The following is a 115,343-nucleotide window of genomic DNA, read 5'->3' on the forward strand; positions in this document are numbered from 1 at the left end:
GACTGAACGGATATCACCGGAAATGCTGAACGGGTATCCGCCGGAATATGCAACAATGAAATCAGTCTCTTCCCTTTTCCGGTTACACACCGATATTTTCTGTTGCAGCAATCTTTCTTCATGCGACCCATTCGATTCTTCCAACAATTCCTGATTCCATTTATCCATTACCTTTCCTGCCTCCTTAAAATATACTTCCGGAGTTTCAATCTTCATCAATCCATCACTTTTTGCTTTCAAATCCGCAAAGACCTTTTTAGGCTCGGCCACAGACAAGCATTGTTCTTTCTCAATCTTTCTTTTACGGAGCTCTGCCTGTTCGTCATTAGCCATGAATTCCATCCAAGTCCTTGGAATATTCTGATGCTCTTTTTTGAGATAAAAATAGTTAGAATCAAAATTCTTTGTCCGTGAAGTGATTTTTAATATCCGCCCTCCTTTGTAATAAACATGCACCTCATTACCTCTCAAGTGGACATCAAGTTTTTCATCTATCGGTACCTCAGGATTGTTTACAGTGGCATTCGCATAGGCTATAAACCCAGCCCATCTGCCTTTGTCCTTCCAAATACGGTAATCCTTAAACTCACCTCGTTTAATATATGCCATAATTTTTATTTTATGATGATTTCATCTATATCTTTTCCACGTAGCACAAACCCGCTTCAGCAGACTATCCTTCAACTCCTGCGGTTCAGGAGAATTTAGTGATTAAAAGGGGGCAATTAAATTGATAAGGGGCAGCCCCCTACATCCGCCTTACCAAATCCGCAGCCACCTCTCCGACGAGTTTCCCCCACACAGGCTAAGCAAACAACAGATAATAAGAACGATAACTAGGGTCATCAACCAGATGACCACTTCCTTTTTATCGATTGATTTCATTGTCTTTCCTCTTTTTCTGCAACTATACATTAAACCACATTATCTCTTGCATTTGGTGAAAACCCGCAACCTGAACTGGTGCGGTGGAAGCGTCTCATCCGGGTATATCCCCCATTTACCCTCCGCGTCGGGCGGCAGCTGTAAAAAACGTTCGTGCACCACGTCCATCGCCTCCGTCGTTTCCTTGTCGTCCGACCAGTCCGCATTTTCTATTGAGAACACAGCCATCGCCACCTCATCTGCAGACGAATACTTCGCCGGCAGCTTCTTCCACCAGTCCTTCACTTCCTTCCTCAGGAAATCCAGACTACCGACAAGCATAAAAAAGTCGATGTGTTTAGAAGGAGTCGGGAACTGCAGGAAAGTCCTGAAATCATTAAAGTCGAAGGTAATCATGCAACGACGAAGCACCATCCCCAAAAGCGAATCCGTAAACTCAATTATCTTCCGGTCCGCTTCCTGAAACACTTCCGTAAGCGTAGCACACCGGGAGTCATCATAATCCACCGTATAAAGAGCGTCTGCCATCGGTTCCAACGCCTTCAGCAAACCTAAAGCATTCTTCCGCTTTTCCGCTCCCTCCGACGAATGGGGAATCGTTGCCACCAGAATGATTGCCTTGTTTCCCACCTCTCTGGCCTTCTGCAGGAAAGACCTGATACACCCCTCTCCTGTTCCTCCACCAAGGCATACCACAAACACCGCCACAAGTCTGCCCCTTAATACACTCTCTATTGCAGGGAAAGACTTACTGCACTCATACTCCGCAAGAAAACGGTCCTTACCGCTACCCAGCCCTTCCTGTCCAATCAGGTATTTGCCACACAAGGACAACTCATCCATTTCCTTCCGGTTCATGCCAAACGCATACAGTTGCACATCTGGCAGACAGCATTTCCGCATCTGGTCTACCACACGACCTGCTCCCCCGCCAATGCCCACTATGGATGCAAAACGTCCACTTCCCGGAATCAGCGGTCTGTAATCGAATAGCTTATCTAAATTCTCTTCCATACATTTTTTCTTTTAATGATTTTCATAATGTATGGCAAATATGCACCTGAAGATATGCCATATAGGGGGATATGAAGGAAAAATTTTATCCGACGCTCCGAATTATCTAATGGATAACTTGTCCTGTAAGTTATTTGAAGCAAAAACTTTAAATTAATGGCTAATGCCTCCAAAGAGCAAAAGTACAATTCATTATCTACTTCTTATTATTATCAGAATATTTTATCATACCACTCATCTACATCTTCACGTATTGATTCATAATACTCACATATAATATTTACCAAATCAAAATTCGCTCTTTTAGACTTATATTTATTGACTGTGAAATATCCATAGAAATTGCCTTCTTCATCTACAATAACAGGTGGATAAGATGCGTAAGAATTAAAAGGACTATATGAACTATACGCGCTCCCATAGGTACCATATTCATTCCATATTGAATTGGTATTATACTCACTTCCATAAGTACCGTACTCATTCCATATAGACTTTGAATCATATTTACTTGCATTCAGTTTACCCAAAAACACATCATGATCTTCTCCCCCATAAATATATAAAGTCTGTGAGAATATACAATGCATTGAGAATATACAACATACAATAAAAAATAATATCCTTTTCATATCCCTTTATTTCTATAGTACCACATAAAGTTCTGCATGAGGTTATGATAAAAAAGCTTGATATCTACTGCCTCGAGATTTTAAGTTTTCTTCCCATCTTTTTATCTAACCAATTCGTTTTCCCGGTTAAATATCCTCCAAATCTTTCTGAATTTTTGTTTCGACATTTTGAGAATCACGATACTTGATCACAACAATACCTTCATTAATTCCTTCTGAAGACTTTTCAATTGATATTTCAATTGAACCACCTTCTACTTCCCATAGGCTACCATATACAACTCTTCCCTGCCAAAGCTCATACATCAATGAAATATTACTATTACTGTTACTCGGATTTTTTTCTATGCTTTTTGCTGGATTTCCATACTTCCGAGAATAAATCTCTTTATAATAATCGTATGTATTTACAAGAGTATTCCACTCCTCGCTTGGATCAAATAATACCACAACAGAATGAACATTCTTCCCATCATCTGCGGCACCAACAGCTACATAAGCCTGACGCCCAGTAAAATCACCAACAAAAGTCGTAATATTATTGTCAGAACTAATCTGAGTAAAGCCTTTAGTTTTTAACTGTTGACAGAAAGAAGTCATACTTCCTGTGATAGGAATTCCCTTGAATGATAAATGAGGCTGGGCAGTAGCTGTAACAGCTAACAACGCTCCACAAATAAATGATAAAATTCTTGTTCTCATAGCTTTGATTTTTACATTTAGGAGTAACAATATTCGTAAAATTATTTCACATTTACAAATAAACAGACAAAAAAGCTGACTATTTTGCGACAAAATAAAATCGCAGAGGCATCGTGAGATTCTTTACACCCCACATATATTCCAAGACAATGCCTTTAACTAATCTTCCCCAACTTCTTCAAACGGCTGCGGATAGCCCCTTTAGTACGTTCAAACATCTCGGCAAGCACACTTATGCTATTCCCTTCATCATACAGACGGCAAAGCAACTGGTCGGCCTCTTCTTCCCAAGGGATATAAGCATTCCCATGCTCGTTTCTCTTCTCTTCAATGGTATAAGCTTTCTTTCTCTCTGGCAGTGCAGGCGAAGAAAGCCCCTCGTTGGCATCGTAGCTCTGTTTTGACGGAATCACACCTCTTACACCACCTTTCGGATTGGGCACATCGCCCTTGTAGCGCGGAATCAAGTGCATGTGTACATGAAAGACCGACTGCCCCGCCGCCTCGTTCACATTAATGCCCACATTGTACCCATCCGGATGGAATCGCTCGTCCACCTTCTGCTTCACGTACTGAAGCACCACATTCATGGCCTCCCGTTCGTGATTGGTCAGGTCGAAGTAAGAAGCCACATGCCGCTTGGGAATAATCAGTGCATGACCAGGCGATACCGGATAACCGTCATAGAACGCCACACAAGTAGCCGTCTCACAAATAATTTCCACTCTTCGCGACAGACGGCAGAAAGGACAAACCTCCCCTTCCTTCCGGGGCAACTTATTGAAATGCTGATACTGATAAAGTTCATAGCTCGCATTACGTTCCAAACTCTGGAAAGGCAGCCGCACATTACACTGATAGGTGTACTGGCGATGAATGGCATGCAACCTGAATCCTTCTTCCGTCAGGTCACGACGCACGGCAAAAAAGGCCGTTCCCGTAGGAGCAAGAAGGTTCGTGACATTCATCATCACTTCCGCCTGTGCGTATGGTTCCAGTACATTCAGCACATAGTTGCACAAAATGGTATCAAACTTCCCGTCCGGATATTCAGGACGATAATAATAGTCGTACCCCGTGATGTCATACCCCTGACGTTTCAACTCGTCTGTATCAAAGCCATACCCGCAGCCAAAGTCCAGAATACGTCCTTTCAGCAGATTATGTTGAAGCAGGTAACGGGTGGGTACAGAAAGACTCGTACGCTTGATGGCGGTGAGGTAAGGATGATTTATCTTTTCAGGTTCCATAGTATTTAGTATTTCCAGGTTTCAAATCCCATGTTCAAGGCTATTTGGTGCATTGGTCCGAAAGTACGCCTATACACCTCCAAAAACTCTTCCTCATTCATCAGGACAAACTCTTTCGGTGTATATCCTAAAGACAGAAAATCTTCCAGAATAGTTGGCTGATAACCCGCCTGTATAGAGACTTTTAAAGAATGATGCTGCAATTTAGCTAATTTAGGCAGATAAATATCCAAATGCGGTAGATAATTACTTTTGGAAGAATTGATACTGCCATCAGCAGGTATCAGATTCCAGAGCAAATCATGAGAAACAAAACTCCAAGGAATGAAATGATCCAACTCATAATCGGAAGGATGCAACTCATGGCCTGTGTAAATGCAGCGTACAGGCCCTCCTATCTGTATCACCTTATTCCAATAACGATGCTGGTTTGCCAGAGAACTCCTGCTTTCCGGTCTGATTAACTTACTAGAAATAGCCGGCACATTAGGATTCCTCACTTGCAGAAACTGCATCAAGTTCCAATAAGTGAAATCCATCAGAATCTTGTAATGCGTATGCAGATATTCATCCCACACCGGATTAAGTTCGATATAAAAATTTGTTTTCTCTTTATAGATGGAATAAAGACATCCGTTTTCAAAACTTTGAGAACGCCACATAACTTCACGACTGTTATTTGTCGCATTTATCCAGGGATACAGAAAACAGTAAGGCACATACGTAGTAAGCTTACCCAGCCTACTCTTTACCTGTTTATCTCTCAGTCTTTCCTGAAGCTGTCCGATAACCTCCTCGCAACTCGCATCAATCGGTATCTGTGTCTCTTTCTGCAATTCGGTGACAATATCAAACAAAGAATCGTTTTTCCCAAATGACAGTCTGAAATAATGTATCGGATACCAGGCATTGGCCACCATACGAATTACAATATCCCATACATTTATATGTAAATTCTCCGTACGGGCATGTATCTGCAAGATGGACAAGAACCAGAAGAACTTATAAGTGGCCGAAGTGGTATCAAATATCCGACTTAGGCATCGGGTGGTAAGTGTTTGTGATTGCGGTATTTGCATAAGGCTTTAGATCATCAATTATAATCGGTCCAGGCAATCATTTTAAATTAGAAGCTAGACCAAGTAAGATTACAAAAATTTTATATATAGGAATTATCTATCAACCTAACTCGGAAAACATTTCCTTCAATATTTTTTATCCAGTTCCTCATTAGTTTTTATTACCACTATAAGAAAATGACATTCTAAATGCATATTCAAATGATTTCTCAAAATAAAAACAACTTTACAGAAATGTTATTTTAAAATCCATTATCTGATAATAATTTCTTGAGAAAAAGAAGTTCTGCCGCCCTAAACTTGCTAATATACCCATCTTTTACAGCCTGCTGTAATATTTTAAACTGCCATCCTTCAAGAATTACAATACTTTTCTCCCAGGTCAGCATTTTAATTATTAAATCTTTAGGAATGATATCGCAAGCTGTCCCATTTTTTATATCTTCTTCAAAAACTTCATAGTCGTTTCGACAAACTATTTCGTATATTAACAATCCTTTACTAACATCACGTTGATTCAATTGATAGTCAAACTTAATCTTATGAGCTATGTTTCTTGCCGTATTCTGATCAGATAAAGATAAACAACCGGAAAATTTTCCCCACTCAGCTACTTTAATCCACGTTTCACCAGCAATTGAAGTTACAAGCTGTAACTCAATTGCTCTTCTTTCTGCATCACTCGAATCTTTGTCTAAATAGCGTTGTTCCATTTCTTCTTTAGTGCAAATATCATTTTTAATAATATCAATTGACGGAATCTCAAACTTTTCCTTAACCAACCTCCAACAATCTTCCTTCGTACCCCATTCTATGATATTTGACCTTGGTGTATTATCTTTTAGGAATTGATTCAACTTTACCATAAGATTATACATATAATCAGAAAGTTCAGATGATATTTTCTGGTTTTTCCAAATCTTTTCCCAATTCAGACAACCACCAGTAGCAATCTGAAGAAGTGCAATACTATAAGGTACCATTACTTGTTTCATATCTCCAATCGGTGGTGTCTTACTACGTTTCGTTCCATGTCGTTTATCAACTTCTTTAAATAAGATTGCTTTTGCAATGAGATCCTCAAAAAAAATAGCGTTTATCTTAAGATTAGGCATTATATTATCACGAAAAGCCCTAAAATTCACTTCATTTCCATCAACAACACAATGTGGACCTACAATAATTTTTCCTCCAATCTCAACTTCACAGCACGAATTATAATACTTAGCTAATTCATATTTCGTAAATTTACAATGTTTTGGATACTTCAACAAAAATCTTTTTTTACGAGATTTAGACTTTGAATTTTGGGCAAGTAAATTATCATATTGACGACTTATACGATCAAAAAACCAATAATGTTGTTGGTTAGAATCTATAGTCATAGGTGTTAACATATAACGAGACAATTTCTCTATTTCTACAAATATAGGATCATTTGCAGAAAGGTCTGCATCATTAATTTTATTTTGTGTATTTGCATATTTTGAAATATTTTTTACAATCTCATATGACTCATCTCCTTTTTTGATAACAGAAATCTTCATAGGAACCAAAACCTTTTCTAGATTTGCTTTTGCATCTTTAGAAACATAAAACAAAGTAGCAGTGGTTTGTCCTCCATTTACGATTTGAAGGTTATTTATCTTTTCTATGATTGTCTTTGACTCGTCTAAAACAATTGCATCTGCTGTTGCAGATATTCCATTATTATAAGCAAAAAACATAGAAGGCTGGGTAAGAACTGTTTCTTTTATTCCTCGATTAATTCCTCCCTTAAATTGTAGAAACGATCTCACATTTTGTTCCAAAAGTTTAAAACCATATTGCTCATAAAGTGAAGCAAGGAATACTCCAGGTACATAGGTTAAGTAACCATCATACAAGTCTGACCCTGTTGATATTTGCATACACCTAGGCTCTATATGGAATTCTTTTAAATCTAGCAAAATAGGCAAACGTGATTGCTCGGACATATTATACAATTTCTCAATATCAATAACCTGTATAAATATTTTCTGTCCAGAAATATCTTTAGGTTCTGGTATTTCACCTTTATAACGTGCATTGGTAAGAATGAAAGCATTAACTCGTATCAGATTTTTACGTATTTCTGTAGAATTAGCCAATTGATGGGCAAATTCGAAAACTGATGATGTTTCAGCCAATTCATTCTCATAATGGCCATAATAAGCTTTAGAAAAAAAGTTTATTATCCGAATACATGCACGATCAATACTTTGTTTATCTATATATTCAATAGTATCAGAAGGTTCATATACTGAGATAAATAAATCTACGGTATCACATGTTTCAGATATTGCATAACCATTAATTTTATGCTGTTTTTTTGTACCTAATGCTTTCTCATCATAAGCCACGACAGCGTTGTCTGTTTCATTTGCCCGAACAAGCATATCCAAACAAACTCTAGTAAAGGATTGTTCTTGAGATTCACCATTTTCTGCAGCAAACTGCAACGAAGAAATTTCCTTTTTAAACGAATTATAAAACTTTTCTATTTCAGTCATTACTCAAACATTTTAAAAAAACTTGCTGTTCTGGTACTTCATAAGAATAGAATGAGGAAATACTAATTGAATAGTTTACATTACCAACTCCATCACGTAACTCATTCTCCCTAATACGAGGAAATTTATCTTTAACACAAAAGAAACTATCTTTTCGCAATTTATAATATCTTTTTAAATAAAACGGTTCATGAATATCTAAATAACCAGCCTCAAAAAGCTTAGCATTAAATAAAGAACATGCAGCAACATCATCTTTAAGTATTTCCCTAATATTATGAACCATTTCAGGCAAAGATTCTCCCGCTTGCTTAGATACTTCAACTGAACAATGATACAAATACAAATTATCTACCAAAGTATCATCCAATTGTCGTTCTCCATTAATAATCAAAACTTGCGGATTATTCGTCGAAGTTGTTTTTACTTCTACCGCCCAATTTTTCCCTTGAAAATCTCTCATTGTTCTATTAGTACCAACATAACTTTGTACAATATCGTAATATAATTGAGAAGTAGAAGTCAAACATTTTTTCAAAAAGCGTAATTCACCATATAATCCCTGTTGCTCTTCTTTTGAAAGTCCTATACCAGAAGTACACTCAAAAAGATTTTTCCAACGCAAAAGCGTATTACCAAATGTTCTAACAGCATCCACAATTGTCTTTTCTGCCAATATCGTCTGGATTACACTTTCACATAAGTATGAAAATTCATTTATCTTATCAAGATGTTTTATCTTGGCACATAAAATCATACAATTTGGAAAGCTTTTATCTTCGTAGATCTCAACTACCGGCTCTGATACGGATGCAAATGGTTCAAGATTAAATCGAATTGATTTAGGAAATGACAATGCAATTCCATAACATTCCTCCGGGTATTGATAAACACAATATATATTTATCTTTGAATTTACAGAATATAAACGTTTAACTAATCCGCTTTGTCTTTCTGATTTTAAAATTGACCAAATATCAAGTACTTTATTCTTCATCTGGATAGTGGTTATCATTTGTTTCCTCAAAATTTATTTCTGTATCAATCAAATCTTTTACCTCATTCACTTTATACTTAACCCCTTTAGAGTTCTTACTATTAGGAAACACTATTGCAAACCCAATGAATGGCGTATCATTTTGATTAAAACATTCAACATCTTGCTTAATTTTACCATCAAATCCTATTACATTTGCCTTTTCTGGATTGAGTGGATAAATTATAAGTAACGGATTATTTGGTGACCTATACTTTTGTCGTACAAGAGTCGGAGATGGATATTTCTTATCCCATTCCTTCACATTTGGATTCTTTGCATGCAATTCCTTTTTTATCTCAATAGTTTCATCTAATGCTTTCGTAAGATCCTCCCCAAGAATATCCATATCAATAAATTCATCTTTAGGACCTGAAATAAGATGATAGTTCTTCAAATTGTAAACATTATCATCCTGCTCAGGTATTCCAACACGAGTACGATTAGTACATATTCCTGGTAATATTCCGTTGGCTAAATAATAAACAGATTTATCAGAATTAGTATGGTGATTATCATGCAGTTCTTGATTATTCCTCAGTATCACACGCCAAAATTTCAATTCGCCATGTTCATTCACACAGGATTGAATATATTCAGACATCTTTTCTAAATTCATCTTAATTCTTGAAGTATCCGCTATCTCAAAATGCTCTATATAGTTACATATTTGTTTTGAACTTACGTTTATCCACAGATAACCACGGGGATCATCTTTACCATCTTTCATATATCTATCACCAAGGCTCAAAAGGAAATCAGAAGTTAATTTAAAATTATTATCTATAGATTCTTTTGTACGTCTTAGAGAATATGTTTCAACAAGTGTAGAAGCCCACGAAACCTGTACATCTTTAGTTGAAAACATTTTTAATGGAGATGTAATCAAAAGTCCCGGACTCGTTCTTACTTTTAAAGCAAATTGTTGAGGACTACCATGGCTTTCCCACAAATAATCAAAATCTTCTCTGAGTTCATTGTTTGCCATAGTAATATTTTTGAACCAAGAACTAATTTCTTCACTTATAAATAGCCGACATACATCTACATAACGTGGACGATATCCAAACCAACGTCCCATTTGCATAAGTGTGTCATACATTTTTGATGCACGTAAAAAATAGCTAATTGTTAATCCCTCCAGCGTAAGGCCACGGGATAATTTGTCTCCACCTATAGCTATTACATAATATCCGTCCTTATGTTCTTCATATGCAAGACTATCTGAAGATGCCCCATTAAGCGCTTTAACTTCTATTTTAGAAACTACATGATAGAGGTACTTTTTAACTTCATTCCAAGATACAGATTCAATACCTTGCTTAATAACTGAATACTGTGATCCACGAACTTCAGCTGTTGTTTGAAGAAACGATTTGTACTCCATCTGAAGATTACCTGTTCCACAAATGTAATTTTCTTCAAAATCCTTTTTTAATTGCATATAGATTTGAGCATCATCTGCAAGAATATCACTCTGATAAAATTTAAATAACCTTTCTACAAGGAGTTTAATTTCATTTTGCCATACCTGAAAACGGGACAGATGAATAAGCATAGAGTTATGCTTATTATCTTGCCCGCGTACACATCTAACAGCACATGCAAGAATAAAACATCTTATAGCATACTTTAAACTTTCTGGAATATTCTGATAAGACAAAGTCTCAACATCAGTCAATTTATGCTTATCAGGCACAAAGTCTTTATAATCTTTTACAATATTGACGATGGGTAATGGCTGTCCATCTTCTGTGTCCAATCCAAATACTTTCTCTGGACTTAAATATGCTGGTGGAGTCGGCAAATTAACTATAAAATGACGAGGAAACAAATCTTTCTCATCGGTCCTATCAATAAAAATATTCGCATAAGGAGTTGCAGTATATCCCACATAAGCATTACGACGAAAAAGAGAAAGTATTTCCCTAATTTTATTATTGATAGAAGAGGCCTTATTTTTATCTTTTGATGTGTTTACAGACGCATTATCCGCTTCATCATCAATGAATAAAACAGATTTTCCATCAAGATCCTTCTTAGATAACCATTTTTTTAAATTAGCCAGTATCCTTCCATTCTTCTTAACAACAAAAAGAATCGGTTCCTTGGTCTGAAAGTTAGCCCCTAATGAATTTACTGTTGATTCTTTGAAATCTGAAACAACTGTTGTAAAAGCATGTGCTATTGGTTTATTATCTATTAACCCTACACCAATACCTATACGTTCCGAATCTTGTATCCGTCTTATATCTTTAGTTGTAAAGCCTAAAAAACATTTCTCTAGACGACTTTGAGTCTGTGTTCTTAAATCGTCTAGAATACCTGCAAAAACAATAACCACATTAAATCCTGCATCAACAGCCTTGCAAATAAGACCTGTAAAATTTGACGTTTTCCCTGATTGAACCTGGCCAACGACAAGACCTTTCTTTGAGAAGTTTATATCAACTAACGCAGGATCATACAAATTATCCAATATTTCGTCAGTCAGCTTATCTAATTGGAAAATTACACCTGGCTGATATTTCTCTTTATCTCTAAGAAATCGCTGATATCTATTCCAAAAGCTCCACTCAATTTCATTCTTTCTTGCATAATTATTATTACTAAACCAACCAGCCCCTGGATTATTATTGTCAAGTATTGTTTTGTATGGGGCAATCGGCAAAGTATAAAGAGACATCAAACGTTTCTTAACTTCAAGTTTATCAATATGGGTAAACATATTTGCAAACTGATTCAAAGCCTCATCAATTTCTTCATCTGTAACGGCACATTTTTCGCCAATAAACAAACGACAATAATCCATGTATTTTTCTATATCCTGTACCATCATAATAAATCTATAAAATCTTCATAAAAATTAAACGGTTCTATTATCTTCAATAAAGCTTTTGCCTGCAAAGAATTTTTTCCTTGATTAATTAAAGAGTCATACATAGACTTTATGGTCTTATGAATTAAAGTTGTATCAAGTGCTTTATCAGTTTCATATTTATCCTCATTCTTAGCTTCGTTGATAAAAATAGTCTTAGTCGGGACACTTGACTCTATCAACGAAAGCATTTGGTCAATTGCTTCAGCTGGATGAGTTTCAGCAAGACCCTTAAAATAAGCAACAAGCGGGTGATCTCTATTTATTATATAGGACCAGTTAGAATCTTTCCTCTTTTCCAACCACAAAGGATGAAATTGTTGACCTGCCCTTTGTTTAAGTATCTTACCTCTATGTCTAAAAACTTCCTCTGCTGATGCACGGACTTTCTTTGCATATTGTTCAATCTGCTCCCTACAATAAATCGGTGGATGTGCTTTAGATTTCTTTATATCTATTTGCCATTCTGCATCTTGACTATTTGGTAAATCTATGGCAATTCGTGCTAATTTACAACATTCCTCTTTTTTAAATAAACCTAACCAATCTCCAAAAAGCAGAAGTCTTTTACCGCGATAAACGTAAAATCCCTGTTGACCACTCCATCCTTTAGGCCCTTCCGCCTTACGAAATGCATCTTCACTTGAGAAATTTAATTTGTGCGGTAATACATATCCTGTCAAAGTCACGTTTCCAGCAAGATGTTCTACAGGAAAAGGTTGCCGTTTTGATTCTGTAGGGCAAAAAGGATTCCATGGTAAAATTGAATGGCTGCCCCAAATTATTGAGATTTGTTTATCCTCAATAAATCTATGGAAAGTCATAGCTATATGTTCTCTAACCTTTTGCAAAGCCATTGAAAATCTTTCTTTCGCTACTTGATCCATTTTATCTACATTCAAAGGGATAATTCTATCTAATTCTGACCAAATAACAATTGTACCAGATTCTACATCATCCAAAGAATTCTTGAAAGCTTCAGGACACCAATGAATCAAATTCCATTTTTTACATTTGGCAACAAAATCCAAATCCCAGGTCCAGAAAGAGGTAATTCCATTTTTTTTACTAAGGACCGTAAGTTTTCTACACTGAGAAAACGAAGCAGTCTTAAGACCAAGCCCAAAACGTCCTAAGTCTTTTTCATCTCGCTCTACAAGTGGGTTCTGAGCACCAGGCCGCATGGCATGAATTAAATCTTCATTTGTCATGCCCATACCATCATCCTTAATTGAGATTATTGAATTACCGCCATCCCAATAACGTTGTATGATTATCTGTTTAGCGCATGCTGTTATTGAATTGTCTATGATATCAGCAACAGCCGTTTCCAGATTGTAGCCAATAGCTCTAAAAGTCTCAATCATTGAGGATGCTTCTGGAATAGCTTCCTGTATTTCAAAACCTTCGTACATAGAAAACCTAAAGTTGATTAAAAATATGTTTTAATAAAATTGTAACTAAATTAATCTCCCATCCATTTCCAGCCCGTTCTCCAAGTTCTCGATAGGTTAAATGTTCAGGATAATGAATCTCTCTATACTTATCTGTAATTTTAAAACCCATCAGTCTAAAATGTTCGTCAATAGATAATTTTCTAAATCTATCCATACCATTAACTGGAGGCTCTACTATTCTAACCACATTATGATTCGGAGGAGTTATTGTCATGCAAATTCGATCAGTACGAATTTTTCTATTGTAATAATCATAACATAACCTCTCTGCCACATGAAAATAATCTTGAGGTTTTCCATGAATATCCTTAATATGATCTATCTGAAGCTGTGTTCTATAAAGTTCTTCATTAGGATGCTCATCCAAAAACTCTTCTATAAAATGTTTTAAAGGAACTATTTTTGGCGTCATAGAAAAATCATCTGGTAAACTACCACTATCTTTTCTTTTTCCAAAAAACCACAACCTTTGCCTGCTTTGAGGAATCCCATAATCTGCAGAATTGAGAATCACAGTCCGCACATCATAGCCTATTACATCAAAAATATCCAATATTGCATCATAAGTAGGTTTACACTTGCCTCTACAAAGACTCACAACATTCTCCAGGAACAAGTATTTCGGCCGTTTTTCTCTACAAATTCGTACAATATCTGCAAATAAAGATCCACGAGGATCTAATTCACCATTACGAGATCCAGCCGTAGAAAATGGCTGACAAGGAAATCCACCTGTAAACATATCAAAATCAGGAAGCTCTATTTCTTTAATTTTTGTAATATCTCCCCAGTTCTTTAAAAGTTTACCATTCCTTTGCTTATGATTTGCATTATATAAATCAATCGCAGATTGACAAATCTCAGAATAGCCGACTACTTGAAATCTTATTTTTCTTGATAATTTATTGACACGCTTCATAGCATAAGAAGCTCCCCCATAACCAGCGAAACCTTCAAACACTCTTATTATTTCTTTTTTAGATTCCATTTATAAATTACTTTCTAATATAAGTCACCTTCTCAGAATAAAATAAGAAAGATGATTTTCAAAACAGGAACTCCTATTCTTTTATTTTAAGAATATAACATAAATCCTTCCCTGTATTTATAATATACTTCTAATAGTTTTCTCCTACTGGGAGAAATAATCGTTCTCATAATCAAATGACCTTTTGCAAAGGTACTACATCTATGACATATTTCCCAATCCTGAAACTTTATTGACAAACTATCTTATGTAAAAACTATATTCTATCTTCCACCACATACACCGGCTGATACTTCGTCCCCGCATTCTTCAACACCCCATCCTTCACCAGCTCCCGAATCACCCGCGTAGACTTCGAGGAATTAAACCCAGTGAGCCGTTCAAAGTCGCGGCGTTGCAGGAAAGAATGCGTCTTGAAATATTCCGCTAATTTCTGTTTCACCTCTTCCTCATCCAGCTTAGTAGAATGATGCGCCTCGTCCACCTTGCGCTCCAGATACACACTCTGAAAGCGGTCAATCAAGTCCTTGTCGGGCGTGAACTTGATGCTTCTCACCTGTACATCGTCATCCTTAATATACTTCGGATTAATGTCCGGCGCACACTTCAGGCTCAGACTGAAATAGCCGATTCCTTCCAAATGCACCGCATATCCGTTGCTCAGGTTCTCATAAAGTTCATCGTTCAGGGCCGTGATGACGGCTGCCACATCGGCTGGAGAGACGGTACATTTCCTGCGTATCGCTTCACGGATTTCACGGGTGGTCACTACATCTTTGGTAACCACTTTTGCATGCAACTTCGGTACGGAAACTCCCTCCTTTACCGGATTCTCAAACAAATCAAATTTTATAGCCATAATCGTTTTAGTTATATTGTAATTATACTTTTTTAAAAACGCTTATACAAAAATACCTCGACACGTAGCTGTCAAGGTCGCGACACGAACGTGACGAGACATCAGCACGAACGTGTCAAGACCTCGTCACGTACGTGTCGAGGTAAATTTAACTCAATTTTTAGAAAAATGCAAGAAGGTGCCTAACTATATTAAAAAATAAATACATAAGCTTTCGTTTTTAAGCCGGACAACATATTGCGACAAATAAATTATCATTACCTTTACAAAAAGATAAGAATCAAACAATCATGGACGTCCTCTCCAAAGACCAGCGGCACAAAAACATGGCTGCCATTCATTCGGCCAACACCAAGCCGGAAATGATAGTCAGGAAGTATCTGTTTGCTCACGGATTCAGATACCGCCTGAACCATCCGCGTCTGCCGGGACGTCCAGACATTGTGCTGCGGAAATACCGCACCTGTATCTTTATCAACGGCTGTTTCTGGCATGGTCATGAGGGTTGCAAATATTACGTCATTCCCAAATCGAACACGGAGTTCTGGACACGAAAAATCACACGCAACATCGAACGTGACAAGCGGGTACAGCAGGAACTGGCACGAATGGGGTGGCACTGCATGACGATATGGGAATGTGAGTTGAAACCCAAGAAACGGGAACAGACGCTCCTGGCACTGGAATATACGCTCAACCATATTTACCTGAAAGACCATACCGTGAGTTATTCCTTTGACGAAGAAGAGAAACCGCTTATGGCTGCGGAAGAATCAGAAGACACTTATCATACCCTAAAAAAATAAACCTCACAATATGAACTCATTCATACCCATCTTTTCAGCCTTCTTCATCCTGCTTGGACTCCTCGTCTGGAGATTCCCCAAACTCATTGCAGGATACAACACCATGACGCCCGAGCAACAAAAAAAAGTCGACGTCAAAGGGCTCAAAGCCTTCATGTGCCGTGTGTTCTGTGCAATCAGCATACTGGTTTTCGTGAGCTACCTGCTCCTGCGGCTGTTCATGGACGAAGCGTCGGCTATCAACATCAGTTCCATAGTAGTGCCCATAATAGGGGTTATCTATCTGCTGGCCGGTGGCCAACGGTACGATCACAACTAACGGGATGCCTGGGCGATAATCTCCTTTACTTCGCAGCACTCTCCTTCCCGACGGATGCACCAGAACGGGACGGACTTGGCGTCGGTAAACTCTTTCATCCGCCAGGCTGATTCGAAACCGCTGGCCACGAAATGCATGGGCACGAACAGGCCGGTACGGAACACGTCGAGGAACTGACGGGCTCCGCGGGTGTAGCCGTTGCCGATGCGCCCGTCTACGGGGAACATCACCACGTCAAAACGGTCGGTGAGCTTGCGGATGTCTTTCAGCTCGCCCAGGAAACGCTTTTCTTCCTTGGCAGGGTCAATGTCGATGCCGAAGTCAGGACTGTAGACCATTCCCCCGTGATAGTCGTCGGTCAGGAAGCGGGCGTACCAGTTGTTCAGGTCGCCGGCATGGAAGATACGCTCGCCGTCGGTCTCTATCACCCACGACACGCCGCTGTCATTACTTCCGGTGGCCGTCACGCGGAGGAGTTCGTCTTCCCACGTGGCACCTTTCCCCAGCCAGGCGTCGGCTTCTTCCTTCTGCGCCCGACGGTGTTTCAGGATGTCTTTCGAAAGGATGTAGCGCACGTTCGCTTTCCGGGTCCGCCAGGAGAAGATGTCGCGGTTGAAATGGTCTTCATGGAAATGACTGGAGAAAACGTACAAGGGCTTGGGCGACTGCAACAGGCGGGGCATCACGCCGGCAGGGTCCATCCAGTAGTCGAACACGAGGATGCAGCGGTCGGTCTCGAGGGAAAAGCCGCTGTGGAAGATATAGGTAAGTTGCATAGGCTGCTTGAATAGTTTGTGCAAAGATAGCGTTTTTGCCGGAAAGGAGCAGCCAGCCCCGGGGATTAAGGGGCTGTGCCCTCCACTTTATAACGGATGGAGCGTTCGCTGCGTTGCAGGCAGTCGGTGAACACGCGCAGGTCGTTGGTGTAGTTCATCAGTTCCCACACGAGTTGCACTTCTTCGTCAGTCCAGGCTGCTCTGTGGCGCGGATATTTTTTCCGGATTTCCTGCAAAGGTTCCGGATTGGAATCTTCCGGAAAGTTCAGCCGGCTGGCCCGTTCACGAAGATGTGTCAGCACACTGTTCCAATAGTTGTGATAGAGGGGCTGACAGAAGAAGTCTGCACAAAGAATCTTCTGCTTCGGCGGACAGTAGAAAAGAGCCTCCCTGTCAATGGCTTCCAGTTCTTGCATCAGCTGGTCGATACATGCAGCGGCGGCCGGAGCCTGCACCAAGATGGAGCATTCATGGCGGGCATCGTCCTTATTCCGTCGGGCCGAAAGCCAGTTGAACGAGCCTTCCACCAGCAGGCGGTCGTCCACCACCAAGGTCTTGTTGTGGATGCCTTTCAACACCCGCAGACTGACGTGGTGTTCTACCAGTGCGCGGCGGGCTTGCAGACTTTCTTCCTTCCACAAGCCGTTTTTCTTATCCAGGTAATGGTCGGTATACACCACCACTTCTACCCCACGTTCCACTGCTTCCTGAATGAGGGGCAGCAGGTGGTCGCTTTCAAGGGCACGGATGGAGAGGAAGGGCGACACAATCACCACTTTCCGGCGAGCGGTCTGAAGGGCCTGACGCAAGATGTCCGTATGGGCCTCAAGGGTGGACAGACGGCAGACTGCGGCCGACTGACGGGGCACGTCGAGCGACTGGCTCAGAAGGGGTTCCTCGTCCTGGTAGAGAAAGTGGGAGGAGATTTCGCTCTGCTGACTGTCGAACAGCCACTTAGCCAGATTGCCCGACGGGGTGTCCCGGTCGGGATGGAAGATGTTCATGTGGCCGAACACCAGAAAGTGGTATTGCGCACGCGACACGGCCACATTGAGCATATTGTACTTTCCGCCTGCTTCCATAAAGTAGGAAGTGTCGTCGGGTGAATTGACGGGCGAGAATATCACCAGCGGGTACTGAGCTCCTTGCAGCGAGTGGACGGTGCCGACGGTCATTGTGACGAAGTCTGCGGCATCGGGCAGTCCGGACAGCAGCTTGCGCAAAAGGCGTTCCTGTGCCTTGAACGGGGTAACGATGGCGGCTACCTGAGAAATGGGCTTTCCGTAGGCTTCTTCCAGCTTTCTTTTCTCGCGCGACAGCCATTTCACGATGGCAGCAGCTTCGGCTTCATTGAATCGGCTTCCGGTCTTTCCCTTCTGGCTGTATCCGTTCACATGGACATAGCCTTTGGAGGGAAGAGCCGCGTATTTCGGACGGTCGCCTTTCAAGGGAAGCAGTCGCCCGTGGTACACGTAGTCATTGCAATAGGCGATGATAGAGTCCAGGCAGCGGCGGTGTTCGCGCAGGAAGGCCCCGCGCTCGCCGTCCACCAGATAGCTGCCACTCTTGCGGGCCATTTTCATCAGGCTTCCGGAAGAGGACAAGAAACCGTGTTCGGTCAGGAAAGCATACAACGGAGCTTTTGACGAAGTGACTACCCCGGAGCGGCGGAGGTTGATGAAAGAGTATTGTCCGGTCACGGGCCAGATGGGCTCTATCTGTTCGATGTCGCCCACGAGGATGGCTTGCCGGGCCAGACTAAACGAGGGTACAGCCAGCTCGGGCGACACCTGTCCGGATTCGTCCACAATGAGCAGGTCGATGGTATTGTAGAGAGGTATGGAGAGATTATCTTCATTAATATAGGTCATGTAGCGCGGAAGAGAGTGGAACGTGGAGATGAATACCGGCATCACGCAGGCCAGCCGTCTCAGACGTTCGAGGTAAACGGCATGGTCCTGGCGGTTCAGGTTTCCGGTGCAACGGCTCAGACGACGGATGAACTCGGCCTCACGGCAGTGGATGGCATACCAGAACATCTGGTAGCGGTAGCTGATGTCCAGGCGCACGGCCATATCTTCCATGCAGGGCAGGTTCCTGTACTCCTCTCCTTCCGTCAGCCGGGTGTAGCGTGCCCTGAAATCGTCGTTCTCCTCCCAGCGGGCCATGGTTTCTTCGTAGGCGGAAGAAGTCTTGCGGAAATGTTGCATCATCCGGACAAGCAGATTCTTTCCTTCATTTACAGTATCAGATTCTTTCTGTGCAGCAGCCTCCATGCCCGTTTCAATCCAGACCTTCAGCAGGGCCATCTGTTCACGAAGGTAGTACTGACACTCTGTTTCATCCTTGCACGAGGTACGGAAGTAACGGTTGAACAGCTCCAGATAGTATGCGCGGTACTCGTCTACCCGCTCTGGATTATCGTACGCTTCTGGAAAGCCCTTTCCACTGTTGTTCAGCATCATGGCATAGCGTTCAGTCAGCTCTTTCTTTCCAGACAGGTACAAGCCTAACGTATCCAGGTCCGGCAACCAGCGTGCCGCCAGGCGTACCTCAGCTGCATCTGTCTCAACGGCTTCCATCTCGAAATCCTTGAGTATGTTGGTAATGGCCTGATTGTTGACCGAACTAGCCACAATAAGCTCAGGTTCTCCATCCGTCAGCACGGAATGCACCAGCCGGTTGGCTATGACCGTCTGCAGGAAAGTGGTCTTTCCCGTTCCCGGAGGACCGTTGACCGCAAAAATCCGGCTGCCACGAGGATGGGTGTACATGGCGAGCGTTTCACGCTGGGAAACGGATAAGGGGAAATCACTGCTCATCTGGGCCAGGTGCTGCTTGTTGGCATAAATCTCCCGACGGGCAGGCATCGGAAGCAACGGTTCGCACTCGCAGCGCGTCAAGCACTCCAGCAGCGGGAGGTCTTCCTTGCACTCCAGCAACTTGTCGTACAACCTCAGGATATTCTGTGCCATCCCCGTGACGGGCGCCTTCGTGATGACCATCTCCGGCTGGTTGGGGTAGTTCATTTCGGCAAACGTCATCCCGGTGGCTTTCCGGAAGAGGGCTTCGCATGCCTCCCAGTATTCCTCTTCGGTAGCCACATCGGTCTTGAACGCACTCAGCAGGCTGTCCACCTCGTCGAGGGAAGCAAGGGTACGGTCGTCCTTGGCATTGGGCGAAAGGAACTTGCGGACGAACATCGGCACACGGTCCATCGGGTTTTCGGGCAACTGCAAGGAACCGTCGGGTCCTAACGCCGCCGTAATGAAGAAAGGATATTCAGAAAACGTCTTACCAATAGGTTTGCCATTCTCATATTCGGGAAGCAGCACACAGGGGGCAATGCGCACCTTACACTTCTTCCCGTCTTCCCTTTCGTCGGGGAAAAGCAGTTCGATGTCTTCTTCCGGTATTGACTCCGGCATACGGTCTTCAAACACCAGCGTCACACGCGGCTCTTTATAGAACATGCTGTTACTCCACTCAGCATCCAGCAGGCAGTTTTTCCAGTATTTAAGCAGTTTCTTGTTCATAGGTACACAATAAGGGACAAAAATAGACGCATTCCACCACAATCGAAACAATGCGGCGGTAATAAAGCGTAATTTTACCTAAAAACAATTGAAGAGATATATCCTTCCTGCTCGTAAACCCGATGATAACGGTGAATCATCTCTACCAGCGGAATGAGGCGTACATCCTCCGGCACCAGATGGCAGAAGCGTGCATACTGGCGGTCGTACAGGGTGGCATTTCCATTCTTCAGCTTTATTTCAATATCGTCCGGCACAAAGAAAGAAGCCCGGTTGCCCAGGTATTTATAGAATTCGGTGAGATAGATATGAATGCCGGCCAGGTCGAAATCACCGAAATGCAGGTAATCATTGGGAACCGAAAGGAGCCAGTTGCGCAAGTCATCCGACTGAGGATAACGTGACACAAGGAGTACTTTCCGGGCCTTGAACAAATGTCGCTGACGGTGAAGCAGACGAAAGTTGTCGCCGTTCTCCACACCCACCACAAGCACATCGGAGGGTATGCGGAATTTCTCCGGTTCCTGCACAAAAAAAGCCATACCTTCCAGCGGAGAGAGGGTGAAAGATTTCTCTCCCATCGTCACCTCCAATGGCTCGCAACAATTTACCAGAAAGCCGCGGAAGGTCCGCACACGAACAAGCTTGGAGTCGCCGGTTTCATTTACCAGTACACTCCGGTCCAGATCAGGGTTATGTCCATCGGTCAGCTCTATCCACCGGGACAATTCGGCCCCACCCGTATACTTGTTCTTCACATAACGGATGCTTGCCTCTACATCCAGCAACCGATAAGAGTTACGGCTTCCATGAGTGATGACAGAAAGCAACCCTTCTTCTTTCAGTTCATCGGCAAACCAGCGCGGGAAAAGGCTGGAAGGAAGTGTCTCTCCCTGTATAAGACGAAGTACCTTACGGCATATTGACGGAGTAAATTTTTTCTGTTCCATAAACTATTGCTTGCGTGTGAGTAAAGGTACCACCTGCGTAAAACTCTGAGCATCCTTACTCAAAAGATAAGTATAACGATAATCCTCCACATTGTAGGTGGTAGGAGAACTGTTGACCAGTACGATATTCCGGCAGTTGGCAAAAGCCAGAATACCTTTGACATTGTTGGGATGAAGCTTGCCGATTTCGTCCATCATGCAATGAATCCGGAAATCTCCGAACTTACGCGAAGCTTTCTCCTTGAACACGTTAATCAGCATGATGTTAACCATGGCTTTCACCAGAATATCCGTTCCGTCCGACCCCACATTGGCTATCTTTTCGGTCCATCCGGTATCGTTATCATTCTCTTTCACACGGAACTGCAGATTGAACGTGTCAGACAATACCAGGCTTTTGCGAGACGGATTGTCTCTCAGCTGCCGGCTGAATGAATAAAGATACTTCACCGCCTTTTCGTTCACTTCCATACGCGAGTCCTGCGAGAAAAGATCAAGGGCTCCCATGTTAAACTGATGTTCTTCATTGAACTGCTTGATTTCTACCAAAAGCTGCATCAGCTTGTCATCGCTGGCCTGAGTCCGCAGTTCGATGCCACGGATGACTCCGGCAAAGTTCCGCCTTACAAAGTCTTCGTTTATGGCACGAATGGTTTTCTGTATCTCACTTTCATGCTGGGTCAAATCACCCGTCTCCTTCGAGATTCGCTGGATAATGTTGGTGTAGCGCTCACTGATACGTGTCTGATATTCCACAATTTTGTTATCTTCCACAAACTCACAAAGATTTGCCGCAAAATCATAGAAATCAGAGTCGCTTACCAACGTTTCGGGGAAATGGAAGGTGTTCTTAGCCGTAAAATTGCCATGGAATGCATTGACCGCCCGCTTGAACTGGTCCAGCTCTCTATGAATGGAAATAATAAGCGACTTCAAGTCTCCGATAATGGTTCCACAAGACTTCCGGGTAGGGCGCATTTCCGAGGTATACGACTCGGACGGACAGAGGTCTTCGTCTGCACGGAAAGCTTTCAGGCTGGCCAAATCTTTATGAATGTCTGCATGCTCTTTTCTTCTGGCTTCCAGTGTCTTATCTGCCTCACTCTGCTGGCTTAGCAGACGCTCCATACGAAGCTTGTACTTATTTTCCAAATCTTCCAGCTGCGCATCGTTTGTTTTTTTCTCGTTGCGCAGTTGCGGCTCCCGGTCGAAATACTCGCGTTTGTCTTTCTCAAAATCGGATACCAAAGAACGTTTACGGACAATGTATTCCAGCTCCTGACGGATGTCGGCCATACGTTTCTCGTAACTGGTAATGACAGACATATCCGCCCCGCTTCCTTCAAGTTCCTTGGCCTGTGAGCGCCGCAGCTCTGCCTTTTTCGTTTCCATTTCAACTCGCTGACGAGTAATCTCTTCATGGATAACGCCAGTTTCCTGCCGAACGACCTCCTCTTCAGCCTTTTCCGTTTTCCGCAGTTCTTCGGCCAATTGCTTCAGGCGTTTCTCCTTTTCCGCCCGTAAACGCTTGTCTTCATCTTCCCAACGCACCTGTTCCTGCGACTTCTGAGCTAACTGCAATTCTACCTGCTCTGTCTGCTCCCGTTTCCATTCGGCCTCTTTCCGCTGCCAGGAGGTAAGTTCAGCCTGCAAGTGTTTCCGTCTGGCAGGAATCTGCTGCAACTGGGCCTCCAAAAGGTGCTGTTTGTCGGCTACCTCCCGAATCTGCCGGTTATATTTCTTCTTTATCTGGCCGAGTGTTTCCTCCCGACGTCCGTTCAACTGAGCCAACTCGCGGACATACGACTCACGGGCAGCTTCCTTTTCGGCCAGTTCTTCCTTTAAACGGGCTGGCGTACGCAATTCTTTCGCCACTCCCGAAAGTTCAACCCGTACGCCGAACAGCGTATTGTCACTGTCCCCAACCAATACCGGATGCAAATCCTGTGCATACAGAATCAGCTCTTCATCTGCCACTTTCCCGATTGTTTCCTGCCACCCCGGCTTGTGCGCGTCCAGCCATTCACAGAAGGAACCTTTCCAACGGTCAAGAAGACTGGTAAGGGTCTGAATTTCTTCGTCCAATGCCGTACGACGGCGCACCAGTTCCTCAGCTTCTTGCTTGAACTGCCACTCACTCTCTTTCATCTCATCGCTACATTTCTGTCGCAACTGGTCGCACGTGAGTTTCAGACCGGCTACCTGCCAGCTTGTCTGCCTTTCTTCATCTTTCAATGCATCCAACCGTTCCTGATAGTCCCCGGTTTCTTTCTCAAAATGGCAAGTCAGCTGAATGCGAATCTTCTGCTGACGAAGTGCGGAAATTTCTTCGGTGAGCCGTATCCGGTTTTCATTCCACGTTTTTTGTCTCTCCTCATACATATTCCGCACGTGTACCTCTTGTTCCCGATAGCGGGCATACAATTCATTTCTCCAGACGTTCAATTCATTTTCACGGGCCAGCACAGCCTTTCGCCGTTCATTCTCAAATGCGGTAAAGGCCGCCTCTACCTTTCCGACCAGCAAGTCGTATTTCTGCAACACATCCCTGTAAGTAGCAGTCAATTCTGCATACGTCTGTTTCAAACTTTCCTGCTCATGCAGCAAGGCTGCTTCACCTGCCACACGCCGCATCACCTCTTCTATGCCTTCTTTCTCATAATACAAGCGCTTTTCGCGGATACGCTTCAAATCGTCGGCTATCGCCCCTTCCCGGCGCACCAGCTTGTCACGTTCGGCAGAATACTTGCCTCTCTCTTCTCCTACAAGCCGCGACAACCGTGCCCGCTTCTCTTCTGCTTCCTGAATCTGTTCCTCGAGCACCGGCAACATGTCATGAGCTGCTTTCTCTGCATAATTCAATTCAGCTCTACCTTCTTCCAGCTGCTTTTGAGAATAAAGTAAGCTCCGATAGCGCTGAATGACCTGTTCCGCCTGCTTGCGCACTACAATCTCCCCATTTTTGTTGGGACGCAGCCACCGCATGACATCATCATATTCCTGCTCAAAAGCTTCTATCTGGCTCCGGTAATAAGTCAGGTCGATAGACACATCTTCCTCATTCATGGACTGGATGATGGTATCTTTCACAAAATCGGCATCCAAACGGGAATTCAAGAATACATGCTGAATAGTACGAGGAATGTTCTGATACTTGCTACTTTCTACAATGGCAAACTTACGATAAGCCACCATATCGGGCTTGCGGTTGTTTCCAAAGATGATGTCACGAAACATTTCATAGCTCGTAACAAGCGGAGTAATCGTACAACGGGCATCCGACTCAAGAATACGTGTACGCACCTCACTCCAATCGGCAGATACCTCGTGACGGTCGTTCACAAACCATGCTTTCCGATAAAGAGCATCTATCAGGCGGAAAGCAGCCCGTCCCATAGATTTGGACACCACTACGGAATATGCGCTATTCTCACGTACCACCTCGTACACGATATACGAGTTGGCATAGGGCAAATAAAAAGCGTCGAAATTCTGCTTTTCTTTCGGAATGCCCAGATGCAGTTTGTCGGCATTATAGAAAAACAAGATAGCTCGCAGAAGGGTACTCTTTCCCACTCCCTGCGTACCAATGAAATGCACATTGCCGTCCACCCGGATTTCGGCATAAGGAATATGCGCACTATTCAGGAATATGACTTTATTCAGATATCTCATCGCTTGTATCCTCCAATATCGTGATGCAGTCCACCATTTCTTCCATATAGTGGAATGCGGTTAGTACTTTATAAGTTTCATCATGCTCGTTTTCCAGTTCAATCATCCCAGCCTTTTCCAGCTCTGCCACCAACTTCTCTACAACCTCTCCGAATTTCTTCTTGTCAGAAAACAAGCGGGAAGCCTTTTCCTTCAGTTCCATGTTACATCCTATCTGCACCTCAATATCTGCCCGTCGGAACAGGAATCCGGGACCAAAAGCCGAATGATACGTTTTCAGGAAGCTCAGGTAATCAATCCATTTGCCTACAGCTTCCAGCTTTCGTTCCAAATCGACCCGGGTTTCCTGACGTGTAAACAGGTAATATCCGTTGCCCGCTTCCAGATAGAAGCCGATACCTTTATAATAATCGTAATACTCCGTAAAATCTTCTTCAAGCGCATCATAGTACCGCTTGACGGTTGGCGAGACACTATTGGCGGAAATAAATCCTCCCCTGCTCAGAATATTGAATATTTCTTCCGTGTATTTCATCGTTTTATCAAGTATGATTAAGGGTTTTGTCGTAAATAAATCAAAGGGTACTCCACCTCAGAGGTTGACTCATAATGGTCGGTAAAATCCAGCTCATCCGCATACTGAGAAGCCAGCTGGCAGAAAAACAGCAGCTTGTCTTCTTCCGCCACCGGCTTGCCATAGGAATAATTTATTACGAACCGGAACAAATGTGTGCCAGAGGCAGCAAAGGCATTGAATACTTCCTGCAAGTTGACCCTGTCCATTACCTCACCTGCCTGTGACAGATAACTTTCCGGAATGGCTCCGGCCACATTCCGCGGACCACGCGCGTCCTTCTTCCGCCGTGACATCACCTTACGAATCAACTCCAATGCCACTTCAGAAGTATGCAGATTTGACAGAGACAACTTGATGCGATAGTTGGGCTGCGGTTCCATCCACACCGGATTCTTTTCGCCAATGACCCGGCGAATATCTGTATTCTCTTCAAGCAGGAACTGATCGCGCAGGTACTTCAATCGCCTTACCTTTTCAAAAATACGATTCTGGTAGGCTATCAAGTTCAAGTAATGAATAATCTGTTTTTCTATTTCAATCAGGTTATGATACGAATCGTTCAGCTGAAGCTTTACATCACTCACCACAGCCCGCATCTGTACATCCATAGCCACACGGAAAAAGGTAGGTTGCTGTGAGTCTATCACTTCTTCACTCCGAGTTATAAGCAAAGCTATGTTACGCCGTTTTTCATCCAGTTTTTTCAATTTGGCCAATTTCACCTGATAATTTGGTTCCGTTTTATAAGTTACATCCAAATTACGTTTCAAGTCCATCACATTACGTACGGTAGCCAGTGCAATGTTTTTCAAACAACGTCTCACCTCTCGCTGATACGCATACTTCCGCTGTTCATTGTTCTCCTTCAGGAAATAATCGATGTTATCATTCAAATGATTCAGATAATCTTGCACGAACGACACATTGATTTCCTCGTTTATTTGCAGAACCTCTTCGAAAAACTTCAAGTACAAGTCTTCCATTTCCAGGAAATCACCGCTTTCTCGCAGCACACCGTATTCAATAAGAAAACGAATACGCTCTTCCTTGTATTCAGTTAATTCAAGGGCATAATCATAACGGAATGAGAGCTGTTTACGTTTGTAAAACATTTCCTTGAGCAACACTTTTTCACGCTCAAACATTTTCACAAGTTCATCTATAGAACGGAATGTATTCATCGTATCAAATATAATGTCATTAAAGCAAAGGCGTTTTTAGCAAAGATAGGGATTATCCGGAAATCTCCACCAAATATCGTTATCTTTTCATAAGACGGGATGCGGTTCAGCATCGTCTTTTCTCAAAAGCGGGCTTCGGGTTTGACACTGCATTCACCTTTTTGTATCTTTGCGCCAAACTAGCTGCTACATGAAAAGTACGAAACAAGACATAAAACGCATGCAGTGGGAAAACGACCCACTTTACCGGCTGATAAGAACCATCAAGAATGTAATGGACCGATACTACCTCGACCCTCTCATTGGATTGCTTTTTCCAACGGCGGGCGACATTTTCTCTTCGGCCATGACACTGCCCTTTCTCACGGTGTCGCTGTTCAAAATCAAGTCCATTCCCCTCACCCTGGCCATCCTCTACAACATGCTGGTGGACATGATGCTGGGTATCATTCCGCTCTGGATTGGCGACCTGCTGGATATTTTCAGCCGTTCGTACGCGAAAAACTACCGGTTGATTGTGGGTTTCGTGGAAGGTGACAAAGAGGTGATTCAAGAGGTAAACCGCAAAGCCCTGCTGACAGCCGTGGGCATCCTGGTGCTGTGCGTAATTATCTACTGGGTGGCCAAACTGGCAGTCTACCTGACTACGGCGCTATGGACATGGATAAGCGGACTGTTTTAAGTATCCCGGAAAATACGTACCTTTACGCCAAAATCATTCATAATGGGAAAGAAAGAATACGTGCAGGCCAACAAGGACTGGCTGGCCGAAAAGGCAAAGGAAGAGGGAGTGATGCCGCTCCCGAAGGGTATTTACTACAAGGTGCTGGCATCGGGCAAGAACGACGGCAAGCATCCCACACCGCGGAGCATCGTCACCGCGCACTACACGGGATGGACTATTAACGGCAAGAAGTTTGACAGCAGCCGCAGCGGTGCGCCCGTAGCCTTCCGCCTGAGCGACCTGATTGAGGGATGGATTATCGCCATGCAGCAAATGTGTGTGGGCGACAAATGGGAGGTGTACATTCCGTCGGAAATGGGATACGGCAAGTTCTCACAGCCCGGCATCCCCGGCGGCTCTACCCTGATTTTTGAGATTGAACTGTTCGGAATAGCCTGAGTGCAGGCTATTCCAATACTAAAAGGGTTATCGAATATTACTTATTCTCTGAGAAGTAGGCTTTGGCAAAATCACATTCTGTCTTCGAAAAACATTACACATTTCTGCACAACTTGCCAAGCAATTCTTTATCTTGCGCAATCATTTCATTCATCTCGATATGCGTGCACGCTTCCTCACGTAAAAGTCGCGCACTGGAAGACTGTTCCGACAGATTCCACGTAAGTAACACCACGTGAATCTTCAGCGATTTCAACTTCTTGACCAGCATTTCGTGGTCGGCATCTCCCGTAATCAGCACTACATAATCAAATTCGCGGAACACGGAAAGCTCATAGGCCTCCAAAGCAAACCACACATCTATCCCCTTTTCTACGACCGTAATATCTCCATCTCTCTGTACTTCCCGCAGGTGCTTGTAATGGAAAATTACATCATTTTCAATCAGACTGTCTTCAAACTTTCGCTCGGAAAACAACAGATGTTTGCTATTGGCATCATTCACCCGATAACGCCCCCGGAAATAATGGCTTTCTGTAATGTAACAATTGGTTATTTCCAACCCACTCCGACGCGCAATCTCCGCACGAATAAAATCAAACAAGGATTTGATTTTAATATTTAAAGACAATTGATCGGACAAGGCCTCATTTATCTTTGAAAAATAGCCCCCATCTATGAAAATACCGATTGATTTTGATTCTGTTATCATTGTTGTTATATGTTTTTGATAGTAATATCGCAAGGTAGGACATCTTTCAATAGCAGGCAACTGAAAATAAAAGAAAAATCGCAGACATGTATCTAAAACATATTTTTCATGCAGTTCCTTTAAATTCCTTTCTCTTCTTTGAAAAGATTATCAGAGCAACCTGATGGGCCTGCTTCTTCGAACAGCCGTTCCATCCTTTTCCAATGGGGTTACAAGCTCATAGTCCCCGGTGTCATCATTTAATTGCAAGATGACCAGCTGACCGTTTTTAGGCGAACGCATCTGTTCAAACTCTTCCACGGTGAGATGAAACCAGCGCATGACGAACAAGCGTATGGCCAGTGAATGGGTTATCAGCACACAATTTTGTGGATAATCTTCACGCAAGAAGTCACGATGAAGCGAACCTAAGAGGTCATTGATACGGTCGTACACATCCGTGCCGGCTTCTCCTCCCGGAAAACGGTAGTAGAAAATGCCATAGTCCCTGCGCTCTTTCTTCAGTTGCTGCAACTCGGCATACGTGCGAAGGTATCCCCATTCCTGTTCACGCAAACGAGGTTCCTCGCTGTATTCAAACTGGTTTCTCGGGAAGCTGCGCGCTATGTTCTCAAAGGTGGAACGGGTACGCCAAAATGGAGAAACATAAAAATACATAGATTCCTCATCCACCAGTTCCCTCAACTTTTGTCCGGCTTCACGGGCCTGAGCTACTCCTTTTTCTGTCAGTTCAATGGTATAATCCGGTTCTGTGGCAAATTTGCTTTCGTCGGTATTGGCATGGCATTCTCCATGACGTATAAGAATAATTCGATGTGGTTTCATAAAAGATTTTTTATTTTATCATTCTTTTTCATCTTTCTAAATATGTACGATGTATAAAATGCAATATAGAAATTTTTTCTTACATTTGACCATAAGATGTGATGAAACGATTCATATACATATTTATCATGCTGCTTTGGATGATTTCTTATGCCACGGCACAAGAGTCTCTTCCCTGCAGGGGAACCGCAACCACCGTATTGAACGTGCGTTCCGGACCCGGCATCAGCTATGCGCGCGTCGGACAGCTCAGTCGCGGACAGGAGGTCAATGTCATTCAGAAATCAAGCAACAACTGGGTACAGATTGAGTTCGGTTCACAAAGGGGATATGCCTACTCCAAATACCTGAAATTCTCTCCTTTGCCCCAAAAGGCAAACTCTCCGCCTGCCAAATCGTATTCCGGTTCCTCTTCATGGAGTTTCTGGTCAGTAGTATGGAACATCATTACCTGGGGACTGGGTATTTATTTGGGACTGGTGGTGCTGTACTGGCTGTTGAAAATACTTATTATCTCCTATTTCATCGTATCGGCCTGCCTTACCTTTACGTTCAGGATGTTGAGTCTTCCTTTCTTCTTTCTTAATGCCCTGCAGCGATACCTAGCAAAGCCATGGTTTATCTTCTTCAAGAAAAACCGTTTCAGCAACGCCACCAATGAGAACCTGCGTTTCATTTTCTATTTCCTGCAATTCCCGTTCTATGTCCTGCTGTTTCCATTGAGAATTGTCAATGCTGTCTTTTTCAATCTCCTGGTACATTGTTCCTTCGAAATGTTCAATTATGTGATGGAAGTAATTTTACCCTCAGAAGACAAGGAAGGGCATGACGATTTTATCCGATGGATTTTGTTCTTACCCTACAGAATCATCAAATACGTGGTATGGCATGGCTCGCTGACCATCATTGAAAGCGCGATATGGACGGTAATAGAAGTCTTTTTACCTACTCTGACCCTCTTTCACGGTACCTCCAATGACGCAGCCGAATCCATCGTAGCGTGCCCTAATCGGGGAAGTTACCGGGGACGAGATGTAGGAATCTGGCGCGTAGGTGGCGGTAATTATGCTGGAAACGGCATTTATTTTGCACCGGCACGCAGTACGGCCCGACATTATTCCGCAGGAGCCATCATCGTCTGTCGCGTAACACTGGGAAGTACGCTCGACCTTGGCATGGCGCCTTATCATGTGTATTATCAATGCGGGAAACCCAACGCACTGGAAGCCACCCGCTGGGGACTGGAGAATAATTATGTGACGGGAGAATGGTGGCGTCCCGACGAAGGATGGTGGGAATACTGCATGTACGACTGGCAGAACCGCTACAACTACAGCTGGCGCATACGTCCGCTTTATGTAATCGATCTTGATAGCGGCTACATACAGCGCATCCCTGGTGGCATGTGCCACTGGCTTTTCCGGAAAATGGTCATTATGGACCTGCTAAATTCCATGCTCGGCGATTAAAAAAATGCGGGGAACGGCTTGTCTACCATTCCCCGCATTTTCATATTGTTTACAGCGCAGCCTTCAGAATGGAAAGGATGTCCTGTTCGTTCAGCGGAGCAAACGTGCCCGGTGCGTCCAGTCCCTCATTCACAGCAATGTGATGTGCCATTTCTTCCAGACGGGAATCGTCAATGCCTACCTCACGCAAGGTCATCGGCATGCCCAGACTCTTGAAGAACTGTGCGGTACGTGCGATGGTCTGCTCGGCAATTTCCGACGGAGCCTGATCGGCAGCCAGTCCGAAGACGTTCACACCAAATTTCACGATGCGTTCCTGTGTGCGCTCGTTGAGCACGTGGCGCATCCAGTGTGGTGTAATGATGGCCAGACCTTCTCCATGCGTAATGTCATAATATCCCGACAAGGCATGTTCGATGCCGTGCATGGGCCAGGGAGAACCGCCGGTACCGAGGGCCAGCAGACCGTTGCAGCCAAAGGTGCAGGCATACATGATTTCGGCACGTGCTTCGTAATCGTCCGGTTTCTCCAGTGCAATCGGAGCATATTTCATCAGGGTCTTTACCAACGTTTCACAGAAACCGTCGGCCACGGAATTGGAGGCATGAGTGAAATACTGTTCCATCACATGGTTGATGGCATCGGCTACTCCTGCTGCCGTGTGCTTGGCATTGACCGTAAAGGTGTAGGTCGGGTCAAGGAAAGAGCAGGCCGGGAACAGATGCGGGTCGATATAAGCCACCTTGTCGTTGGTCTCTGTGCGGGAAATGACTCCTCCGGCATCGTACTCACTGCCTGTAGCGGCCAGGGTAAGGATGTCCACAATCGGCAGTGCAGCCAGCGTAGGAGCCTTTCCGATAATCAAGTCCCAGGTCTCGCCGTCGTATTTGGCACCTCCGGCAATGGCTTTCGAACAGTCGAGTACCGAACCGCCACCCACAGAAAGAATCACGTCAATCTGCTGTTCCTTGCAGATGCGTACGCCTTCCACTACACTGGTAGAGTATTTCGGGTTCGGCTCAATCCCACCCAGTTCAAAGATTTCAAAGTCTTTCAACAGTTCTTTCACGCGGTCGTACAGGCCGATACGTTTGATGCTTCCTCCACCGTATGTCAACAGGATGCGACGTCCGAACGGGCGCATCACCTCTGGCAGTCCAGCCACTACATCCCGGCCAAAAATCAGACGGGTCGGGGTTTGATAGTCAAAGTTCTTCATTGTTTGTTCCTTTTTGTCATTTCAATTATGGATGTGGCAAAATTACGCAAAAGAAACCATAGACAATGATACAAATTACCGATGTTTCTACCCCAATGCTCGATTTTACATTTGTTTTATATCTGCCATTCTATAACACGGATATAGGTATTCCCGAGAATAAGTATTACATTTGCCCGAAAATAAAATTGACAGATGATGAAAGAAGAAGTGATAGAACTGGACACAGTGGATAAATACAACAAATTCTTCAAAGTGGAGACGTATCATCCCATGGTTACCGTGGTAGACCTTTCAAAGATTACTCAGCCTGCACAGCCATTTACCATAAATTATGGCATCTATGCCTTGTTTCTGAAAGATACGCTCTGCGGAGACATTACCTACGGCCGGCAGCCTTACGACTACCAGGAAGGAACCATTGTCTGTTTTGCACCGGGACAGGTGGCTTCCATCCACGCACAGGAAGGAACGCGTCCCACCGGATACGGACTGCTCTTCCATCCGGACTTGATTCATGGTACCCAACTGGGACACGATATCCGGAATTATTCTTTCTTCTCTTACGAAGCCCGCGAAGCCTTGCACCTCTCGGAAGAAGAACGGCACACGGTGATAGACTGCCTGCATAAAATCGATACGGAGCTGAGACGTCCTGCCGACAAGCACAGCCGGCGGCTGATTACGGCCAACATCGGACTGCTGCTGGATTACTGCATGCGTTTCTATGAGCGGCAGTTCACCACACGCGAAGCCTCCAACAAGGACATCATCGTACGTTTTGAGCAGCTGCTGGACGAATACTTCGACGGACAGACACCTCAGGAAGAAGGACTGCCTACGGTGAAATATTTTGCTGAACGGGTATTCCTCTCGCCCAACTATTTCGGCGACATGATTAGTAAGCAGACGGGGAAAACGGCGTCCGAGTACATCCAGTCAAAGGTAGTGGAAAGAGCCAAAGACATGCTGCTTTCTACCACCAAGCCCATGAGTGAGATTGCCTACAGCCTGGGCTTCCAGTATCCGCAGCACATGAGCCGCATGTTCAAGCGGCTGGTAGGTCACAGTCCCAATAAATACAGAACGCAGCAAAGGGGCTGAACCGTCTTTTTACTTGTTCTTCTGATTATCCTCCGCATACTTGGAAGGAGACACGCCAAACATATCCGTAAAATGCTTGCGGAACGTGGGCAGATCATTGAAGCCCACGCGCTCGGCTACCTCCGTGACCGGGAGACTGGTTTCCATCAGCAGGAATGCGGCCTGCGTCATGCGGATGTGGCGAATCAGTTCCACAGCCGACAGGTCGGTGTGCTGTTTCAGTTTGCGGTAGAGCGTAGCCTGACTCATGTGGAGTTCTCCGGCCAGCACTTTGACATTAAACTCGGGATTGCTGGCATGGCCCTCGATGCACGACAGCACCTGTTGCATGAACTCACTTTCGGTGCCTTCGGGTTTCTCTGCCGATACGGAAGAAGTATGTAGCAGCGTACGGGTGTAAATCTGCTTCAAGCGACGACGCATGTCGAGCAGATGGGCCACCTTGGCCAGCAGCACTTCCGGATTGAACGGTTTACGCACATAATCGTCGGCTCCACGATAAGAAGCTTCCACACTGTCCTTATCCTCTGCCTTGGCCGTGAGCAGCAGAATGGGAATGTGAGCCGTTTCCTTCCGCTTGCGCAACTCGGCACAGCAGGTAAAGCCGTCCATCACCGGCATCATTACATCCGACAGTACCAGGTCGGGCACTTGTTCTACGGCCACCTTCACTCCCTCTTCCCCGTTCTCCGCTTCCAGTACCCGATAGTATTTCTTCATCAGGTCGCGCAGGTAACGGCGCATGTCGGTATTGTCTTCTATGATAAGCACCGTCTGGCGGGCGGCGGTACGTTCTTCCTCCGTTTTCTGTGAGGTTTCTTCCGCTTCCGGCAACAGCATCAGGTCTGAGATATTTTCTCTTCCCTTTTCTTTATCATCCGCGTCCGGAGTTTCATCCCACGTGCAGTCGTCTTCTTCGAAATGCGATTTTCCTTCGGGCAGGTACACAGCGAACGATGTTCCTTTTCCCGGTTCACTCTCCACGTTCACTCGTCCGTGATGCATCTCCACGATGTGCTTCACGATTTTCAGTCCCACTCCCATGCGGGTAGAAACTGACGGATCTGCATCGCCGGTTACGAAAGGCTCAAAAATATGCTGCAGCAATCCGGCATCTATTCCTTTTCCGGTATCCGTCACCGAAATGCAGCAGAAAGGTTTCTGATCGAACTCCTTCCGTTCTACCGAGAGACTGATTTTTCCTCCTTCGGGTGTGTATTTAAAGGCATTCGAAATCAGATTCTGAATGACCGATGAAAGTTTCTCCCGGTCGGCCCATATCGTAATATGTTCCGACCCCTGCACCCATGCATACGTTATCCGGCGTTCGGCCGCCAGCGGCTGAAAACCTTCTGCCACATCCCTCATCAGGGATAGCACGTCTACCGCAGACAGACGCAGTTTCACCATGCCCGCTTCTGCTTTCTGGATATACAGCAAACGGTCGGTCAGGGTATGCAGTCCTTCGGCATACTTGAACATGACGGACAGACGACTATAAAACGGATGTGCGGGTGTAATTTTGGAGAGCAGTTCACGCAGCGGAGACAAGATAAGGGTAAGCGGAGTGCGCAGTTCATGGGCTGCCATCGTGAAGAAAGCCTCACGCTCCTTGCGAAGTTCCACTTCCTTGTTTCGTTCCATATTGACCGTAAACAGTTCATGCTCCAGGCGCAGTTCATATTGTATCCGCTTTTGCTTCAATCGCACACGATGCAGGTAAATCAACACGATACTAATCAAGCCAGCTGCCACAAGCAGACGGAACCAGAGAGTTTCACTCCAGTGAGGAGCAATCACCACCTTCAGGGTACTGACATCCCCTTCACTCTGGTCCTGGAAAATGGTCTTCACCTGAAAGGTATAGGTACCGGCCGGCAAACGGTCATACGAGATTTTTTCTCCTTCATCGGCCATAATCCATTCCTCCTGATAAGGATACAGGCGGAAAAGGTATTTCTGAAGTTTGGTCAGATAGAGCAAGTTAGTAAACAGCAGGGAGAAACTGCGGTTTTCATGTGTCAGGTGCAGTTCGGAAGTATAAAGCAACGACTGGGGCAACACCACCTGCCCGTTGACCTTCTGCCCGATTTGCACGGGAGTATGGTTCACTTCCAGGTCGGTAAAAATCACCAGCCCCTTTTCCTTCGGATAATTAAAGCGAAGGTCGGAAGGACGGAAATAGGTCAGCATGCTGTGGTTTCCCCAGAAAAGAAAGTCCTTGCCGAAAAAGACGGAGCGGTTGCTACCCGAAATATAATAGTTATAGAATGACTGCAAATGACGGCTCAGGCGGGAAATACCGGAGTTGGAGCCTACCCAAAGAGAGTGGTCATTGTCTTCGGCCAGTGCGGTCACAAAATTGCTGCACAACCCCTGGGCGGTAGTATAACGGGTCAGGATGCTGTCTCCTTCCGGCGAACAGGCCACCAGACCGCTTCCGGCGTATCCTGCCCACAGTTTCTTGTCTGTCCCATACAGCAGGGCACGGACTTCGATTTCCGTATCCGGCATACCGGCCCTGGCTTCGTATCCGGCATGTGTCCGCAGCACCTTGGTACCGCTCATCCACAGCCGAAGCAAGCCTCTTCCGGTTCCCAGCCATAAAGTCTGATTATCACCGGCCGCCAACGCACGTATATGGATATGATCCGGGATTTGCGGATTACTCCAGCCGATGTGCGTTGAAGTTCCCCGCTGAAAATCCACCCAGTACAGGCCGTCGCTGGTACCCGCCCAGCACTGTTCGTCCGAAACCATAAGCAGGCTCCATACCACTGGAGAAGGCTGTCCGAGAGTGCCAATCCGCATGTCATCCCATTTCCGGTCTTTTCCGTAACGAAGCACCCGTCCGTCCTGCGTACCGAACCAAAAACCTCCATTCTTGTCCGGCGAACTGCAAAGCACGGTTTTCAGGCCCGGAATGCCGGTATCAAACGATTCAAACGACAGCGAATGTGATACGTCAAAAGGCTGCGTGCTCCGCAACACTCCCTTGTGAAACGTAGCCAGCCAGACGTAACCATCTTCGTCCATCTGGATGCCACAGATTTCATTGGAACGGGTCTGTGCATACTGGTGATAAAACAGCTGGCGCAAGTCGGAAAACAGCACCCCTCCTCCTTCGGTGCCAATCCACAACAATCCTTCCTCGTCGTAATAGCCCGAAATCATGCGTGTCTCGAAATATTGTTTTCCGTTATGAATGAAAGACTGAAAATCGCGCAACTTGATTGCCCGTTCCGGCGTAAGACTCAACAAAGTATATCCGTTCCATGTAACGGCCAGGTACCGGGAATTCCCTATCGGGAGCAAACGAAAGACATCGTTATGCGACAGCTGCTCCCCCATTCTTTCTGAAATATACTGCCAGTGATGCAACTTTCCGTTTGTCAGGTCGTAACCATACAATCCGTCACCCACGGTAGGAATCCAGATGAACGAATCATCGTTCAGCAAAGAAGATACCCACCTGCCGGACGACAACTGCCCGTCACAGACTTTCTTCAACTGCCTTTGTCCGGGCGTAAAACGATAGACAGTTCCATTCCGGCTTGCACAATACAGCATCTTCCCGTCTTCTCCCATACACAGCACCACAAACGGATCACTTTGTGAATTGTTCACCACATGACGCACAGAGACAAACGCTGTGTCCTGCACAAAGGAGGACGGGAAATTCACTTCCGACAATTCACCGGAAGATACGCCCCAGCAACTGCCGTCAGAATCGGCCACAAAATCGGCGAACATCACAGGCTGTTTGCTCACCGAATCGCACACGGGAAGAAAGCGTTCGTATTTCTTGTCGAACAAGAACAGGTTCTGTTCCGAACGGAGAAGCAGGTAATCCGTATCCAGCGATACTACCCTGTCTATTCTCCGGTAAGAGATTCCCGGCATCCGGAACACTTTGAAGGTACGTCCGTCGTAACGGTTCAGTCCGCTGCCGGTTCCGAACCACATGAATCCCTCCGTATCCTTTGCCACGGAATGAATGTCATTGTCCGACAATCCGTCGTTCATGTTCAATACCTGAAAATCCTTCTCGGAAAGTGTCTGTGCACCCGCCGGAAGAAGCGAGAAAATACAAAGAAAAGATACAATGAGCAGGCAGTATATATTTTTCATTTCTCAGATTAAGCTATGTAATGGTTGCGCAAAGAAACAAAAATCTTGTCTAAAAAGTCAGAATACCGGTAAAAAAAACAGTTTTTACCCCCATAAAAACGCAGATAAGAAGAATACCGACTGTTAATGCAACGTTTACCCACTGCCCTTACACCATTTATTTCGGAGATTTGCAACAGGAAAACCTGAAAACTTGTTTAACCATCTATATATAAACTTTAATCTTAAAACCATGAGTCACATGAAAACACAATTCATCTCTCTGCTCATAGCTTTGCTGGCGGGACTATTACCACTGCAAGCGCAACAGGTGAGCATCTCCGGAATTGTTACAGACAAGAAACTGAATGAGCCCATCATCGGAGCTTCAGTAGTAGTTAAAGGTACAAGCAACGGTTGTATCACCGACCTGGACGGAAACTTCCAGCTGAACAACGTTGCCTCAGGAAGTACATTAGTAGTTTCCTACATCGGTTATCAAACCCAGGAAATCCCCGTACAAAAAGGAAAGACTTCTTATCAGGTCACTTTGTCGGAAGATACTCAGACACTCGATGAAGTGGTAGTAGTAGGTTTCGGTACACAGAAGAAAGTGAACCTGACCGGTGCCGTGGCCACAGTTGACACCAAGGCTTTGGAATCAAGACCTGTGTCACAAGTGGGACAGGCATTGCAGGGTACCGTGCCGGGACTAAACTTATCAACTGCTGACCTGGGTGGACAGCTCGGACAATCCATGAAAGTAAACATCCGTGGAACAGGAACAATCGGTACCGGTTCAAAGGGTGAACCTCTTATCTTGATTGACGGTATGGAAGGAAATATGAATACTCTGAACCCGGAAGATATTGAAAGCATCTCCGTACTGAAAGACGCTGCATCTTCTTCTATCTACGGTTCACGTGCTGCCTTCGGTGTAATCTTGATCACTACCAAGAAAGGTAAAGCTGGAAAAATGACCATCAACTACAACAACAGTTTCCGTTATTCCGGTCCGACCAACCTGCCGAATCAGCTCGATTCTTACCGCTTTGCCAACTTCTTCAACGAAGCAGCCGTAAACCAGGGTGATAAAATTATTTTCGACGAAGAAACTATCGGACGTATTCAGGACTACATGGCAGGTAAAATCACTACCACTACCATTCCTAACGGCAGCAACTGGCATTTCCATGAAAAAGCCAATGACAACGTCAACTGGTACAAAACACATTTCACCTGGGCCTGGAGTCAGGAACACAACCTCAGCATGAGCGGAGGAACCGAAAAACTACAATATTATGTATCGGGAAGTTATCTGAACCAGAACGGTAACCTGCGCTACGGTAATGATAACATGAAACGTTACAATCTGAGTGCAAAAATCAACACAAAAATTAATAAATATATTGATTTCAACCTGAGCACAAAATTCATCCGCTACGACCTTGACAACCCAATTTATCTGGAAGAAGGCGGCTTGCTGTATCATGACATTGCCCGTATGTGGCCGACAATGCCATTTAAAGATCCGAACGGACACTATATGCGCAACGGAAAGCTGGCACAGCTGACTGACGGCGGTCGTTCCAAAACACACAACGATGACATCTATCTGCAAGGACAGGTGATACTCCACCCGCTCAAGAACTGGAATATCTATGCAGAAGCTGGCATGCGCGTCATTAACCAGAACAAGCAAGTGAACCTGAACAAGATTTATGAATATGACATCAACGACAATCCTGTAGAACTGGCATTCAGCGGTAGCTATGCACCGGGAGCCACTTTTGCCCGCATGAACTACCTGAATAGCAACTTCTACACCACTTCTTTCTATACCGATTATACCCTCGAGAAGAATGACCATTACCTGAAAGTAATGCTGGGTATGAACACAGAAGAATACATTGTACGTTCTCTGTCGGCACAGCGCAGTGATGTCATTTCAGGACTGATTCCGGAAATCAGCGCTTCGGTAGGTGAAGATAAAATCAACAATGACGACAATAATCCTACCCAATACAGAAACTGGGCTACCGCCGGGTTCTTCGGACGTATCAACTACTCTTATAAAGAACGCTATTTGTTTGAAGCCAACCTCCGTTACGACGGTTCTTCACGTTTCCTTCGCGACCAGCGCTGGAACCTCTTCCCGTCATTCTCTTTCGGATGGAACATGGCACACGAATCATTCTTTGCTCCGCTGACCAAAGTTATCAATACGTTCAAACCACGTGTATCATGGGGTATGCTGGGTAACCAGAACACCGATGAGTTCTATCCGTTCTATCTGACACAAAATGTAGTAGCCAATGGCGGAAGCTGGCTGATGGGCGGTGTACGTCCTACTATTTCCGGTGTGCCAGGACTGGTCAGCAGTACACTTACCTGGGAAAAGATTTACAATACCAATATTGGTTTTGACTTCGGATTGCTTAACAACCGCTTGACAGGTTCATTTGAATATTTCATCCGCCGTACCAAAGGTATGGTAGGTCCTCCGGCTGAAATCGGTGCTGCACTGGGTACTACACTGCCTAATACCAATAATGCCGAACTGGAAAACAAGGGATGGGACTTGAACATCTCCTGGAGAGACCGTATCGGACAAGTAAACTACGATTTGGGCTTCAACCTTTCCGACAATCGTGCAAAAGTGAAAAAATATCCGAATGCATCAAAAGCTATCTATCAGGCCGACGGTGTAACCTATGCTTACTACGATGGAAAGACTATCGGTGAAATCTGGGGATATGAAACTCAGGGTATTGCACAGAGCGACCAGCAGATGCAGGAATGGCAGGCTGCAAACGATCAGAGCAAACTGGGTTCTCAGTGGGGCGCTGGTGATATCATGTACAAGGATTTGAACGGTGACAAAGTGGTTGACGATGGTTCCAAGACAGTAGACGACCACGGTGATTTGAGAGTTATCGGTAACAGCGAACCTCGTTTCAACTTTGGTCTTCACCTTGGTGCCGACTGGAAAGGCTTCGATGTACAGATGTTCTTCCAGGGTGTATTGAAACGCGATCTCTGGCTCAGCGGTCCGTTATTCTGGGGAGCTGACGGAGGAGAATGGCAGTCTGTAGGTTACGAAGAACACCTCGATTACTGGCGTCCGCAAAACACAACTTCTATCTTCGGTCCGAACGCAGATGCCTACTACCCGAAAGCTTATATCGGCGACAAAGGAGATAAAAACAAACTAACACAGACCGGTTACCTGCAAAACGGAGCTTACATGCGTATGAAGAACCTGCAAGTGGGTTACACCTTCCCGAAAGCATGGACCAGCAAAGTCAATATCGAAAAAGTACGCGTGTACTTCAGTGCAGAAAACCTGTTTACCATCAGCGGTATTGCTGATATGTTCGACCCTGAGGCCATTGCAGCCAACGGATGGTCCAGCGGAAAAACTTATCCGCTTTCACAGACCTTCTCATTCGGTATCAACGTGACACTCTAACCCTTAAACATTTGAACGAACCATGAAAAAAAATATATTATTCGCCATTGGAATGACAGCCCTGGCCTGCTCCTGCAACGATTTTCTGGACAGAGAGCCAATGGATGCAGTACCTGTAGAAAAATATTTGCTCAGTGAAAATGACCTGGCAGCCTATACGGCCAACCTATATAACTCACTGCCTTCGCATAAACCCGGAGTGTACGACATCGGTGTCTTCGCAACCGATAACAACAGTGACAACCAGGCAGCTTCCAACCCGGAAAAACTGTTCGTAAAAGGTGAAAACCGTGTAGCACAATCAGGAGGTGCCTGGAACTTCAGCGAAATCCGTTCGGCCAACTACTTCATCAACCGCGTACGTCCGTTGCTTGAAGCCGGTGAGCTAGGTGGCAATGAAGCCAACAACAAACATTATCTGGGTGAAGCCTATTTCTTCCGTGCATTCTATTATGCCAACAAGCTGGACTCACTGGGCGACTTCCCCATTATCAAGACAACCATTGCCGACAATTATGAAGCAGTAAAACAAGCCAGCCAGCGCCGTCCGCGCAACGAAGTGGCCCGCTTCATCATTGAAGACCTTGACTCAGCTTACTACTTTATGTCGAACACTCCTCCGGCCAGTAACCGTCTGACCAAGGATTGTGCAGCCTTGCTGAAGAGCCGTGTAGCCCTGTTCGAAGGTACATGGGAAAAATACCATAAAGGTACGGCACGCGTTCCGGGCGGACCGGGATGGCCAGGTGCACAGAAAGACTATCTAAAAAACTTTACCATCGACATTGATGCGGAAATCAGCTATTTTCTGAACGAGGCCAAAAAAGCCGCCCAGATTGTAGCCGATAACTATCCACTTTACAATGACTATCCGGCTTTGTTCAACAGCAACTCATTGAGTTCCATGCCCGAAGTCTTACTGTGGAGAGCTTACGATGCCAACCTGACACCAGCTGTGAACCACTTCGTAGTGGGCTATCTGCAACGTAACGGAGGCGGAAACAGTGGCTACACCCGCAGCATGATTAATACCTACCTGATGCAAAACGGACTTCCTATCTATGCTGCTGGTACAGATTACAAAGGCGACCGCACTTATCAGGATGTAGCAGAAGGACGTGACCCGCGTCTGACTTACAATACCCTGATGCCGGGCGACATGCTGACTGAAAAGGCTGCCATGACCGAAGCCATCATTGACGGAGCCGGATATTACTATCGTGCCCCGATTACAGAAATGGCTGAAAACCGCAGCACAACCGGTTATTCCATTAAGAAAGGTTTGAATACCGAGCCTTCACAAGGTCCTACCTTGCCGTCTACTACCGCATGTGTCATCTTCCGCGCAGCTGAAGCTTATCTTAACTACATGGAAGCAGACTATGAACTGAACCACTCGCTTGATGCGAAAAGTAAAGGATACTGGGAAGCCATCCGCAGACGTGCCGGTATGGATACCGACTACGAAAAGACTAACCGCAATACAGATTTGACGAAAGAAATCGACCTGGCACGCTACTCAGGCAATAATCTGGTAGACGTTACGCTCTACAATATCCGTCGTGAACGCCGCGTGGAACTGGCTGCCGAAGGATTCCGCCTGCGTGACCTCCGCCGCTGGTGTGCACTCGACAAGATGCAGAACTATCAGGTAGAAGGATTCAACCTGTGGGCAGAGAACTACAAGCGCTATGCCACTCCGGATGCCGGCATCAACGGACAGAATTTCGACAAAGCACTGACTGTTATCGACTTGAAAGAAGCCGGTACAGAAGGAGCCAACGTTTCTGCCAAGAGCGATGGAGACTACCTGCTTCCGTACCGTGTCATTTCCAGCAACATTGCCTATAACGGTTACAACTGGAACCCGAACCGTTACCTCTTCCCCATTGCTTTCGATCATTTCCGTCTGACAACCGAAGTGGAAGGTTCAGGTGACTATACTTCCTCTCCTATCTATCAGAATCCGGGATGGAAGATTGAAACAAACAGTTTGCCCGAAGGCGAATAATAATATCCCAACCTTGTAAACCCCAAAGGAGAAGTTCTTATGAAGATCACTTTTTCCCCTGTAATCTTCTTAAAAACTTCTCCTTTTCCGATTTTTCTCCTACCTTTACCTCCATTGATATGAAACTGACACTACTCGTTTATACCTCTGCCTTAGGCGCCGTGCTTCCGTTCTCGGCATGTTCCCGCCCGGAATCCAAGCCCTCACGTCCTAATCTGGTCTTCATCATGGCCGACCAGTTCAGGGGCGATGCCATGGGATGCATAGAAAAGGAACCCGTACAGACTCCGAACCTCGACCGCCTGGCTTCCGAAGGAATCCTCTTCACCGATGCCGTGAGCAGCTATCCGGTATCATCGCCCGCACGGGCCATGCTGATGACGGGGATGTATCCGGCAACCAACGGTGTGACGGGCAACTGCAACTCGCAGAATACCCCCTACGGCGTGGAGCTTTCGAAAGAGGCTGTATGCTGGAGCGACGTGCTGAAGGAAGAAGGATATCGCACGGCCTACATCGGCAAGTGGCATCTCGATGCCCCGTACCGCCCCTACGTGGATACGTACAACAACAAGGGAGAAGTGGCCTGGAACGAATGGTGTCCGCCTGAACGTCGCCACGGGTTCGACAAATGGATTGCTTACGGCACGTACGACAATCACCTGAAACCGATGTACTGGGATACGAAATCCGGACGGGAGGAGTTCTACTACGTCAACCAGTGGGGACCAGCCTACGAGGCCGACCGCGCCATCGAGTTCATCCGTACGGAAGGCACAAAAACCGACCCTCCCTTTGCCATGGTGGTGTCTATGAATCCCCCACATACGGGCTACGAACTGGTGCCCGAAACCTACAAACGGCTGTACGACTCGCTCGATGTGGAAGCACTGGCCCGACAGTTGCCCTACATTCCGGAAAAGGGCACTCCTGAAGGCGACTACTTCCGCGAAAACATCCGCAACTACTACGCCTGCATCACCGGAGTGGACGAACATGTGGGACGCATCGTCCAGGCCCTGAAAGACTGCGGTGTGTACGACAATACCCTCATCGTCTTCACCTCCGACCACGGCGTCTGCATGGGCGGACACGGAGTAGAAGGCAAGAACGTGTTCTACGAAGAATCCATGCGCATCCCCATGATTTGCTGCTGGAAGGACAAGCTGCATCCGCAGAAGAGTGACCTGCCCATGGCGTTTGCCGACCTGTATCCCACCCTGCTCTCGCTCATGGGAATGGAAGCACAGATACCGGCATCCGTACAGACACACAACTGGGGGCCACTGTTGCTAAACGAGGAAATACAAACGCCTGAGGAGGCTTTCCAGCCTTATTACTTCTGCGTGCCTTCGGATTCTACTTCCGGCCGACGCGGCATCCGCACCGCACGCTACACGTATGTGACAGAGGTGGAAGAAGGCCAGCCCACGCACGTATGGCTGTATGACCGGCTTCACGACCCGAGCCAGCTGCACAACCTTGCGGAAAGCCAGCCGGCTCTTTGTGATTCACTGAAACGAACTCTTTCTTCATGGCTCGAACAGACCCATGACCCATTTGAAAAATACTTGAAACCATGAATATGAAAAAGACATTACTGACACTACTGACACTGTTCGCCCTCTGCGCGACCACTACCGCAGCCCGTAATACCGACTACGAAGGTCCCCGCCCGGCTCCTCACCAGCTTAAATGGCACGAAGCCGACCTGGGCGTGGTGTTCCACTACGACCTGCACGTATTCGACGGACTGGTGTACGGACAGGGTAACAACCGCATCAACCCGATTGAGGACTATAACATTTTCCATCCCGACCAGCTCAACACCGACCAGTGGATTCAGTCGGCCAAGGCTGCCGGAGCCAAGTTTGCCATCCTCACTGCCACCCACGAAACCGGCTTCGGACTGTGGCAGAGCGACGTGAATCCTTACTGCATGAAGGCCCTGAAATGGCGCGACGGAAAGGGTGACATCGTGCGCGACTTCGTGAACTCCTGCCGCAAGTACGGTGTGCAGCCGGGCATCTACATCGGCATCCGCTGGAACTCCCTGCTGGGTATCCACAACTTCAAGGCAGAAGGCGAAGGCGAGTTTGCCCGCAACCGCCAGGAGTGGTACAAGCGCCTGTGCGAAAAGATGGTGACGGAACTCTGCACCCGCTACGGCGAACTCTTCATGATTTGGTTTGACGGCGGTGCCGACGACCCGAAAGGAATGGGTCCCGATGTAGAACCCATCGTGAACAAGTACCAGCCCAACTGCCTGTTCTATCACAACGTGAACCGTGCCGACCTGCGCTGGGGCGGTTCAGAAAGCGGTACCGTAGGCTACCCCTGCTGGTCGAGCTTCCCCTACCCGTACAGTCACAGCAACGCCACTGACGGAGTGACCGACCACAACAAGCTGCTGGCACACGGCGATCCCAACGGCAAGTTCTGGGTGCCTGCCATGGCCGACACACCTCTGCGCGGATACAACGGACGCCACGAATGGTTCTGGGAACCGGGTGATGACAACAAGGCCGTCTATCCGTTAGCCAACCTGATGGAAATGTACGAAAAGTCAGTCGGCCGCAATGCCACGCTGATGGTGGGACTTACCCCGAATCCCGACGGATTGATTCCGGAAGGTGACGTGCGCCGCCTGCAGGAATGGGGTGCCGAAATCCACCGCCGTTTCGGCCAGCCGCTAGCAAAAACTTCAGCCACCGGCAAGAAGAAAGTATCGCTCTCGCTCGGCAAGGCACAGCCCGTCAACTATTACCAGATTCAGGAAGACATTACCGGCGGTGAACGCATCCGTGCCTATCGGATAGAAGCCCAGGTGAACGGCAAGTGGACTACCGTGGCCAAAGGTACTTCCGTGGGGCACAAGCGCATTGAATCCTTCCCTGCCGTAGAGGCTAAATCCTTCCGTCTGGTAGTAGAAGAATGCACGGCTGAGCCCCTCATCCGAAACTTTAGTGTTTATCACGTAAATCCTTAATCTAAAGAAAGATATTATGAACAAAAATCTTTTAGCACTTCTGGGGATAGCCCCTGTGCTCACCCCGTTGCATACCCTGGCTAACGACCGTCCCGACCCACGTCCGAACATCATTTTCTTCCTGGTGGACGACATGGGATGGCAGGACACTTCACTGCCTTTCTGGACAGAGAAAACCATGTACAACGAACGTTACGAAACCCCTAACATGGAGCGTCTGGCTCGTCAGGGAATGATGTTCACGCAGGCCTACGCCTCCAGCATCAGCTCGCCCACCCGCTGCAGTCTGATGACCGGAGCCAACGCCGCCCGCCACCGGGTGACCAACTGGACCTTGCAGAAGAACAAGACCACCGATGCCCAGAGCGAGGTGCTGCAACTTCCCGACTGGAACTACAACGGCATTGCGCAGGTGGAAGGCACGAACCACACCTTCGTGGCCAAGTCGTTCGTGCAATACCTGAAAGACAGCGGCTACCACACCATCCATTGCGGAAAGGCACACTGGGGAGCCATCGACACTCCGGGAGAGAACCCCTGTCACTTCGGCTTTGAAACGAATATTGCCGGCCATGCAGCAGGCGGACTGGCTACCTACCTGAGTGAACTGAACTACGGACACGACGAGAAAGGTAACCCCACCTCGCTCATGTCAATTCCGGGACTGGAGAAATACTGGAAAACAGGCACTTTTGTCACCGAAGCCCTGACACAGGAAGCCCTGAAAGCCCTCGACAAGGCCAAGGAATACAACCAGCCGTTCTACCTCTACATGGCTCACTATGCCATCCACATCCCTATCGACAAGGATATGCGTTTCTATGACAAGTACAAGAAGAAAGGCATGTCGGACAAGGAAGCGGCCTACGCCTCCCTCATCGAAGGCATGGACAAGAGTCTGGGCGACATCATGGACTGGCTGGAAAAGAACGGAGAAGCCGACAATACCATCATCCTGTTCTGTGGTGACAACGGAGGATATGCCACCGGTAAGGAATGGAGAGATGAACCGCTCTACACACAGAATGCACCGCTTACCTGCGGAAAAGGCTCGGCCTACGAAGGCGGTATCCGCGAACCGATGATTGTGAGCTGGCCGGGCGTAGCTCAACCCAATACCCGCTGCGACAAGTATGTCATCGTGGAAGACTATTTCCCCAGCATCCTCGAAATGGCCGGCATTACCGACTGGAAGGCACCGCAGACCGTGGACGGCGTAAGCTTCGTGCCCCTGCTCAAGCAGACCGGCGACCCGTCGGAAGGCAGAAGCCTTTACTGGAACTGTCCGAACCTGTGGGGCGAACAAGGCCCGGGCATCGGCGCAACCTGCACCGTACGTCAGGGAAAATGGAAGCTGATTTATTTTTACGAAACGGGCAAGAAGGAACTGTATGACATTCCGGCCGACATCAGCGAGAAGCACAACCTAGCCGAACGCTATCCGGACGTAGTAAAATCCCTCTCGGCCAACCTCGGCGAGTTCCTCCGCAGCTCCGGTGCACAGCGCCCATCGTTCAAAAAGACCGGAAAACCGTGCCCCTGGCCGGACGAAATCTGACCCTCGAAAAACGCCTTTGCGTTTCAATGATAACGCAAGGACGTTTTACTGAAAACTCCTTTACGTTTTATTTCAAGCGTAAAGGAGTTTTTTTTCGGAGTATAAACTCCGTATTTTTCAATGGTTCTCACCACATCGTAACTCCCAGCAAGCTACAGCCGAAGCAGCTGCCACATTGAGCGAATCTACCCCGTGTGCCATGGGAATACGTACCACATAGTCCGCTCCCTCGATGGCTGCTTCCGGCAGTCCGTCGCCTTCGGTACCCATCACCAGGGCCAGTCGCGGTTCCTCCTTCAGCGGCGGATAATCCAGCGGTACGGAACGGTCGGTCAGCGCCATGGCTGCCGTACGGAAGCCTAATTCCTTCAATCGCTCCAGCGGACGGTCTACCCACGTCCAGGGCACCAGAAACACCGACCCCATCGACACCCGCACTGCCCGACGGTTCAGCGGATCGCACGAATCCGTGGTCAACAGTACGGCATCGATACCCAGTGCAGCTGCCGAACGGAAGATAGCCCCGATGTTGGTGGTATCCACCACCCCATGAATAACCACTACCCTACGTGCTCCACGGCATACTTCTTCCACCGGACGCGGAGCCGGACGCCGCATGGCACACAGCACTCCTCGCGTCAGCGTATAACCGGTAAGCCGGGCCAGCAGTTCCCGGTCGCCCGTATAGACCGGCAGATGCGCCATGCGCTGCACAATGTCCTCCGCATCGCCCGTAAGGTGCTTCCGCTCACAGAGCAAGGACACAGGTTCATAGCCGGCCTCCAGCGCCACCCGAATCACTTTCGGGCTTTCGGCGATAAAGATGCCCCGCTGCGGGTCAATGCGGTTGCGCAACTGGGCTTCGGTCAGGGTGCTGAACACTTCCACTCCGGGATGCTCCAGCGAGGTGATTTCGATAACGGGCATAACGTAGACTTTTTTGAATGAACCGCAAAGTTACGACATCTGCCGCACATTCCAAGAATCACCCCGCGGGAAAATCAGGTATCCCATTCACTCGGCTGCCGTATCGAGCAACGGAGCTTCCTCTTCCTCCGGTCCACGAGGTCCCAGCCCCGGTCTCTCACCTTCCGGCATCGGAGGCAATACCTGCGGCTGCGGTTTCACGGTCTGCCAGGTGGCATACTGTTCTTCGGTGAGAATCTTACGGATTTTCTTCTCCCGCTTTTCCTGCTCCTTCTGCATCTTCTCGGCATGCTCCTTCATCCGTTCTTCCGGACTCATGCCTTCCGGAAATCCTCCCATTCCGGGGAATCCTCCACCCTGCGGTGGCATTCCACCTCCCATCGGAGGGCGTCCTCCCCCCATCGGGGGCCTTCCAGCCATGGGAGGCAGTCCGTTCATTCCTCCCGGGTGACGCTGCATCATGGCTTCCACTTTTTCCTTTTCTTCCTTCAGGAACAACTTGTAAATCTTCTTGTACTGCTTCTCCGTCAGGTTCAGTGCCTTATCCATCTCGTCGGTCCGTCGCTGAGCCGCCTTCTCCGGATTGGGCACTTCCTTCTTCTGCACTTTCTCCTGCGGGTCATCGTAGCGGACGTTCGCACTTGCACTCAAAGGTGCACACATCAAGGCCATTCCGCAGGCCATCCACACAATTTTCTTCATCTTACTTACAATTTAAATGAAAACTAATCGGAAACAAATGTAGAAGTCACCTGCAATTTTAAAAAATAGAATCCACCAAATGCGGTTTTCTGTCTACCAATTGGAAAGAAATCTCGTATCTTTGCCCTCTGTTTAACCAATCACACACGCTTTTATGGAAAAAGAAACAATACCAACCTGTGTGGACTGCGGCACACAGAACTGCAAATACAAGGACCGCACCTATCCTGATTTCTGTCCCACGGAAAATCTGAAGGAGGAAGACCGCCAGTGGGCACTGGAGCGTTACGACGAGGGACGCAACCGCGAGATTATGATTGCCAGTGCGGAAGTAGAATACGAAGGCTACTGCCAGTGGACCCGCGTGCAGGAAATCATGGAATTTGCCCGGAAAATCGGTGCGCACCGCATCGGCATTGCCAACTGCATCGGCCTCATCCGTGAAGCCCGTATCTTTGCCCGTATCCTCCGTGCCAACGGCTTCGAGGCTTACTCGGTCATCTGCAAGGTAGCCGGTCAGCCCAAAACGTCGATGGGTATCCCCGCACAATGTGAAAGCATCGGTGCCGCCATGTGCAACCCGATTCTGCAAGCCCGTCTGCTGAACGAAGCACATACCGACCTGAACGTGGTCATCGGTCTCTGCGTGGGGCACGACAGCCTGTTCTACAAATACTCGGATGCCTACGTCACCACCCTCGTGACCAAGGACCGTGTGACGGGTAATAACCCGACAGTAGTACTGTATACGGCGGATTCTTATTACCGGAAGAAGTTTTTTGGAGGGAAATAAAAGACTCTGACTAATGGTATATAAAAAAGGGAAGCAGCACATCGATACGCCGCTTCCCCTTTTTTATAATATTCTATTTCAATCACGCAACAATCCACCGCTCAATGCTTCGTGTCTCGTCACTGAAGTTTACTCCCACCTTTATCACCTTCCGGCTATCGGAAGCAAAGGCAGAGGCATAGCCCTTCTCCTCTATCTGCTGCATGGCTTCTTCAGCGGTACCGTTCAACTTAAACTCCATCACGTAGATGTAATTGGATGTCTTGAGCACTAAATCTACCCGACCACGCGATGTGCGGTATTCCACCTCGGTGTGGAAGCCCATCAGCTTGAACACGATGTAAAGAATGTTCTGGTAATGTACCTCACGATCACGGGCCAGTTCATAAGGAGTATCATCGAAGAAAGTCTGCAAACGACTCAGGAAACCATCCACATCACCCTTGCGAACCTCACCCACAAAGCACTGGATTTCATAAGGAGACTTGCTGATGCTTACAGACGCATAGTGAGGAAGCAAGAAACGGAGAAACCCCTGCTCCACCTCACGGTTCGGGAAACCGAGGGTATAGTTCTCAAACTCCGCGTTATAGTCCTTGATGGTCAGATAACCGCTTTGATAGATGACCGGTACCGGATCGGTAGAAGCCGCATCGATGGAATCCAGCACCGGACCGCTGGTTACGATGTGTTCAATCTCTTCCACCGGATAATGATGAAGTTTCATCAGTTCTACCAGGTAAGTCGGGGTACCCGTCTCAAACCAATAGCTGCCTATCTGTTTCTTAGCAAAGGTATTCAGCAGGCTGAAAGGATTGTACATGCCTACCGACTTATAGCAGAAATGATAACCGTCGTAGTTTTCCTTCAGCAGTTCACAAGCTTTGGCATAATCTACGCCTAATGTATCGGCAAGCGAATGAATATCCTCGTCAAAATACTGATGAAGTTCAGCATCACTGATACCGCAGAGTTCAGCATAGCGGTTGTCCATGGAGATGTCCATCAGGTTATTCAAATCACTGAACACACTCACCTTGCTGAACTTCGTCACGCCCGTCAGCATAGCAAAATGAATGGAGCCGTCGCACGACTTGAGCGCGCCATAGAATGCTTTGAGCGTATTACGGAATTTTGTCTGCAATTTCGGATTTGTAATGGCCTGAAGCATGGGCTTGTCGTACTCATCTATCAGAATCACCACCTTTTGTCCCATTTTCTTCGCAGCCCGACGAATAACTCCTTCGAAACGGGTCGCCACGGAATACTCATCCGGGTTATGGCCATACTCTGCTTCCCACTGCTTCAGCGTCAGCTCCAGCTTGTTTTCCAGACTTGCTTCCGTATCATACTTTTCCGTATTCAAATCCATGTGAAGCACCGGATGCACCGTCCAGTCCTTTTCCAGACTTTCCATGGCAAGCCCTTTGAACAGCTCACGCTTTCCCAGAAAATAAGCCTCCAATGTAGAAATCATCAGACTCTTACCGAACCGTCGGGGACGGCTCAGGAAATAATACTTCCCTGTCTGTACCAGATTATATAAAAGCAAAGTCTTGTCTACATAAATATATCCCCTGCTGCGGAGATCTTCGAAATTCTGTATGCCTACCGGATAAAGTCTGTTCATGGCCGTATCGTTTTAATCCTTTCGTACACACAAAGGTAAGATTTATCTGCCGCAATTCCTAATCTGGCAGGCTGAAATCAAGGCGGCAATAGATTCCGGATGAGATTTATAGTCCCAAACAAAAAATTCCTTACCTTTGGACTAAACAACATAATATGCCATAAAACTTAAACTCTATAGTATATGAAAGCCAAACACATCGCATTCCTTTCACTCAGTGTGCTTGCAGGAACATTTGCCTCATGCACCGACTCACACGAAATAAAGATTACAGGCTCGGTAAAAAATTTAGACGGAGGCACAATTATCTATCAGAAATCCATCGACGGAATGTTTAATTCGCAATCTCAGGATACATTGAAGCTGAATACGGACAGCACGTTCAGTCTCACACTCCCCAGCAACGGATACGAACAGATACGCCTATTCCTGTGGGGAAAGCGTTATTTAGGTTCCTTCATTGCCGACGGCGGAAACTATCGCCTGCAAATTGATGCCGCAGCCACGCATCCCATCTCTATTCTGGAAGGCAAGAATGAAAAGAATATGGAAGTGTCAAGGCTAATGGACGAACTGGGGCAAGACGTGTTTGATATACTTTCAAGAAAAGGCGACAAGTGGAGTGTTACCCAGGACACCCTAGCTACTTAAGTCAGCAGAAAGTTGCAGGATGCGGTATTAGCCTTAGATGAAAAGATGAAAGGCGTGGATGAGGATTTATATGAAAAAGCCTGCCAGAATACACGCATACAGACAATGTGGGCCTTCCAAAACCAGCTTTTCGGCATTGCCTACCGCTATTCCGAAGCCACCAAGCAAAGCTGGCTCAAGGAATGGGAAAAGATGATGGAATTCTGTCGGGTAAATCACCCGGCCAGCACTTTCTCGCCCGCTTTCCATGAAGTAGTCTATAACAATGCCGGTATTACCTACTACACTAAAGAAGAACCGGTAGACGAAGACTTGAAAAAAAATCCCAATAAGTTGATTTTCCATTACATCGAAAAGAACCTTACGGGTCAGGCGCAGGAATCGGCCATGGCACTACTTTTCCTGAGGGACGCAAACGAGGAAAAATACGACCCAGAAATACTTCCGCTGGAAGAACGATTCAAGCAACTGTATCCACATAGCAAATGGCAGCCGCTGATAAATGAGGCCATTGCCAAGAACAAGGCGTTCAATCAAGCTAAAATGCCCGACTACATCCACTTCCCTAATATAGACAACGCCAAGACATTCAAAGACATTACCGACTTATATAAAGGAAAGGTTATTTTCATGGATATATGGGCAACTTGGTGCGGTCCCTGTCGTGCTTCTTTCGCCTATGTAAAACCTTTACAGGAGTATGCCAAAGCGAACGACATCGTACTGCTGTATCTCTCCATCGACCGCCTGGAAGAAGATGCCAAATGGCGCAAGATGGCATCACATTATGACCTGATGGGCGAGCATGTACGCGTGCAGGAAGCGTTTAAGGATGAAATATACACAACCTTCGGCAACGCACAAAAAGCACTTTCCATTCCTCGTTGCGTGATTATCGGGAAGGATGGAGAAATCAAATTCAAATCGGCAACTTCTCCAGAAGATATGGAAAAACTAAAATCTCAATTGAAAGAGGCAGCGCAGACAGGAGCATAACCCCTATTGCTACTGAAACTCCTAATGCATAGAAAAAGAGGCTGTCTCAAAATGTACTGCACCCCAAAAGTTAGACACAAAACTTTTGGGGTGCAGTACATTTTGAGACAGCCTCCTATATTTTACTTCAATGCTTTCCCATCGGAGAAGGCATTACCCACCTTCTCTCCTATCACCAGATAGTGATGATGAATCGGGTCATACGTAATCGGTTTCAGACGGGCAGGGTCAATCTGTCCGTTTTCATCCAAAATCTCTTCTGCTGCCGACACGTTGACAATACGGCCTACCAGATGATTGCTCTCCTGATCGTATGAAACCAGCTCACATTCCAGTGTCATGAGTAGTTCCTCAATGACCGGCGCATTCACAAACTCCGATTTTACGGCATGGAAACCGGCTTTGGCAAATTTATCCGGCTCTTTCTTTCCCGAGACAAGCCCTACATAATCGCAGGCTGCCACATGGTCGGCTGTAGCCATGCTCACGGTAAAGGCTTTCGTGCCCAGAATATTCTGGGTCGTCTTGTGTCCTTCGGCCAGGCAGATACCCACCATGTCATCCGTATAGATTCCTCCCCACGCCGCATTCATGGCGTTGGGGTTTCCATTCTCGTCGTACGCTGCCACAATAAATACGGGCATCGGGTACAACCATGTTTTTACTCCAAAATTCTTTCGCATAGTCTGTATATTTTAAAACAACATTTATTCAGATTCTCATTATTCCCATAATTTCTGCCAGCAATTTTCTGAATCATGATCCAAACTGCAAACGTAGGCAGAATGTAATGGCGTTTCTGACTCTCCTTCCCCTTTCAACCACTTCAGTTTCAAGTTTACAGTACAATTATCCGATAATTCTTTTGTCCTTTTCCAATCGTTGAGGTACCATTCATTACTAGTAAGAATCAAGTCAGCTACTTCCTGTCGCGAAAGGATAAAGTAATAAAATTCCATATCAAGCCCTTCGCCGATAACCTGAACGAATACCCATGGTCCTTTAATCTTTTCCAACAAGGTATCCACCTTCTGAATCGTACATCCTACATTAAAATTAGGATTCTGCCCCAGTTGAGTCTTGACCTGAACAAGGGATATTTCATCTGTTTCGGGATTTATGCACACCAAATCTATGGATTCAAAATTCGTAATAGAAGCATTAGCATTCAACACATTCCATCCCTGTTGCATCAATTTCACTGAAACCATCTGTTCTCCAATGGCTCCTATTAAAGATTTCTTCATAATTCCTTTTCAGATTCTCAGTACAAATACCTGTCCCGCAAATATTCTTTCCACTTTCTGTCTTTCTCGCAAGAGAAAAACACATAATGTCCCATTGCTTCAAACAGTCGCTCATAAGTAAGAGGAAGAAAGGTGCTCTGGCCTTTCTCTGTCAACAAACGCTCGTATTCAGGAAGCACCTTCTCATAGTGTTTGTTCCCGGAAGGATACAAATGCACCGACAAGAAATGTTGGATGTCTGAATGCTGTAGCATCGACATGCCAAGCATGTGATTACGCCACAACTGACGGTAATCATCTTCTATCAGAATCTTTGGAAAAGCCTCTTCGTCAGTAGCAGCCAAAACCGTATGATAGCATCCGCTCTGAAGAGTAACACGAAGGTATTCTTCGCTTAATTTTTCTCGAGTATGTTTGTATTCAGACGAGCCAAACTGCAACTTATAAGCCATTTCCGTGTATTTTACTTCTATACCGATTCCACAGAAAGCATCCGAATTATCCTTGTACGCAATATAACAGTCAAACGAGGTACCGTCATTCAAATAGCGCCATCCATCTGTAGTGTCTGCAGAAGAAGGAGCATATTCAACCCGGATACAGGTCACCTCCTTCACTTCCAGCCCTGTCAGTTCCCTCAAGAGTTCACCACACGCTTCTTTCGCACGAGAAGTAAGTCCCATCGGGAAAAACAAGTTCCACGGAATATGTTCACTACGGAGTAAGTTAGCCCATAACGGCTGTCTGTACGCCCCTATGGCAGACAAGATTTCTTTCCGGAAACCTTCGTAGAAATTCAATCCTTTCCGGGCATCCTTTTCCTGAAGCACATTGCCATAATAGTTCTTCGTACCATCCTGCCTGTTCAATGAATTGGCCTCACATCCCACCTGCAAACAATTCCGACGGAAATCAGATTGTTTGGTCCGAGCAATACGCTGCCAGTCCGTGTCTCCTGCATAAAGCTCGACTTTTTCAGTTATCGCCACCTTAATCACCCCATCCAGACGATTCTCGAAAATGCGGTAAGCTTCTTCTATCTCATTAAGCGGGAAGCGGTGTGTAATGAGTGGCGTAGTGTCAATCTTTCCTTCTGCTATCAGCCGGAGAATTTCGGCACAATCGCAACCGTCTACCCCGCCTGTCTTGAAGGTAAGGTTCTTGCCGTACATGTCGGGCAAGGGAAGCACCTGCGGACGATCGTACAAAGCCACGACGGTCACAATGGCATTCGGACGAGCGCACTCCCAAGCCAGCTGGAAGGTATCATCGGCTCCGGCCACTTCAATGACTACATCGGCTCCTCCATGCGCGCTGTGAGCTTTCACAAACTCCTGACACTGTTCCGGCGTAGTGACCAGTACCTCGGGATAATGGGTCTGCACGAAACGGATACGCTCTTCTGATTTCTCACATACAATGAGACGACGCGGATGTTTCAGCCGGGCACAGAGCAACGTACAGATTCCTGTAGGTCCGGCTCCAATCAGCAGCACCGTATCTTCGGGCGTAATTTCCGAGATACGGGCAGCCCAAAAGCCAGTGGCCAGGATGTCGCCCACGAAAAGTGCCTGCTCGTCCGTCACTCCGTCGGGAATACGGTTCAGTCCTTGGTCAGCATGCGGTACCCGCACGTATTCCGCTTGTCCCCCATCGATACGGCAACCCAGTGCCCATCCTCCGTCGGGGTCCTCACAATTGTTTACATATCCGTGCTGACAGAAAAAACATTCCCCACAGAAGGTCTCCACGTTGACCGTCACCCGGTCACCCGGCTTCACGGTAGTGACCTCCGCTCCTACTTGTTCCACGATGCCCACCATCTCATGCCCCACCGTAATACCCGGTACAGCACGCGGCACACTGCCGTGCTTGATGTGTAAATCGCTGGTGCAGATACTTCCCAACGTGACGCGCACCAGGGCGTCTTTCGGGTCTTTCAGTTCGGGCACAGGCTTCTCTATCAGTGAGAAACGGCCGTGCTCCATATACGTATAAGCTAACATATTCTTCTGTATTAATCGATTACTTCTATCAGGAAACTCACCGGACGGAAACCGTCGTTGCACGAAATCATAGCCGAACGTTCGTTCTTCATCCAGCCGTCATAAAAATTGCTTCCCCCATGAGCCAGTGCCATCACGAAAGGCGACATGCTCTGCCATGCACTCTCACAAAGTCCCTCAGGCTTCTCCCAGGCATTAGCAATGAACACCTGCCCTTCTTCCATGTCACACGCATGTTCGATGGGATTCTCATACTTCTCCATTAAATCCCGGTAACACGCCTTTCGCATTACGGTTATTCGGATTTTCTTCATGCCTTTTCCTCCTTTCACTCATAAAAATACGCCTTCAGCACTTCTCCGAACACCTCTCCCGGTGCAATCTTATCAAACAGCTTCATCGAAGTATGCAGTTTCAATACATCCACCTCCGACCCCATCAGTTCCCGCACCGTACGATGGCCACGATGACCTAACAAGGCATGGGAGATTTCCCGCAGGCGGACACCCAATACAGGATGTGCCAGATAAGCCCGGGCCTCTTCTTCCCCGTCCAGTCCATAAAACTCCGAGTTGTAACTATAGCCCAGCCCCTTCTGCTGAGGGAAGATATACCAAATCCAATGGCTGCGCTTACCTCCATTTCTGATTTCCTTCAATGCCACAGGATACACGCCTTCCTGCGCATCCAGAAACCGTTGCAGATTAAACTTCGTGTGCGACATATTCCTTCATTTTTTATCTTTACTCAAATGTAAGGATAATCCCTTAATGAGCCAACGGTCGCGAGGAGAATTATTTTTGCCACAAGAACGATTTTCCTCCCTAATTCTTCGTTAATTAAAGAGTTATGCTTATATTTGTTCCGAAAATGCGCACAAGGCGGTTTTCATCGCACATTGATTTAGATACAACAAATGATCGTTAAAGATGTCACACACAAAGTTTTCGTTACGTTCCGCTGAGGTCCTGACCGGATTTTTCTCAGCATAGGAATCGAATGAATTATTGCTTCCGACAAGGAGGCCGGGATTGTTGTGCTCTTTGACGTACTAGCCGCGCACCTCTCTTTCGATGGGGAAACGAGAGGGAATTTACGCTGCTACGGACCTTCAGTGTCCGTAAGCTTCTATCTTTATCTATTTCTATTTTCTCATTTTAAAATTCGTTTGTTGTATATGAAAAATGTTATGTTACGTGCTACACGCACCTTTATTGAAGATCTCTGTGCTCCCGAATATGCTCACAACCACCTCGCCGTGGAAATCTCTCATCCCGATGGTTTTACCGATGCCCAGGAACTTTCTATCCGGGTGTATTCCTGCGAATACCGCCTGTTGGGCTGTGATACCCGTTCACTGAAAGGGAAAAAGTCCCGAAAAGTACGGTTCGACATCCTCTCTGAAGAAGAATGGGAAGCCGGACTCTACCGTATCTATGTCTACCGCAACGGACGCCCGGTGGGATGGACACTCTTAGAACTCTATTCCGGCTACGAATGCTGGGACAAGACCGAGGTGGAGGATTTCCAGACCCGCCCTGAAGAAAAATACTTTGCCGAGACCTTCTGTTTCCTGCCCTTGTTCTCCTGGATGCACCAGGAACAATGTGACTCGAACCTCATCCGGCAGTTCCTCGAAACATTGTATGCGCTCGACAGCCATCAGCTTGCCGTACCTCACCTGCTTGTTTCAGGCAATCAGGCTCGCAAATATGCCGCCCGCCTGCTGGCCCTTCATTTTTGTGAAAAGCAAACCGCTCTTTGCAACCATTTCTCCCTACAAGAATTGCTGGAGGGTTCCCTGCAATGGAAAGTCCTACAAGAGAAGATGGACACCCGAAAAGTGGTGCTGGTGGAAGTGCCCTACAAGGAGTACACCCGACAGGAATCCAACCTGCTCGACCTGTTAGGAAACCTGATGGAACAGAAAGTTTCTTCTGGCCCTATCTTCATCTTCTACGGCACAATGGACAGTACCTATCAGTTGCGCAGATGCAGCACAGCAATGAGCCGCATCTTTACGGAAGAGAACACCATCTATACACCCGACAAGGCGGAAACCGATGACCCAAGCGAAGCCTTTCCGGTAGATGATCTTCCTTTACCGTTTGATGAAGAACAGCCGCTTCCGCATACCGAAGAAGATAGTCCCCTGCCCGAAGACAACATGCCATCGGATGCCGAACAAGCCCTGCAGGAGATGGTAGGACTGACCCGCCTGAAGGAAGACTTGCAGGAGGCCCGGATGATGGCCGCCTTCATGAAGCGGCGTATGGAATTAGGTCTCGACACGGAACTGGACAACCGCCACCACATGCTGTTCTTAGGCAATCCCGGTACAGGAAAGACGACGGTGGCCAAACTCATCGGACAGCTGTATCACCAGATGGGGCTGCTTTCCAGCGGACATACCATAGAAACATGCCGCACAAAACTGGTGGGCGAATACATTGGTGAAACAGAAAAACACATCAGGCAAGCCATTGAGGAAGCCCGGGGAGGCGTACTCTTCATCGACGAAGCCTACACCCTGATTACCACGAAACAAGAAACGAAAGATTTCGGGAAAGAGGTGATTCACGCCCTGCTCACTGTGCTCTCAGAACCCAATCCCGACATGATTATCATCCTGGCTGGCTACGAGGACAAGATGCAGCAGATGCTCCGTACCAACCCCGGCTTGCAGGAACGTTTCCCTCTCCAGTTCTACTTTGACGATTACAATGCGGACGAGCTGATGGAAATGGCACACCGTCTCTTGCAGAAACGCAATTTCCAACTGACTTCCGAAGCGGACAAGGAACTGTATACCCTGATTGTGGAAGCCACCGCCCAGCGCGATGAGTATTTCGGCAACGGACGCTGGCTGCACAACCTGATTGAGCAGGGTATCATCAAATGCATGGCCCAGCGTATCATGTCGCAACCTTCTATTCCCGACAATACCTTCCTGTTCCGTACTATCACCCAGGAAGATGTCGTAAAGGCAGGTAATCGTCTCCGCGGCAAGCAGGTAGTGAAACTGGAACCGCAGCCCATCCGTCGCATTGGATTCAGGGCCTGAAAAACAAACCTGACTTCTTTATCGAAATAAATAAGAGTCCCCCTGCTTTCGCTGCAATGTGAAGCAGAGGGACTCTTTTATTTCCCATATCCTCTCATTTATTAAACACTAACTTGTCCGTGTCATACCCGCGCTGGCGCAACTTACCTATCAATTCCTGAAGTACTTCGTCGGGCAGGGTTTCTTCGCGGCTCATAATCCAGAGATACTTATCGCTGCTACTGCCTATCAGCACGTAGCGATAGTCCGGGTCAATATCGAGCACGTAATAATCGGCATAGAACCACAGGAAGAACGAAACTTTCAACTTGCCGGGGTCGTTCGGATCGGGCTGTTTGGCCTTTCCCTTGATTTCCTTATACTTTCCATCTTTGTATCCCGCATTCAGCACCTCAATGCGTCCGTTGGAAAGCAAGGTATATGTGGCCGTTACACGGGTCATGCCCTTTTCAAAGCGGTGGTCATAACGGGCTATTTCGTGCCACTTCCCCATAAAACGCGGTACGTCGAACGTCTGTACCGTCCGGTTGTCTATCTCAGTGCTGTTACCACTCTGGCAACTGCCCAGGCCCAGCAGGGCACACAAAAGAATCAGGATGTGTTTCATATATCTTCTATATTTAAATAAACAATGCCTCCAACAAATATACTGAAAATTATACCACTTATCTCTTGTCGTTCAAAAAAATAAGAGCCGACTATTACCGGTTTTACAAATAATGCCTATCTTTATCCACAGTCAAATCATTTTCAAAAGACATCACACACAATAAAACTGAAATCTATGATAAACACACCATCTCTTACCTGTTTCTGTACGGCACTGCTAATTTCTGTCAGTCTTTCAGCGCAAGTTTCACAAAAAGGCAACGTACGCATTTTCAACTCACAACATACCCCCTTGCCCGGAGTACAACTAATGGCCATCGGTGCACCTGCTACTGATACAGACAATAATGGGGAATTTTGCTTTCATTTTCTGAATCACAAAGCAGGCACAGCTATCAGTTCTCCACAAGCCTACAAGAAAGGGTACGAAGTCGTCAACAGCGACATGCTCAACGGCTGGATTCTTTCAGAGAAGCGTTCATTGGACATTGTCATGGCCCCGGAAGGTACCATCGAAGAACAAAAGAATCACTACTACGCCATTGCCATATCACATTTTTCCAAGCTTCGCAATAAGACAGTACAGGAAATCAACCATTTGTACGCCCAGCAGAAAATTACGCAAGCAGAAAGAGCCCAACGACTGAAAGAACTGGCAGAAGAAAACCACACTTTCATGAACATGCTGGACAAGTATGCCGAGAAATTTGCCCGAATCAACCCCGACGATATAACCCAAATAGAGAAACAAGTGCTGAAACTGGTAGAGGATGGCAAACTGACAGAGGCAATAGAATTATATAACAATTCCGGCTTGATTGTTCAGGCCCGCCAAAAGCTACAGCAACGCACACAAGCCGATGAAGACATTGATTTGCTGGCAGAACGCATGTATCGCTACGCCGACCTGTGTGCACTGGCCGGAGGAAAGGAAAATGAGCAGAAAGCTTATGACACCTACAAGTGGATTGCAGAAATATTGCCCGACCGATTTTCCTACGTCCTAAAATACGTCCTACAAAAAATCACCTTAGGAGAACAAGACCTGGAAGAATGGGCAGACCGCTGTCAGAAACTGGCATTCGATGAAAAATCGCTTATTCAGGTTCTTAATCTGAAGACACTCATTGCCACCAATATCCGAAAAGACTACTCCAAGGCCTTCGAATACAACCAGCAGGCACTCGAAATCCTGCAACAGGCACAAGAAGCCATGCCATCGGGCGACTATCTGGCCGTAATGCAAATCACGCTTCACCAGACGGCCTACCTGCTCGAAGCCATACATGAATGGAAACAGGCAGAAGAGGTATATTTGAGCAATATCAAAAACCTTGAAGAACAAATAGCCGTTAGTGACAATCAGCTGTTTATCCGGATACAGAAAGGTTCTCTTCTAGATTCCTATACTTCACTGATGAGGCTTTATTCCCAAAAGGAAGATTTGGAGAAGGCCCGTCAGACTGCAGCAAAAATCAAAGAAATCAGCCTCAACGACCCCGACCTTGACGAGGAAAAGAGAATTTCCATCGAACTGAACTACCTGGATATGCTACTGGATTTTGCTATGAATGCCGGTCAAATGAAAGATGCTTATAAAATAGCTGCTGAGGCATACACAAAAGCAGAAGTACTTTACCAGAAAAATCCGATTACCAAAGCAGCTGAGTTCCTGCAACGATACATCGTCTACCTGCAACTGAGTGTAGATTCCGAAACCGACGCATTCCCAGAAAGAGCAGAACTTTTGAGAACGAGAATCGAACAAGAGTTCACTTCTCTTTCACCCGATTTTAAAATCAACGCCTTGCACAATCTGGAGATGATGTATTCCACTTATTATTCGCGAAAAGGCAACCAGCCAGAAGAACGGCGCAGCCTGGTCAAAGCCTACCAATACACCAAGAAACTAAGTGAATCCAGCAGTTCCCAGTTTACCCAGGAAAATCTTTATGCACGAGCCAAATACATTGATGTACTGATTGCAGAATCTAAAAACCAGGAAGCCGCCCAGGAAGCTCTTGAACTCGATGCCCTCTATTCCATACAATCGGCCTGGGGATACCAAAACCTGAGTGTAGAAAGCAGCATGGGAGTCGCACTGGTATGCGGCGGATATTATGAACTCGGATTGAAATACCTGGAACGCGTAAAAGAAGGACGGGAAAAGGAACTGAAGAAATATCCCCACAACAACGAACTCAAAGCAAATACATGCAGCACCTACAACAACCTTTCCCTGGGTTATAGCAAACTGAAAAAATACAAGCAGGCACTGAAGGAACAACTAAAAGCCTACACACTGATGAAAGACCTATATGCACAAAACAAAGCACAGTTAGGAACGAACTACATGCTCATCACGATGAACATCAGTGTGAACTACTATCAGAATGGCGATAACCAGCAGGCCCTGCACTACCTGGAAGAAGCTTCCGCCATAGCCGAGGAGATGAAAGCACTATTTCCGCAGTATTTCGCCACCTACCCTATTGTCGTCAAGCTGGCCAAGGGCGATTTGCTCAGCAAACTTTCACAACCGGGAGCACAGGAACTGCTGAAGGAAGGGCTGGAATACAAGGCAGGCTCCCAGCCGAATGATGCCCTACTGCTGTACACCCTGAAAGAATACCACAGCAACGGGCTCTATACCAAGTAACTTTTATTTGCGAAGAATGATTTTCCATGGGATTTTATCGGACACCGGACCGGTGAAATCCCATAATTCATATCCTTTCTTGAAGGCCTGTACCCGCTGCTGCACCTGCTGTTTGTCCAGAGGAACCGACAAACGGAAATTTCCCATTTCATCCGAAACAGTCTGTAAGTCGATCACCTGTATGGTCACGCCTGACAGCGGACGGTTCGCTTCATCCTTCACGGTGCCGAACACTACTGAAAGACTCTTGTCGCGACGTATGTTTACCACCAGTCTCTTTTCCAGTTCCATCACCGTGTCCACTGGTTCATATCCTTTAGCAGTGACTGAAAGCTGCACCGGAGTACCCAGATAACGGGAATGTATCTCCTTGAAAATCGCTTCATCGGTCAGTCGGTCCACGTGGCAGGTCTCGCTCTTGTCGGAATAAGTCAGCGTAATGTCCGCCCCCTCAAATGGAAGTGCGGAAACTGTCTGATCGCTCAGGCAAACCGTCGTAGTTACTGGGGTAAAATAGAAGAAAGCCTTAAATGCCAGCCACATCACAATCAGCGGAGCTACTACATACGACAAGGTAAACTTCAGTCTATACAGCATTTTCTCCTCGGTTGATGGAACACGAATTACTCCTTCCTGCTCCAGTATAGCCAACTGACGGTCAAATTTAACCCGCCAGTCTTCCGGTGTAGTGTACACATCGCAGAAGTGACCCAATGTATGCTCACAGTATTGCTTGAAATTGGTCAGCGCCTCATCCTCAATACCTTCTTCCTTAAAATAAATGAAGATTTGCGGACGTTCTTTATTCTCCCGGAAAGCAGCCAAAGCCACTTCCAACTCTTCACGCGTATATTTTCCCAGGCGTGTGTGAAACAAGAAAATCACCAGGTCACATTCACGGATGTACGCATTGTAGCGATCCTGTAGGCGACCGTCGTTCAGCGAACTGCAGAAATCCTTCCAGGTGCGGTGGTCAAACTCAATATCCTTTTTCCGATACAGCTTGTTCTTGTCCGAAAAATACACATCAAACATCGTTTTGTCCTGATCCAACTCAGCCGACGATGCAATAAAAACCTTTACCAGCTTACTTCTCATTTTTCCAACTATTTTCTTTGATTCGAGCCCAGTTACGACGAGCTAGAATCCGTTCTTCCAGTAATTTCAGTTTCTCCTTTATTTTCTTAGGCCACTTCACATCCTGCCTGCAACGTTGCAGACTGACCTCTATCTGTTCCACCTCGGCCACCGTCTGCGCTTCCTTGACTAGCAGGCCATATCGGTCGATGGCAGACTCTTTCTTTCCACTGTTCCACATCCACTCCGTCACGGTCAGTCGTGGAGCCATCTCCCGTGTTGCTTCCAAAATCAAGCGGGCCACCGAATCACAGCCCGCCACATCGCCCGTCTGCCGCATCAGTTCAAAACTGTGCACCAATGAAGGCAGCAAAAGCTGCACATCCGCATCGGCAGCCTGCCTTCCGGCCACACGCTGTGCCAGCACTGAATCCGTATGCATGGACTCATACAAGCGGATAGCTCCTTCCATGTCACCCTTATCCAGCAACTCCAGCGCCTGCTGCTCTGTTCGTTCCAGTTCATCACGGTTCAGGCGGGCAAACCTCATGGCATACACCTCCAGTCTTCGCTTCAAGGTCACTTGCACCTGCGACAAAGAATCCACCCTCCGGACATACTCCTCGTCAGTGAGCCGTTGCAGTTTCCGGCGAGTCTCCAGTTCCACCAGCGCTGCATGATATTCCCGCTCACTGGCAGAGACACCTATCTGATAATATTTTTTCCGCAGTGCATCAATCATCTCCGTACGCCCCAAAACGATTTTCAGCACCGCATCCGACGAAAGGTTCCAGTTATCCACCTTCTCCCGGTTTACCATTTCAAAACCTTTCTTATATACCCCGTCCAGCAGCAACGGGTCGCCCGGCAGAGAAGATACAAATGACAAGACGAACTGCCCCTCCTGGTCACTGTCGGACGAAGCCGCACCGGTCGCCCTGATTTCCACCCCTGCCAGCGGACGGTTTCCACTGTTCATTTCCAGCACCACCCCCCGCTGCACAACCTGCGCTTCGGCAAAAGGAAAAAGCATCCCTCCGCACAAACAGATTATCCATCTTTGTATAACTGCCCTCATTTCGGTCTTCAAATTTACAGTTCGTCTGTTGCAAATTTAGGAAATTCTCTGAGAAATACGACTTTACTGCATATTTCTCTTCCATTTCATGTTTAATAACTAAAAACCGTCTCCAAAATTTGGAAATCATACCTTTTATCAATAACTCCATCCCTTCCCAATTACAGAGACATTTATCAAAAATAAATCCCTTAATCGTTAGGTCAGCTACACAAGAATACCTACCTTTAAGACCGTTATTTTTTACCAGGCAATCTATCAGAAAAATATGAAAAAGACAAAACTATTTTTTGTAGGTGCTGCCATCCTGATAGGAGGAGGGACGGCCGTACATGCCCAGTCGTGGAGAAACGACGGGGCAGTTTCTTTGGATAAACAATATGCCGATTATCCTTGTGTGAATTTACTAGACAGTACCAGTGTGACGGTGGAACCCACCGGACAAGGTTCGTTTGCGGTCTGCCGGGCTGTACGGGTGCAGACAACTGCCGGAGCCTTGCAGCAACGGATACTGAAATACGATTACGACCCGCTGACGGCAGCTGCTACTTTCAAGCGAGTGACCATCTACCATGCCGACGGAACATATACATCGGTCGATGTAACCAAGGCCTGTGACTACGCCGCTCCGGCCAGAGCTATCTACTGGGGAGCCCGCCAGATTATGCTGGAACTGGGTGCATTGCAACCGGGCGACATCATCGACTATGAAATCGACAAGAAAGGATTCACGTATGCCCTGCTGAGTGATGCACCCCAGTCAGGCGACGACTCCCGCTTTATCCCGCCCATGCGCGGACAGTTCTACGACATCGTGCCCTTTTGGTCGGCCGATCCCACCCTGCGCAAAGTGTACCGCGTCAGTCTGCCGGCCGAAAAAGAAATGCAATTCCAGTTCTATCAGGGCAGCTGCGCTTCCTCCATGCGCTACGAAGACGGACGGAAAGTCTATACCTTTGCTAAAGATGCCATCCTACCCTTCCGTCGGGAACCAAATATGGTCGATTTCTATGACGCCGCACCGAAGCTGATGATGTCTACCACCGCCGACTGGAAAGAGAAGTCACGCTGGTTCTACGGAGTCAACGAAGACTACGGCAGTTTCACCGCCATTCCGGAAGCCCAGAAGAAAGTAGACGAACTCATTCGGGGTAAAAAAACCGAACTGGAAAAAGTGGCGGTACTCACCCACTGGGTGGCCGACAACATCCGTTATGCAGGTATCTCCATGGGAAAGGGAGAAGGATTCACCCTGCACAACCTGAAGATGAATTATACCGACCGCTGCGGGGTGTGCAAGGACATTGCCGGCACACTGATTGCGTTCCTGCGGATGGCAGGATTCGAAGCCTTTCCGGCCATGACCATGGCAGGCAGCCGGGTGGAGACCATTCCGGCCGACCATTTCAACCACTGCGTGGCCGTAGTGAAACTCAGTGACGGCACAATGATGCCGCTCGACCCCACGTGGGTACCTTTCTGCCGGGAACTGTGGAGCAGTGCCGAACAGCAGCAAAATTACCTGCCGGGCACACCGGAAGGCACCGACCTGTGCCTGACTCCTATCTCCGACCCGGAAAACCATTACGTACGTATCAAGGCACAGAACACCCTCGATGAAAAAGGCACGTTGAAAGGTACCTTCACCATCGAAGCTGAGGGACAGAGCGACAGCAACATCCGCCGCATCTTCACCACCGGATTTCAGAGCGAATGGGCACATACCATGGAACGCCAGTTGCTGAACGTATCGCCCAAAGCCCGATTGAAAAGCGTGGACTACGGACGGACACCGAAAGACTACCAGCGCGCCCCTATCCAGATTACGTTCCGCTACGAGATTCCGGAATATGCACTGAAAGGCGACCAGGGAGAAATGGTTTTCAAACCTTTCGTACTGAATAACCTCTACACGCAAGTCCTCTCCTACCTGCGGATAGATACCAGCCTGGAGAAACGGGCCTACGGCTTCAAGGACGGCTGCTCCCGTCTGGTGGAAATGGAAGAAAACCTGAAACTTCCTGCAGGATACGAATGGCAAGGAAAGGAAAAGCAGGACCAGATGGACGGGCCAGGTGCCGGATTCACCGGATACATGGGCCAAAACGGCAACCAGTTGCAGGTGAAAACATCCTTGCGCCTGAAGAAGCGGGTCTACGAAGCATCCGACTGGGAAAGTTTCCGAAATGCGGTGAACACAGCCAAGGGATATGGAGAATACATTGTGGTAAAGAAATAACCACTCATACGAGGATTTAACAAGAAACGAAGCGTAATGAAAACATTATCAATCTACATAGGAATCATAGGAATGCTTTTGCTGGCTGTACTGCCGGCCAGAGCCGCATCGGAAGCAGAATTCCGCAAACTCTCGAAAACGTACACCCTGCGTGCCGACGGCAGTCAGGAGATGCGGGTGCAGAAGGAACTCACCCTGTTCACCCATGCCGCCATGAACGGCCTGTACGGAGAAACATTTATCGTGTATAACCCCGACTTCCAGAAGCTGGAGATTCACGTGTCCTACACCCGCCAGAAAGATGGCACCGTGGTTCAGACACCCGCCAATGCCTTCGTAGAGGTATTGCCTGCCGCAGCTGCCAACGCACCGGCCTACAACCAACTGAAAGAAATGGTCGTGGTGCACACCGGACTTGAATTAGGTGCCACCATCGTGCTGGATTACTCCATTGTAAGCAAAGCCGGTTACCTGCCGGAACTTGATGTCTGCTGTCCGGTCAAAGAACTTTCTCCCATCAAGGAATTCACCTTCCGCCTGAACGTACCAGCCGGAAAATCGGTACACTATGAACTGCTGAACGCTTCTGCCCAGCCGTCCATTGCCCAAAGAGACGGAATGAAATCCTTCACCTGGACACTAAAGGAAGTGAAGCCCCGCCCTTACGCCTATCCTTCCACAAGAGGAAATATGGGACAAGTACAAGCAGTAGCCAGCGGCATGATGCCCGTCTTCGTGGCCTCAACCTGGTCACGATACGATGAAGCCCTGAAAAGCCTGAAAGCACAATTCCAGCCCGGCAACCGCTCCGTTATCGAAGCAAAGGTAGCCGAACTGACCCGAGGCATCCAAGGCAATCCGCAGGCAGTCCGCAACGCCATTGCCCGCTACATGACCGAACTATATCAATTGGGCCGTTGCGGCGTATCACTGCAGGATGTCGGCTACCGTCTCCGTCCGGCATCGGAAGTTATCCGTTCGGCTTACGGCACCCAGGCAGAATTAGTGAACCTGGATGTCACCTTGCAGCAGGCAGCCGGACTGGAAGCGGAAGTAGCCGTATGTACCCTTCGCCCGTCAAAAGCTGAAAACCAAGGTTTGTCTACCATCGTATCGCTGGTAGCCCAAAGCAAGCTGATGCCCGAAAAGGTCGCCCTGACAGGTACCGAAGAAGCCAGCCTGCAACCCTTCCTGGCAGTGAGCGGCCTGGATGGAAAACCGCTGACAATGGAAGTTTACTTAGGAGCCAAGGAAATGCAGCAGACCGACACCCTGAAAGTGGACGAAAAAAAGTTGCAGCAGCCTGCCGAAGGATGGGGAATCGTGACACTGAACGACCCGACACCGGCCCGCACACTCTATGCGTATGCTGCCAATACAACCATTCCCGAGAATATCCTTCTGCCGAAAACTATGAACTGCACGCTGGAAACCATTGTCTGCCTGCCGGAAGGAATGAAAGCAACTTCTCGCACCAACAAGGAAATCAGCAATGCTTGCGGAAAAGTAGTATTCAGCTACCAGCCCACGAAAGAAGGCATGAAAGTGACCCGCAGCCTGCGCGTCAGCCGTCAGTTACAGACCCCGTCGAATTACAAAGAGCTGTATGCCCTCCTGGCAGAATGGAGAGATACCAATAACCATACGCTGGTGGTAAAGAAAGTAGCAGAATAAACTGAAAAATAACTCTCACGAAAAAGGAATCGCCCCTTAAATGGATCGGTTCCTTTTCTTTTTCCCCGAAGCCGCTACCACACTCAACAACATTTCCGGCCAACTTTTCCGTTTCCTGTTTCCTGCCTGTTTGAATGTTCGCTGAAAATTACTACATTCGCAGTAGAATCTAAATCCAGTGGTTATGAGCAAGCTATATCCGGTAGGAGTGCAGAACTTTGAGAAAGTGATATTGGGTGGTTATGAATACGTCGATAAGACCGCCTTGATTTATCAGTTGTTCAATACAGGAAGTTACTATTTTCTGAGTCGTCCGCGACGCTTCGGAAAAAGCCTGCTATTGTCGACCCTTGAAGCCTATGCACAAGGAAAGAAAGAGCTTTTCAAAGGACTGGCACTGGAGAAGCTGGAGAAGGACTGGACAGTATATCCGGTTCTGCACCTGGATTTGAATACGCAGAAATACGATACGCCGGAATCGCTGACCAGTATTTTGAATGACAATCTATGTACCTGGGAAAGTCGATACGGCGCACGGGAAAGCGAGACAAGCCTTTCCCTTCGTTTCCAGGGTATCATCCGCCGTGCCTGCGAACAGACAGGCCGCCGTGTGGTGATTCTCATCGATGAATATGACAAGCCCATGCTACAGGCCATCGGCAATGAAGCCTTGCAGAACGAATACCGAAGTACCCTGAAAGCTTTCTACGGAGCATTAAAATCCATGGACGGCTGTATCCGCTTTGCCCTGCTCACGGGAGTAACCAAGTTCGGCAAGGTCAGCGTGTTCAGCGATTTGAATAACCTGATGGACATCTCCATGGACGACCGCTACGTGGAAATCTGCGGCATCAGCGAGAAGGAAATCCATACGTATTTTGAGGAAGACATTCATGCGCTGGCTACAGCTACGGGCCTGACTTATGAAGAGACTTGTGCGGAGCTGAAATCCAATTATGACGGTTATCACTTCACGGAAAATGCCGTGGGCATGTACAATCCGTTCAGTCTGCTCAATACGTTTGCGAAGAAAAAGTTCGGCAGCTACTGGTTTGAGACAGGCACACCGACCTACCTCGTCGAACTGCTCAAGCTCCATCACTATCCGATAGAAGAACTGGAACACATCGTCACCAGTCAGCCTGTACTGGACAGCATTGATACGGCCTCAACCGACCCGATCCCGGTTATCTACCAGAGCGGCTACCTCACCATCAAGGGTTACAACAAGATGTTCGAGAACTACACGTTAGGCTTCCCCAACCGGGAAGTGGAACAAGGGTTCTTCAAGTTTCTGCTACCCAACTACGCATCGGTAAGCGTAAGCAAGTCACCCTACCAGATTCAGTGCTTTGTGGAGGAAGTAATGGCGGGCAAAGTGGATGATTTTTTCGAACGGTTGAAGACTATGTTTGCCGACATTCCATACGAGCTGGCACGTGACCGCGAAGTGCATTACCAGAATATCCTCTACATCATTTTCAAGCTGATGGGCTTCTACGTGCAGGTGGAATACCACACCAGTCGCGGACGGATTGACCTGGTACTCCAGACGCAGGACTACGTGTACATCATGGAATTCAAGTTGAACGGCAGCGCAGACGAAGCTTTGGCTCAGATTCGGGAGAAAGGCTATGCCGCACCTTTTGCCAAGGACAGCCGTACGGTCTACAAGATTGGAGTAAACTTCAGTGATGAGCTTCGGAACATTCAGGAAGTGAAGGTGGAAATGGAGTCTTGACCATTGTGTCAGTTTTTTTCAATGGCATAAGAAACTACAACCGCTTTTACACCTGCATCCGGGTATTTGCTCTTATAGTGTGCTGTCAGGTCCTTATACAGATAGAAAAGATTTGATGTTACTCCTGCTTCTCTTGATTTCGCAGAATATCCTAAAAACACATCAAACGAAGGATAGCCTGTTTCATTCCCTTCTTCATCCAGGAATGACCATTCCATGAAACCATTTACTTGTCCTTCGGGTGGTAGTATCTGATATACTTCAGGAAATTCTTCCTGAGCTTTATTGGTTCTTTTTATCAGACCAGGACCTAATACATTAGTGTCATCTTTTATTGCGAGCCATTTCGGTCCTTCACTGTTGCCATAATAGAAATAGTGATAGTCCAATGGCAGAATAGAGTTATTCTTCAAATCCTCTTCAATTACCTCTTTGTTATCAGCCTCTACCGCATATCTGTATTTAGGCAGGAATTTGTCTTTATAGAATGCTTCCGGAATAAAGTGTTTCGGTAATCCCTCCGAAGCTTTTTTCTCTTTGGAGATTACCTCAAGCAACTCATGTTCTGTCCAAGCTGGTTGCCCCATGCTATAATCCAGGTAACTTGTTTCGCTGATTTTTATTCTATATTCATATCCATTTTCAAATTCAAATCCGCCGATACCCCCTAAGGCATCCCACCCTTCTGCATTTTCTTTTTTTACAGGATATACTTCTTTCAGATAATCACGTCCCTCTGACCATATTACCCCCGGCTTCATTTCCGATGCGACAGTCAGCACATACTCTTTATAATCAGTAATTTTTCTACCCTCTTCGTCCTCCTTATCACAACTGATGAAGGTAAATGTAAACAGGAGCAGTACTCCCAATAAGTTCTTTGTTTTCATGTTACTTTGATTTTATGACGTCCAGTCTTTTATTTTCCTTTTTAGCATAGTCTTCGAAAAAATCTATTACCCTCGGATAGAAATTCTCAAAACTACCATATTTTACCTGTCTTTCTTCGTATTTTCTCAGCAGGCTCACCAGTTCCGGCATCCATCTGAAATTTCGTTGCACCTGCTCCAACAGTTCATTTTTTATTTCTTCCGGCTTGTAGTCTTTGTCCAGCATATAACAGATAACAGCCGCACGGACAAGTGATTCGTTTATCACGGTCTTCCAATTGCCATACGCTTGTTTCGCCATACTCCAACGTGAAGAATTAAACAAATCCGTGGCAGCCGGCTCCAGTTCTTTTACATAATCAGGATATTTGTTTTCATCCAGAAAATGATTGATAAAAGAATGATTAAATTCATGAATCAGCGTCGGCAAATATTCTTTGCTATACATGGGCATACCTTCTTTATTCACGTAATAACCCACAATAGCGAAAACCTCCTTCTTATGTCCTTTTATTTGCCGGTCTGCTCCATAGTTTCCACCTCCATAGCAGAAACCGATTATCACAGAAAAAGTTTCCTGAGGTTCATTTCCATAGAAATCAGCATACCAGTCTATATCAAAATGACTGATGACATTATCCTGATAAGACTTGATGCCCCTTTCATAAAGGTCTTTATGGGCCAGAAAGAATTCATTGAATTTTGTATCCCTATAAAAGCTGCTGAGATAAGACAGAAATTCATCCTTATCCACCTTCTTCCATCTTTTCTCTAAGGTCGAAACTTCTTCCTCTATCAATGAAAAAACACCGTTCCGGTTATCCAGATGTACAGCCATTGACATGACGGCATCATAAGCTATGCCATACTTGTTCCTAAGTCCTTTCATATACTGCACGGCCGGATGGTCAGTACTCTCCTTAAAATAGCTGTCCATATCCTTTATATATTGGCCCGCCATATCCATGTGATATTCCGGAAAACCGGCCATACGCGACAAGATACTCATAAGCTCCACGTTTTCATTTACCTGTGGAATAATAGACTGTGCCTTTACACAAAGAGTTGCGATGAGCAGGACTAAGAATATCACGTATTTTTTCATAATGTAAACTGTTGGTTATTCATAGAACTTCACAAAAGACAGGTTATTTTCTAACATCATCAAAATGCTTTGATGATGCGAACTTCTTGGGAAGTCTTTCAAAAAGCTTCTGAAATGTTTCTTTGTTCAGTGAATGTCTGTTTATGTATAATAGATAAGCCCCCACAAGATTATCAATATTACGTTCTATACTTTGAATATTGAGAATGGAGTCTTCTTTTATGAGTTCATTCATTTTTAAAGTTATTGAATCCTTCTGTTCCTGCGTCAAAGTAGAATCCTTCAAACATAGATTATCAAGATGTCCCAACACATGACTTATTGAATCTATTTTAAAACCTTCTATACGGAACAAATCATTATATGGAGAACCATATATATCGAATATATCTTTATTGCTATCTCTTATGTATTTCACTTCAAAATCTTGTGTAAAAACCATAGCTACACTTGGCTCATTGCCCACAGCAGGAACTATAACTTTAGGCAAAAAATCTTCTTCTGAAGCCTTCGGTAACTTGAATGTAAATTTTCCATTCATAACTACAGCTGAATCAAAATATGTATTATCAAGATATTCAGTTATATACATATAATCACCATCTTTTACACCAGTAGTTATACCATGAATTATACATTGCTGTTCTGTACACGACACTAAAAAAGAGAATAGCATCAGTATTCCACATAAGTTCTTTGTTTTCATGTCACTTTGATTTTAGAGTTTATAATTCTGTGTTCACTATCTAAGGTATTTTCTACTTGCTATGACAAGTTCCTCAAAATATAAAGCCCGGTGTATTATAAATACTGCACTAATAAAATTAAATTATTCAGGCAGTTATGTAAAGTATATTTTAATGACTGTTGCAATAACTATTAATATAACAGCTGCAAATAAAAGTATCACTTTATTTTTTAGGTTCGAGTCCGTATCGCAAATATAGTGCTTATAATAAAGACTTAGAGATAAATCTTGCTTTTTTATATAAATATCAGTATATTGGCATAAAAGTAAATTCTAATATGAAGGAAAGACTTCTTATAAAATGTGATACTACTATTTATGCAGACGAGATTACAAATCTGCTTATTGAAAATAACATTGTTTCTCGCCAGCATGATGAAGGGCAAGACCAAAATCCTGGTGCTTATGGTGCTATCACAGGTATTGCAATATATGTTTTCGAGAAAGATTATGAAAAAGCTGTTGAGATAATAAATCCTATTGTTGATAGTAGAAATGAGTCTCATGTCTGGTGCCCTAAATGTGGAAGTTACAATGTGTCAGCCATAGCCGTAAGCAACAAATACGGAACTGCTATAGCATTATGGTGCATCTTTCTTTTTCTTATTCCGGGGCTTTATCTTGTTTGGGCAAATGATTTGGGTATCAGATCAACTATCGCCGATTATATAGCATTGTCTATGTTTATTTCGTTTTTTATAGTTGCATTCTTGGGGAAAATTTCTAATGCCAATTATATATGTAAAGATTGTAATAAAAGGTTCCACCATAAATGATTTTTTGTATCATATGAAATAAGCCGGCCATTATCGATTCATATTCATTTATTTCCATACCTTTGTGTCTATACAAACAAAAAAATATGATTGGAAGCATCCTTGGCGACATCGCAGGCAGCGTCTACGAGTTCCACAACATCAAGACAAAAGAGTTTCCTTTCCTCACTCCGCAGAAGGGATATACCGACGACAGTATTCTGACCCTCGCCACGGCCGACTGGCTGCTACACGGAGGAGACTGTGCCACCTATTATTTCCGCTATGCCACCCGTTACCCGTGTCCGCTGGGAGGCTTCGGCGGACGTTTCCGTGAATGGCTCCGACAGGGACAGCAAACGGGACAGCTCCGTCCTTACGGCAGCTGCGGAAACGGTTCGGCCATGCGCGTAGGCCCCGTGGGATGGGCATTCCGCACGGAGGAAGAGACGCTGAAGGCTGCACGCATATCGGCTGCCTGCACACACAATCATCCCGAAGGAATCAAGGGTGCCCAGGCTACGGCACTCTGCATCTTTCTGGCCCGGGATGGGAAGAGCAAGGAGGACATAAAAAATACCGTCGAAGCGAAGTTCGACTATGACCTGAACTTCACCTGCGACGGCATTCGTGATACCTATCAATGGGACGCCACCTGCCAAGGCACCGTGCCCCAGGCCATCCGCGCCTTTCTGGACGGGACGGACTTTGAGGACTGCATACGTACGGCTATCTCACTGGGTGGCGACAGCGACACACTGGCCTGCATCACGGGCAGCATTGCAGAAGCATTCTACGGCATCCCCCCTGCCCTGCATGCTCAGGCCATGCACTACCTGCCGACGCATTTCCAGCAGATTGTGGCGGAATTTGAAGAAAAATATGGGCCGAAAATTCACTAAAATTCATCCCATAAAAAAACGCAAGTGCATTTAAGACAAAACGCCTTTACGTTTTACCCAAAACACAAGTGCGTTTTTAAGGTGACAGAAAACCTGTCTGAGGATTTCTTATGACAGCATCCCGCCTGGTACGCGACCAATTTCTACTTTCTCGAATTTATATCCCAGGCGTTTAAGTTCAATGGCTACCCCGATGCGGAACATCGTACGGCAGGCACGGGCAAATACATGGAAGGCCAGCGGGCTTTGCGGCTCTATCTGTTCGTGGCGAATCAATCCCACGGTAGTCTGTCCGCAGCGGCGAATGATATCCTCCAGCTGGCGAGCTTCTTCTCCGTCGAGCGACAAACCGAGTAAATCGCGCACGATGTGTTCATCCATGTCGTCAAAGCCCTGCTCTCCGTAGTACGACTGATAAGTAGCCTGTGCACTGGCCTCCCAGTCTTCGTCCCAGCAGAAAGCTACTCCCAGGCCCAGATAGGCAGCCCAGGCCACCGACACCACGGGATAATCACGGATCTGTTCCACGGCATCGGCCACATACTCCGGTGCCAGGTCGTGCCAGCGGTTGTCCAGGTCCTCCGTAGCCAGCAGAGTGCCGTCCAGCACATGATAGTCAGTACACAAACGCAGCAATTCCTGCTGCAATCTCTCTTCAAAACGATTCAAATATTCTGTATCCATTGGGGTTTCTTTATTTTTCCGCCAAAGATACGAGTTATATACCAGTTTTTAAATCGTGTGAATTGCTTTTAAAATGATTTGACATTTTAAGGACTTATCCGCTTCAAAACTTAATCAAAATATATATCATTCAAAAATCTCTACCTACAAAAAATGAATACTAAAATGAAAAGAACAAAATATCACTGATATTTGAAAATATAAACAATAATCATTATATTTGTTTTAAAAGTAAATAAATGACTTTTTATAAAAAAATCAGAAAGTATAAAGGGGAATATCACGAGCATTTAATTTTATCCAACCACACCTTAAATTAAACAAAACACCTTTCTAGTATTTTAGAAATAGAATAAAAATTCATTGCGTATGAATTATCTACTACACTTCATATGTTATTGCAATTCACAAATTACGACTTATAATATTAAACACTAATTTTGATTTTATAATTATGAAAAAAGATGTTTTTATAAGCTATTCAACTAAAGATAGACCATTGGCAGAATCTTTAGTAAACTTTCTAGAAGGACATGGATTTAGCTGTTTTATATCCTCAAGAGACATTCCTTTAGGCGCAACATGGGCACCCTATATAATAGATGCATTAGAAGAAATAAAAGTAATGGTAATACTTTTTACCGAGAATTATAACAAATCAGTCCAAGTAGATAGAGAAATAACCGTCTGCTGCGATTTAGAAAAGAAACCCGTCATCCCATTGAAATTATCGGAAGAGCCTTTAACTGGAATAAAAAAGTTTTACCTCAGTAATATAAACTGGATAGATTTCAAAGGAGAAAAAGAACAATATGATATTCTTTTAAAAAGTATTATAATCAATATTGGGAAAGAAGCTGAACCGAACGATGAGACTAAACTAATATTAGATGAATCGACATATAAAGTTCATTGCGGAAAAGAGATACCCCCCCAAATGATATTTGAAGCAGTAGAAATAGATAAATTGGTATACAATGATTCTTATATAGGGAATTATGATAATTGCGTAAAATGGTGGAAAAAAAACAAGTACATTTATGTAATGTTAGAGGATATAAAAACCAAGAAAATTATAGGGTATATCAATGCTATGCCCATTAACAATACCCTTTACGAAATTATTAAAAAGGGAGAAATCATAGATGTAACCATAAATGATGAAAATATAGAGACTTACGATTTACCTGATACATATAATCTATATATAAGTTCTGTAGCCCTGCATCCTAAATATCATAATTCTGGTGCTTTTAAACTCTTATACGATGCATTAATACTACTCATTATAGAACTGTTTAAAAGAGAAATATATTTCTCCAAAGTTATAGCAGATGCAGTATCTCCTATTGGTGAAAAATTATGTAAATATATAGGAATGGTAAAATGTGAAGACTCTAAACATCAATCAAAAATTTTTGAAGGCAGTTTATTACCCATCAATATAAGATACACAACACGACTTAGCAAAAAGCTATTTGATTTATATAAGACACTCAATCTATGAAAGCATGAATGATACAGTCCTTAACACTGTCCAAAATTTTGTGTAAATGGAAACAGGATTCAGTTGTAAGTCTCTTCTTATCTCTGAATTCTGTTTTTATTTATAGAAGTTTCTTTCATTATTGTTATTCAATACACATGAAAAAAGTATAACGTTCCCTCCGTTTTTATACGTTTTATAATTCAAGTACAAGTTCAGGCTGTAACTCCCCGCTCCTCGCGGGAAAGTTACAGCCTGAGTACTATATCAACAAGCCGTTAAGGCTTACAAGCTTTCTTCAATCACAGCCTGCGCCGCAGCCAGTCTTGCGATAGGCACGCGGAACGGTGAGCAGCTCACGTAATCCAGACCTACCTTGTGGCAGAACTTCACGGACATCGGTTCACCACCGTGTTCACCGCAAATACCGCATTTCAGTTCCGGACGTACGGAACGGCCTTTGGCTACTGCCATTTCGATGAGCTGGCCCACACCATTCTGGTCGAGTACCTGGAACGGGTCTACCTTCAGGATCTTCTTTTCCAGGTAAACCGGCAAGAAGGAAGCGATATCATCGCGAGAGTAACCGAAGGTCATCTGAGTCAGGTCGTTTGTACCGAATGAGAAATATTCGGCATGTGAAGCGATGCGGTCGGCAGTCAGGGCGGCACGCGGCACTTCAATCATGGTTCCCACCTTGAACGGAATTTCCACACCTTCTTCCTTGAACAGTTTGGCAGCAGTTTCACGAATCACCTTTTCCTGTGCTTCGAATTCATACAGGATACCAATCAGCGGCACCATGATTTCAGGATGCGGGTCGTAACCTTCCTTCTTCAGTTCGCAGGCAGCACCCAGGATGGCACGAGTCTGCATTTCAGTGATTTCCGGATACGTATTTCCCAGACGACAACCACGGTGCCCCAGCATCGGGTTGTGTTCGCACAGACTTTCCACGCGCTGGCGGATATAATCTACGGTTACACCCATGGCCTGTGCCATTTCTTCCTGACCTTTCAAATCGTGCGGAACGAATTCATGCAACGGCGGATCGAGCAGACGTACGTTGACAGGCAGTCCGTCCATGGTCTTGAAGATTTCCTTGAAGTCAGCTTTCTGGTAAGGCAACAGTTTGTCGAGGGCTTTCTTGCGGCCTTCTACGTCCTTGGCCAGAATCATTTCACGCATGGCCACAATCTTTTCGTCGTCGAAGAACATGTGTTCCGTACGGCACAGACCGATACCTACGGCACCAAATCCACGGGCATCCTGTGCGTTGCGCGGCGTGTCGGCATTGGTGCGGACTTTCAGGCGGGCATATTTGTCGCAGAGTTCCATCAGTTCGGCAAAGTTACCCGACAGTTTGGCCGGTTGAGTCGGAATTTCTCCGGCATATACATATCCGTTGGTTCCGTTGATGGAGATGTAATCACCTTCTTTCAGTACAACTCCGTCAATTTCTACCGTACGGGTCTTGTAGTCTACGTTGATGGCTCCGGCACCTGATACACAGCACTTACCCATTCCGCGGGCTACTACGGCTGCGTGCGAAGTCATACCTCCACGGGCGGTCAGGATACCTTCGGCAGCCTGCATACCAGCCAGGTCTTCCGGAGAAGTTTCAATACGTACCAGTACCACGCGATGGCCGTTGGTATGCCATTCAGCAGCATCTTCGGCGAAGAAGACGATGCGTCCGCAGGCAGCACCCGGAGAAGCCGGCAAACCACGTGTCAGCACGCGGGCACGTCCCAGTTCTTCCTTGTCGAATACCGGATGCAACAGCTCGTCCAACTTGTTGGGTTCACAGCGCATCAAAGCGGTCTTTTCGTCAATCATGCCCTGATGCAGCATTTCCATGGCGATGCGCACCATAGCGGCACCTGTACGCTTACCGTTACGGGTCTGGAGGAACCAGAGCTTGCCTTCCTGCACGGTAAATTCCATGTCCTGCATATCGTGGTAGTGATTTTCCAGTTTGGTCTGGAGTTCATCGAGTTCCTTGTAGATTTCCGGCATGGCTTCTTCCATAGAAGGATATTTGGCCACACGTTCTGCTTCCGAAATACCCTGCAGTTCGGCCCAGCGCTGAGAACCGATTTTGGTAATCTGCTGCGGAGTACGGATACCGGCTACTACGTCTTCACCCTGCGCATTGATCAGGTATTCACCGTTGAACAAGTCTTCACCGGTAGCGGCGTCGCGTGAGAAGCATACGCCCGTAGCTGAAGTCTCACCCATGTTACCGAATACCATGGCCTGTACGTTCACGGCTGTTCCCCACTCTGCCGGAATACCTTCCATCTTACGGTAAAGGATGGCGCGTTCGTTCATCCATGAATCGAATACGGCACAGATGGCACCCCACAACTGTTCGTAGGCACATGACGGGAATTCCTGTCCGGTCTGTTTCTTCACAGCTTCCTTGAAGCGGACTACCAGTGTCTTCAGGTCGTCCACGTCGAGTTCGTTGTCCAGACGTACGCCCTTGGCTTTCTTCACTTCTTCAATGATGGCTTCAAACGGGTCGATGTCTTCCTTGTTCACAGGTTTCATGCCCAGCACCACGTCGCCGTACATCTGTACGAAGCGGCGATAAGAGTCCCACGCAAAGCGAGGGTTGTTAGTCTTGCGAGCCAGTCCTTCTACTACTTCATCATTCAGACCCAGATTCAGAATGGTGTCCATCATCCCCGGCATGGACGCTCTGGCACCCGAACGTACGGAAACAAGCAACGGATTTTCCACATCGCCGAACTTCGACTTCATCAGGGCTTCTACTCCCTTGATGGATTTTTCCACGTCGTCTTTCAGCAGCGCAACCACTGCTTCTTTTCCTTTTTCAAAATATTCGTTGCAGACTTCGGTTGTTATGGTGAATCCGGGAGGTACAGGCACCCCGATCAGGTTCATCTCGGCCAGGTTTGCGCCCTTGCCACCCAGAAGATTTCTCATGTCAGCTTTTCCTTCAGCTTGTCCGTTTCCAAAAGTATAGACTCTTTTCTTTTCCATGTTTTCTTATATTTGATAAGGTTCAATAATGTTTTTCGTTGGTCAACCGCTGGCAAATCTATATATATTTTATTGAATCCCAAATTTTGTGAAGATATTTTTCGACATATTTTGCAACATAGAGTTTGCAAAATGAACTTCTTCGAAAAACATGGAAGAATGTCAGGAAAAATGTATAAATTTGCTCCCAAATTGGTTTTATTGAAAAGAACGTGGCAAGAAAGAAAAAAGAACTGCCTTTACTGGAGAAGGTAACGATAACAGACGTAGCCGCAGAAGGAAAAGCCGTGGCTAAAGTGAACGAGTTGGTAATATTTGTCCCGTATGTAGTGCCGGGCGACGTAGTCGATTTACAGGTGAAGCGCAAGAAGAACCATTACGCCGAAGCGGTGGCGGTAAAGTTCCATGAGAAATCACCCCTGCGCACGGAGCCGTTCTGCAGTCACTTCGGAGTGTGCGGAGGATGCAAATGGCAATGTCTTTCTTACGAGGAACAGCTCAAGTACAAGCAGAAACAAGTGTTCGACAACCTCACCCGCATCGGGAAGGTGGAACTGCCGGAATTCCGTCCTATCTTAGGCTCGGAAAAGACCCGCTTTTACCGTAACAAGCTGGAGTTTACATTCTCCAATAAGCGCTGGCTTACGGAAGAGGAGGTGAAGCAGGATGTGAAATACGACCAGATGAATGCCGTGGGATTCCATATTCCGGGGGCGTTCGACAAGGTGCTGGCCATCGACAAGTGCTGGTTGCAGGACGACATTTCCAACCAAATTCGCAATGCCGTACGCGACTATGCCTACGCGCACAACTTCCCGTTCTTCGACTTGCGCACGCAGGAAGGACTTCTTCGTAACATCATGATCCGTACCTCGTCTACGGGCGAACTGATGGTGGTGCTGCAGTGCAAGGTGACCGACGACGAAGGCCGCCGCAAGATGGAAGAGATTCTGCAGTTCATGGCCGACAGCTTCCCGCAGATTACTTCGCTGATGTATGTCATCAACAACAAGTGCAACGATACCATCGGCGACCTCGACGTGGAGGTGTTCAAGGGCAACGACCACATCTTCGAGGAGATGGAGGGACTGCGCTTCAAGGTGGGACCGAAATCGTTCTACCAGACGAACTCTGAACAGGCCTATAATTTATATAAGGTGGCACGCGAGTTTGCCGGACTTACGGGCAACGAGCTGGTGTACGACCTCTACACGGGTACGGGTACCATCGCCAACTTCGTGGCACGCAAGGCACGCAAGGTGGTGGGCATCGAATATGTGCCCGAAGCCATCGAGGATGCCAAGGTGAACTCGGCCCTGAACGGCATCGACAACACGCTGTTCTATGCGGGCGACATGAAGGACATCCTTACCAACGACTTCATTGCGGAGCACGGACGTCCGGATGTCATCATCACCGACCCTCCCCGCGCTGGTATGCACAATGACGTAATCGACGTGATTCTGGCTGCCGAGCCGAAACGCATCGTCTACGTGAGCTGCAACCCGGCCACACAGGCACGCGACCTCCAGCTGCTCGACGGCAAGTACAAGGTGACTGCCGTACAGCCTGTCGACATGTTCCCTCACACGCATCACGTGGAAAATGTCGTGCAACTGGAAAGACGCTAAACACTCTCCCCTATCTTCTAACTTTTAACTGACGCAACAAAGTGGCAAGAAACAACTCTGGCAACAACGGCCGACGCCCTATCCCGCGTGCCGCAGCCAAATATACAATCTATCCGGTCAATGAACCGGCGGAACTGATGGAGTTCCTTATGAAGAAGATGGACGGTATCAGCCGCACGCGCGTAAAAGCCTTGCTGGCCAACCGCGTGGTGCTGGTGGACAACAACATCCAGACGCAGTACAACTTCCCTCTGAAACCGGGCATGAAGGTGCAGGTGAGCCGTGAAAAGAACAAGCACGAGTTCCGCCACCCCATGCTGAAGATTCTCTACGAGGATGCCTATCTCATCGTGGTGGAGAAGAAGGAAGGACTGCTGTCCGTGGCTACCGACCACCAGAAGGAACGCACCGCACAGCACATTCTGAATGAGTACGTGAAGCGCACGCACCGCAACAACCGCATCTTCGTGGTGCACCGTCTGGACCGCGAAACCTCGGGCATCATGATGTATGCCAAGGATGAGAAGACGCAGCACACGCTCCGCGACAACTGGCACGACATCGTGTACGACCGCCGCTACGTGTCCATCGTCATGGGCGACATGGAGAAAGACCAGGGCACCGTACGCTCCTGGCTCACCGACCGCAAGCTGTACGTCAGCTCCTCGCCGGTAGACGACGGAGGCAAGCTCTCCATCACGCACTACCGCACCATCAAGCGGGCCAACGGCTATTCGCTCATGGAGCTGCAACTGGAAACGGGACGCAAGAACCAGATTCGCGTGCACATGCAGTCGCTCGGTCATCCGGTGGTGGGCGATGCACGTTACGGCTGCGAAACCGACCCGCTCGGACGTCTGGCACTCCACGCCTTCAAGCTGTGCTTCTACCACCCGCTTACGGGCGAACGGATGGAATTTGAGACTCCCTATCCTGCCCCGTTCAAGAACCTGATGCTGAGAAAATAAAAACAATATATGATAAAAAACCTGATTTTTGATTTCGGAGGGGTCATCGCCCCTATCAGCCGCGAACAGGCGGTGGAAGCGTTCCGCCAGTTAGGAGTGGCTGATGCCGACCAGCGCCTGGACAAATATCACCAGACGGGGATTTTCCAGGAACTGGAAGAAGGAAAAATTACGCCCGATGAGTTCCAGGTGAAGCTGGGACAGTTGTGCGGCGGACGCACACCCAGCTGGGAGGAGACACGCCAGGCATGGCTGGGCTACTTCACCGGACTGGACGAGCGTCTGCTCGACTGCCTGAAGGAGCTGCGCAAGCGCTACAAGCTCTTCGTGCTGAGCAACACCAATCCCTACGTGATGGACTGGGCCTGCAGTCCGGCTTTCTCGTCAAAGGGGAAACCGCTCAGCGACTATTTTGACAAGCTGTACCTCTCCTACCAGATTGGAGTGACCAAGCCCGACCGGCAGATTTTCGACTTCCTGATAGCCGATGCCGACATTCTTCCGTCAGAATCGCTCTTCATTGACGACGGGGCCGGCAACGTACAGGCAGCCCGCCAGCTGGGTTTCCAGACCTACTGCCCGCATAACGGTGAAGACTGGCGCGATGCACTGACGGTACTTCTCCAGAAATCCTGAAAAAACGTCCTTGCGTTTCATTCATAACGTAAAGAAATTTTCCATACAACGTCCTTGTGTTTCAATCCGAACGCAAGGACGTTTTGCGTTAAATACACCGGCATTCCCGTCCAGCCACAAAGGCGATACACCATCTGCCACCCCGCAGACCGATGCATTTCCCTACCTCCGATAGGGAAATTCCCCCACAGGAATAGGAAAAATCATTCGTTTGTATGATTTTTTCCGGATACCTTTGTCACATAGAGGAAAACAAACACACAAAGAGTTATGAGAACAAGGGTAAAAAAATTCATGTATATGGCGATGCTGGTCGCACTGACACTCGCCTTCCCGTCGTGTAACGTGGAAATGGAATTAGGGAACAACACCCTGGAATATCGTGAACGCACAGCGTATCTCTGCAGCTACGACTGGCAGGACGACTGGTACGACGACTACGGCTTGCACCACTTCCAGGTGCTGCGCTTCTATGCCAACGGAACGGGTGAAGACTTTATCCGCATTCAGGATGCCCGCGGACGTTGGGAGGAATATACCTACACCTTTACGTGGGACTGGTACGACGCTTTCTACACCAGCATCCGTTTGAACTACGGCGGAGGTGACTACTCCTACATGGACAATATCCGCCTGGGAGAAGGACGAATGGAATGCCTGCTCGACGGTGCGGCTGTATGCTTTTACAGTTATTAAAAAATCAGTAAAGAAAAACCGACAGAAAAAGCGAACAAAACACGAAATCAGTTTGTTATAGAAATAAATCACCAAAGAATTTCATGTTTTCTTTTTTAAGATAATTAATTTTTTAGTTTATTCGTTCAAAAAAAAACGTATCCTGCCGTGAGACAGCGATACGTTTTTTTATGCAATGAACACAAGAGTTCCGCCCGTGGGGTCAGCTCATGCTGCCGCCCACGATGTCCAGCAACTCGTTGGTAATCGCCTGCTGGCGGCTCTTGTTGTAAATCAAGGTCAGTTCCTGAATCAGGTCGTTTGCATTGTCCGTGGCAATCTGCATAGCCATGGTGCGCGCGGCATGTTCCGAAGCCGTGGAGTCAAGCAGCACGGTGTACATCTTCATGCGGAGTACCTTGGGCAGCAACTCCTCCATCACCTGTTCCGGCGACGGCTCGATGAGGTAATCGGCCTGCATGGCTTCCTGCTCCTCTCCCTTCTCGTCCGTATGACCGGCACTCAGGTCGAGCGGCAGATACGTCTCCCGCGTCAATACCTGCGTAGAGGTCGACTTGAAGTGGTTGTAGAGCAGCTCCACCTGCTGAATCTCACCGCTGGCAAACCGTGTCATCAGCTCAGCAGCCAGATCGGCCGCCTCCTGATAGTTCGGTTTTCCGCTCATGTGCTGATAATCGCCGGCTGCCGTCAGTCCCTCCATCTTCTTCACCGCATCGGCCACCTTACGGCCCACCGGATAAATCAGGATGTTCTCACGGCCCACCTTCGGCTCATACTCTGCCACCACCTCGTTCAGGTGACGGATGACATTGGCATTGAATCCGCCGCACAGACTGCTGTTGGAGGCAAACACCACCACGGCCACTTTCTTCACTTCACGTTTCACTGCAAAAGGCGATTCCACGCTCAGCTCCGCGCCCAGGAAATTACTGAGCATACGGTGCAACCGGCGTTCGTAGGGAAGCATATTTTCAATGGCCTCCTGCGCCTTGTGCAGCTTGGAAGACGCCACCATCTTCATCGCCGAAGTAATCTTCAGCGTGCCGTGGATTGAGTTGATTCTTCCTTTAACTTCTTTCAGTGATGCCATGGGATTTATGCTTTAAATTGTTCGGCTGCGTCTGCGGCCAGTTTTTCAATGAGCGACGTAATTTCGTCGGTAATCTTTCCGGAAGCCAGCACGTCCAGCACGTCTGCCTGATGGTTGGCACGCAGGTAAGTCAAGAACGCATCCTGGAAGGCACGTACCTTCGAAATAGGAATGTCGCGCATCAGTCCGTGCGTACCACAGTACAGAATGGCCACCTGTTCGCCTACCGGCATCGGTGAGTACTGCGGCTGAATCAGCAGCTGGTTGTTCTTACGTCCACGGTCGATAGCCATGGCAGTCACAGAGTCCATGTCGCTGCTGAACTTCGAGAAGGCCTCCAGTTCACGATACTGTGCCTGGTCAATCTTCAGCGTACCGGCCACTTTCTTCATACTCTTTATCTGGGCGCTACCACCTACACGCGATACAGAGATACCCACGTTGATAGCCGGACGGAAGCCCTGGTTGAACAAGTCGGTTTCCAGGAAGATCTGACCGTCGGTAATGGAAATCACGTTGGTCGGAATGTAGGCAGACACGTCGCCGGCCTGTGTTTCGATAATCGGCAGGGCGGTCAGTGAACCTCCGGCCTTTACCTTACCCTTCAGGCTGGCTGGCAGGTCGTTCATCTGTTCGGCCACTTCCTGCTGGTTGATAATCTTCGCCGCACGTTCCAGCAGACGAGAGTGCAGGTAGAAGATATCACCCGGATAAGCCTCACGTCCTGACGGACGACGCAGAATCAGTGATACTTCACGGTAGGCCACAGCCTGTTTTGACAAGTCATCGTACACCACCAGTGCATGACGGCCGGTATCACGGAAGTACTCGCCGATGGCAGCTCCGGCAAACGGAGCGAAATACTGCATGGCAGCCGGGTCGGAAGCCGTAGCAGCCACCACGATGGTATAGTCCATCGCCCCCTTCTCACGCAGTGCATTCACGATGCTGGCCACGGTAGAACCTTTCTGACCGATGGCCACGTAGATACAGTACACCGGATTTCCTGCCTCGTAGTTGGCACGCTGGTTGATGATGGTATCGATGGCGATGGCCGTCTTACCTGTCTGACGGTCGCCGATAATCAACTCACGCTGTCCGCGGCCGATAGGAATCATGGCATCGATAGCCTTCAGTCCCGTCTGCAGCGGTTCCGTTACCGGCTGACGGAAGATAACCCCCGGTGCCTTACGCTCCAGCGGCATCTCGCACAGCTCTCCGCCAATTTCGCCGCGCCCGTCCAAGGGCACACCCAGAGGGTCGATTACACGTCCCAGCATCGATTCTCCCACGTTGATGGAAGCAATGTGCTTGGTACGCTTCACAATCATCCCCTCCTTAATCTGGTCGGTCGGACCCAGGAGCACCGCTCCCACGTTGTCCTCCTCCAGATTCATCACCGTTCCCATGATACCGTTTTCAAACTGCAGCAACTCGTTGGCTTCCGCATTACGCAAACCGTAAATACGGGCCACACCGTCGCTCACCTGAAGCACGGTACCCACTTCGTCGAATTTCAGCGAGTTGTCAATCCCCTTCAACTGTTGGAGCAACACCTCTGAAACTTCGCTGGGTTTTATTGTATTTTCTGGCATAATTCTTTTTAATTAATAATTAATAATGAACAATTAAAAATGAACAGTGAATAATAGGAATCGTTTTTCATTCTTCATTCTTCATTATTCATTATTCATTGTTTACACTATTCTCCTGTTTTTCGCGATAAACTGCTGTTTCACGCGCTTCAACTGGTTCGCCACACTGGAGTCCAGGCGGAAGCCACCCAGTTCGATGATGTATCCTCCGATCAGGCTTTTGTCCACCTTCTCTTCCAGGATTACCTCACCGTGCGTCTTCTCGGAAGCCAGTTTCTGCAAGTGTGCCACGAGCTTGGGCGAACTGACGGCAGTGGTAAGCTTTCCGATGAGGATGTGCTTGTCTTCCTGATACAGGTCGATGTACGACCACATCATGAACTGCAAGAACTTCTCCCTTCTGTCTTCCAGCACCAGGCTGAGAAAACGCGTCATCACCTGGCTTACGTCCTTTCCACCCGAAGCCTCGCAAAGCAGCTCCAGCTTCTTGCTTCTCTCCAGCACCGGATTTTCCACGGCACGCCGCAGGCCGGGCACTTCGGCAAAGTGTGCAGCCAGTGTCTTCACCTCCTTGTACACCTTGTCTTCCAGCCCTTCACCCTTCGCGTATGCCAGCAGTGCCTTCGCGAAACGTCTTGAAACGACTCCTGTATTCATGACACGTTATTTTTTAGAAGTTTCAATCATTTCATCCAGCAGACGGTCAATCAGCGCAGCCTGTTCCTTTTCATCGGCCAGCTTGTTGCGCATAATCTTCTCTGCAATGCCCACTGACAACACGGCTACCTGGCGGCGGATGTCACGGATGGCACTTTCCTTTTCCGTTTCAATCTGCTTCTTCATCTCCTCCATCAGGCGGTTGCCTTCGGCGAAGGCCTTCTCCTGAGCGTCCTTGATGATGCGGTCGCGCGTAGCAGCAGCCTCACTCAGAATGCGGTGCTGTTCTTCGCGTGCCTGTGCCAGGATTTTCTCACCCTCCACCTTCACGTTGGCCAGCTGTTCGTTGGCCTCACGCGCCGCCTTGAGCGAATTGTCAATGTATGCTTTCCGGTCCTCCACCGTCTTCAGAATCACCGGGAAGCCGTATTTCGCCAAGATGAAGAACACGACTCCGAAGGTGATGACCATCCAGAACAGCAGCCCCGGATCCGGAGTTAATAATCCCATAACTTATTGTTTTATTTTTTACAAGAACAAAGTCAACAAACAAACCACGATGGCAATCAGTGCCACACCTTCTACCAGAGCGGCAGCGATAATCATGTTCATACGCAAGTCGCCTGAAGCTTCCGGCTGGCGTGCGATACCTTCCATGGCCGAGCTACCAATTTTACCGATACCGATACCGGCACCCAAAACTGCAATACCTGCACCGATAGCGGCGCCCAACTTACTAATACCTACACCTGCAGCTGCCTGCAATAAAACTGACAATAACATAATTTTCTTGTTTTAAAAGGTTATACTTTAATTTTCTTTGAATCAATTATTTTTCGGCATGTTCCTTCACCTGCGACAGACCGATAAACACGGCCGACAGCATCGTGAAGACGTATGCCTGGATGAATGCCACCAGAATTTCCAGCGCATTCATGAAAATGCTGAATGCCACCGACACCACCGTCATCGAGCCGTTGATAACCGGACCCGACTTCACCGTGATGAAGATAATGGCCACCAGACTGAGCACGGCCGCATGTCCTGCCATGATGTTGGCAAACAAACGGATCATCAGTGCAAACGGTTTGGTAAAGATACCGAAGAATTCAATCAGCGGCATCATCGGAATCGGCGCCTTCAACCACGTAGGCACGTCGGGCCAGAAGATTTCCTTCCAGTAAGCCTTCGTACCATACACGTTGGTCAGCACGAACGTACACAAAGCCAGCACCAGCGTAATGGCGATGTTACCCGTCACGTTCGCACCTCCGGGGAAGATAGGAATCAGCCCCATCAGGTTGTTCACCAGCACGAAGAAGAACGCCGTAAGCAGATAAGGCGCGTAGCGGCGGTAATTCTCGCCGATGCAGCCCTTAATCACGTCGTTGTAGATAGAAAGCACCGTGGCCTCAATCATGCCGACGCCCCCCTTGGGTGCCCCGTCTTCCAGCGGATGTTTCTTGTACCAGCGCACGCAGCTCATCATGATGACCAGCAGCACCGCACTGTTGATAAACAAGCCCAGCACATTCTTCGTGATGGAGATGTCCAGCGGACGCACCTCCTCGCCGGCCGCATTGCGTTCCACGATTTTGCCGTCGTAGGCACCACCCTCGGCCACGTACAGCCCCTCGTAAGGACCTTCCTCCAGCCGGGCAGACGAGAACACATGCCAGCCCGTACTGCTTTTCACGATCACCGGCAGCGGAATGCTTACCTCCGTATCGCCGAACTTCGCAATGTGCCACTGGTAGGCATCGCCAATGTGTCCGAACACCAGTTCGTTCACGTCGATGTCACCCTCAGCGGCCTGTGCCTTCGTCAGCGCAGCCGGAACCGCCATCAGCAGTAACAGCGTGATGATTATGTACCGTATTTTTTTCATCATTAGCTTTTTTTCTTAGTTTGAGTTTCGCTTCAAAAAGAAGGAAAAAACGGGTTTCGAATATCAGAAACGCAAAGTAGAAGAAGATGAAGGTCAGCATGAACGCCAGCACTTCATGTCCTATCACAAATCCGTAGAACATCAGCAGCATGGCACTGACAATGAATTTCAGCACCTTGCACACCAGATACGTCATCGCAATCCGTTCCAGCCCCACGCGATAGTTGAACGCGAACATTTCTATGTAAAACAGGCCGAAAAGATAGAAGAATATCGGAATGGCCGGAAACCACAGGAAATACCTGTCGGGAATGAACAGATGATATACCACGGCGACGAGCGTCGTCAGCACGATTCCAATCACGGTCAGTTCTTTTATAAATTTCTTCTTAACGGTCAACAAAAACATAGTATCGTGCGGTTTTTCATCCGAAAAGCCGCCAAAAACATATTCGGTTCATCGCCTGCTTCGCTCCTCTCAGAGTTCCACACAGACTGAAATCTGATTCTCCTTGACTTCCACGAATCCCCCCTTGATTTGCAGGGATTGCGTTTCCTGTCCGGCCACGTATTTCACTTCCCCGGCCGAGAGCGTGGAAATAATCGGGGCATGGTCGGCCATGACCTGAAATTTTCCTGCGCTTCCCGGAAAGGTAGCCTGGCTCACTTTTCCTTCGTAAACCAGCTTTTCGGGTGAAACGATAACCAGATGAAGTTCTTTCATATTAAGCTATCAGCTTTTAACTTTTAACTTTTACTTATTAACTCTTAGCCGCTTCCATCAGCTTCTTACCCTTCTCGATGGCATCCTCAATGGTACCCACGTTCAGGAAAGCCTGTTCAGGCAGATAGTCTACCTCGCCGTCCAGAATCATCTTGAATCCCTTGATGGTGTCTTCTATGGAAACCATCACGCCCGGCACGCCCGTAAACTGCTCGGCCACGGCAAACGGCTGCGAAAGGAATCGCTGCACGCGGCGGGCACGGTTCACCGTCAGACGGTCTTCATCCGAAAGTTCATCCATACCTAAGATAGAGATAATATCCTGAAGCTCCTTGTTGCGCTGCAGAATCTGTTTCACGCGCTGAGCCGTTTCGTAGTGCTCCTTGCCCACAATCAGCGGGTCGAGGATACGCGACGTAGAGTCCAGCGGGTCTACAGCCGGATAGATACCCAGCTCGGTAATCTTACGGCTCAACACCGTAGTGGCATCCAGGTGGGTAAAGGTAGTAGCCGGAGCAGGGTCGGTCAAGTCATCGGCCGGCACGTACACCGCCTGCACGGAAGTAATGGAGCCGTTCTTCGTAGAAGTGATACGTTCCTGCATCTGTCCCATTTCCGTAGCCAGTGTCGGCTGGTAACCTACTGCCGAAGGCATACGTCCCAACAAGGCTGAAACCTCAGAACCTGCCTGCGTAAAACGGAAGATGTTGTCGATAAAGAACAGGATATCGCGCGGACCGTTGTCGCCCGTCTGGCGGTCACGGAACGATTCGGCCAGTGTCAGACCCGACAAGGCTACTGACTGACGGGCACCGGGAGGCTCGTTCATCTGTCCGAACACCATGGCTACCTGCGATTTTTCCACTTCGTTGTAATCCACCTTCGAAAGGTCCCAGTTTCCTTCCTCCATGCTCTTGAGGAATTCGTCACCGTAGCGGATTACGCCTGATTCAATCATTTCTCTCAGCAAGTCGTTACCTTCACGGGTACGCTCACCCACTCCTGCAAACACGGAGAAACCATTGTGTTTCTTGGCAATGTTATTGATTAACTCTTTGATGAGCACGGTTTTTCCAACACCCGCCCCACCAAACAGACCGATTTTACCACCCTTCAGGTAAGGTTCCAGCAGGTCGATGACCTTGATACCGGTAAACAATACTTCCTGGGTAGTGGCCAGGTCTTCGAATTTCGGAGGTTCACGGTGAATAGGAAATCCGTCCGTCTTGTCCAGTTCTTTCATACCGTCAATGGTATCACCTACCACATTCATCACACGGCCCTTGATCTGGTTTCCGATAGGCATCGAAATCGGATGCCCCGTAGGAACGACTTCCATTCCGCGCTTCAACCCGTCCGTACTGTCCATGGCCACGCAGCGTACCGTGTCTTCACCGATATGCTGCTGCACTTCAATCACCAGCGTACGCCCGTCGTTACGGGCAATCGTCATGGCATCGTGGATTTTCGGCAAGGCGTGTTCCACGTCTTGTCCTTCTTCAAACTTGAAGTACACATCGACCACCGGACCGATTACCTGCGAAATGTGTCCAACGATTTTTGACATAAGCAATTATTTTAATTTAAAAAGAATGAATCATCCATGGTTCTTACCTATTAAACAAACGTCCCGGGTATTTGTTTAAAGTTTGACCATTTCTGTAACGCAAATTTACTGAATAAACTCTCATATATGTAACTCCATGTAACATTTTTTAGACTGATTCCCCTAATAATAGACATAAATCAAGAGATATCGGACAAATGGTTTTACACTTGTTTACACAGAGACGAAATATCTAAACAAATATTTACAAGATATTGTACGTGTGTGCGGTCACACATATTATTTTAGACAAAGAACATGACGTGCTATATGGGTGTATCTTTTTTATTTTAGACAGAAGAACATAAAGACAGATTTTTGTAGATGCAATCTTTCTTTTGTACTTATGTGCTTATGTCCGAAAAATAATAACTGCTATAGGATGTTGCCTTTTTGCTTTAGACAGAAGAACATAAGAACAGATTTTCTGTGTAAATATAAACTTATGTACTTTATGTTCTTATGTCCAAAAACATTCAAGAAATATCTTTCGATGCTTATGTCATAAAAATTATGAGCGTTTATACTCTCTGTACTTCCTTTTTATTTCTATACGGTCACCACCAAAATTAATGAGTAATCCATGGTCTTTATGAGTTGCCGTCAAATAATTAACCAGCTGAGTTTCGTGTATGGAAAGAAGATGTTGCACCGCTTTTAGTTCGATAATTATCTCTCCCTCTACAATAATATCTGCTCTAAACTCCCCTACAATCTCATCTTTATAATATACATTTATAGGGGTTTCAGAATCCGCATGAATACCTTTTTCCCTTAACTCTATCAACAATGCCTTTTGATACACCGACTCTAAAAAACCGGCTGCCAGATGCGTTCTTACATTGTATGCGCATTGAATAATTACCTTAATTAGGTCTTCTGTTTTCATACCCATAATATTACACAGTTAAAAATTCTTTTGTCTTTATGTTCTTATGTCTAAAAAATAATTGTCTTTATGTCTTACAAAAAAAGCCACATTACTGTGGCTCTTCTTTATATTAATATGTCTCGTTACACGCGCTTGAAGGTGTAGTTGCCTTCCTCGGTATACATCTCCGACTCAAAGGTACAATCGTACGAAGCTTGAATCTCCTCCTCCGTATACGACAGAATTACTACCCGTATGTTGCGGCCACGATTGTCCGACAGCGTCAGCACCCCCTTGCTCAGTGTCCAGTTGAACGACTCGCCACGAAACAAAGCCGTACCGCCACTTTTCACCGAGAGCGTCTGTCCCATGTGCTCAGGATCATTACGACCAGACTCACCTTCCGAATTTGTCCAGTCATTTGCCGTCACCTTCCATGTACCGATAATGTCATCTCTCGACACATCCACACCCGTCGGATCATCCATGCTACAGCTTGCCATTCCGGCCACCATCAGGATAAAGCTCAAAAAGAGCCATACGTTCTTTAGTTTCTTCATTTTCATTTGGTTTTACAGATAATATATAATGCTTATACTATTTCTTTCTCCAGATAGATTCCACTTTCCGCCTTACAGCCAGCACATTCAGCACCGATACCAGCAGGAAAAGTCCCCCGGCCGTCAGCAGCGCCGGCAGCAGACTGCCTTCCTGCAAGTCGGGCACCATCCGCCGCAGCATGTCCAGATACGCATCACGCGCCATCCACACCAGCAGCACACCCATGGCCGCCACCGCTGCGTTCAGCCCTACCGTAAGTACCTGATACGGACGCGCCACCGCCGCCGGACTGAAACCAATCATCAGCAGGTTCTCCAGCTTCTTCGTGTTCTTCTGCAACAGCAGGTAGATGCTCAGCATCAGCAGGTAGAACGACAGCACACTGATAATCAGTCCCACCGTGAGCACGATGCCTACCACCATCTTCAGGAACCACGTCGTCTTTCCCGCATCCAGCTTGTCGCCTTCCGTCTCATAGCCTTTCTGCTTGAAATACTTCGCGATGCGGTCGTCCGCCGGATTGTCCACCTCCACAATCAGTCGTGAGGGAGCCGTCTGCCCGCCATCACCCAATGTGGCGTTGGCCCATTCCATGAACGCCTGCGGCACCAGAATCGTGTTCAGCCGGTTGGAGAAACCCACGATACGTCCCTTCATGCGCTCCGTCCGTCCCCGTCCGCTCAGCCGCACGTCCAGCGTCATCATCCCCATCACGCCCTCCGAGAGCTGCGGCAGGTTGCGACTCTGTGCAAAGCCGAAGTTATAAAGGTTCAGGTAGTTGCGCGGGATGATGATAGGGATTTCCGTCTGTCCCTCGCGATACGTCCAGCCCTCCAGCCGCACGTCTACAAACTCGTCGGGCACCGACTCAAAGAACATCGCCGTAGAGAGCTGCATGCCCGCCATGCCCATGCCGGCCGACACCTGAAACTGTGCCGGAGTGAACGCTCCCGTCCGCTTGGCAAACGGCTGCGACTCCATGTCGGCTATGTCGGCACGCGAGAACGTACCTCCCTTGCCCACCAGGCTGCCCAGCGTGCTCACCTGCTTGCTCACAATCACGTAGTCCTTCTTCATGAAACTGTCGCCCTGCGTAAACACCGGCAACACGTCCTTGTAAAACTGTATGCCCAACAGCACAATCACCATACCGCACAGGTTGGCCAGGAAGAATCCTGCCAGCTGCGCCACACTGATGTGCTGCCTCAATAATTTCCAGATCATATCCGTCTTCGTTTTAATCCCTTACAAACTCAGCACCCTGTCATACTCCAGCGGCAGGTGCTTGCCGATGGACGTCACAATCACTCCCGCACCCTGACGAGCCGCTTCCTCCTTCAGGATACGCGCCATAATCTGCCCGTTGCCGTCGTCCAGGTGGCTCACCGGCTCATCCAGGAAGAAAAAGTCGGCCGGCTGACACAGCATCCGCACAAAAGCCACGCGCTGCTGCTGCCCGTACGACATCCTGGCCGCCTTCACGTCCCACTTGTCGGCGATGCCCAGCTGCTCAAACCAGTCCTTCACCTGCTGCTTGCGGCAGAAGCCCGTCAGCCCGTTCTTCAGCTGCACGTTCTCCCACGCCGTCAGCTCCCCGAACAGGCGGAGTTCCTGAAACAGCATGCCCAGCGACCGCTTGCGGATGTCCGTCCACTGCTTCACCGTGAGCTTCCGCACGTTCTCCCCATCGAAGGTGATAATCCCCTGGTAGTCCGTACGGTACCCGTAAATAAAACTGCAAAGCGACGACTTGCCCGTGCCCGACGCCGCTTCAATCAGATACATCTTTCCTTTCTGAAAAGCCATCTGCCGGTGCCACACGTCCGACACGATTCCGTCGCGTCCGGCGAATACCTCCGGCAGGGTCTGCTGTAATTCTATTGTGTCCATTTTATTCAATGAAGAATTAATAATGAAGAATGAAGAATGCTCTTCATTCTTCATTCTTCATTATTCACTATTAATTATTAACTATCTGTACCAGCTGCTTCAGCACATTCTCCTTGTGGTCCTTCAGTTGCAGCACCAGGCGAGCCTTGGTCGGTTCATCCGATTCGATGCTCAGGTAGTCCAGCATACCTACGTAAGGAATCTGCGGAAGTACGGCAGCCAGTGCCTGGAAGTTCACGTTCAGGTAGAAATGCTTGTCCTTCACGTCCTTGGCCCAGTCACAGTCTTTCAGCGACAGCCCCTTCACCTCACGGCCAATCAGGTCCTCCTGATTCGTCAGGTAGAAGCGGTCATCCTTCACGCCCAGCCAGAAAGACACCGGTCCGCGGCCCATGCCCAGCATGGCACCGTTGGCAACCACAAACTGATAAGCATTTTCACCCTTGTCCACCAGCCGCATCTGACCGTTGGTCATGGCCAGCATCGGTTTCAAGTCCTCAAACGTACGCATGAAGTCACCGTTTTTCACATCGGCATACAGGATGAAGCCCGGCTTCAACGACATCTCCGGCATGGCCACTGCCACGTCACCCTTCACCGCCTTGAAGATAGCCTCAAAGTCGAGCGGCATCATCGAGTTGTCCAGCTCCTGACGCACCGTCGGGTTCTCACGCAACAGCTCATACGCATTTTCACCGTTCACGTTGGCAGCCATCCAGAGCACCGTATTGGCAGGGAACACCTTCAGATACGTGCCGTCCAGTTCGCCGCTCACCTCCGCCTGCTTCTTCAGCAAGTCCTTGAACTTGCCCTCCAGCAGCGTCTCCACTTCCATCACGGCCCTTCCCGCCTGGAAATCGAGCGTAGAAAATATCTTTAAATCATTCAGGTTCAAGTCAGCCGGCAACCCCATCGTCACCGGGCCCAGGTAACTCTTCGGCATGGCGTTCAGCGAAGTCACCATGGCCACATCCTCGTCGGCATCCTCTAATTTCTTGAATTCCGGAGTGCCCGAATAGCCCTCCCCTTCTTTCTGGCGCAGCCACATCGAAGCCTGATGCTGAAAGTCCTTCGGGTTACCGTTGCCCGCCAGCATCAGAAACGCATCGTCCGTCCAGGCCATCAGTCCGCCGCCACCCACGGTCCAGCGGCAACCGTCACCGTCGGCAGGAGCCTCACACGCCTTCTGCTCCTGAAGCATGGCCATCAAATCTTCCAGTTTTCCCTTGTCGGCCATGCGCACCAGCACGCCGCCCATTTCCATCTGAGAAGCGGCAAAGAAATACACCCGGTCGGTCAGTCTCAACCCGCTCTCTTCCGGATTCTCCATCAGCTTGTCCACCAGGGCATCCGCACTGCCCTTCAGGCTCGATTTCATCATCTGCCCCATCGACTGCTTCACCTGGTCGTTCAGGTCACACTTCTGTGCCATCTCCATCAGGTCGAACGAGAACACTGCAGCCGCATCCTTTGGCAACGCATTGGTATACGCATTGTCTTCCCCGCAGGCAGACAACAGGAAAGCCATACCCAAGGCCAGGCTTCCCATCCATTTCCATGTCTTTTTCATAATGATTCTATTTAAAAGTTACACATCAGCTTATTCCGCGTGCGTCAGGTTCATCAGGTGTACGGCCACCAGTGCCGCCGTTTCCGTACGCAGGCGCGACTTGCCCAGACTCACTGCCTGAAAGCCCTTTTCTGCAGCCAGCGCCACTTCCTCCGGACTGAAATCCCCTTCCGGACCAATCAGCACCACGGCGTCCTCGTCCTTGCGGAGCACGTCGCGCAGCAGAGGCTTTTCCCCCTCATAGCAGTGGGCGATAAACTTCTGTCCCGTAAACTCCCGCTCCATAAAGCGGCGGAAGTCCGTCATCTCGTTCACCACCGGCTTGCGTGCCTTGAGCGACTGTTTCACGGCCGACACCACGATTTTCTCCACCCGTTCCGTCTTGATGACCTTCCGTTCCGAGAAACGGCAGTTCAGAAACGTCAGCTCGTCGAAACCGATTTCCGTAGCCTTCTCCGCCAGCCATTCCATGCGGTCCATGTTCTTCGTAGGCGCCAGAGCCAGGTGCAGGTGCCCCTTCCAGAAAGGCTCCTGCTCCGTTTTCTCCACCACCTTCACCACACAGCGTTTCTGCGTAGCTGCCGAAATGACCGCCCGGTAAAAGCATCCCTTTCCGTCGGTCAGCATAATCTCCTCGCCCACTCCCAGGCGCAGCACCCGCAGGCAGTGGCCCGCTTCTTCTTCCGGCAGCTCCAGCGTCTGCGCAATATCCGGTGTATAAAACACGTGCATAATTACAATTCTTTTTCTAAATCCTCCAAATCTTCGTAATCTTCCTCTTCTTCTTTGTTGCGGGTCGCCATTTCCTGCTTAATCAGTTCCGCATACTCATAGTCCTCGCGGCGGATGGCATCCTCCATCTCCCGCTCCAGCCCTTTCAGCGGCATCAACCGCAGCAGCAGCGCCTTCGTGTTAGGCACAGACTTGGTAAAGCCCGAACGGGGGTCTTCCAGGAACTTCGCGTTCACATAGAACGGAACACCGGCTATCAGACTCACCACCAGCGCGTCGAACAGTGTCAGCTGCATCTCCATCACCGAGCCGTCCTCCTTGCGCAGAGTCACAATCGCACGGTGCAGCAACTTCACCTTGTCCTTTACCACTACCTTTTCCACGGTAACACCCAGCTCCTTCAGAATATGCACCGTCTGATAAGGCAGCGTGGCATCCGTGCCTTCCGGGTCGTTAACAGCCGCGTACAGCAAGTCCGCCTCGTCGGGGTTGATAATCCCCAACATCATCCGGTGCGGTTCGTTCACCTCCTCCAGCAGCAGCTTGAAGTTCTGCCCGTCCAGCATCATAATATCCATCTTCTCCTCATCGTCCATCACCTGATCAAATGTCAGGTGCCCGATCAGTTTATCCACATTCATGGCCTCGTCAATGGTACGGACCCGCATTTCTACAAATTCGTCTTTCTTTTCCATTTTCACATTCTAATTACTCGTTATCTACTTTATGTTTGTATTTAAATACCAGTGCAAAAGTCACCGCCACTACCAGCGCGTAGGCCGCAAACACGAACCACGCCCGGCTCCAGCCTTCCACCTGCGGTGCCTGCGAATTGAAGTCCACGAAGCAGTTCACCACCGCCTGCGCACTCAGCGTACCCACCGTGGCTCCGATACCGTTCGTCATGATGATGAACAGTCCCTGCGCACTCGAGCGGATAGACAGGTCCGTCTCCTTGTCGACAAACAGCGAGCCCGACACGTTGAAGAAGTCGAATGCCACGCCATACACAATCATCGACAGCACGAACATCCACACCCCGCTGCCCGGGTCACCCAGGCCGAAGAGTCCGAAGCGCAGTACCCACGCCACCATGGCAATCAGCATCACCTTCTTGATGCCGAGGCGTCCCAGGAAGAACGGAATCAGCAGGATACAGCACGTCTCACTGATCTGCGAGAGCGAAATCAGCAGGTTGGCATGCTGCACGCCAAAGGTATTGGCATATTCCGGAATGGCGCTGAAGCTCGTGATAAACGGATTGGCAAAGCCGTTGGTAATCTGCAAGGACACACCCAGCAGCATCGAGAAGATGAAGAACACCGCCATCTTGCGGTTCTTGAAGAGCAGAAACGCCCTCAGTCCCAATGCCTCTACCAGCGACTTCTGTCCGCCCTGTGCGCGGCTCACCGGACATTCCGGCAGCGTCTGGGCATATACGGCCAGCACCACGCCCCATGCCGCACAGGTAAAGAACTGCATGTAGTTCGACTGGAATCCCAGTAAATCTACCAGCCACATGGAACAAATGAAACCGATGGTCCCGAACGTACGTATCGGCGGAAACGCCTTGATGGTATCCAGCCCTGCCTTGTCCAGCGCCGTATAAGCCACCGAGTTCGACAAAGCCAGCGTAGGCATGTAAAACGCCACACTCACGGAGTAGAACGAGAACAGCGGTGCAAATTCCACCTGCAGTCCCGTAGTCATGGCATAATAGCCCGCTCCACCCATAAACAGGGCCGCCAACAGATGGCTCAGCCCCAGCAACCGTTGCGCCGGAATCCAGCGGTCAGCCACAATACCCAACACAGCCGGCATGAACAGGGACACAATCCCCTGCATGGCGTAAAAAATTCCGATATGTCCGCCTAATCCCACACCCGCCAGGTACGTACCCATTGAGGTAAGATACGCTCCCCACACGGCAAACTGCAGGAAGTTCATGACAATCAGTCTCATTTTCATGTTCATATACTCATAGATTTAAAGGTTATTTCATCATCGTAGCCAGTGAAGCCAGCATCGTAGCCAGTGAAGCAAACGAAGTCGCATTCGATACTATGTTCGCAAAGTTGAACTTCTTCGTCTTGTTCGGTACCACGATTTCGCAGCCCGGCTCAATCTGTTTCTTGCCGCTGCCCTTCACTTCGGCCACCTGTCCGTTCATATAAATAATGAACTTCTGGCTCTTCTTGGCGTTGGCAGAGTAACCGCCCGCCTGGCTCAGGTAATACTTCACGCTCTTGCCTGCCGCATACGATACCGTGTTCGGCATCATCACCGCTCCGTTCACCTTCACCGTATTATTATATTCCGGCACGGTCAGCACATCGCCCTCGCGCAGCACCAGGTCAGCGTCTCCGCCCGGGTTCGCCAGTGCAGCTTCCAGGTCGATACCTACCGTAAACGTACTGTCCACCTTCAGTCCCAGCGTGTTGGCCATGGCATCACCGATTTCACGGCGCATCATCTTCACCACATCCTCCATGCGGCGCAGCTCCTCCTCGTTGGCCACGCGGCGCAACTTCGCTCCACGCACATACGCATAGCGGCTCACCCCGCCGGCACGCTGAATCAGGCTGCTCAGACGTTCACTCTTCGTGTTCAGCGTATAGTCACCGCGGAACAGCACCTCACCGTCCACCGTCACGTTCACCTGCTCGTTGTAGCTCGGGCTGCGGCGCACAAACACCTGGTCGTACGGCTGCAGTTCAAATCCCGCTTCACCGTCCACCACGAAACCATCCTTCAGTCCGAACGAGAAATTCTGTCCGATTACGTCCGGCTCCGTCGTCCCTCTCGGGTCACGGATGCGTCGTGACACGTCCACACGCACCAGCGAAGCCGATTCCTTCAAACCGCCCGCTGTAATCACCAGGTCCTCCAGGCTCATGTGGTCGGCATACGTATAGCTACCCGGCTTGTTCACCTCACCGCTGATGGTCACCTTCCCCATGTCCTGCAAGTCGTGGATGCTCGGGATATACAAAATGTCATTCTTCTGCAAGGCAATGTCGGGCGACGTACCGTTCAGAATACCCTGAATGTCAACCGGCAACACCTCCTTCGTCAGGTTCTCCCGTTCGCGATACAACACCGCACGTCCTGTAAAGGCATCCCCCAGCAAACCGTCGGCCTTCTCCACCAGCTGGCGTACCGTGTTCAGCGAACCGCTCAACTCGAATACCCCCGGGTGATACACAGCCCCTTTCACTTCCAGACGGTTGTTGAAGCGGTTCAGAATCGAATCCACCGAAATCACGTCCCCGTCTAATAATTTAAACGCAGAATAGTCTATATCGTTCACCGTTTTCACGGAAAATTCTTTACCGTCCTTACGCAACACCCTGATACTCTTCTTGTAAGCATCCGAAGCAAAACCACCGGCATACTTCAGCAAAGTGGCAGCCGATTCCCCGTTCTTCATTTCGTAGAACATCGGACGCTTCACCTTACCCGTAATCTTCACCAGCTCGTCGTAGGTAGGCACAATCACCACGTCGCCGTCCTGCAGGCGGATGTCGTCCTGAATCTGCCCCTTCATGATGTACTCATACACGTCCAGACGGGCAAACGTCTTGCCGCCGCGGGCCACCTGCACGTTACGCAAGCTACCGATGTCGCTCACACCACCTGCCACGTACAGCGCATGGAATACCGTCGAGAGCGACGACAGCGAATACGTACCCGGCGCCATCACTTCCCCCATCACGTTCACCTGGATGGTACGGATATTTCCCAATGTCACCTGGATGTTATTGCCCGAATCCGCATAAATCTTTCCAAGTTCCTGCTTCAGCAGCTGGCGTGCATCCTGAATCGTCATGTTGTTCAGGTACACCGGACCCAGGTTGATGATGTTCACATAGCCGTCGGGCGAAATCTCCAGCCGCATGGTGTTCTGGCTAGCGCCCCACACGTCGATAATCACCTCGTCACCCGGTCCCAGGCGGTAGTTTTCCGGCGTAGCCATGCTCAGGTTAGGCTGGAAAGTCAGCTGTTCAATGTTGAAGATATTCCGTCCGAACACATCGTTCTCGCTGGTAACCACCGTCGTCAGGTTGCGGCGTTTCTTCATGGTCTTCTGCATGTCTTCCGACCACATACTCTTGTCCACGTTTGTCGAACTTGTCTCCAGGAATTCCGAAGCATCCTCTTCCGTACCGGTCGCAGTAGTTTTCCGGGCCCGTGAACCAGAGCCCAGCAGCGAGCTGTCTTCCCCCGTCAGAGAACCGCTGCCCGATGTCGACGCGCCCGTCGAACCCGAATACATGGACTTCAATCGCAGCAACTGCTCCTGAGTGGCCCCCTTGGCCAGCAGCTCCATCGCAATGGTTTGCTGGTCCTTGCCCTGTTGAAGCGCCTGTTGCACATATTCTATCACCTGGTTGTCGGTCATTCCGCTCTGGGCATACGCAACGGATCCCCCCAGCAGGAACAGACACAATGCCAATCTTACAAACTGTCTTCTCATTCTGTCTTTCATTTTAGTTTTAAGGACAAAGATACATTATTGAAAACGAATCACCAAGCGCTTAGCCCCGGAATCTCCATTCCAAGCAGAAAAAACCGGTGTAAAAATTCCGCTTCCCTGTTTTAAAACATAAAAATAGTTAATTCAATGCAGATTTTCGCCCCAATTATATGTTTCATAACATAAAAACCTTACCTTTGCATCGTGTTTTTCATGGTATTAGATTTAAGGTTAATGAAGATTGGGAGTCTGGGAAGATTCCCTTTTTTTATGTCTATTTTTTATGTCTTTTTTTAGACAAAAGAACAGAAGAACATATTGAGTTAAAAGGTAATAGTTAAAAAGTAAAAGCGGCAAGTAATCACAAAAAAACGGAAGAGTCCCCCCGTTCTTCATTATTCATTCTTAATTCTTCATTATTTTTCATTCTTCATTATTCACTATCAAAACGTACTGATGTATTCCGGAGCCTGATAAACAGTAATATCGTCAACTGGAAATTTCGCTTTGTTTTTCGCCTTTGCCTCCACCATGAACCGATTACATTCATCACTGGTAAAAATCCCCTTATTCATTGCAATAGTCAGCACATCCAGCGTTCCAATATATTCAATGCCATTCTCATCACAATAAGGAGCCACATCCCGAAAGTTACTACTTGCGATAACCTCCTGTCCAAAACGCGCCATCGACATACAGGCCCGTTCTCCGTCCCCCAGCATCGGATTCTCTTTTTTAAGCCGGAAAAACTCTCGCCGGATATTTTCATTGGCATAAGGGAGAGCAATCTTGCATACCTTGCAGCGCTCCATCCACTTGTCCACCTTCCGTTTCCTGTCCGGTTCCGTAGGATGATAGCTGGCCTCCTTGTACACATTCTCTACAATCATCACGGCATGAGGCTGCAGAATTTCCGTCAGCCTGTCTATATAACCGGTAGCCATGAAATGAGAGATGACATCGGCATCCACCAATATTACTTTATTCCTCCCCATATACCTCTTGAGAAACATTAATTTCCATATCCATCAGCAACGAGTAATACTTCGCCTGAGAAATACGCCCCTTATCATATAATTCACGAGCTTTCAAGTTATAATCTCCCACCAGCTCCGTCTGATAAGTAGGATAATACAACTGCGTATTATAACCATATTCGATTGCCGAAGCAACCACATTTTTCTGGTAAAGGTCAAACGTTTTCTTGGTAATCCATTTCAAGTCCTTCAGCCGGGTAAGAAGTGCCGCCCTTGAGCAAAGAAAATTCTGCTCCACCTTCAGAAGAGTAGCCAAGGTTATTTTGTCAACCTGCTGTTCATCGGCAGGAACCAGTTCCTTCAACCCCATTTCCGGAAGCAGAAGGTAGGCTGCAAACACATCGGCATTATACTCTTCCTCCTCTTTTTTATTAAACAGCCCCGCATTGTTCTGCGACACCTTAAAATCTTTCTGATACAACAAGTGATACAACTCATGACAGGCAGTAAAACGCTGCTTGGCATAAGACAAAGCCGTATTTATCAACATAAAATACTTGTCAGAAGAAGATTCGTTTCCCTTTATCCGGATTGCCATGCCCGAAAAATTATCATCCAGCTTCTTAAACCACGTAAGCACGTGCTTTTCTTTCAATATCTGATGAATGCGCACAGGGTCCTTTGTAGTCACGTGCATCTCCTCCCGCAACCTGGTTGCAAGACATTCCAGTTCAACTTTACTTCTCAAGCTCATTGCACATCTGAATATAATTTCTGACTATTTTCTGAAATTGAGAAATCTGACCAAGATTTCCAATATTTCCCGTCTTACGATACGCACAGGCCACAGATGTCTGAAAAAGCTGTTCATTTTCCTCCATCAGATCGTATTCATCCACGTTATACAGAGTGGCCAGTTTCTCCATTGCCTCCAAAGGAACTACAGTCTCCCCTTTTTCATATTTCACGTATGCCGGCTGACTGATACCTAAATAATCACTGATTTCCTGCTGGGTATAGTTCAAATGCTCACGAAAAGCCTTGATATTTTTCCCGATTACCTGATCAAGTCCCATATTTTATCAATTAAATGATTCGTTTGCAAAGATACTCATTTTTAAGTTATAAAAGCAGAAAATACAAATAAAATCAACCCGATTTATAACTTTTATTTATAGAACCAAAAGCAAAGGGTGAAGAATGAGAATATTCCTTTTTGTTTTTAGACAAAAGAACAGAAGAACATATTGAGTTAAAAGTGAAAAGTTAAAAAGTAAAAGCGGTGAGCGTATCACGTTTTCACTTTTCATTCTTCATCATTATTAAAATTATGTCTTTTTGTTCTTATGTCATAATAAAAAAAACGGAAGAGTCACCCCTCCCGTTCTTCATTATTCATTCTTAATTCTTCATTATTCACTCTTCATTCTATGACAAGAATAAGCTGTCATGCTTACCTGCTTCCACGTCTGACAAAATTTGCTTTACACAAACAACCAGTTCAGGAAGATACTTTTTGATTATACCAAATATCTGAATGGGGTCTACATTCCCATATTCATGCGAAATAATATTTCGACATCCGAATACGCCTCGCCAATAGACTTGCGGATAATGCGCAAACAACAGAGACGATGTACGATCATCTATCTTCTTAGCCGTTTCACCTACTACCTGTATCAGCATACATGCTGCATCAAATTTTTCCATTCTGTCCGGCGATGTAAGAAAATCCTGTGCACACGTAATCGACTGATTTCTGTTTATCACGAGAGTAGCTTTTTCCAGAATCAGCTCCAATAAATCAATCAATATTTCTTTAGATATAGATCGCATCTTTAAGGATATTCTTTTTTAACGTTGGACGAAGTGACTCTCTAAAGTTCACTAAATCAATAGAAGAATGGAGCAAAACTTCAAGTTCTTCTTTAATCTGCTCCATCACGAAAAAGTCCGGTTCCTGCAGACAGATAAAAACATCCACATCACTTTTTTCATCTTGCTGCTGGCGCGCATAGGAGCCAAACAACCCCATGAACTTTATTTTATATTTCGAAGCCGATTGTGCTTTGAATATTTTCAGTCTGTTGATGATGTCTGTTGTACTAACCATAGCTTGCAGAGATGAAGTTTACACAAAGAAACATAAAAACTTTCATCTTTCCAACTTAATCGCATAAGTTTTTCAAACGATACGCCTCACAGAAACATGTTGTTTCTTTAGACAAAAGAACAGAAGAAGGTATTGAGTTAAAAGTGAAAAGTTAAAAAGTAAAAGCGGCGAGCGTATTGCATTTTCACTTTTCATTCTTCACCATTATTGAAATTATGTCTTTTTGTTCTTATGTCATAACAAAAAAAAGAACGGAAGAGTCACCCCTCCCGTCCTTCACTATATTAATTCTTCATTCTTAATTCTTCACTCTTCATTCTTCATTATTTTTCATTCTTCATTATTCAACGCACTCACATCAACATCAGGAATGATAACGTCTGCAAGTTTGTCGTTTACAAGAAATCCCATGTATAGTGGAATAGTAAGAATATCTCCATCACGGCCTACGTTATATTGCCCTAACTTGATTGCATTCTTAACATGATACACGTCCTTATTTTTAAGAACCGTTGTCATGCTTTTTGCTTTACCAGACTTTGCCTTAATTTCAAGGAGAACACATTCGCCTTTGAACCTTACCAGGAAGTCCAGTTCAAGCCCGCTGTCCTTATGGAAATAGTACAGTTTCTGACCGGACTTACACAGAAAATCCGCCATGAGGTTCTCAAAGATAGCTCCCTTATATCCAAGAAGATTTCCCTTTAAAATATCCGCCTGAGTACCATAGTCGAGCATTGCCACAAGAATACCTATATCAGTTGTGTACACTTTGAAACAGTCTTTAATAGCATTCCCCTCTAACGGCAATTCCGTAGTCTGTGTGTTATAGCATCTACGGATAATCCCTGCATCTTCCAGCCACTGAATACTGCCGATGTATTGAGCAGACCTTCCTCCCTTTTTGACAACTGAATACTGGAATTTCTTGTTCTCTTTAGCCAGTTGCTTCGGAATAGATTCAAAACATTCCCGAATATTGGGTTTATCCGCATCCTCTGCATATTTAACCATATCTTCTTCGTATCCGGCAATAAGATTTCGCTGCAACTTATAGATAAGTTCGATATTCCTGGTTTTAAGGAAGCAATTCACCACTTCCGGCAGCCCTCCGACAATCACATATCTGTACAGCATCTCCATCATGACCTTATGAATCCCGTCAGGAACAGCCTTTTCGTTCTCAAAGCATGATTTTACAGAATCAATAACTGTCTGACCGATTCCGTTTGCCCATAGAAACTCTTCAAAATCCAATGGATACATGTCAATCACGGTTTCGTATCCGACCGGAACAGAATCTTGCCCTACATCCTCCTTCTTTTTCTTACTTTGACCATAACCTTTTACCCCCAAAAGCGAACCTGTGGCAATGACATCGAAACGCCCGTCTATATGAAATGACTTCAAGGCAGTCCTTGCTTCCCTACACTCTTGAATCTCGTCAAGAATAATACAAGTCTTCCCTTCAATGAAACGACTGCCCTGAATCAAAGCAGAGAGGTTGAGAATGATGGTATCCACATCTATATTGCCGGTAAAGGCAGACTTGTTGTCAGGCTCAAGAATGAAATTCATATAGACCACACTTTCATAATTCTCCCTTGCGAATTTCTGAACAATGTATGTCTTTCCACACTGGCGGATACCTTTTATTACAAGAGGCTTTCTGTCCTCAGACCGTTTCCAGTCGGCTAAATATGTTTCTATCTTCCTTTTAAGCATGGTGTAATCTTATTTCCCAACGACGAAATTACACTTTTTCCAGCGAATAAACCAACATTCGACACATTTTTTCAAACGAATAACATTCATTACAGCACATTTTCTCAAACGAGTTATACAGATATCGAGCTTCTTTAGACAGAAAAAGGTATAAGGTATATAGTTAAAAGGTAAAAGTTAAAAAGTAAAAGAGGTGAGCGTATTGCGTTTTCACTTTTCACTTTTCATTCTTCATCATTATTGAAATTATGTCTTTTTGTTCTTATGTCATAATAAAAAAAACGGAAGAATCACCCCTCCCGTTCTTCATTATTCATTCTTAATTCTTCATTATTCTCCATTCTTCGCCTTCCGGTTAATCACATGGTCAAACCAGAGGTTCAGCAGCGTCCATACCACCACGTCAATCACGAACACCAGCGTGTTGTTCATATAAAGAATCGCCACGATGGTAAACGCACAGAAGCAGGCCGACATCAACTGAATCGTTACCAGCGCCCTCCGCGGTGAGAACCCCATGGCCAGGAACTTGTGGTGGATGTGCGTCTTGTCGGGCATGAACAGCGACCGCTTGTTACGCGCACGCCGCAGCACCACGCGAATCACATCCAGACACGGCACCATCAGCACGCTGAACGATACCAGCACCGGACTCGTCTTCATCGTGAGCAGCATATCCGGCTCATACATACAGTACTTGATGACAAAGAAGCTCAGAATATACCCCAGCGTCAAGCTGCCGGTATCCCCCATGAAAATCTTCCTTCCCAAATCCGCACTGCCGAACACGTTGTACGAAAAGAACGGGATAATCACCCCCACCGTCACGAAAGCCAGCATGGCATAGCTCCACATGCGGAAATGCACGAACAGCACCCCGAACACCAGCAACGCCACCATACTCAGCCCCGACGCCAGTCCGTCGATACCGTCAATCAGGTTGATGGCATTGGTGATGAACACCACCAGCAGCATGGTCAGCGGAATACCTACCTCTGCAGGAATCAGGTAAATGCCAAAGAGACCATAGAAATTGTTGATATACAAGCCCGACAGCGGGAACATCGCCGCCGAGATAATCTGCACCAGGAACTTCTTCCGGTAGCGCACCCCAATCAAGTCGTCGGCAATGCCCACGATATACAGCAGGGTCAGCCCTCCCGTCAGGAAAAGAAACTCGCACACCAGGTCCGTTGTCGATGTCTCCGCAGGTCCGTGGCCCGTCATCAGCCGCACGGCCGTAAACACACACAAGGAAAAAAGAATCACCGGGAAAAAGGTCACTCCCCCGAGGCGAGGTATCGGACGTTTGTGTACTTTCCGTTCATCAGGCACGTCAAACAAGCGTTTGCGCAATGAAATAATCAGAATATTCGGGATAATGATTCTCCCCAGTATCACTGCCGATACAAATGCAGAAATGATAATATACAGATTCGCCATTGTCCGTTTGGATTTTGAATAGTGCAAAGGTAGGATTTTATTTCGAATCCTGAAAACTTTTCAGGCGCCGGACACCTTCTTTTTACGATTTAGAAAACTTTTGTTCCGCTACAGTTCCTTTTTCACGTCAAAACAGGGGCAGGCCTTGGTCCATTCCTCCGGTTCCACCGTTCCGTCACCGTCCAGATCCGGGCTCAGGTCGCGATGCCCCACCACCTGCGTGATGGCCGGGAAATCCGATTTCAGCACCCTCACCAGAATCCGGAGCGAACGCTTCTGCAGTTCCGTACGCGTATCCGCCGGCCGTCCCTGCGCATCCAGTCCCCCTTCGTACGCAATGCCGATGCTGTGCTCGTTATAACCCTTGGCATGCGCTCCGGCCCGCTCCACCGGTCGCATTGTACAAATTTCACCATCCGTGCGGACAAAATAGTGATATCCGCAACACTTGAACCCCCGTTTCCGGTGCATCTTCGTCAGTTCGGCAGGCGAGAGCGGGCGGTCCGCTCTCGTTGCCGTACAGTGAATCACAATCATGTCAATTTTTCTCATCACAATCCGGTTTTCTTCCGGTCAGGAGACAGAGAATACACTTCAGCACCCTGACCACAATCCATTTTACTTTCGTCATCTTCTCACGCCTTAGTTCCGATTACACCCCAGCACCGTCGTCCTCTTCCTCTTTCTTATACTTCACCGGCACCCGTTCGAAAGCCAGGTTGTTGATAGCCTCCTGCATCACCGTACCCGGGCGGAACAGCACGCGCACCTTTTCAATCATGCTGTCGGTATACGTATCTTCCGTAGCGGCTCCTTCCCCGCTCAGGCTCAGCTGCAGCGAACCTAGTTCACCCAGGCGTACGATTTCGCCACCCTGCAAGCCTTCCGACACGATATCTTCCAGTCCCGTCAATACCGCCATCACGTCGGCACGGGTCACGGTACACATCTGGTGAATACGTTCCGCTATTTCACGGATACCCATCTCGCCGCGAGCCTGCGACTGTGCATAATACTTCACTTCACCGCTTTCACGATCGGCCGGGTTCACACGCCCAACAACCGAATAAGTCACTGTTTTCTTCATAAATCCACTTGTTAGTTAAAAATTAAAAGTTAAAAGTTAAAAACCAATTAAATGAAGAATGATGAATTAAGAATGATGAATCTTGAATGATGAATCTTGAATGATGAATTAAGAATGATGAATGATGAATCCAGGAAACGCGCGCACATTCTTCATTATTCACTCTTCATTCTTCATTATCCATTGTTCTTCATTATTCACTCTTCATTCTTCATTATTTCTTACATAGGCAAAGTTAGCACCCCCGTTCCCGCCCATGTAGACATTTGAGGACATACGAAGACTTACGAAGACATTCGAGGAAATTTGAAGACTTTTGAAGACATTAGAAAAAGGAAACGCCGCCGCTCACGGCTCTCCAAGGAACCTCACAATCAGTTCCACCTCCGATTTAAGGAAAAACTTGCGGTTTTTCTGGTAGCCCGACCGCTCGAGCTCCCTTTCCAGTTCCGCACACTGCTTGATCCATCGCCACAGCCCCTGCAGGGCACCTTTCTTACCTGCCTGCGGAAAATACAAGCCCGCCAACTCACTTTTCCGGTAAGCCTTCAGGCAGAAACCCTCCCGTTCCTCCCCGGAAACAGCTCCCGGTCCCGTTTTCAATTGCATGTAGTTCATTGTTCCGTTTTATTTTAGTTACCTATAAATTTACACAATTCCGGTCGGATACACAAGTTTTTCCGCCCGTTTTTTCCGGTATTTTCCCCTCTTCGGAACATAAAAAGCCACATGAAAATCAAAACGTTATCACCAGCCGGCGACCGGGCGATGAAGACTACTCTTCAGCCGGCGCCTCGGTGAATCGTCCCATGGCACGACGGTTGCGGTTCACCTCTTCGATGGTGTACATCACCACCCGATACCCCCTCTTCCCCGCCACGCGAACCTGCTCGAATCCCGCCTTCCGCAAGGCAAGCCCCACCTTGACGGCACTGAGGGGATTCTTCATGCCCCCGTTGATGTGCTGCAGAATCTCGCCCACCGTCAGGAACATACATTCCTCGCCGGGCATCGGCACGCGGAAAAAGGCCAATAGCAAGTCCGTTTCCAGGCTGGCCGTCTCAAACCGCTCGTTGCGTGCGTTCACCTGCGCGATTTCCTCCTCGTCGAACCAGTAGCGGAACCCCTTCTTCCACAGCATCAGGGCCTGCCCGTACACCCCCGCATAGTCCACGGGATGCGTATAGGGGTCGTCTATGCGCTCCACCGCGAAGGGCAGCCAGCGCCGGCTTCCCGTGGGGTCGTTCAGAAACTCCGGCTGGTTGGTCGTGCCGCAGAAGCTCGCGATGTGCGGGCGGTTCTCCTTGTAGTGTCCGTACGCCCTCCGCTCGTTCACTGCCGGCAGGGTCACCATCGCCTTGAGCTGGTTGATGTCACCCAGACGCAGCTCATCAATCTCCTCCAGGCAAATCAGCGCAAATTCCGACAGCGCCAGGTTATCGTCCTTCGTCAGTCGTCCGCTGTTGGAGCGCACACAGAAATACCGCTGCAGTTCAGGCGGCAGCAGCCGTGCCAGCCAGGTCGTCTTGTAGCAGCCCTGCCGCCCCACGAACACCAGAATCTGGTGGTTCGTCACCTCCTTCACCATCAGCGAGGCCACCACAGCCACCAACCACTTGCGGAAACAATCATCAAACAGCTGCGCGTCACCCTCCACGTGTACCGTGGCCGCCAGCCGTCCGATGTGGTCGGTCACACCGTCCCATGGGGGCAGCGAGCGGAAATACTCCGTAAAAGGGTTAAACTCCGGCACAAACTCCGACTCCAGTACCGAACGCACATCGCACAGGCGCACCGTGTGCCCCTCCTTGGTCATGCGGCTCCACAGCGAGTTCACCAGGCGGTCGGTCAGTTCCACAAACTCCTCGGCCTCGGGGTGACGCATCTCCTCCTTCCCGGTAATCACGTTCTTCCGGAACTCCGCCTGCGTGGCGAGAAACTGCTCAATCTCCTCGGGCGTGGCCAGTTGGGAACGTCCTTCCCCCCTCTTCTTCGCACGAAACAGTTCCGCCTCCCGCCGTCCGTGTGCCTCCGTATCGGCATAGCACGAGCGGAAAATGGCCGCCACGTCGCCGTCGTATTCCGGGAAACGTCCGTCCGCCCAGCCAATGGCCTGCTCCAGCGGCAGCCCGAACTCGTTCATCAGATAGCCCATGCGCATGATGTACTCGTTGTGATGATGCGGGGCATACACCACGCCCTGTTCGTCCAGCTCCTTGCGGATACGGGCCACCACACGCTCCACTCGCCCTCTGCGAGGAGTTTCAGGTTTCACTACACGTACCGGATCGAAATGAAAAGGCTCTGCATCCGGATGGAAGCACACCTGCGCATCATGCGCCAGTCCGCTCAACCGCGTAGCGTTCTTGCAGGCCGGGTCAAAGCTGCACTCCGTCAGCATCTGGTAATATTCGTTTACCTTCCGGAATACCAGCGTATACAGCGTCAGGCAGTCCTTGTCGGCCACCTCCCCGTCCAGGCAGTAGCGGCACACCACCCTCACTCCCTGCCCGCTGATGGTGGTATAAGCCAGCACAGTATGCGGGTCGGCACACACCTTTTCAAACACCTCCCCCGCCCGTCCTTCGGGCAAATGGTCAAAGTCCACCATCGTAAGGCCCGTCCAGCTGCTGATGTCGGTTCTTCGCTTGCCTCCGTCAAAACGCACCGCCACAGCAAAGCAGGGGCAGGCCGCCTTTTCCCGATTGGCAGCCGTCTTCTGCCCCTGCGAGCGGTAGTAACGGTATTTTTCGGTGTGGTCGGCCAGCACCTTGTCCTCCCTGATCAGGCGGACTACTTCCTGTAGAGTCACCGGCACGGGCACCGTGTCGGCATAGCCTTTAAAAAGGCTGAGCATCATTTCATTCATTTTTTCGTGTTTAAGTTTATAAATTTTCAGTTTTTAAGCTCATAATGTTACACTTTTGCTTAAATTTGCAGACAAATGTAAAATAAGTTTGCAGAAATATAAAATTTACATTGCACACATGCGTGCAATATTTTAACCAATAATTTACTATAATTTTACTTTTTAAAACAAAAAGACTATGAAACAAGCGAAATTAATCGAATTAGGACAGATGCTGGAAGCGTGGCGCCACCTGGTGTTACCGCACGGCCGTACCCTCACCGTACAAGAGTTGTGCCGGCTGGCGCCGATGAGCGCACACACGTTTCAAAAAGTTAAAAGGGGCTCCTGACGGATCTGACATTCCTCGGCCGTATCCTTGCCGTGTACCACCGCCTGCTTGCCGCCGACCCGCAGAAGCAGGACGAGTTGCTCCGCGATTTTTACCATTCACTTACCACTGATTTAGAGCGAATTAAATCAGAACAACGCATCCAAAATCCCCGTATGAAAGATACAGACTGGAAGTAAAAACCGTGCCTTTCCTGGGCCGCCGCTTGACGGGTTGACGGGTTGTCACCGGTTTTTCAAACTTCCTATATACAGGTGTGGAAACAAGTACGACAGACTTGTTTCCACACCCCGCGTATATACAGTTTATAAAAATGCCTGCCAACCCCGACAACCCGTCATGTTTCCCATTCCGGAACTCCCCGAAAACGCCTTTGCGTTTCGAATCGAACGCCCTTGCGTTTGAAGTAAAACGTACTTGCGTTTTATCTCAAATGCACTTGCGTTTCAGGTAAAACGCCCTTGCGTTTTTCTCACACTCCGCCCTATACCCCACACATTGTTCCAGAATTGTTACAAAATCCGCCAATATGCCCACTTTTTCATTGATTTCCACCCTTTTCACCGATAAAAACCCCTCTATAAGTTGAATAAACCAAAAATAAGGCTTAATTTTGCGGCTGATTATCGGCCGTAATTTTTACCGCCCCAATCTATAGCTGGGAGTGGTAACGGCGAAGCACGCCCAGTGCGCAGGGGAATTCCTTTAGAAAAATCATAACAAAACCATAAGAAAAGATGAAGATACGCAAAGTAGTCTGTATGCTGACGTTGTCCACCCTGCTGGTGAGCGGGTGTACGTCTTACCAGAAATCGCTCTACCTTCAGAACGAACAAGTGCTCAATGAATCCCTTGAAGGACAGCTCTATGACTTCCGCATCATGCCCAAGGATGAGCTTACTATTTTGGTAAGCACCACCGACCCCGAGGCATCGGCTCCTTTTTACCGAAAAATCGGAACTACTAAAGAAAATTCAGCAACAAGTTCAACAGGCATGCAAGATGCAAAATTATTGGCCTACCTGGTAGACAATCAAGGCTACATTGATTTTCCCGTATTGGGTAACCTCAAGGTTATGGGCCTGACCAACCGCGAATGCGAAGCACTCATTCGTGAAAAGCTCCAGCCTTACTTGAAGGAAATACCCAATGTCACGGTGCGTACTTCCAACTACAAGTTCAGCGTATTGGGTGAAGTAGGCCATCCAGGCACCTATAGCACTGATGCCGAGAAAGTCACCATCTTCGAAGCCTTAGCACAGGCAGGCGACATGACCCTCTTCTCGGTACGCGACGACGTGCAGTTGCTCCGCGAAGACTCCACAGGCGTACGCCGGGTATACCACCTTAACCTGAACGAAGCCAATGTAGCCCAGTCACCCTACTTCTATCTGCAGCAGAATGACGTAGTTTATGTCAAGCCCACCAAGGCAAAGGTACGTACCAACACCTTTAACAGCAATTCTTCCATGTGGATTACCCTGCTTAGCATCGTGACTTCCATCACTTCACTTGTACTTGCAATTTCCAAATAATAACGACATTTACCTATGGCAGAAGAAACCAAGAACTACCTGCTGGAAGAAGAAGGAACTTCCGGCTTCGACTATAAAGCGTTTTTAATCAAGCTTCTGATGTACTGGCCCTGGATTCTGGGCAGCGTAGCTGTATTCCTGATTGGCGCCTTTTTCTACCTCAAGACCCTGACCCCTCTTTACACCGTCAGCTCTTCCGTCTTGATTAAGAACGAAAACAAAGGAGGGGCAAACGGATCCAACCTGGAAGATTTGGGCTTTGTTACTTCTTCCACCCAGAGCTTTGACAACGAGCTGGAAATCCTGCGTTCACGCACCCTGATTAAAAAAGTAGTGACCGCCCTCGACCTCTATGTCAGCTACTCCGTGCCCGATCAGTTCCGCGACACCGAGCTTTACAAGCAGTCGCCCGTCAAGGTATGGGTCACTCCCGAAGAAGCCGAACGTATGGGTTATGCCCAGGTCAAGATGTCTTTCCGTAACCAGCAGCTTCACGAAGTCCTGGTAGAACACGAAGGTCAGGAATGGAAAAAGACAGTAGAAAGCCTGCCAGCTGTATTCTCTACCCCTGCGGGTGTCTTCACGTTCTCGGCAGCCGATTCTACGCTGCAAACTATCCAGCCTGTACCCGAAGTGATTCAGGCTACCGTCATATCACCCAATGCAGCAGCGGCTTCCTACCGTAACCGCTTGGCGGTAAGTCCCAGCAGCAAGTCTACCACCATTGCCCAACTTACCTTCACCAGCAGTCAGGAGTCTCGGGGAGTAGATTTCCTGAATAAATTAGTAGAACTCTATAACGAAGAAGGCAATAACGACAAGAACGAGGTAGCGGCCAAGACCGCCGAATTTATTGACGAGCGTATACGCATCATCAACAAAGAATTGGGTACTACCGAAAGCCAGCTAGCCAGTTTCAAGCAGCAGGCAGGCGTGGTAGATATTGCCGCCGATGCCAGCCAGGCAGCCACAGAACAGGCTGGTTACGAACGTGCCTACGCGGAAAATGAGGTACAAATCAGTCTGGTCAATCACTTAAAAAATCATATCTTGAGCGAAAAAAGCCAGTATGAAGTCATCCCTGCCAACATCGGACTGAACAACAGCGACTTGAATACGGTAGTGCAGAACTATAACCAGATGCTGATTGAGCGTAAGCGCCTGCTGCGCACTTCACACGAAGACAACCCTGCCGTACAGAGCCTGAACGCCAGCATCGACGTGATGCGTAACAGCGTAATGGCCGCCATCCAAACAGCAGAGAAAGGCTTAT

96 protein-coding genes and 1 pseudogene (1 of these 97 running past the window's edge) are annotated in these 115,343 nt (G+C 47.5%); 29 read left to right on the plus strand and 68 right to left on the minus strand.

Annotated elements, in window-relative coordinates; translation table 11 throughout:
* The 12 genes from DXD04_RS06990 to DXD04_RS07045 form a co-directional block, all read right to left on the minus strand.
* A partial coding sequence (locus DXD04_RS06990) for a hypothetical protein (RefSeq protein ID WP_147330751.1) occupies window positions 1-609 on the minus strand: 609 nt, incomplete at its 3' end.
* 315 nt (window positions 610-924) lie between these two features.
* The gene (locus tag DXD04_RS06995; RefSeq protein ID WP_117672094.1) at window positions 925-1,899 is read right to left on the minus strand and encodes an FtsZ/tubulin family protein; all 975 of its coding nucleotides are present in this window, start codon (window positions 1,897-1,899) and stop codon (window positions 925-927) included.
* 212 nt (window positions 1,900-2,111) lie between these two features.
* The gene (locus DXD04_RS07000; protein ID WP_117672095.1) at window positions 2,112-2,531 is read right to left on the minus strand and encodes a hypothetical protein; all 420 of its coding nucleotides are present in this window, start codon (window positions 2,529-2,531) and stop codon (window positions 2,112-2,114) included.
* 126 nt (window positions 2,532-2,657) lie between these two features.
* Complete coding sequence (locus tag DXD04_RS07005) at window positions 2,658-3,233, minus strand: hypothetical protein (RefSeq protein ID WP_117672263.1); 576 nt, start codon at window positions 3,231-3,233, stop codon at window positions 2,658-2,660.
* Between the two features lie 155 nt (window positions 3,234-3,388).
* Entirely contained in the window at window positions 3,389-4,483 is a 1,095-nt protein-coding gene (locus DXD04_RS07010) for a bifunctional class I SAM-dependent methyltransferase/HIT family protein (protein ID WP_259299529.1), read from the minus strand.
* A 5-nt stretch (window positions 4,484-4,488) separates the two neighbouring features.
* Window positions 4,489-5,562 (minus strand): HNH endonuclease domain-containing protein, encoded by a 1,074-nt coding sequence (locus tag DXD04_RS07015; RefSeq protein WP_117672098.1) that lies wholly within the window; start codon window positions 5,560-5,562, stop codon window positions 4,489-4,491.
* Between the two features lie 242 nt (window positions 5,563-5,804).
* Window positions 5,805-8,093: an AIPR family protein gene (locus DXD04_RS07020; RefSeq protein ID WP_117672100.1), complete on the minus strand. Its 2,289-nt coding sequence runs from the start codon at window positions 8,091-8,093 to the stop codon at window positions 5,805-5,807.
* Complete coding sequence (locus tag DXD04_RS07025; RefSeq protein ID WP_181977461.1) at window positions 8,086-9,090, minus strand: PD-(D/E)XK motif protein; 1,005 nt, start codon at window positions 9,088-9,090, stop codon at window positions 8,086-8,088. Before DXD04_RS07025 ends, DXD04_RS07020 begins: the two co-directional genes overlap by 8 nt.
* Window positions 9,080-11,968: a Z1 domain-containing protein gene (locus tag DXD04_RS07030; protein WP_117672104.1), complete on the minus strand. Its 2,889-nt coding sequence runs from the start codon at window positions 11,966-11,968 to the stop codon at window positions 9,080-9,082. The genes DXD04_RS07025 and DXD04_RS07030 overlap by 11 nt, the downstream gene beginning before the upstream one ends.
* Window positions 11,965-13,422 carry an ATP-binding protein gene (locus DXD04_RS07035; RefSeq protein WP_117672106.1) on the minus strand — a complete coding sequence of 486 codons (1,458 nt, stop codon included), beginning with the start codon at window positions 13,420-13,422 and terminating at the stop codon, window positions 11,965-11,967. The genes DXD04_RS07030 and DXD04_RS07035 overlap by 4 nt, the downstream gene beginning before the upstream one ends.
* Before the next feature lie 7 nt (window positions 13,423-13,429).
* Window positions 13,430-14,452, minus strand: a complete 1,023-nt coding sequence (gene dcm / locus DXD04_RS07040; RefSeq protein WP_117672108.1) for a DNA (cytosine-5-)-methyltransferase — start codon at window positions 14,450-14,452, stop codon at window positions 13,430-13,432.
* A gap of 256 nt (window positions 14,453-14,708) precedes the next feature.
* Window positions 14,709-15,311 (minus strand): HU family DNA-binding protein, encoded by a 603-nt coding sequence (locus tag DXD04_RS07045; protein ID WP_117672110.1) that lies wholly within the window; start codon window positions 15,309-15,311, stop codon window positions 14,709-14,711.
* Between the two features lie 290 nt (window positions 15,312-15,601).
* On the opposite strand from DXD04_RS07045, the gene DXD04_RS07050 reads away from it, so the two are divergent.
* Window positions 15,602-16,117, plus strand: coding sequence for a very short patch repair endonuclease (locus tag DXD04_RS07050; RefSeq protein WP_117672112.1), 516 nt, complete (start codon window positions 15,602-15,604; stop codon window positions 16,115-16,117).
* A 10-nt stretch (window positions 16,118-16,127) separates the two neighbouring features.
* A complete protein-coding gene (locus DXD04_RS07055) occupies window positions 16,128-16,436 on the plus strand; it encodes a DUF3784 domain-containing protein (RefSeq protein ID WP_117672114.1) in 309 nt (102 codons plus the stop codon).
* Here the strand turns inward: DXD04_RS07055 and DXD04_RS07060 are convergent.
* From DXD04_RS07060 to DXD04_RS07085, 6 genes are all read right to left on the minus strand, one after another.
* On the minus strand, window positions 16,433-17,212 hold the full coding sequence (locus DXD04_RS07060) for an MBL fold metallo-hydrolase (protein WP_117672116.1): 780 nt from the start codon (window positions 17,210-17,212) through the stop codon (window positions 16,433-16,435). The genes DXD04_RS07055 and DXD04_RS07060 overlap by 4 nt on opposite strands.
* Window positions 17,213-17,277: 65 nt before the next feature.
* Entirely contained in the window at window positions 17,278-20,748 is a 3,471-nt protein-coding gene (locus tag DXD04_RS07065; RefSeq protein ID WP_117672118.1) for an AAA domain-containing protein, read from the minus strand.
* Window positions 20,749-20,822: 74 nt separating this feature from the next.
* Window positions 20,823-21,698, minus strand: coding sequence for a hypothetical protein (locus DXD04_RS07070; RefSeq protein ID WP_117672120.1), 876 nt, complete (start codon window positions 21,696-21,698; stop codon window positions 20,823-20,825).
* Window positions 21,699-21,701: 3 nt separating this feature from the next.
* The gene (locus DXD04_RS07075; RefSeq protein ID WP_117672122.1) at window positions 21,702-25,373 is read right to left on the minus strand and encodes an ATP-binding protein; all 3,672 of its coding nucleotides are present in this window, start codon (window positions 25,371-25,373) and stop codon (window positions 21,702-21,704) included.
* Entirely contained in the window at window positions 25,357-25,908 is a 552-nt protein-coding gene (locus DXD04_RS07080; RefSeq protein WP_117672124.1) for a condensin complex protein MksE, read from the minus strand. Before DXD04_RS07080 ends, DXD04_RS07075 begins: the two co-directional genes overlap by 17 nt.
* A 17-nt stretch (window positions 25,909-25,925) precedes the next feature.
* A complete protein-coding gene (locus DXD04_RS07085) occupies window positions 25,926-27,131 on the minus strand; it encodes a hypothetical protein (protein WP_117672126.1) in 1,206 nt (401 codons plus the stop codon).
* A gap of 190 nt (window positions 27,132-27,321) precedes the next feature.
* On the opposite strand from DXD04_RS07085, the gene DXD04_RS07090 reads away from it, so the two are divergent.
* Complete coding sequence (locus DXD04_RS07090; RefSeq protein ID WP_117672128.1) at window positions 27,322-27,813, plus strand: DUF4112 domain-containing protein; 492 nt, start codon at window positions 27,322-27,324, stop codon at window positions 27,811-27,813.
* Window positions 27,814-27,855: 42 nt separating this feature from the next.
* Complete coding sequence (locus tag DXD04_RS07095; protein ID WP_117672130.1) at window positions 27,856-28,254, plus strand: BamJ family beta-barrel-assembly machinery protein; 399 nt, start codon at window positions 27,856-27,858, stop codon at window positions 28,252-28,254.
* Window positions 28,255-28,348: 94 nt separating this feature from the next.
* On the opposite strand, the gene DXD04_RS07100 is transcribed toward DXD04_RS07095, so the two are convergent.
* The gene (locus DXD04_RS07100; RefSeq protein WP_117672132.1) at window positions 28,349-28,966 is read right to left on the minus strand and encodes an NYN domain-containing protein; all 618 of its coding nucleotides are present in this window, start codon (window positions 28,964-28,966) and stop codon (window positions 28,349-28,351) included.
* Between the two features lie 150 nt (window positions 28,967-29,116).
* Window positions 29,117-29,791 carry a histidine phosphatase family protein gene (locus DXD04_RS07105; RefSeq protein WP_117672134.1) on the minus strand — a complete coding sequence of 225 codons (675 nt, stop codon included), beginning with the start codon at window positions 29,789-29,791 and terminating at the stop codon, window positions 29,117-29,119.
* Between the two features lie 101 nt (window positions 29,792-29,892).
* Between DXD04_RS07105 and DXD04_RS07110 the strand changes: the two genes are divergently transcribed.
* A complete protein-coding gene (locus DXD04_RS07110; protein ID WP_117672136.1) occupies window positions 29,893-31,260 on the plus strand; it encodes an SH3 domain-containing protein in 1,368 nt (455 codons plus the stop codon).
* 49 nt (window positions 31,261-31,309) lie between these two features.
* On the opposite strand, the gene DXD04_RS07115 is transcribed toward DXD04_RS07110, so the two are convergent.
* Window positions 31,310-32,479 carry an iron-containing alcohol dehydrogenase gene (locus DXD04_RS07115; protein ID WP_117672138.1) on the minus strand — a complete coding sequence of 390 codons (1,170 nt, stop codon included), beginning with the start codon at window positions 32,477-32,479 and terminating at the stop codon, window positions 31,310-31,312.
* A 195-nt stretch (window positions 32,480-32,674) separates the two neighbouring features.
* Between DXD04_RS07115 and DXD04_RS07120 the strand changes: the two genes are divergently transcribed.
* Window positions 32,675-33,583 carry a helix-turn-helix domain-containing protein gene (locus tag DXD04_RS07120; RefSeq protein ID WP_117672140.1) on the plus strand — a complete coding sequence of 303 codons (909 nt, stop codon included), beginning with the start codon at window positions 32,675-32,677 and terminating at the stop codon, window positions 33,581-33,583.
* A 9-nt stretch (window positions 33,584-33,592) separates the two neighbouring features.
* On the opposite strand, the gene DXD04_RS07125 is transcribed toward DXD04_RS07120, so the two are convergent.
* Entirely contained in the window at window positions 33,593-37,714 is a 4,122-nt protein-coding gene (locus DXD04_RS07125) for a hybrid sensor histidine kinase/response regulator transcription factor (protein ID WP_117672142.1), read from the minus strand.
* 241 nt (window positions 37,715-37,955) lie between these two features.
* Here DXD04_RS07125 and DXD04_RS07130 point away from each other — a divergent pair, with 241 nt between their 5' ends.
* From DXD04_RS07130 to DXD04_RS07150, 5 genes are all read left to right on the plus strand, one after another.
* Window positions 37,956-41,165 carry a SusC/RagA family TonB-linked outer membrane protein gene (locus tag DXD04_RS07130; protein WP_117672144.1) on the plus strand — a complete coding sequence of 1,070 codons (3,210 nt, stop codon included), beginning with the start codon at window positions 37,956-37,958 and terminating at the stop codon, window positions 41,163-41,165.
* Between the two features lie 22 nt (window positions 41,166-41,187).
* Window positions 41,188-43,176, plus strand: coding sequence for a RagB/SusD family nutrient uptake outer membrane protein (locus tag DXD04_RS07135; RefSeq protein WP_117672146.1), 1,989 nt, complete (start codon window positions 41,188-41,190; stop codon window positions 43,174-43,176).
* A gap of 119 nt (window positions 43,177-43,295) precedes the next feature.
* Window positions 43,296-44,759 carry a sulfatase family protein gene (locus DXD04_RS07140; RefSeq protein ID WP_229035330.1) on the plus strand — a complete coding sequence of 488 codons (1,464 nt, stop codon included), beginning with the start codon at window positions 43,296-43,298 and terminating at the stop codon, window positions 44,757-44,759.
* 2 nt (window positions 44,760-44,761) lie between these two features.
* Window positions 44,762-46,165 (plus strand): alpha-L-fucosidase, encoded by a 1,404-nt coding sequence (locus tag DXD04_RS07145; RefSeq protein ID WP_117672267.1) that lies wholly within the window; start codon window positions 44,762-44,764, stop codon window positions 46,163-46,165.
* A gap of 16 nt (window positions 46,166-46,181) precedes the next feature.
* Window positions 46,182-47,723 carry a sulfatase gene (locus tag DXD04_RS07150; RefSeq protein ID WP_117672148.1) on the plus strand — a complete coding sequence of 514 codons (1,542 nt, stop codon included), beginning with the start codon at window positions 46,182-46,184 and terminating at the stop codon, window positions 47,721-47,723.
* A gap of 117 nt (window positions 47,724-47,840) precedes the next feature.
* On the opposite strand, the gene DXD04_RS07155 is transcribed toward DXD04_RS07150, so the two are convergent.
* Together DXD04_RS07155 and DXD04_RS07160 are read right to left on the minus strand one after the other, a co-directional pair.
* Complete coding sequence (locus DXD04_RS07155) at window positions 47,841-48,650, minus strand: TrmH family RNA methyltransferase (protein ID WP_117672150.1); 810 nt, start codon at window positions 48,648-48,650, stop codon at window positions 47,841-47,843.
* A gap of 87 nt (window positions 48,651-48,737) precedes the next feature.
* Entirely contained in the window at window positions 48,738-49,352 is a 615-nt protein-coding gene (locus tag DXD04_RS07160; protein WP_117672152.1) for a DUF4890 domain-containing protein, read from the minus strand.
* A gap of 154 nt (window positions 49,353-49,506) precedes the next feature.
* Between DXD04_RS07160 and DXD04_RS07165 the strand changes: the two genes are divergently transcribed.
* Window positions 49,507-50,145 carry a DUF1847 domain-containing protein gene (locus DXD04_RS07165; RefSeq protein WP_117672154.1) on the plus strand — a complete coding sequence of 213 codons (639 nt, stop codon included), beginning with the start codon at window positions 49,507-49,509 and terminating at the stop codon, window positions 50,143-50,145.
* Between the two features lie 82 nt (window positions 50,146-50,227).
* Here the strand turns inward: DXD04_RS07165 and DXD04_RS07170 are convergent, their stop codons facing one another.
* Entirely contained in the window at window positions 50,228-51,775 is a 1,548-nt protein-coding gene (locus DXD04_RS07170) for an ATP-binding protein (RefSeq protein WP_117672156.1), read from the minus strand.
* A 183-nt stretch (window positions 51,776-51,958) separates the two neighbouring features.
* Here DXD04_RS07170 and DXD04_RS16875 point away from each other — a divergent pair, with 183 nt between their 5' ends.
* Window positions 51,959-52,426, plus strand: coding sequence for a DUF4369 domain-containing protein (locus DXD04_RS16875; protein WP_259299530.1), 468 nt, complete (start codon window positions 51,959-51,961; stop codon window positions 52,424-52,426).
* 54 nt (window positions 52,427-52,480) lie between these two features.
* Window positions 52,481-53,422, plus strand: coding sequence for a TlpA family protein disulfide reductase (locus DXD04_RS16880; RefSeq protein ID WP_259299531.1), 942 nt, complete (start codon window positions 52,481-52,483; stop codon window positions 53,420-53,422).
* 122 nt (window positions 53,423-53,544) lie between these two features.
* Here DXD04_RS16880 and DXD04_RS07180 read toward each other — a convergent pair whose 3' ends face one another.
* From DXD04_RS07180 to DXD04_RS07200, 6 genes and pseudogenes are all read right to left on the minus strand, one after another.
* Window positions 53,545-54,105, minus strand: coding sequence for a flavin reductase family protein (locus DXD04_RS07180; RefSeq protein ID WP_117672157.1), 561 nt, complete (start codon window positions 54,103-54,105; stop codon window positions 53,545-53,547).
* 39 nt (window positions 54,106-54,144) lie between these two features.
* Window positions 54,145-54,669 (minus strand): YraN family protein, encoded by a 525-nt coding sequence (locus tag DXD04_RS07185; protein WP_117672159.1) that lies wholly within the window; start codon window positions 54,667-54,669, stop codon window positions 54,145-54,147.
* 17 nt (window positions 54,670-54,686) lie between these two features.
* Complete coding sequence (locus DXD04_RS17090) at window positions 54,687-55,667, minus strand: PGN_0703 family putative restriction endonuclease (protein ID WP_369684229.1); 981 nt, start codon at window positions 55,665-55,667, stop codon at window positions 54,687-54,689.
* Window positions 55,641-56,675: pseudogene (locus DXD04_RS07190) on the minus strand (alcohol dehydrogenase); the annotation flags it as partial. The pseudogene DXD04_RS07190 and the gene DXD04_RS17090, both read right to left, overlap by 27 nt.
* A gap of 11 nt (window positions 56,676-56,686) precedes the next feature.
* Window positions 56,687-56,989 (minus strand): TIGR04076 family protein, encoded by a 303-nt coding sequence (locus DXD04_RS07195; protein ID WP_117672269.1) that lies wholly within the window; start codon window positions 56,987-56,989, stop codon window positions 56,687-56,689.
* 14 nt (window positions 56,990-57,003) lie between these two features.
* Window positions 57,004-57,399: a DUF1810 domain-containing protein gene (locus tag DXD04_RS07200; protein ID WP_117672160.1), complete on the minus strand. Its 396-nt coding sequence runs from the start codon at window positions 57,397-57,399 to the stop codon at window positions 57,004-57,006.
* 453 nt (window positions 57,400-57,852) lie between these two features.
* Between DXD04_RS07200 and DXD04_RS07205 the strand changes: the two genes are divergently transcribed.
* The gene (locus DXD04_RS07205; protein ID WP_117672162.1) at window positions 57,853-59,739 is read left to right on the plus strand and encodes an AAA family ATPase; all 1,887 of its coding nucleotides are present in this window, start codon (window positions 57,853-57,855) and stop codon (window positions 59,737-59,739) included.
* Window positions 59,740-59,833: 94 nt separating this feature from the next.
* Here the strand turns inward: DXD04_RS07205 and DXD04_RS07210 are convergent, their stop codons facing one another.
* Entirely contained in the window at window positions 59,834-60,346 is a 513-nt protein-coding gene (locus DXD04_RS07210) for a lipocalin family protein (RefSeq protein ID WP_117672164.1), read from the minus strand.
* A gap of 177 nt (window positions 60,347-60,523) precedes the next feature.
* Here DXD04_RS07210 and DXD04_RS07215 point away from each other — a divergent pair, with 177 nt between their 5' ends.
* Window positions 60,524-63,007, plus strand: a complete 2,484-nt coding sequence (locus DXD04_RS07215; protein WP_117672166.1) for a tetratricopeptide repeat protein — start codon at window positions 60,524-60,526, stop codon at window positions 63,005-63,007.
* Between the two features lie 3 nt (window positions 63,008-63,010).
* Here the strand turns inward: DXD04_RS07215 and DXD04_RS07220 are convergent, their stop codons facing one another.
* Both DXD04_RS07220 and DXD04_RS07225 read right to left on the minus strand, forming a co-directional pair.
* Complete coding sequence (locus DXD04_RS07220; RefSeq protein ID WP_117672168.1) at window positions 63,011-64,105, minus strand: peptidase associated/transthyretin-like domain-containing protein; 1,095 nt, start codon at window positions 64,103-64,105, stop codon at window positions 63,011-63,013.
* Window positions 64,095-65,162: a hypothetical protein gene (locus DXD04_RS07225; RefSeq protein ID WP_259299532.1), complete on the minus strand. Its 1,068-nt coding sequence runs from the start codon at window positions 65,160-65,162 to the stop codon at window positions 64,095-64,097. The genes DXD04_RS07220 and DXD04_RS07225 overlap by 11 nt, the downstream gene beginning before the upstream one ends.
* A gap of 268 nt (window positions 65,163-65,430) precedes the next feature.
* Between DXD04_RS07225 and DXD04_RS07230 the strand changes: the two genes are divergently transcribed.
* The 3 genes from DXD04_RS07230 to DXD04_RS07240 all read left to right on the plus strand — a co-directional run bounded on the left by DXD04_RS07230 (window position 65,431) and on the right by DXD04_RS07240 (window position 70,816).
* Window positions 65,431-67,401 carry a DUF3857 domain-containing transglutaminase family protein gene (locus DXD04_RS07230; protein ID WP_117672170.1) on the plus strand — a complete coding sequence of 657 codons (1,971 nt, stop codon included), beginning with the start codon at window positions 65,431-65,433 and terminating at the stop codon, window positions 67,399-67,401.
* A gap of 36 nt (window positions 67,402-67,437) precedes the next feature.
* The gene (locus DXD04_RS07235; RefSeq protein ID WP_117672172.1) at window positions 67,438-69,075 is read left to right on the plus strand and encodes a DUF3857 domain-containing protein; all 1,638 of its coding nucleotides are present in this window, start codon (window positions 67,438-67,440) and stop codon (window positions 69,073-69,075) included.
* A gap of 184 nt (window positions 69,076-69,259) precedes the next feature.
* Entirely contained in the window at window positions 69,260-70,816 is a 1,557-nt protein-coding gene (locus DXD04_RS07240) for an ATP-binding protein (protein ID WP_117672174.1), read from the plus strand.
* A gap of 8 nt (window positions 70,817-70,824) precedes the next feature.
* Here DXD04_RS07240 and DXD04_RS07245 read toward each other — a convergent pair whose 3' ends face one another.
* Genes DXD04_RS07245 through DXD04_RS07255 form a run of 3 tightly spaced genes read right to left on the minus strand, consistent with a single transcriptional unit; the run spans window position 70,825 to window position 73,517 of the window.
* A complete protein-coding gene (locus DXD04_RS07245) occupies window positions 70,825-71,706 on the minus strand; it encodes a DUF4377 domain-containing protein (RefSeq protein WP_117672176.1) in 882 nt (293 codons plus the stop codon).
* Between the two features lies 1 nt (window position 71,707).
* A complete protein-coding gene (locus DXD04_RS07250; RefSeq protein WP_117672178.1) occupies window positions 71,708-72,811 on the minus strand; it encodes a DUF4932 domain-containing protein in 1,104 nt (367 codons plus the stop codon).
* 43 nt (window positions 72,812-72,854) lie between these two features.
* Window positions 72,855-73,517: a DUF4369 domain-containing protein gene (locus DXD04_RS07255; protein WP_117672180.1), complete on the minus strand. Its 663-nt coding sequence runs from the start codon at window positions 73,515-73,517 to the stop codon at window positions 72,855-72,857.
* Window positions 73,518-73,837: 320 nt separating this feature from the next.
* Here DXD04_RS07255 and DXD04_RS07260 point away from each other — a divergent pair, with 320 nt between their 5' ends.
* Together DXD04_RS07260 and DXD04_RS07265 are read left to right on the plus strand one after the other, a co-directional pair.
* Window positions 73,838-74,335 carry a putative signal transducing protein gene (locus DXD04_RS07260; RefSeq protein WP_117672182.1) on the plus strand — a complete coding sequence of 166 codons (498 nt, stop codon included), beginning with the start codon at window positions 73,838-73,840 and terminating at the stop codon, window positions 74,333-74,335.
* Window positions 74,336-74,421: 86 nt separating this feature from the next.
* Complete coding sequence (locus DXD04_RS07265; protein WP_117672185.1) at window positions 74,422-75,216, plus strand: ADP-ribosylglycohydrolase family protein; 795 nt, start codon at window positions 74,422-74,424, stop codon at window positions 75,214-75,216.
* Between the two features lie 108 nt (window positions 75,217-75,324).
* On the opposite strand, the gene DXD04_RS07270 is transcribed toward DXD04_RS07265, so the two are convergent.
* Window positions 75,325-75,900, minus strand: a complete 576-nt coding sequence (locus DXD04_RS07270; protein ID WP_117672187.1) for a hypothetical protein — start codon at window positions 75,898-75,900, stop codon at window positions 75,325-75,327.
* 454 nt (window positions 75,901-76,354) lie between these two features.
* Here DXD04_RS07270 and DXD04_RS07275 point away from each other — a divergent pair, with 454 nt between their 5' ends.
* Entirely contained in the window at window positions 76,355-77,407 is a 1,053-nt protein-coding gene (locus tag DXD04_RS07275) for a toll/interleukin-1 receptor domain-containing protein (protein WP_117672189.1), read from the plus strand.
* A 264-nt stretch (window positions 77,408-77,671) separates the two neighbouring features.
* Here DXD04_RS07275 and ppdK read toward each other — a convergent pair whose 3' ends face one another.
* Complete coding sequence (gene ppdK / locus DXD04_RS07280; RefSeq protein ID WP_117672191.1) at window positions 77,672-80,398, minus strand: pyruvate, phosphate dikinase; 2,727 nt, start codon at window positions 80,396-80,398, stop codon at window positions 77,672-77,674.
* Window positions 80,399-80,610: 212 nt separating this feature from the next.
* Between ppdK and rlmD the strand changes: the two genes are divergently transcribed.
* The 4 genes from rlmD (at window position 80,611) to DXD04_RS07300 (ending at window position 84,329) form a co-directional block, all read left to right on the plus strand.
* The gene (gene rlmD, locus DXD04_RS07285; RefSeq protein ID WP_117672193.1) at window positions 80,611-82,029 is read left to right on the plus strand and encodes a 23S rRNA (uracil(1939)-C(5))-methyltransferase RlmD; all 1,419 of its coding nucleotides are present in this window, start codon (window positions 80,611-80,613) and stop codon (window positions 82,027-82,029) included.
* Between the two features lie 41 nt (window positions 82,030-82,070).
* Window positions 82,071-82,997 (plus strand): RluA family pseudouridine synthase, encoded by a 927-nt coding sequence (locus DXD04_RS07290; protein WP_007558834.1) that lies wholly within the window; start codon window positions 82,071-82,073, stop codon window positions 82,995-82,997.
* 9 nt (window positions 82,998-83,006) lie between these two features.
* Window positions 83,007-83,633 carry an HAD family hydrolase gene (locus tag DXD04_RS07295; protein WP_117672195.1) on the plus strand — a complete coding sequence of 209 codons (627 nt, stop codon included), beginning with the start codon at window positions 83,007-83,009 and terminating at the stop codon, window positions 83,631-83,633.
* Window positions 83,634-83,903: 270 nt separating this feature from the next.
* Window positions 83,904-84,329: a hypothetical protein gene (locus DXD04_RS07300; protein WP_259299533.1), complete on the plus strand. Its 426-nt coding sequence runs from the start codon at window positions 83,904-83,906 to the stop codon at window positions 84,327-84,329.
* A 202-nt stretch (window positions 84,330-84,531) separates the two neighbouring features.
* Here DXD04_RS07300 and DXD04_RS07305 read toward each other — a convergent pair whose 3' ends face one another.
* The 29 genes from DXD04_RS07305 to DXD04_RS07445 all read right to left on the minus strand — a co-directional run bounded on the left by DXD04_RS07305 (window position 84,532) and on the right by DXD04_RS07445 (window position 112,204).
* Window positions 84,532-85,419, minus strand: coding sequence for a F0F1 ATP synthase subunit gamma (locus tag DXD04_RS07305; RefSeq protein ID WP_117672197.1), 888 nt, complete (start codon window positions 85,417-85,419; stop codon window positions 84,532-84,534).
* A 5-nt stretch (window positions 85,420-85,424) separates the two neighbouring features.
* Entirely contained in the window at window positions 85,425-87,014 is a 1,590-nt protein-coding gene (gene atpA, locus DXD04_RS07310) for a F0F1 ATP synthase subunit alpha (protein ID WP_117672199.1), read from the minus strand.
* A 102-nt stretch (window positions 87,015-87,116) separates the two neighbouring features.
* A complete protein-coding gene (locus DXD04_RS07315) occupies window positions 87,117-87,671 on the minus strand; it encodes a F0F1 ATP synthase subunit delta (RefSeq protein WP_117672201.1) in 555 nt (184 codons plus the stop codon).
* A gap of 6 nt (window positions 87,672-87,677) precedes the next feature.
* On the minus strand, window positions 87,678-88,181 hold the full coding sequence (gene atpF / locus DXD04_RS07320; protein ID WP_117672203.1) for a F0F1 ATP synthase subunit B: 504 nt from the start codon (window positions 88,179-88,181) through the stop codon (window positions 87,678-87,680).
* Between the two features lie 18 nt (window positions 88,182-88,199).
* Complete coding sequence (gene atpE, locus DXD04_RS07325) at window positions 88,200-88,454, minus strand: ATP synthase F0 subunit C (protein WP_007558852.1); 255 nt, start codon at window positions 88,452-88,454, stop codon at window positions 88,200-88,202.
* A 46-nt stretch (window positions 88,455-88,500) separates the two neighbouring features.
* The gene (gene atpB, locus DXD04_RS07330; RefSeq protein ID WP_181977464.1) at window positions 88,501-89,559 is read right to left on the minus strand and encodes a F0F1 ATP synthase subunit A; all 1,059 of its coding nucleotides are present in this window, start codon (window positions 89,557-89,559) and stop codon (window positions 88,501-88,503) included.
* Window positions 89,477-89,968 carry a hypothetical protein gene (locus tag DXD04_RS07335; RefSeq protein ID WP_117672207.1) on the minus strand — a complete coding sequence of 164 codons (492 nt, stop codon included), beginning with the start codon at window positions 89,966-89,968 and terminating at the stop codon, window positions 89,477-89,479. Before DXD04_RS07335 ends, atpB begins: the two co-directional genes overlap by 83 nt.
* A gap of 69 nt (window positions 89,969-90,037) precedes the next feature.
* Window positions 90,038-90,283, minus strand: coding sequence for a F0F1 ATP synthase subunit delta/epsilon (locus DXD04_RS07340; RefSeq protein WP_022053171.1), 246 nt, complete (start codon window positions 90,281-90,283; stop codon window positions 90,038-90,040).
* Between the two features lie 37 nt (window positions 90,284-90,320).
* The gene (gene atpD, locus DXD04_RS07345) at window positions 90,321-91,850 is read right to left on the minus strand and encodes a F0F1 ATP synthase subunit beta (protein ID WP_007558860.1); all 1,530 of its coding nucleotides are present in this window, start codon (window positions 91,848-91,850) and stop codon (window positions 90,321-90,323) included.
* A 550-nt stretch (window positions 91,851-92,400) separates the two neighbouring features.
* Entirely contained in the window at window positions 92,401-92,778 is a 378-nt protein-coding gene (locus DXD04_RS07350) for a GxxExxY protein (protein WP_117672275.1), read from the minus strand.
* Window positions 92,779-92,903: 125 nt separating this feature from the next.
* Window positions 92,904-93,320 carry a lipocalin family protein gene (locus DXD04_RS07355; RefSeq protein ID WP_147330752.1) on the minus strand — a complete coding sequence of 139 codons (417 nt, stop codon included), beginning with the start codon at window positions 93,318-93,320 and terminating at the stop codon, window positions 92,904-92,906.
* Window positions 93,321-93,357: 37 nt separating this feature from the next.
* A complete protein-coding gene (locus DXD04_RS07360; RefSeq protein ID WP_117672211.1) occupies window positions 93,358-94,545 on the minus strand; it encodes an ABC transporter permease in 1,188 nt (395 codons plus the stop codon).
* 21 nt (window positions 94,546-94,566) lie between these two features.
* Window positions 94,567-95,211 (minus strand): ATP-binding cassette domain-containing protein, encoded by a 645-nt coding sequence (locus tag DXD04_RS07365; protein ID WP_117672277.1) that lies wholly within the window; start codon window positions 95,209-95,211, stop codon window positions 94,567-94,569.
* A 70-nt stretch (window positions 95,212-95,281) separates the two neighbouring features.
* The gene (locus DXD04_RS07370) at window positions 95,282-96,781 is read right to left on the minus strand and encodes a DUF4836 family protein (RefSeq protein ID WP_117672213.1); all 1,500 of its coding nucleotides are present in this window, start codon (window positions 96,779-96,781) and stop codon (window positions 95,282-95,284) included.
* 30 nt (window positions 96,782-96,811) lie between these two features.
* Window positions 96,812-97,513 carry a 16S rRNA (uracil(1498)-N(3))-methyltransferase gene (locus DXD04_RS07375; protein WP_022053178.1) on the minus strand — a complete coding sequence of 234 codons (702 nt, stop codon included), beginning with the start codon at window positions 97,511-97,513 and terminating at the stop codon, window positions 96,812-96,814.
* Window positions 97,514-97,515: 2 nt separating this feature from the next.
* Window positions 97,516-98,208 (minus strand): DUF151 domain-containing protein, encoded by a 693-nt coding sequence (locus DXD04_RS07380; protein WP_117672215.1) that lies wholly within the window; start codon window positions 98,206-98,208, stop codon window positions 97,516-97,518.
* A gap of 13 nt (window positions 98,209-98,221) precedes the next feature.
* Window positions 98,222-99,487 (minus strand): MFS transporter, encoded by a 1,266-nt coding sequence (locus DXD04_RS07385; protein ID WP_117672217.1) that lies wholly within the window; start codon window positions 99,485-99,487, stop codon window positions 98,222-98,224.
* A gap of 19 nt (window positions 99,488-99,506) precedes the next feature.
* Window positions 99,507-101,990 (minus strand): SLBB domain-containing protein, encoded by a 2,484-nt coding sequence (locus tag DXD04_RS07390; protein WP_117672219.1) that lies wholly within the window; start codon window positions 101,988-101,990, stop codon window positions 99,507-99,509.
* 443 nt (window positions 101,991-102,433) lie between these two features.
* On the minus strand, window positions 102,434-102,985 hold the full coding sequence (locus DXD04_RS07395) for a PIN domain-containing protein (protein ID WP_117672221.1): 552 nt from the start codon (window positions 102,983-102,985) through the stop codon (window positions 102,434-102,436).
* On the minus strand, window positions 102,972-103,721 hold the full coding sequence (locus tag DXD04_RS07400) for an ImmA/IrrE family metallo-endopeptidase (RefSeq protein WP_117672223.1): 750 nt from the start codon (window positions 103,719-103,721) through the stop codon (window positions 102,972-102,974). Before DXD04_RS07400 ends, DXD04_RS07395 begins: the two co-directional genes overlap by 14 nt.
* Complete coding sequence (locus DXD04_RS07405) at window positions 103,705-104,043, minus strand: helix-turn-helix domain-containing protein (RefSeq protein WP_022053187.1); 339 nt, start codon at window positions 104,041-104,043, stop codon at window positions 103,705-103,707. Before DXD04_RS07405 ends, DXD04_RS07400 begins: the two co-directional genes overlap by 17 nt.
* Before the next feature lie 352 nt (window positions 104,044-104,395).
* Entirely contained in the window at window positions 104,396-104,803 is a 408-nt protein-coding gene (locus DXD04_RS07410; protein ID WP_117672225.1) for a HepT-like ribonuclease domain-containing protein, read from the minus strand.
* Window positions 104,787-105,080, minus strand: coding sequence for a nucleotidyltransferase family protein (locus DXD04_RS07415; protein WP_117672227.1), 294 nt, complete (start codon window positions 105,078-105,080; stop codon window positions 104,787-104,789). The genes DXD04_RS07410 and DXD04_RS07415 overlap by 17 nt, the downstream gene beginning before the upstream one ends.
* A 330-nt stretch (window positions 105,081-105,410) precedes the next feature.
* Entirely contained in the window at window positions 105,411-106,805 is a 1,395-nt protein-coding gene (locus DXD04_RS07420; RefSeq protein WP_117672229.1) for an ATP-binding protein, read from the minus strand.
* Between the two features lie 330 nt (window positions 106,806-107,135).
* Window positions 107,136-108,248 (minus strand): MraY family glycosyltransferase, encoded by a 1,113-nt coding sequence (locus tag DXD04_RS07425; RefSeq protein ID WP_117672231.1) that lies wholly within the window; start codon window positions 108,246-108,248, stop codon window positions 107,136-107,138.
* A gap of 108 nt (window positions 108,249-108,356) precedes the next feature.
* Window positions 108,357-108,800 (minus strand): N-acetylmuramoyl-L-alanine amidase, encoded by a 444-nt coding sequence (locus DXD04_RS07430; protein WP_117672234.1) that lies wholly within the window; start codon window positions 108,798-108,800, stop codon window positions 108,357-108,359.
* Between the two features lie 100 nt (window positions 108,801-108,900).
* Window positions 108,901-109,335: an HU family DNA-binding protein gene (locus tag DXD04_RS07435; protein WP_117672236.1), complete on the minus strand. Its 435-nt coding sequence runs from the start codon at window positions 109,333-109,335 to the stop codon at window positions 108,901-108,903.
* Between the two features lie 348 nt (window positions 109,336-109,683).
* Window positions 109,684-109,953: a DUF4248 domain-containing protein gene (locus DXD04_RS07440; protein ID WP_117672238.1), complete on the minus strand. Its 270-nt coding sequence runs from the start codon at window positions 109,951-109,953 to the stop codon at window positions 109,684-109,686.
* Window positions 109,954-110,110: 157 nt separating this feature from the next.
* Window positions 110,111-112,204 carry a VapE domain-containing protein gene (locus DXD04_RS07445; RefSeq protein ID WP_117672240.1) on the minus strand — a complete coding sequence of 698 codons (2,094 nt, stop codon included), beginning with the start codon at window positions 112,202-112,204 and terminating at the stop codon, window positions 110,111-110,113.
* A 178-nt stretch (window positions 112,205-112,382) separates the two neighbouring features.
* On the opposite strand from DXD04_RS07445, the gene DXD04_RS16670 reads away from it, so the two are divergent.
* The 3 genes from DXD04_RS16670 to DXD04_RS07455 form a co-directional block, all read left to right on the plus strand.
* Entirely contained in the window at window positions 112,383-112,535 is a 153-nt protein-coding gene (locus DXD04_RS16670) for a hypothetical protein (RefSeq protein ID WP_181977462.1), read from the plus strand.
* A gap of 737 nt (window positions 112,536-113,272) precedes the next feature.
* Entirely contained in the window at window positions 113,273-114,070 is a 798-nt protein-coding gene (locus DXD04_RS07450; protein ID WP_117672242.1) for a polysaccharide biosynthesis/export family protein, read from the plus strand.
* A 15-nt stretch (window positions 114,071-114,085) separates the two neighbouring features.
* Window positions 114,086-115,343: the 5' portion of a GumC family protein gene (locus tag DXD04_RS07455; RefSeq protein WP_117672245.1), read on the plus strand. It continues 1,148 nt past the right edge of the window; only the first 1,258 of its 2,406 coding nucleotides appear in the window; it begins with the start codon at window positions 114,086-114,088; the stop codon falls past the right edge of the window.

Source organism: Phocaeicola plebeius, from assembly GCF_003437535.1.
Taxonomy (GTDB): Bacteria; Bacteroidota; Bacteroidia; order Bacteroidales; family Bacteroidaceae; genus Phocaeicola; species Phocaeicola plebeius_A.

Coding starts and splice junctions, on each gene's coding strand:
- DXD04_RS07060 (WP_117672116.1), bottom strand. CDS start 17,212: ATGCAACTTACCTATATCTTCCACAGCGGCTTTTCCCTCGAGACCGAC.
- DXD04_RS07155 (WP_117672150.1), bottom strand. CDS start 48,650: ATGCCCGTTATCGAAATCACCTCGCTGGAGCATCCCGGAGTGGAAGTG.
- atpA (WP_117672199.1), bottom strand. CDS start 87,014: ATGCCAGAAAATACAATAAAACCCAGCGAAGTTTCAGAGGTGTTGCTC.
- DXD04_RS07065 (WP_117672118.1), bottom strand. CDS start 20,748: ATGAACAAGAAACTGCTTAAATACTGGAAAAACTGCCTGCTGGATGCT.
- DXD04_RS07010 (WP_259299529.1), bottom strand. CDS start 4,483: ATGGAACCTGAAAAGATAAATCATCCTTACCTCACCGCCATCAAGCGT.
- DXD04_RS07355 (WP_147330752.1), bottom strand. CDS start 93,320: ATGAAGAAACTAAAGAACGTATGGCTCTTTTTGAGCTTTATCCTGATG.
- ppdK (WP_117672191.1), bottom strand. CDS start 80,398: ATGGAAAAGAAAAGAGTCTATACTTTTGGAAACGGACAAGCTGAAGGA.
- DXD04_RS07030 (WP_117672104.1), bottom strand. CDS start 11,968: ATGATGGTACAGGATATAGAAAAATACATGGATTATTGTCGTTTGTTT.
- DXD04_RS07265 (WP_117672185.1), top strand. CDS start 74,422: ATGATTGGAAGCATCCTTGGCGACATCGCAGGCAGCGTCTACGAGTTC.
- DXD04_RS07220 (WP_117672168.1), bottom strand. CDS start 64,105: ATGAGAAGTAAGCTGGTAAAGGTTTTTATTGCATCGTCGGCTGAGTTG.
- DXD04_RS07090 (WP_117672128.1), top strand. CDS start 27,322: ATGAAAAGTACGAAACAAGACATAAAACGCATGCAGTGGGAAAACGAC.
- DXD04_RS07150 (WP_117672148.1), top strand. CDS start 46,182: ATGAACAAAAATCTTTTAGCACTTCTGGGGATAGCCCCTGTGCTCACC.
- DXD04_RS07105 (WP_117672134.1), bottom strand. CDS start 29,791: ATGAAACCACATCGAATTATTCTTATACGTCATGGAGAATGCCATGCC.
- DXD04_RS07260 (WP_117672182.1), top strand. CDS start 73,838: ATGAAGGAAAGACTTCTTATAAAATGTGATACTACTATTTATGCAGAC.
- DXD04_RS07160 (WP_117672152.1), bottom strand. CDS start 49,352: ATGAAGAAAATTGTGTGGATGGCCTGCGGAATGGCCTTGATGTGTGCA.
- DXD04_RS07165 (WP_117672154.1), top strand. CDS start 49,507: ATGGAAAAAGAAACAATACCAACCTGTGTGGACTGCGGCACACAGAAC.
- DXD04_RS07275 (WP_117672189.1), top strand. CDS start 76,355: ATGAAAAAAGATGTTTTTATAAGCTATTCAACTAAAGATAGACCATTG.
- DXD04_RS07055 (WP_117672114.1), top strand. CDS start 16,128: ATGAACTCATTCATACCCATCTTTTCAGCCTTCTTCATCCTGCTTGGA.
- DXD04_RS07095 (WP_117672130.1), top strand. CDS start 27,856: ATGGGAAAGAAAGAATACGTGCAGGCCAACAAGGACTGGCTGGCCGAA.
- DXD04_RS07050 (WP_117672112.1), top strand. CDS start 15,602: ATGGACGTCCTCTCCAAAGACCAGCGGCACAAAAACATGGCTGCCATT.
- DXD04_RS07450 (WP_117672242.1), top strand. CDS start 113,273: ATGAAGATACGCAAAGTAGTCTGTATGCTGACGTTGTCCACCCTGCTG.
- DXD04_RS07315 (WP_117672201.1), bottom strand. CDS start 87,671: ATGAATACAGGAGTCGTTTCAAGACGTTTCGCGAAGGCACTGCTGGCA.
- dcm (WP_117672108.1), bottom strand. CDS start 14,452: ATGGAATCTAAAAAAGAAATAATAAGAGTGTTTGAAGGTTTCGCTGGT.
- atpF (WP_117672203.1), bottom strand. CDS start 88,181: ATGGGATTATTAACTCCGGATCCGGGGCTGCTGTTCTGGATGGTCATC.
- DXD04_RS07295 (WP_117672195.1), top strand. CDS start 83,007: ATGATAAAAAACCTGATTTTTGATTTCGGAGGGGTCATCGCCCCTATC.
- DXD04_RS07170 (WP_117672156.1), bottom strand. CDS start 51,775: ATGAACAGACTTTATCCGGTAGGCATACAGAATTTCGAAGATCTCCGC.
- DXD04_RS07380 (WP_117672215.1), bottom strand. CDS start 98,208: ATGGAAAAGAAAGACGAATTTGTAGAAATGCGGGTCCGTACCATTGAC.
- DXD04_RS07405 (WP_022053187.1), bottom strand. CDS start 104,043: ATGGGACTTGATCAGGTAATCGGGAAAAATATCAAGGCTTTTCGTGAG.
- DXD04_RS07015 (WP_117672098.1), bottom strand. CDS start 5,562: ATGCAAATACCGCAATCACAAACACTTACCACCCGATGCCTAAGTCGG.
- DXD04_RS07205 (WP_117672162.1), top strand. CDS start 57,853: ATGAAAAATGTTATGTTACGTGCTACACGCACCTTTATTGAAGATCTC.
- DXD04_RS07125 (WP_117672142.1), bottom strand. CDS start 37,714: ATGAAAAATATATACTGCCTGCTCATTGTATCTTTTCTTTGTATTTTC.
- DXD04_RS07445 (WP_117672240.1), bottom strand. CDS start 112,204: ATGAATGAAATGATGCTCAGCCTTTTTAAAGGCTATGCCGACACGGTG.
- DXD04_RS07005 (WP_117672263.1), bottom strand. CDS start 3,233: ATGAGAACAAGAATTTTATCATTTATTTGTGGAGCGTTGTTAGCTGTT.
- DXD04_RS07300 (WP_259299533.1), top strand. CDS start 83,904: ATGAGAACAAGGGTAAAAAAATTCATGTATATGGCGATGCTGGTCGCA.
- DXD04_RS07180 (WP_117672157.1), bottom strand. CDS start 54,105: ATGCGAAAGAATTTTGGAGTAAAAACATGGTTGTACCCGATGCCCGTA.
- DXD04_RS07025 (WP_181977461.1), bottom strand. CDS start 9,090: ATGAAGAATAAAGTACTTGATATTTGGTCAATTTTAAAATCAGAAAGA.
- DXD04_RS07000 (WP_117672095.1), bottom strand. CDS start 2,531: ATGAAAAGGATATTATTTTTTATTGTATGTTGTATATTCTCAATGCAT.
- DXD04_RS07195 (WP_117672269.1), bottom strand. CDS start 56,989: ATGAAGAAAATCCGAATAACCGTAATGCGAAAGGCGTGTTACCGGGAT.
- DXD04_RS07225 (WP_259299532.1), bottom strand. CDS start 65,162: ATGAGGGCAGTTATACAAAGATGGATAATCTGTTTGTGCGGAGGGATG.
- DXD04_RS07035 (WP_117672106.1), bottom strand. CDS start 13,422: ATGTACGAAGGTTTTGAAATACAGGAAGCTATTCCAGAAGCATCCTCA.
- DXD04_RS07200 (WP_117672160.1), bottom strand. CDS start 57,399: ATGTCGCACACGAAGTTTAATCTGCAACGGTTTCTGGATGCGCAGGAA.
- DXD04_RS07085 (WP_117672126.1), bottom strand. CDS start 27,131: ATGAATACATTCCGTTCTATAGATGAACTTGTGAAAATGTTTGAGCGT.
- DXD04_RS07435 (WP_117672236.1), bottom strand. CDS start 109,335: ATGAAGAAAACAGTGACTTATTCGGTTGTTGGGCGTGTGAACCCGGCC.
- DXD04_RS07270 (WP_117672187.1), bottom strand. CDS start 75,900: ATGGATACAGAATATTTGAATCGTTTTGAAGAGAGATTGCAGCAGGAA.
- DXD04_RS07335 (WP_117672207.1), bottom strand. CDS start 89,968: ATGTTTTTGTTGACCGTTAAGAAGAAATTTATAAAAGAACTGACCGTG.
- DXD04_RS07140 (WP_229035330.1), top strand. CDS start 43,296: ATGAAACTGACACTACTCGTTTATACCTCTGCCTTAGGCGCCGTGCTT.
- DXD04_RS07390 (WP_117672219.1), bottom strand. CDS start 101,990: ATGAGAAGACAGTTTGTAAGATTGGCATTGTGTCTGTTCCTGCTGGGG.
- atpB (WP_181977464.1), bottom strand. CDS start 89,559: ATGAAAAAAATACGGTACATAATCATCACGCTGTTACTGCTGATGGCG.
- DXD04_RS07350 (WP_117672275.1), bottom strand. CDS start 92,778: ATGAAAACAGAAGACCTAATTAAGGTAATTATTCAATGCGCATACAAT.
- DXD04_RS07215 (WP_117672166.1), top strand. CDS start 60,524: ATGATAAACACACCATCTCTTACCTGTTTCTGTACGGCACTGCTAATT.
- DXD04_RS07110 (WP_117672136.1), top strand. CDS start 29,893: ATGAAACGATTCATATACATATTTATCATGCTGCTTTGGATGATTTCT.
- DXD04_RS07370 (WP_117672213.1), bottom strand. CDS start 96,781: ATGAAAAAGACATGGAAATGGATGGGAAGCCTGGCCTTGGGTATGGCT.
- DXD04_RS07410 (WP_117672225.1), bottom strand. CDS start 104,803: ATGCGATCTATATCTAAAGAAATATTGATTGATTTATTGGAGCTGATT.
- DXD04_RS07420 (WP_117672229.1), bottom strand. CDS start 106,805: ATGCTTAAAAGGAAGATAGAAACATATTTAGCCGACTGGAAACGGTCT.
- DXD04_RS07235 (WP_117672172.1), top strand. CDS start 67,438: ATGAAAACATTATCAATCTACATAGGAATCATAGGAATGCTTTTGCTG.
- DXD04_RS07100 (WP_117672132.1), bottom strand. CDS start 28,966: ATGATAACAGAATCAAAATCAATCGGTATTTTCATAGATGGGGGCTAT.
- DXD04_RS06995 (WP_117672094.1), bottom strand. CDS start 1,899: ATGGAAGAGAATTTAGATAAGCTATTCGATTACAGACCGCTGATTCCG.
- DXD04_RS07400 (WP_117672223.1), bottom strand. CDS start 103,721: ATGAGCTTGAGAAGTAAAGTTGAACTGGAATGTCTTGCAACCAGGTTG.
- DXD04_RS07305 (WP_117672197.1), bottom strand. CDS start 85,419: ATGGCATCACTGAAAGAAGTTAAAGGAAGAATCAACTCAATCCACGGC.
- DXD04_RS16875 (WP_259299530.1), top strand. CDS start 51,959: ATGAAAGCCAAACACATCGCATTCCTTTCACTCAGTGTGCTTGCAGGA.
- DXD04_RS07120 (WP_117672140.1), top strand. CDS start 32,675: ATGATGAAAGAAGAAGTGATAGAACTGGACACAGTGGATAAATACAAC.
- DXD04_RS07075 (WP_117672122.1), bottom strand. CDS start 25,373: ATGAGATATCTGAATAAAGTCATATTCCTGAATAGTGCGCATATTCCT.
- DXD04_RS07185 (WP_117672159.1), bottom strand. CDS start 54,669: ATGAAGAAATCTTTAATAGGAGCCATTGGAGAACAGATGGTTTCAGTG.
- DXD04_RS07440 (WP_117672238.1), bottom strand. CDS start 109,953: ATGAACTACATGCAATTGAAAACGGGACCGGGAGCTGTTTCCGGGGAG.
- DXD04_RS07255 (WP_117672180.1), bottom strand. CDS start 73,517: ATGAAAACAAAGAACTTATGTGGAATACTGATGCTATTCTCTTTTTTA.
- DXD04_RS16670 (WP_181977462.1), top strand. CDS start 112,383: ATGAAACAAGCGAAATTAATCGAATTAGGACAGATGCTGGAAGCGTGG.
- DXD04_RS07425 (WP_117672231.1), bottom strand. CDS start 108,248: ATGGCGAATCTGTATATTATCATTTCTGCATTTGTATCGGCAGTGATA.
- DXD04_RS07395 (WP_117672221.1), bottom strand. CDS start 102,985: ATGGGGAGGAATAAAGTAATATTGGTGGATGCCGATGTCATCTCTCAT.
- DXD04_RS07070 (WP_117672120.1), bottom strand. CDS start 21,698: ATGGAACAGAAAAAATTTACTCCGTCAATATGCCGTAAGGTACTTCGT.
- DXD04_RS07115 (WP_117672138.1), bottom strand. CDS start 32,479: ATGAAGAACTTTGACTATCAAACCCCGACCCGTCTGATTTTTGGCCGG.
- DXD04_RS07130 (WP_117672144.1), top strand. CDS start 37,956: ATGAAAACACAATTCATCTCTCTGCTCATAGCTTTGCTGGCGGGACTA.
- DXD04_RS07430 (WP_117672234.1), bottom strand. CDS start 108,800: ATGAGAAAAATTGACATGATTGTGATTCACTGTACGGCAACGAGAGCG.
- DXD04_RS07210 (WP_117672164.1), bottom strand. CDS start 60,346: ATGAAACACATCCTGATTCTTTTGTGTGCCCTGCTGGGCCTGGGCAGT.
- DXD04_RS07250 (WP_117672178.1), bottom strand. CDS start 72,811: ATGAAAAAATACGTGATATTCTTAGTCCTGCTCATCGCAACTCTTTGT.
- DXD04_RS07375 (WP_022053178.1), bottom strand. CDS start 97,513: ATGCACGTGTTTTATACACCGGATATTGCGCAGACGCTGGAGCTGCCG.
- DXD04_RS07135 (WP_117672146.1), top strand. CDS start 41,188: ATGAAAAAAAATATATTATTCGCCATTGGAATGACAGCCCTGGCCTGC.
- DXD04_RS07385 (WP_117672217.1), bottom strand. CDS start 99,487: ATGAACATGAAAATGAGACTGATTGTCATGAACTTCCTGCAGTTTGCC.
- DXD04_RS07365 (WP_117672277.1), bottom strand. CDS start 95,211: ATGGACACAATAGAATTACAGCAGACCCTGCCGGAGGTATTCGCCGGA.
- DXD04_RS07145 (WP_117672267.1), top strand. CDS start 44,762: ATGAAAAAGACATTACTGACACTACTGACACTGTTCGCCCTCTGCGCG.
- DXD04_RS07340 (WP_022053171.1), bottom strand. CDS start 90,283: ATGAAAGAACTTCATCTGGTTATCGTTTCACCCGAAAAGCTGGTTTAC.
- DXD04_RS07360 (WP_117672211.1), bottom strand. CDS start 94,545: ATGATCTGGAAATTATTGAGGCAGCACATCAGTGTGGCGCAGCTGGCA.
- DXD04_RS07080 (WP_117672124.1), bottom strand. CDS start 25,908: ATGAAATACACGGAAGAAATATTCAATATTCTGAGCAGGGGAGGATTT.
- DXD04_RS07240 (WP_117672174.1), top strand. CDS start 69,260: ATGAGCAAGCTATATCCGGTAGGAGTGCAGAACTTTGAGAAAGTGATA.
- DXD04_RS07230 (WP_117672170.1), top strand. CDS start 65,431: ATGAAAAAGACAAAACTATTTTTTGTAGGTGCTGCCATCCTGATAGGA.
- DXD04_RS07020 (WP_117672100.1), bottom strand. CDS start 8,093: ATGACTGAAATAGAAAAGTTTTATAATTCGTTTAAAAAGGAAATTTCT.
- DXD04_RS07045 (WP_117672110.1), bottom strand. CDS start 15,311: ATGGCTATAAAATTTGATTTGTTTGAGAATCCGGTAAAGGAGGGAGTT.
- atpE (WP_007558852.1), bottom strand. CDS start 88,454: ATGTTATTGTCAGTTTTATTGCAGGCAGCTGCAGGTGTAGGTATTAGT.
- atpD (WP_007558860.1), bottom strand. CDS start 91,850: ATGTCAAAAATCGTTGGACACATTTCGCAGGTAATCGGTCCGGTGGTC.
- DXD04_RS07245 (WP_117672176.1), bottom strand. CDS start 71,706: ATGAAAACAAAGAACTTATTGGGAGTACTGCTCCTGTTTACATTTACC.
- DXD04_RS07415 (WP_117672227.1), bottom strand. CDS start 105,080: ATGGTTAGTACAACAGACATCATCAACAGACTGAAAATATTCAAAGCA.